General features: G+C 72.5%; 86 protein-coding genes, 3 pseudogenes and 1 riboswitch. Of the genes and pseudogenes, 44 read left to right on the top strand and 45 right to left on the bottom strand.

Features of this window, described 5'->3' with window-relative positions:
- From IG88_RS44320 to IG88_RS0119660, 6 genes and pseudogenes are all read right to left on the bottom strand, one after another.
- On the bottom strand, positions 1–455 hold a 455-nt coding region (locus tag IG88_RS44320), incomplete at its 3' end, for an AMP-binding protein (RefSeq protein ID WP_234332223.1).
- A 145-nt stretch (positions 456–600) separates the two neighbouring features.
- Positions 601–1,881: pseudogene (locus IG88_RS38790) on the bottom strand (condensation domain-containing protein); the annotation flags it as partial.
- Between the two features lie 8 nt (positions 1,882–1,889).
- Positions 1,890–10,556, bottom strand: coding sequence for a non-ribosomal peptide synthetase (locus IG88_RS0119675; RefSeq protein WP_031042662.1), 8,667 nt, complete (start codon positions 10,554–10,556; stop codon positions 1,890–1,892).
- Between the two features lie 42 nt (positions 10,557–10,598).
- Positions 10,599–11,786: an NAD(P)/FAD-dependent oxidoreductase gene (locus IG88_RS0119670; RefSeq protein ID WP_031042659.1), complete on the bottom strand. Its 1,188-nt coding sequence runs from the start codon at positions 11,784–11,786 to the stop codon at positions 10,599–10,601.
- 119 nt (positions 11,787–11,905) lie between these two features.
- Positions 11,906–12,574 carry an LmbU family transcriptional regulator gene (locus tag IG88_RS0119665; protein ID WP_031042656.1) on the bottom strand — a complete coding sequence of 223 codons (669 nt, stop codon included), beginning with the start codon at positions 12,572–12,574 and terminating at the stop codon, positions 11,906–11,908.
- Between the two features lie 114 nt (positions 12,575–12,688).
- Positions 12,689–12,907 (bottom strand): MbtH family protein, encoded by a 219-nt coding sequence (locus IG88_RS0119660; RefSeq protein WP_031042654.1) that lies wholly within the window; start codon positions 12,905–12,907, stop codon positions 12,689–12,691.
- A gap of 489 nt (positions 12,908–13,396) precedes the next feature.
- Between IG88_RS0119660 and ccrA the strand changes: the two genes are divergently transcribed.
- The 7 genes from ccrA to IG88_RS0119625 all read left to right on the top strand — a co-directional run bounded on the left by ccrA (position 13,397) and on the right by IG88_RS0119625 (position 22,372).
- A complete protein-coding gene (ccrA, locus tag IG88_RS0119655) occupies positions 13,397–14,779 on the top strand; it encodes a crotonyl-CoA carboxylase/reductase (RefSeq protein ID WP_051851967.1) in 1,383 nt (460 codons plus the stop codon).
- A gap of 131 nt (positions 14,780–14,910) precedes the next feature.
- Positions 14,911–15,732, top strand: a complete 822-nt coding sequence (locus IG88_RS0119650) for an ABC transporter ATP-binding protein (RefSeq protein ID WP_051851966.1) — start codon at positions 14,911–14,913, stop codon at positions 15,730–15,732.
- A complete protein-coding gene (locus IG88_RS0119645) occupies positions 15,729–16,490 on the top strand; it encodes an ABC transporter permease (RefSeq protein ID WP_031042645.1) in 762 nt (253 codons plus the stop codon). Before IG88_RS0119650 ends, IG88_RS0119645 begins: the two co-directional genes overlap by 4 nt.
- 79 nt (positions 16,491–16,569) lie before the next feature.
- Complete coding sequence (locus tag IG88_RS0119640; RefSeq protein ID WP_031042642.1) at positions 16,570–17,394, top strand: SDR family oxidoreductase; 825 nt, start codon at positions 16,570–16,572, stop codon at positions 17,392–17,394.
- Positions 17,391–20,090, top strand: coding sequence for a non-ribosomal peptide synthetase (locus tag IG88_RS0119635; protein ID WP_037836225.1), 2,700 nt, complete (start codon positions 17,391–17,393; stop codon positions 20,088–20,090). The genes IG88_RS0119640 and IG88_RS0119635 overlap by 4 nt, the downstream gene beginning before the upstream one ends.
- 409 nt (positions 20,091–20,499) lie before the next feature.
- Positions 20,500–21,075, top strand: a complete 576-nt coding sequence (locus tag IG88_RS0119630) for an LmbU family transcriptional regulator (RefSeq protein ID WP_051851965.1) — start codon at positions 20,500–20,502, stop codon at positions 21,073–21,075.
- A gap of 445 nt (positions 21,076–21,520) precedes the next feature.
- On the top strand, positions 21,521–22,372 hold the full coding sequence (locus tag IG88_RS0119625) for a DUF2637 domain-containing protein (RefSeq protein WP_031042633.1): 852 nt from the start codon (positions 21,521–21,523) through the stop codon (positions 22,370–22,372).
- 121 nt (positions 22,373–22,493) lie between these two features.
- On the opposite strand, the gene IG88_RS0119620 is transcribed toward IG88_RS0119625, so the two are convergent.
- From IG88_RS0119620 to IG88_RS0119610, 3 genes are all read right to left on the bottom strand, one after another.
- Positions 22,494–22,937: a DUF6299 family protein gene (locus IG88_RS0119620; protein ID WP_031042631.1), complete on the bottom strand. Its 444-nt coding sequence runs from the start codon at positions 22,935–22,937 to the stop codon at positions 22,494–22,496.
- Between the two features lie 94 nt (positions 22,938–23,031).
- Complete coding sequence (locus tag IG88_RS0119615; RefSeq protein WP_031042628.1) at positions 23,032–23,430, bottom strand: RidA family protein; 399 nt, start codon at positions 23,428–23,430, stop codon at positions 23,032–23,034.
- Positions 23,427–24,848 (bottom strand): acyl-CoA dehydrogenase family protein, encoded by a 1,422-nt coding sequence (locus IG88_RS0119610; protein WP_031042625.1) that lies wholly within the window; start codon positions 24,846–24,848, stop codon positions 23,427–23,429. The genes IG88_RS0119615 and IG88_RS0119610 overlap by 4 nt, the downstream gene beginning before the upstream one ends.
- Before the next feature lie 128 nt (positions 24,849–24,976).
- On the opposite strand from IG88_RS0119610, the gene IG88_RS0119605 reads away from it, so the two are divergent.
- The 3 genes from IG88_RS0119605 to IG88_RS0119595 all read left to right on the top strand — a co-directional run bounded on the left by IG88_RS0119605 (position 24,977) and on the right by IG88_RS0119595 (position 28,524).
- Entirely contained in the window at positions 24,977–26,647 is a 1,671-nt protein-coding gene (locus IG88_RS0119605; RefSeq protein WP_051851964.1) for an AMP-binding protein, read from the top strand.
- A 15-nt stretch (positions 26,648–26,662) separates the two neighbouring features.
- A complete protein-coding gene (locus IG88_RS0119600; protein ID WP_031042622.1) occupies positions 26,663–27,529 on the top strand; it encodes a PaaX family transcriptional regulator C-terminal domain-containing protein in 867 nt (288 codons plus the stop codon).
- 83 nt (positions 27,530–27,612) lie between these two features.
- Positions 27,613–28,524, top strand: coding sequence for a sulfotransferase family protein (locus tag IG88_RS0119595; protein ID WP_031042620.1), 912 nt, complete (start codon positions 27,613–27,615; stop codon positions 28,522–28,524).
- On the opposite strand, the gene IG88_RS0119590 is transcribed toward IG88_RS0119595, so the two are convergent.
- Together IG88_RS0119590 and IG88_RS0119585 are read right to left on the bottom strand one after the other, a co-directional pair.
- Positions 28,512–30,917, bottom strand: a complete 2,406-nt coding sequence (locus IG88_RS0119590; RefSeq protein ID WP_031042618.1) for a bifunctional salicylyl-CoA 5-hydroxylase/oxidoreductase — start codon at positions 30,915–30,917, stop codon at positions 28,512–28,514. The two genes, IG88_RS0119595 and IG88_RS0119590, sit on opposite strands and share 13 nt — an antisense overlap.
- 5 nt (positions 30,918–30,922) lie before the next feature.
- Positions 30,923–31,750 carry an enoyl-CoA hydratase family protein gene (locus IG88_RS0119585; protein WP_031042615.1) on the bottom strand — a complete coding sequence of 276 codons (828 nt, stop codon included), beginning with the start codon at positions 31,748–31,750 and terminating at the stop codon, positions 30,923–30,925.
- A 184-nt stretch (positions 31,751–31,934) separates the two neighbouring features.
- Here IG88_RS0119585 and IG88_RS0119580 point away from each other — a divergent pair, with 184 nt between their 5' ends.
- A complete protein-coding gene (locus tag IG88_RS0119580) occupies positions 31,935–32,375 on the top strand; it encodes an ATP-binding protein (protein WP_031042611.1) in 441 nt (146 codons plus the stop codon).
- Here IG88_RS0119580 and IG88_RS0119575 read toward each other — a convergent pair.
- The 3 genes from IG88_RS0119575 to IG88_RS0119565 all read right to left on the bottom strand — a co-directional run bounded on the left by IG88_RS0119575 (position 32,335) and on the right by IG88_RS0119565 (position 36,198).
- Positions 32,335–33,771: an amino acid permease gene (locus IG88_RS0119575; RefSeq protein ID WP_031042608.1), complete on the bottom strand. Its 1,437-nt coding sequence runs from the start codon at positions 33,769–33,771 to the stop codon at positions 32,335–32,337. The two genes, IG88_RS0119580 and IG88_RS0119575, sit on opposite strands and share 41 nt — an antisense overlap.
- Positions 33,772–33,901: 130 nt before the next feature.
- Positions 33,902–34,909 carry an ornithine carbamoyltransferase gene (argF, locus tag IG88_RS0119570; RefSeq protein WP_031042605.1) on the bottom strand — a complete coding sequence of 336 codons (1,008 nt, stop codon included), beginning with the start codon at positions 34,907–34,909 and terminating at the stop codon, positions 33,902–33,904.
- Between the two features lie 65 nt (positions 34,910–34,974).
- Positions 34,975–36,198, bottom strand: coding sequence for an arginine deiminase (locus tag IG88_RS0119565; protein WP_031042603.1), 1,224 nt, complete (start codon positions 36,196–36,198; stop codon positions 34,975–34,977).
- Between the two features lie 289 nt (positions 36,199–36,487).
- On the opposite strand from IG88_RS0119565, the gene IG88_RS44970 reads away from it, so the two are divergent.
- Entirely contained in the window at positions 36,488–36,898 is a 411-nt protein-coding gene (locus IG88_RS44970; RefSeq protein WP_267884661.1) for a cation:proton antiporter, read from the top strand.
- An 11-nt stretch (positions 36,899–36,909) separates the two neighbouring features.
- Positions 36,910–37,809, top strand: coding sequence for a cation:proton antiporter (locus IG88_RS38780; RefSeq protein ID WP_267884660.1), 900 nt, complete (start codon positions 36,910–36,912; stop codon positions 37,807–37,809).
- Between the two features lie 3 nt (positions 37,810–37,812).
- Here the strand turns inward: IG88_RS38780 and IG88_RS0119555 are convergent, their stop codons facing one another.
- From IG88_RS0119555 to IG88_RS0119525, 7 genes are all read right to left on the bottom strand, one after another.
- Positions 37,813–40,371 (bottom strand): polynucleotide kinase-phosphatase, encoded by a 2,559-nt coding sequence (locus IG88_RS0119555; protein WP_051851963.1) that lies wholly within the window; start codon positions 40,369–40,371, stop codon positions 37,813–37,815.
- The gene (locus IG88_RS0119550; protein ID WP_031042598.1) at positions 40,368–41,846 is read right to left on the bottom strand and encodes a 3' terminal RNA ribose 2'-O-methyltransferase Hen1; all 1,479 of its coding nucleotides are present in this window, start codon (positions 41,844–41,846) and stop codon (positions 40,368–40,370) included. The genes IG88_RS0119555 and IG88_RS0119550 overlap by 4 nt, the downstream gene beginning before the upstream one ends.
- 164 nt (positions 41,847–42,010) lie before the next feature.
- Positions 42,011–42,934: an LLM class F420-dependent oxidoreductase gene (locus IG88_RS0119545; RefSeq protein ID WP_031042594.1), complete on the bottom strand. Its 924-nt coding sequence runs from the start codon at positions 42,932–42,934 to the stop codon at positions 42,011–42,013.
- 83 nt (positions 42,935–43,017) lie between these two features.
- Positions 43,018–43,488 carry a DUF6099 family protein gene (locus IG88_RS0119540; protein WP_031042591.1) on the bottom strand — a complete coding sequence of 157 codons (471 nt, stop codon included), beginning with the start codon at positions 43,486–43,488 and terminating at the stop codon, positions 43,018–43,020.
- 182 nt (positions 43,489–43,670) lie between these two features.
- On the bottom strand, positions 43,671–44,033 hold the full coding sequence (locus tag IG88_RS0119535) for a nucleotide pyrophosphohydrolase (protein WP_031042589.1): 363 nt from the start codon (positions 44,031–44,033) through the stop codon (positions 43,671–43,673).
- Positions 44,014–45,279 (bottom strand): hypothetical protein, encoded by a 1,266-nt coding sequence (locus IG88_RS0119530; protein WP_031042586.1) that lies wholly within the window; start codon positions 45,277–45,279, stop codon positions 44,014–44,016. Before IG88_RS0119530 ends, IG88_RS0119535 begins: the two co-directional genes overlap by 20 nt.
- A gap of 95 nt (positions 45,280–45,374) precedes the next feature.
- Positions 45,375–45,767, bottom strand: coding sequence for a cell division protein SepF (locus tag IG88_RS0119525; RefSeq protein WP_031042584.1), 393 nt, complete (start codon positions 45,765–45,767; stop codon positions 45,375–45,377).
- Positions 45,768–45,976: 209 nt separating this feature from the next.
- Between IG88_RS0119525 and IG88_RS0119520 the strand changes: the two genes are divergently transcribed.
- Positions 45,977–49,108 carry an FAD-binding and (Fe-S)-binding domain-containing protein gene (locus tag IG88_RS0119520; RefSeq protein ID WP_031042581.1) on the top strand — a complete coding sequence of 1,044 codons (3,132 nt, stop codon included), beginning with the start codon at positions 45,977–45,979 and terminating at the stop codon, positions 49,106–49,108.
- A gap of 36 nt (positions 49,109–49,144) precedes the next feature.
- On the opposite strand, the gene IG88_RS0119515 is transcribed toward IG88_RS0119520, so the two are convergent.
- Positions 49,145–49,609: a DUF7144 family membrane protein gene (locus IG88_RS0119515; protein ID WP_031042578.1), complete on the bottom strand. Its 465-nt coding sequence runs from the start codon at positions 49,607–49,609 to the stop codon at positions 49,145–49,147.
- 319 nt (positions 49,610–49,928) lie between these two features.
- On the opposite strand from IG88_RS0119515, the gene IG88_RS0119510 reads away from it, so the two are divergent.
- The 6 genes from IG88_RS0119510 (at position 49,929) to IG88_RS0119485 (ending at position 54,934) form a co-directional block, all read left to right on the top strand.
- Positions 49,929–51,272, top strand: a complete 1,344-nt coding sequence (locus IG88_RS0119510) for a chloride channel protein (protein ID WP_031042575.1) — start codon at positions 49,929–49,931, stop codon at positions 51,270–51,272.
- Positions 51,269–51,883 (top strand): potassium channel family protein, encoded by a 615-nt coding sequence (locus IG88_RS0119505; RefSeq protein ID WP_107452225.1) that lies wholly within the window; start codon positions 51,269–51,271, stop codon positions 51,881–51,883. Before IG88_RS0119510 ends, IG88_RS0119505 begins: the two co-directional genes overlap by 4 nt.
- 72 nt (positions 51,884–51,955) lie before the next feature.
- Positions 51,956–52,141, top strand: a riboswitch (cobalamin riboswitch).
- Positions 52,142–52,170: 29 nt separating this feature from the next.
- On the top strand, positions 52,171–52,878 hold the full coding sequence (locus tag IG88_RS0119500) for an energy-coupling factor ABC transporter permease (RefSeq protein WP_031042569.1): 708 nt from the start codon (positions 52,171–52,173) through the stop codon (positions 52,876–52,878).
- On the top strand, positions 52,875–53,294 hold the full coding sequence (locus tag IG88_RS0119495; RefSeq protein ID WP_078861543.1) for an energy-coupling factor ABC transporter substrate-binding protein: 420 nt from the start codon (positions 52,875–52,877) through the stop codon (positions 53,292–53,294). The genes IG88_RS0119500 and IG88_RS0119495 overlap by 4 nt, the downstream gene beginning before the upstream one ends.
- Positions 53,295–54,044 carry a cobalt ECF transporter T component CbiQ gene (cbiQ, locus tag IG88_RS0119490; protein ID WP_031042563.1) on the top strand — a complete coding sequence of 250 codons (750 nt, stop codon included), beginning with the start codon at positions 53,295–53,297 and terminating at the stop codon, positions 54,042–54,044.
- Positions 54,041–54,934, top strand: a complete 894-nt coding sequence (locus IG88_RS0119485) for an ATP-binding cassette domain-containing protein (protein ID WP_031042562.1) — start codon at positions 54,041–54,043, stop codon at positions 54,932–54,934. Before cbiQ ends, IG88_RS0119485 begins: the two co-directional genes overlap by 4 nt.
- Here the strand turns inward: IG88_RS0119485 and IG88_RS0119480 are convergent.
- The 4 genes from IG88_RS0119480 to IG88_RS0119465 form a co-directional block, all read right to left on the bottom strand.
- Positions 54,915–56,549: an MFS transporter gene (locus IG88_RS0119480; RefSeq protein WP_031042561.1), complete on the bottom strand. Its 1,635-nt coding sequence runs from the start codon at positions 56,547–56,549 to the stop codon at positions 54,915–54,917. The genes IG88_RS0119485 and IG88_RS0119480 overlap by 20 nt on opposite strands.
- 199 nt (positions 56,550–56,748) lie before the next feature.
- Positions 56,749–57,396, bottom strand: coding sequence for a TetR/AcrR family transcriptional regulator (locus tag IG88_RS0119475; protein WP_031042560.1), 648 nt, complete (start codon positions 57,394–57,396; stop codon positions 56,749–56,751).
- 155 nt (positions 57,397–57,551) lie between these two features.
- Positions 57,552–59,852: a glycosyl hydrolase family 18 protein gene (locus IG88_RS0119470; protein ID WP_031042558.1), complete on the bottom strand. Its 2,301-nt coding sequence runs from the start codon at positions 59,850–59,852 to the stop codon at positions 57,552–57,554.
- Positions 59,853–59,950: 98 nt separating this feature from the next.
- Entirely contained in the window at positions 59,951–60,403 is a 453-nt protein-coding gene (locus IG88_RS0119465) for an ATP-binding protein (RefSeq protein ID WP_199807472.1), read from the bottom strand.
- Positions 60,404–60,547: 144 nt separating this feature from the next.
- Here IG88_RS0119465 and IG88_RS0119460 point away from each other — a divergent pair, with 144 nt between their 5' ends.
- Both IG88_RS0119460 and IG88_RS0119455 read left to right on the top strand, forming a co-directional pair.
- Complete coding sequence (locus IG88_RS0119460; RefSeq protein ID WP_037836219.1) at positions 60,548–61,366, top strand: helix-turn-helix domain-containing protein; 819 nt, start codon at positions 60,548–60,550, stop codon at positions 61,364–61,366.
- On the top strand, positions 61,363–61,611 hold the full coding sequence (locus tag IG88_RS0119455; protein ID WP_078861542.1) for a DUF397 domain-containing protein: 249 nt from the start codon (positions 61,363–61,365) through the stop codon (positions 61,609–61,611). Before IG88_RS0119460 ends, IG88_RS0119455 begins: the two co-directional genes overlap by 4 nt.
- On the opposite strand, the gene IG88_RS0119450 is transcribed toward IG88_RS0119455, so the two are convergent.
- From IG88_RS0119450 to IG88_RS0119425, 6 genes are all read right to left on the bottom strand, one after another.
- Complete coding sequence (locus tag IG88_RS0119450; RefSeq protein ID WP_037836217.1) at positions 61,598–62,740, bottom strand: FAD-dependent monooxygenase; 1,143 nt, start codon at positions 62,738–62,740, stop codon at positions 61,598–61,600. The two genes, IG88_RS0119455 and IG88_RS0119450, sit on opposite strands and share 14 nt — an antisense overlap.
- Positions 62,737–64,137, bottom strand: coding sequence for an MFS transporter (locus IG88_RS0119445; protein WP_031042545.1), 1,401 nt, complete (start codon positions 64,135–64,137; stop codon positions 62,737–62,739). The genes IG88_RS0119450 and IG88_RS0119445 overlap by 4 nt, the downstream gene beginning before the upstream one ends.
- 264 nt (positions 64,138–64,401) lie before the next feature.
- A complete protein-coding gene (locus IG88_RS0119440) occupies positions 64,402–65,037 on the bottom strand; it encodes a response regulator transcription factor (RefSeq protein WP_031042541.1) in 636 nt (211 codons plus the stop codon).
- Positions 65,037–66,236, bottom strand: a complete 1,200-nt coding sequence (locus IG88_RS0119435) for a sensor histidine kinase (RefSeq protein WP_078861541.1) — start codon at positions 66,234–66,236, stop codon at positions 65,037–65,039. The genes IG88_RS0119440 and IG88_RS0119435 overlap by 1 nt, the downstream gene beginning before the upstream one ends.
- Positions 66,237–66,325: 89 nt before the next feature.
- The gene (locus IG88_RS0119430; protein WP_031042537.1) at positions 66,326–66,988 is read right to left on the bottom strand and encodes a DedA family protein; all 663 of its coding nucleotides are present in this window, start codon (positions 66,986–66,988) and stop codon (positions 66,326–66,328) included.
- A gap of 272 nt (positions 66,989–67,260) precedes the next feature.
- A complete protein-coding gene (locus IG88_RS0119425; RefSeq protein ID WP_031042536.1) occupies positions 67,261–68,019 on the bottom strand; it encodes a DeoR/GlpR family DNA-binding transcription regulator in 759 nt (252 codons plus the stop codon).
- Positions 68,020–68,067: 48 nt separating this feature from the next.
- On the opposite strand from IG88_RS0119425, the gene IG88_RS0119420 reads away from it, so the two are divergent.
- Both IG88_RS0119420 and IG88_RS0119415 read left to right on the top strand, forming a co-directional pair.
- Positions 68,068–68,451 (top strand): hypothetical protein, encoded by a 384-nt coding sequence (locus IG88_RS0119420; protein ID WP_031042535.1) that lies wholly within the window; start codon positions 68,068–68,070, stop codon positions 68,449–68,451.
- A complete protein-coding gene (locus IG88_RS0119415) occupies positions 68,448–69,116 on the top strand; it encodes an NUDIX domain-containing protein (RefSeq protein ID WP_031042533.1) in 669 nt (222 codons plus the stop codon). The genes IG88_RS0119420 and IG88_RS0119415 overlap by 4 nt, the downstream gene beginning before the upstream one ends.
- Before the next feature lie 85 nt (positions 69,117–69,201).
- Here IG88_RS0119415 and IG88_RS0119410 read toward each other — a convergent pair whose 3' ends face one another.
- Positions 69,202–69,648, bottom strand: a complete 447-nt coding sequence (locus IG88_RS0119410; protein WP_031042531.1) for a DUF6892 domain-containing protein — start codon at positions 69,646–69,648, stop codon at positions 69,202–69,204.
- 129 nt (positions 69,649–69,777) lie between these two features.
- Between IG88_RS0119410 and IG88_RS0119405 the strand changes: the two genes are divergently transcribed.
- Complete coding sequence (locus tag IG88_RS0119405) at positions 69,778–70,173, top strand: TOBE domain-containing protein (protein ID WP_031042529.1); 396 nt, start codon at positions 69,778–69,780, stop codon at positions 70,171–70,173.
- Between the two features lie 85 nt (positions 70,174–70,258).
- On the opposite strand, the gene IG88_RS0119400 is transcribed toward IG88_RS0119405, so the two are convergent.
- Positions 70,259–70,741 carry a molybdopterin-dependent oxidoreductase gene (locus IG88_RS0119400; protein ID WP_031042527.1) on the bottom strand — a complete coding sequence of 161 codons (483 nt, stop codon included), beginning with the start codon at positions 70,739–70,741 and terminating at the stop codon, positions 70,259–70,261.
- 201 nt (positions 70,742–70,942) lie between these two features.
- Here IG88_RS0119400 and modA point away from each other — a divergent pair, with 201 nt between their 5' ends.
- The 4 genes from modA to IG88_RS0119380 all read left to right on the top strand — a co-directional run bounded on the left by modA (position 70,943) and on the right by IG88_RS0119380 (position 75,226).
- Positions 70,943–71,773 carry a molybdate ABC transporter substrate-binding protein gene (gene modA / locus IG88_RS0119395; protein WP_031042526.1) on the top strand — a complete coding sequence of 277 codons (831 nt, stop codon included), beginning with the start codon at positions 70,943–70,945 and terminating at the stop codon, positions 71,771–71,773.
- The gene (gene modB / locus IG88_RS0119390) at positions 71,770–72,621 is read left to right on the top strand and encodes a molybdate ABC transporter permease subunit (RefSeq protein WP_031042523.1); all 852 of its coding nucleotides are present in this window, start codon (positions 71,770–71,772) and stop codon (positions 72,619–72,621) included. The genes modA and modB overlap by 4 nt, the downstream gene beginning before the upstream one ends.
- A complete protein-coding gene (locus IG88_RS0119385; protein ID WP_234332220.1) occupies positions 72,618–73,865 on the top strand; it encodes an ABC transporter ATP-binding protein in 1,248 nt (415 codons plus the stop codon). The genes modB and IG88_RS0119385 overlap by 4 nt, the downstream gene beginning before the upstream one ends.
- A 176-nt stretch (positions 73,866–74,041) precedes the next feature.
- A complete protein-coding gene (locus IG88_RS0119380) occupies positions 74,042–75,226 on the top strand; it encodes a PP2C family protein-serine/threonine phosphatase (protein ID WP_031042520.1) in 1,185 nt (394 codons plus the stop codon).
- Positions 75,227–75,259: 33 nt separating this feature from the next.
- On the opposite strand, the gene IG88_RS0119375 is transcribed toward IG88_RS0119380, so the two are convergent.
- The gene (locus IG88_RS0119375) at positions 75,260–76,687 is read right to left on the bottom strand and encodes a non-reducing end alpha-L-arabinofuranosidase family hydrolase (RefSeq protein ID WP_031042517.1); all 1,428 of its coding nucleotides are present in this window, start codon (positions 76,685–76,687) and stop codon (positions 75,260–75,262) included.
- A 444-nt stretch (positions 76,688–77,131) separates the two neighbouring features.
- Between IG88_RS0119375 and IG88_RS0119370 the strand changes: the two genes are divergently transcribed.
- From IG88_RS0119370 to IG88_RS0119360, 3 genes are all read left to right on the top strand, one after another.
- Entirely contained in the window at positions 77,132–78,565 is a 1,434-nt protein-coding gene (locus IG88_RS0119370; protein ID WP_031042514.1) for an endo-1,4-beta-xylanase, read from the top strand.
- Positions 78,566–78,869: 304 nt separating this feature from the next.
- Positions 78,870–79,340 carry a MerR family transcriptional regulator gene (locus IG88_RS0119365; protein ID WP_051851962.1) on the top strand — a complete coding sequence of 157 codons (471 nt, stop codon included), beginning with the start codon at positions 78,870–78,872 and terminating at the stop codon, positions 79,338–79,340.
- Between the two features lie 651 nt (positions 79,341–79,991).
- A complete protein-coding gene (locus IG88_RS0119360; protein ID WP_051851961.1) occupies positions 79,992–80,843 on the top strand; it encodes an AfsR/SARP family transcriptional regulator in 852 nt (283 codons plus the stop codon).
- A 66-nt stretch (positions 80,844–80,909) separates the two neighbouring features.
- On the opposite strand, the gene IG88_RS0119355 is transcribed toward IG88_RS0119360, so the two are convergent.
- Positions 80,910–81,368, bottom strand: a complete 459-nt coding sequence (locus tag IG88_RS0119355; protein WP_031042505.1) for a nuclear transport factor 2 family protein — start codon at positions 81,366–81,368, stop codon at positions 80,910–80,912.
- Positions 81,369–81,684: 316 nt separating this feature from the next.
- Between IG88_RS0119355 and IG88_RS0119350 the strand changes: the two genes are divergently transcribed.
- Positions 81,685–83,187, top strand: coding sequence for a class I adenylate-forming enzyme family protein (locus IG88_RS0119350; protein ID WP_234332218.1), 1,503 nt, complete (start codon positions 81,685–81,687; stop codon positions 83,185–83,187).
- Positions 83,184–83,960: an enoyl-CoA hydratase/isomerase family protein gene (locus tag IG88_RS0119345; protein WP_031042500.1), complete on the top strand. Its 777-nt coding sequence runs from the start codon at positions 83,184–83,186 to the stop codon at positions 83,958–83,960. Before IG88_RS0119350 ends, IG88_RS0119345 begins: the two co-directional genes overlap by 4 nt.
- A 149-nt stretch (positions 83,961–84,109) precedes the next feature.
- Here IG88_RS0119345 and IG88_RS0119340 read toward each other — a convergent pair whose 3' ends face one another.
- Genes IG88_RS0119340 through IG88_RS0119330 form a run of 3 tightly spaced genes read right to left on the bottom strand, consistent with a single transcriptional unit; the run spans position 84,110 to position 86,879 of the window.
- A complete protein-coding gene (locus tag IG88_RS0119340) occupies positions 84,110–85,312 on the bottom strand; it encodes a thiolase family protein (protein WP_031042497.1) in 1,203 nt (400 codons plus the stop codon).
- A gap of 10 nt (positions 85,313–85,322) precedes the next feature.
- Positions 85,323–86,051, bottom strand: a complete 729-nt coding sequence (locus tag IG88_RS0119335; protein ID WP_051851959.1) for a class I SAM-dependent methyltransferase — start codon at positions 86,049–86,051, stop codon at positions 85,323–85,325.
- Positions 86,052–86,078: 27 nt separating this feature from the next.
- The gene (locus IG88_RS0119330) at positions 86,079–86,879 is read right to left on the bottom strand and encodes an SDR family NAD(P)-dependent oxidoreductase (RefSeq protein ID WP_031042490.1); all 801 of its coding nucleotides are present in this window, start codon (positions 86,877–86,879) and stop codon (positions 86,079–86,081) included.
- A 104-nt stretch (positions 86,880–86,983) separates the two neighbouring features.
- Here IG88_RS0119330 and IG88_RS0119325 point away from each other — a divergent pair, with 104 nt between their 5' ends.
- The 6 genes from IG88_RS0119325 (at position 86,984) to IG88_RS0119300 (ending at position 94,072) form a co-directional block, all read left to right on the top strand.
- Positions 86,984–88,339, top strand: coding sequence for a beta-ketoacyl-[acyl-carrier-protein] synthase family protein (locus IG88_RS0119325; protein WP_420712089.1), 1,356 nt, complete (start codon positions 86,984–86,986; stop codon positions 88,337–88,339).
- Positions 88,336–89,559, top strand: a complete 1,224-nt coding sequence (locus IG88_RS0119320) for a ketosynthase chain-length factor (RefSeq protein ID WP_031042484.1) — start codon at positions 88,336–88,338, stop codon at positions 89,557–89,559. The genes IG88_RS0119325 and IG88_RS0119320 overlap by 4 nt, the downstream gene beginning before the upstream one ends.
- Positions 89,560–89,607: 48 nt before the next feature.
- Entirely contained in the window at positions 89,608–89,856 is a 249-nt protein-coding gene (locus tag IG88_RS0119315; RefSeq protein ID WP_031042482.1) for an acyl carrier protein, read from the top strand.
- A 51-nt stretch (positions 89,857–89,907) separates the two neighbouring features.
- Positions 89,908–90,936 (top strand): acyltransferase domain-containing protein, encoded by a 1,029-nt coding sequence (locus IG88_RS0119310; RefSeq protein ID WP_078861539.1) that lies wholly within the window; start codon positions 89,908–89,910, stop codon positions 90,934–90,936.
- 55 nt (positions 90,937–90,991) lie between these two features.
- The gene (locus tag IG88_RS0119305) at positions 90,992–92,386 is read left to right on the top strand and encodes an FAD-binding oxidoreductase (protein WP_031042470.1); all 1,395 of its coding nucleotides are present in this window, start codon (positions 90,992–90,994) and stop codon (positions 92,384–92,386) included.
- 117 nt (positions 92,387–92,503) lie between these two features.
- Positions 92,504–94,072: a benzoate-CoA ligase family protein gene (locus IG88_RS0119300; protein WP_037836211.1), complete on the top strand. Its 1,569-nt coding sequence runs from the start codon at positions 92,504–92,506 to the stop codon at positions 94,070–94,072.
- 44 nt (positions 94,073–94,116) lie between these two features.
- Here IG88_RS0119300 and IG88_RS0119295 read toward each other — a convergent pair whose 3' ends face one another.
- From IG88_RS0119295 to IG88_RS0119275, 5 genes are all read right to left on the bottom strand, one after another.
- Positions 94,117–94,512 (bottom strand): nuclear transport factor 2 family protein, encoded by a 396-nt coding sequence (locus IG88_RS0119295; protein WP_031042464.1) that lies wholly within the window; start codon positions 94,510–94,512, stop codon positions 94,117–94,119.
- Between the two features lie 23 nt (positions 94,513–94,535).
- Positions 94,536–96,107, bottom strand: a complete 1,572-nt coding sequence (locus IG88_RS0119290; protein WP_031042461.1) for a phenylalanine aminomutase (D-beta-phenylalanine forming) — start codon at positions 96,105–96,107, stop codon at positions 94,536–94,538.
- 346 nt (positions 96,108–96,453) lie between these two features.
- Positions 96,454–96,711: a ferredoxin gene (locus IG88_RS45140; RefSeq protein WP_031042459.1), complete on the bottom strand. Its 258-nt coding sequence runs from the start codon at positions 96,709–96,711 to the stop codon at positions 96,454–96,456.
- Positions 96,705–97,910 (bottom strand): cytochrome P450, encoded by a 1,206-nt coding sequence (locus IG88_RS0119280; RefSeq protein ID WP_031042457.1) that lies wholly within the window; start codon positions 97,908–97,910, stop codon positions 96,705–96,707. Before IG88_RS0119280 ends, IG88_RS45140 begins: the two co-directional genes overlap by 7 nt.
- 89 nt (positions 97,911–97,999) lie before the next feature.
- A complete protein-coding gene (locus IG88_RS0119275) occupies positions 98,000–98,647 on the bottom strand; it encodes a TetR/AcrR family transcriptional regulator (protein WP_031042455.1) in 648 nt (215 codons plus the stop codon).
- Positions 98,648–98,728: 81 nt separating this feature from the next.
- On the opposite strand from IG88_RS0119275, the gene IG88_RS0119270 reads away from it, so the two are divergent.
- Together IG88_RS0119270 and IG88_RS44310 are read left to right on the top strand one after the other, a co-directional pair.
- Positions 98,729–100,174 (top strand): MFS transporter, encoded by a 1,446-nt coding sequence (locus IG88_RS0119270; protein WP_078861538.1) that lies wholly within the window; start codon positions 98,729–98,731, stop codon positions 100,172–100,174.
- Positions 100,175–100,245: 71 nt separating this feature from the next.
- Positions 100,246–100,351: pseudogene (locus IG88_RS44310) on the top strand (IS5/IS1182 family transposase); the annotation flags it as partial.
- A 134-nt stretch (positions 100,352–100,485) separates the two neighbouring features.
- Here IG88_RS44310 and IG88_RS0119265 read toward each other — a convergent pair.
- The gene (locus IG88_RS0119265; RefSeq protein WP_031042448.1) at positions 100,486–101,082 is read right to left on the bottom strand and encodes a hypothetical protein; all 597 of its coding nucleotides are present in this window, start codon (positions 101,080–101,082) and stop codon (positions 100,486–100,488) included.
- 227 nt (positions 101,083–101,309) lie between these two features.
- Here IG88_RS0119265 and IG88_RS0119260 point away from each other — a divergent pair, with 227 nt between their 5' ends.
- Positions 101,310–103,034, top strand: a complete 1,725-nt coding sequence (locus IG88_RS0119260; RefSeq protein ID WP_037836209.1) for a sensor histidine kinase — start codon at positions 101,310–101,312, stop codon at positions 103,032–103,034.
- A gap of 26 nt (positions 103,035–103,060) precedes the next feature.
- A pseudogene (locus IG88_RS0119255) lies at positions 103,061–103,315 on the top strand (response regulator); the annotation flags it as partial.

Below are 103,315 nucleotides of genomic sequence, written 5' to 3'. Positions count from 1 at the left end.
ACCGACACCCCATGACGCCGCATCAACCCCACAACAGCCCCCGGATCGACCACCACCTCCCGCCGCGCCACCACCACAGCCGCACCACACACCAACGGCCCGTACAGTTCGAGGGCGGCGATGTCGAACGACACCGTGGTGACCGCGAGCCACCGGTCCCGCGGGGACAGCGGAATCCGCCGGCCCGCCGCGGCCAGGAAGTTCGCCAGTGCGGCGTGGGAGACGGCGACCCCCTTGGGGGTGCCCGTCGAACCCGACGTGTAGATGACGTACGCGATGCTGTCCGGCGCGACACGGACGGCGGGCGCCGACTCCTCCTGCCCGGCGCCGGCCGCCTCGGCCAGCGTGCCGGCGTCCAGGACCAGGACGGGGCGGGCGTCCGAGAGGATGTGGTCGATCCGGTCCCGCGGGTGGTCCGGATCGACCGGGACGTACGCCGCCCCCGACTTCAGCACCGCCCACAGCGCCACCACGAGATCGCGCCACCGCCGCGACCAGCCCGCCCTCCAGCGTCGGCTCCGCGGTGTCGTTCACCTCCGCCAGCAGCCGCTCCCGCTCCCGCGGACCGAGCACGTCGAGGTCCGCCACGGAGACCTCCGGGTCCCGGGCGACCTGCTTCAGGATGCGCACGAACCGCTCGACGATCCCGACCGCCGTGGCGTGGTCGAACAGTTCCGTCGCGTACTCGAGCCGTCCGTGCGCGCGCCCGGACGCGTCCGGGATGATGTTGAAGTAGAGGTCGAGCTTCGCGGTGTCGGTGCCGACCGGGACGGGAGTCACCCGCAGCCCCGGCAGCTCGAACCGCGACCACACGAACTGCCAGGCCAGCATCACCTGGAACAGCGGCGGGTACGAGGTCGAGCGCTCCACCTCCAGCAGCTCCACGAGCCGTTCGAAGGGGATGTCCTGGTTGTCGTACGCGGCGAGGGACTTGTCGCGCACCTGGTCCAGCAGGCGGCCGAACGACGGGGTTCCCGACAGGTCCGCGCGCAGCACCCAGGTGTTGACGAAGAACCCGATCAGATCGGCGAGTGCCTCGTCGGTCCGCCCCTCGATCGGGCTGCCGATCGTCACGTCGTCGCCGCCGCCCAGCTTCTGCAACAGCACCGCCAGCGCGGCCTGGGCGATCATCGGTGCCGTGGCGCCCCGGTCGGCGGCCACCTTGCCCAGTCGGGCGAGCAGTTCCGGTGCCAGCTCGAAGGACACGTGGCCGCCGCGGTGGTCGGCGTGCGTCGGCCGGGGCCGGTCCAGCGGCAGGGCGATCGGCTGAGGCACCCCGGCCAGCTCCTGCCGCCAGTAGGCGAGCTGCGGTGCGGCGACGCTCTCCGGATCGTTTTCGTCGCCGAGCAGTTGCCGCTGCCACAGCGTGTAGTCCTTGTACTGCACGGGCAGCGGTTCCCACACCGGCGCGCCCCCCTCGCGGCGGGCCGCGTAGGCGGACGCCAGGTTGTCGAGGAACGGCGCTATGGACGATCCGTCGGCGGCGATGTGGTGGAACACGAACATCAGCACGTGCTCCTGCGGGGCGGTGCGGAAGACCGTCGTCCGCAGCGGAAGTTCCGCGCTCAGGTCGAATCCCTCGCACGCGGCCTCGTGCATCGCGGCGTCCACCGCGGACGCGGCGACGTCGACCACCCGGAAGGGGACGGTCGCCTCCTGCGGGCCGAGGACCCGCTGCGCGGGTGTGCCGCCCGAGTCCTCCACGATCAGGGTGCGCAGACTCTCGTGCCGGGTGACGACGTCGCTCACCGCCGCGTCGAGGGCCGCGGTGTCCAGGGGCCCCTCCAGCCGCAGCACGAACGGAACGTTGTAGGTCGCGGAAGAGCCCTCCAGGTGGTTGAGGAACCACAGCCGGCGCTGGGCGAAGGACAACGGGATCATCGACGCTCCTACGCGTTCGTCGGTCGTAGCTGAGGGCGCTTCGAGGTGGCCGACTCATCGATCAGGACCGCCAGCTCGGCCACGGTCGGGCAGCGGAACACCGTCGTGACCTTGAGGTCGACGTTGAACTCCCGGCGGATACGGCCGATCAGCCGGGTGGCCAGCAGTGAGTGCCCGCCGCATTCGAAGAAGTCGGCGTCGGTGCCGATCTCCTCGACTCCGAGCAGCTCGGCGAACAGCCCGCACAGGACTTCCTCGTTGTGGTTGCGCGGCCTCCGCCCGGTCGCCGCCCCGGCCTGGTCGGGCGCAGGCAGCGCCTTGCGGTCGGCCTTGCCGCTCGGGGTCAGCGGAAGCTCGTCGAGGATCACCAGGTGCCCGGGGACCATGTACTCGGGCAGCCGCTGTTCCAGGTCCGTGCGCAGGTCGCGGACGAGCTGGTCCGGGCTGTGCCACCGGGCGCCGGACCGGGACGGCGGCGCTCCGGCCGACCGCTCGGCGTCCTCCGGCCGGGTGGCGTACACCTGGCTCATCCCGGTGCCCTCGAGTCCCTCCGGGGTCTCCACGACGACCCTGAAGCCCCTGGACTCCAGCATCCGCCCGATGACCGCGACCCGGTCGTCGACGTCGTGCACCTCCGCCACGACCTGACGGATGATCGGCCAGTGCCCGGGCTCGATGCCCTGCAGGACCGCCAGTTCACTCTTCTCCGCGTCGACCTTCAGCAGGTCCACGCGGGTGAGGCCGTTGTCCCGGATCACCTGCGACACGGTGCGCAGCTCCACGTCGACCTGGGTGCTCGCCAGCCGGTCGGACAGCATGTCGGTGAGCTGGTCGTCCTCGACGACCGGTGTGGTGCCGTCGTTGGCGAGTACCCGGCGCAGCGTCTCCCGCTCCGCCGCCTCGTCCGCGTAGCGCCCGGACATCAGGGACATCTCCGGGTAGTACGTGAACCGGGCGCGGCCCGGGGCGTCCGAGATCCCGCACGTCGTCACGACGGCCGCGAGGCCGTGCAGGTCGGCGTTGAGGCGGTAGAAGTCGGCCGTCTCCGGGATCGGCTCGCACGCGTACAGCTTCACGTCACGCGCCACCGATCCGGCCCACAGACCGAACATCCCCACGTGCCCGCCGACGTCGACGATGCACGCGCCGTCGTCGACCCGCACGCCGCCGCGCGCGTACTCGCGGTGCTCGAAGATCTCGTCGTACAGGTAGGAGATGTTCGACTTGTTGCGGCCCCCCACCGTCATTCCGTTCGGCAGCTCGTGCAGTTCGACCCCGGCCAGCCGTCCGGTGGCGGCCAGCTCGCGCAGCCGCACCACCGCGGGCGCCGCCTCGGGGTCAACCACCACGTAGCCGACCAGCCGCTGGTCACCGGTGGTGTCCTGGCGGGCGGCCACCACGGCCTGGGAGACGGCGGGATGGCGGGACAGGGCGTTCTCGATCTCGCCCAGCTCGATGCGGAAGCCGCGGATCTTCACCTGGTGGTCGTTGCGGCCGAGGTATTCGAGCCCGCCGTCCCGGTTCCACCGCACGAGGTCACCCGTGCGATACATCCGTGCCCCCGGCGCACCGTGCGGACACGCCACGAACCGGCTCGCGGTCAGCGCGGTCCGGCTGGCGTAGTCCCGGGCGAGGCCGGTGCCCGCGAGGTACAGCTCGCCCGCGACGCCGGGCGGGACCAGGCGCAGGGCCGGGTCGAGCACGTACACCCGGGTGTTGTGGATCGGCTCCCCGATCGGCACCGGACCGGGGGCGTCCGGGACGCAGGCGTGGTGGGTGACGTCCACGGCCGCCTCCGTCGGCCCGTACAGGTTGTGCAGCTCGACGCCCGGCAGCGTGCGGGCGAAGGCGTTCGCGGTCTCCCGCGGCAGGGCCTCACCGCTGGCGAACACCCGGCGCAGCTCGCCGGCGCACCGTGCGGCCTCGGGCGCGGCCAGGAACGCCTGCAGCATCGACGGTACGAAGTGGCAGGTGGTGACGTGCTGTTCGCGGATGAGCCGGGCCAGGTAGGCCGGGTCCCTGTGTCCGTCGGGGGCGGCGACCACCAGCGCCGCTCCCTGCTGCAACGGCCAGAAGAACTCCCAGACCGACACGTCGAAGGACGCCGGTGTCTTCTGCAGCACCCGGTCGTCGCCGGTGAGTCCGTACTCGTCCTGCATCCAGCGCAACCGGTTCATGATCGACCGGTGTGACGTCCGCACGCCCTTGGGGCCGCCGGTCGATCCCGAGGTGTGGATCAGGTAGGCGGCGTTGTCCGGCGACAGCGCGCGCGGCGGCTCCGCCTCCGGGTAGCCGGACACGTCCGGGAGTGTCCGGTCGATCACCAGCAGGGGTGGCGCCGCTTCGTACATGTGCCGCACCCGGTCCTCGGGCAGGTCGGTGCCGACCGGCAGGTACGCCGCGCCCGCCTTGACCACCGCGTGAAGTGCCACCACGAGGTCGACGGAGCGGGGGACCCGGACCGCGACCACCGCCTCGGGCCCCGCGCCGTGTTCGATCAGCCAGTGCGCCAGGCGATTGGCCCGCCGGTCCAGCTCCCGGTAGGTCAGCGTCTCGGTCTCCCCGACCACCGCCGGGCGGTCGGGGGTCCGCCCGGCCTGGGCCGCGAACGCGTCGGGCAGGGTGGCCGGCGAGGTGTCGTCGGCGGCCGTCGTGACCCTGCCCTCGCCCTGCCGCGTCAGCCACGCGCGCTCGTGGTCGGCGAGGACGTCGATGGCGCCGACGGGCGTCGTCGGGTCGGCGAGCAACTGCTCGAGCACGCGGCTCAGCCGGGCGGCGACGGCCTCGGCCGCCTCCCGGTCGTAGAAGTTCTTCTGATGGTCGATGGACAGGCGCAGGTAGGGGTCGGCGGCGTTGAGGCTGAGGGGGTAGTGCGAGCCCGCGAAGGGCTGGATGCTGTCGATGGTGAAGCCCGCCGCGGAGTTGGCCTCCGTGATGCCCGCGTGGTCGATCGGGTAGTTCTCGAACGCGATGATCGTGTCGAACAGGGCGGGCATCTGGGTGTCGCGCTGGATGTCGGCCAGCCCGTAGTAGTGGTGGTCGAGCAGCGCGGTCTGCCGGGCCTGCAACTCGGTGATCATGTCGCCGACGCTCTGCTCCGGCCGGCAGGAGACCCTGATCGGCAGGCTGTTGATGAACAGGCCGATCATCTCGTCCGAGCCCGGCACGTCCGCGGGACGGCCGTTGACGGCCGCGCCGAACACCACGTCCTGCTGCCCGGTCAGCGTCGACAGGACCAGCGCCCACGCGCCCTGCAGCAGCGTGTTCAGGGTGACGCCCAGCTCCGCGGCGCGCGCGGCGAGCCCGCGTCCCTTGTCGATGGAGAGCGGTACCGGGACCCGGCCGAGGCCGGTCGGCGCGCCCTCGGCCGGTGTCGTCGGGGCGACCAGGGTCGGTTCGTCGAAGCCGGCCAGCTCCGCCGTCCACCGGGCGGCCGTCGCCTCCCGGTCCTGTGCGCGCAGCCAGCTCAGGTAGCCCGCGTAGCTGGGGACGGGGCGCAGACCGCTCGACCCGGTGTACAGCCGGCTCAGTTCCGCGATGACCAGCGGAGACGACCAGCCGTCGAACAGCGTGTGGTGCGCCGTGACGACGAGGGTGGAACGCTCCGGACCCTGGGTGATCAGTGCCAGGCGCATCAGCGGCGGCCGGGCGGGGTCGAACTGGTCGGTGCGGTCCTCGGCGAGCAGCCGCCGCAGCAGTTCCTCCCGTTCGGCCCCGCCGTGACCGGACGCGTCGATGTGCCGCCACGGCAGGTCGACGTGGTCGGCGACGACCTGGACGGGATCCCCGCTCGCGGCGGTGACGAACGCGGAGCGCAGGTTCGGGTACCGGTCGAGCAGTGCCTGCCCCGCCCTGCGCATCCGCGCCGGTTCCACTGGCCCGGACAGTTGCATGACGAACTGCATGTGGTAGACGTCGAAGCTGCCCTCGGCAACCGCCGCCTGGAACTGGATCCCGGCCTGTGCCGGGGTGACCGGCCAGATCTCGGTCAGCTTTCCGTACCGGGTTTCCCAGCTCTCGATCTCGTCCTGCCCCACCGTGACCAGCGGGGTGTCCGACGGGGTCAGCCCGCCGACGTCCGGGCGAGCGGCGTAGACCGCCATCCCGGACAGCGCCCGGACCCACAGCTCGGCCAGTTCCGCGGTCCGCTCGCGGGTCAGCACTCCGGTGGGGAAGGCGAGGACCGCCCGGAGCCGGGTGCCGTCGGGGCCGTCCGTGGCGACGGCGTTGACTTCGAGCGCGGACAGCGCGGGCAGGTCCGGGTCCGGTTGCGGAACCAGCGCCGCCGACCATGACGGCGAGGGGCCCCAGCCCGCGGCACGCAGGTGTTCCGGCACGTCGGTGTCCGAGATCCGGCCGAGGTAGTTGAAGCCGAGCTGTGGCGGCCGGTGCTCCGCGAGCGTGGCCGCCGTCTCGGGGTTCAGGTGACGCAGCAGCCCGAACCCCATGCCCTTGTCGGGGATCGCGCGCAGTTGCTCCTTGACGAGCTTGATCGCCTTGCCGGCCGAGGGGCCGCCGGCGAACGCGTCGGTCAGGTCCACCCCGCGCACGTCGACGCGGGCCGGGTACATGCTGGTGAACCACCCGACGGTCCGTGAGAGGTCCGCCCCGGGGACGACGTCCTCCTCACGTCCGTGGCCCTCCAGCCGGACCAGGGTCGGGCGGTCCCGGCCGTGCCAGCGTTCCAGGGCCACGGCGAGAGCCGCGAGCAGCACGTCGGTCGCGGTGCCGTGGAAGGCGGCGGGGAGTTTGGTCAGCACCGCTTCGGTGACCTCGGCGGGCAGTTCCACCGGGATGCCGTCGACCGTGGACATCAGGTCCACCTCCGGGTCGAACGCCCGGGCGCCCAGCGCGGGTTCCGGCTCGGCCAGCACGCCGTGCCAGTACGGCAGCTCCGCCGCCGCCTCGGGGGTGAGCGCTCTGCTGCGCAGCGCCGACGCCCATCGGCGGGCCGAGGTGCCCACGGCGGGCAGTTCCGGCGTCCGGCCGGAGGCGACCTGCTGCCATGCCTCGGCGAGGTCGGACATGAGGATGCGCCAGGAGACGCCGTCCACGACCAGGTGGTGCAGCACCACGAGCAGGCGTCCGGCACCCGCCTTCGGCGCGAACCAGACGAAGGCGGCCATGATCCCGGCTTCCGGGTCGAGCCGTCCGGTCGCCTCGTGGAGCGCCGCCCTCGCCGCGGCCAGGGTGGCCGGGTCCTCCCACCGCCCGTCGCAGGGCACCCGACGGATCAGTTCCCCGGCGCGGACGCTGCCCGGCGCGGGCACCACGAGGGACGGCTCGTCGCCGCCGGCCAGCCGCGCCCGCAGGAGGTCGTGCCGGTCGAGCACCGCGTCCAGGGTGGCGGCCAGTGTGCCGCCGTGGATGCCGGAGGGCAGCTCCAGCACCATCGACATGGCGTAGCGGCCGGTCACACCGCCGCGCTCGAACACCTGTCGTGCCACCGGCGGAAGCGGCATCGGGCCGAGGCCGCCGGCCTCGTCCTCCACGAGCGCGGGCCGCCCGTCACCGCGGGCCGCGGCCACTTCGGCCAGCCGGGCCGCCGTGCGGTGCTCGAATATCTCCCGTGTGGTGACGGCCAGACCACGGGCCCGCGCCCGGGCCACCACCTGAATCGACCGGAGGCTGTCCCCGCCCACCGCGAAGAAGTCGTCGTCGACGCCGACCCGTTCCACCCCCAGGACGTCGGCGTAGGCCGTCGCGATGATCGTCTCGTTCTCCGTGCGCGGCGCCCGGTAGGCCTCGCCCGCGAACTCCGGCTCCGGCAGCGCGGAGCGGTCCACCTTGCCGGTCGGTCCCAGCGGCAGCCGGCCGAGCACGACGAACGCGGACGGCACCATGTAGTCGGGCAGTCGCGCCGCGACGAACGTACGCAGCTCGGCGGCCGACACACCGAACTGCAGGTCCACGGCGCCGATGCCGCCGGCGCCGTCGTCGCCGACGGCCCCCTCGCCGATCTGCACCACGTACGCGACGAGCCGCCGCACTCCGTTCGGCTCCTGCCGGGCGACCACCACGGCCTGGGTGATCCCGGGATGCAGCTCGCACACCGCCTCGACCTCGGCCGGTTCGATGCGGAACCCGCGGATCTTGGTCTGCGCGTCGGCCCGGCCGACGCACTCCAGCCGGCCCTGCTTGTTCCACCGGGCCAGGTCGCCGGTGCGGTACATCCGCTCGCCGGGCGGACCGAACGGGCTCGCGACGTACCGCTGGGCGGTCAGGGCCGCCCGGTCGTGGTATCCCCGGCCCAGGCAGGTGCCCACCACGTACAGCTCGCCCACCACGCCCTGCGGCACCGGGGCCAGCTCGGGGCCCAGCACGTAGGCGCGCATGTTCCCCAGGGGGGTGCCGATCGGCGCGACGTCGCCCTCGGCCCACCCCTCGGCCGTCGGCAGGGAGAACATGGTGGCGTAGAAGCTCTCGCTCTGTCCGTAGGAGTTGACGATCCGCGCCGCGGGCAGGGCCTGCCGCATCTGCCGCACCTGCCCGGCCGACAGCACGTCACCGGCGAAGACCACCGTGTGCACATGGGGCGACGTGCCCAGGTGGTCGACGAGTTCGCCGAGCACCGACGGGACGCCGCTGATCACGTGGCCGTCCCAGGCGCCGCGCTCGGCGAGCGCCAGCGCGTTGGGCACCAGGTCGACGGTGCCGCCGGTGAACAGGGTGGACAGCAGCTCGAAGACCGAGACGTCGAAGTTGACCGAGGTGCCGGCCAGCATCTTCCAGCCGGGCGGAGCGCCGATGCCGCGCACCAGTTCGAGCACCCCGTCGACGACGTTGCGGTGGGTGATCGCCGCGCCCTTGGGCGCGCCGGTGGAACCGGAGGTGTACATCACGTACGCCAGGTTGTCCGGGGCCGGCCGGGGGACCGGGTCCGTGGCGTCCGGAGCCCCGCCGGGCGGGTCCCAGCCGGCTCGGTCGTCGAGGTCGACGACCGCGATCCCGTCGCGCCCCGCCAGGACCTGCCGTGTCGCGCCGTCGGTGACCGCGAACCGCACGGTCGCCTGCGACAGCACCCGTTCCGCCCGGGCACCGAGGTACTTCGGGTCCAGCGGCAGATAGGCGGCGCCCGACTTCAGGATCCCGAGCAGTGCGGCGACCAGGTCCTCGGTGCGCGGCAGCGCCAGCGCCACCAGGTCCTCCGGTCCCGCGCCGCGCCGGACCAGTTCCCGGGCGATGCCGTCGGCCCGGGCGGCGAGTTCCCGGTAGGTCAGGGTCCGGTCCTCGCACACGACCGCCGGCGCGTCCGGGGTCCTGGCCGCCTGGTTCTCGAACATCTCCGGGACGGTCCGCTCGGACGCCGCTGTGGCGGTGAGGTCCAACGGGGCAAGCAGACGCGCCCGTTCGGCCGCGTCGAGGACGTCGACGCGGCCGATGCGGCGGCCCGGGCCGGACACGAGCTGGGCCAGCACCCGGACGAACCGGCTCGCGATGCCCTCGACCGTCTCCCGGTCGAACAGGTCGGTGCTGTACTCCACCCGGCAGCCCGCACCGCCGGTCCCGTCCGGGACCATGTTGAAGAACAGGTCGAACTTGGCCGTCCCGGTCTCCAGCGTCAGGTACTCGACGTCGACCCCGGCGAAGTCCAGCCGGCCCGGGGCCTCCTGCCAGGCGAACATGACCTGGAAGAACGGGTGGTAGGCGGTGGACCGGTCCGGGTTGAGCAGTTCGACCAGCCGCTCGAAGGGGATGTCCTGGTTGTCGTACGCGCCCAGGGCCCGTTCCCGTACCCGCCGGAGCAGCTCGGCGTAGGTGGGGTTGCCGGACAGGTCGACGCGCAGCACCCAGGTGTTGACGAAGAAGCCGACGAGGTCGCGCAGTCCCTCGTCGGTGCGGCCCGCGATGGGTGCGCCGATCGGCACGTCGTCGCCGCACCCGAGGTGGTGCAGGAGCACCGCCAGCGCCGCGTGCATCGCCATCGACACCGTGGTGTCGTGCTCCGCGGCCAGCTTCTCCACGGCGGCGAGCAGGTCGCGGCCGACGGAGAACTCGACCAGTCCGCCGCGTGGGCTCATCGCCCTCGGCCGCGGGCGGTCCGTCGGCAGGGCCAGCGGCTGCACCGTGTCCGCCAGCGCCTCGCGCCAGTACGCGAGCTGCCTGGCCGCCAGGCTGTCCGGGTCGGAGTCGTCGCCGAGGACGTCCCGCTGCCAGAGGGTGTAGTCCGCGTACTGCACCGGCAGCGGCTCCCACTGCGGTGCCCTGCCCTCCCGGCGCGCCGCGTAGGCCGTGGTGAGGTCGCGCAGGAGCGGCCCGAAGGACTCGCCGTCCAGGGCGATGTGGTGCACGACCAGCACCAGGGTGTGCTCGCCGGGCCCGGACCCGACCAGCGTCGCGCGGATCGGCGCGTCGGTGGCCAGGTCGAAGACCTCGGTGGCGGCCCTGTCGATCTCCGCCGCCCGCCGCTGCGGCGAGGTATGGACGACCGAGAGCCTGAACGGTTCGTCGGCGGACGACCGCACCTGCTGGTACGGGACGCCGTCGCCGTCCTCGATGATCACCGTGCGGAGGACCTCGTGCCGGTCGACGACGTCGCACAGCGCCGACTCCAGCGCGCTCACGCTCAGCTCACCGGTCAGCCGCAGACCGAGCGCGCCGTTGTAGGTCGGTGACGGGCCCTCGAACCGGTCCACGAACCAGAGCCGACGCTGCGCGAACGACAACGGGATCATGCTGTCTCCAAATCGGCAGAACCATCAGGAATGCGGCGGTACTCAGACCTGGTCGAGTACGGCCAGAAGGTCTTCGTTGTAGAAGTCGTCGAAGGAGCACGCACCGGACACCGTGGAGAAGTACCGGTCGATCAGGTCCTGGTGGCCGGCCAGGTGCCGCAGCATCTCCGTGCGCCCCTCGGGTTTCAGCTCGGCCATGTTGAGCACGCCCTTGTAGAGGTTGAGGAAATGGGCGTTCAGCCCGCTCTCGTAGCGCTTCAGCGCCACCCCGAGCGCGGCCTCGTCGTGCAGGCCGTCCCCGATGTGCTCGACGAGCGACTGCGCCTGCTCGAAGGCGTCGGTGATGCCGCGCGCCGTGATGGAGTCCTTGTGGTGCACCGCGTCACCGACCAGTACCCAGCCGGGCCCGTGGGCCTGGCGGAAGAAGTTCTCCTGGTGCCCCGTGCCGTACAGCTGCTCCTCGCGCGTGCCCGCCGACATGCGTTCGTACAGCTCGGGCGCCGTGGTGCGGACGGCCTCCAGGTACGCGGGTTCCACCGCGGTGCGGACGCCCGCGTACTCGCGCTGCGGGAAGTAGGTCATGATCAGCGTCAGGTCGTCGTTGGTGGGAACGGCGGCGACCCAGCGACCCGGGCGGTCGAACAGCTCGAAGTGCGCGGGGACCCCGGACCAGTAGCTGTAGTAGGTGCACGTCATCCGCGGGTCCTCGATGACGTTGCGCGCACCGGCCTCGCGGGCCACCAGGGAGCGCATGCCGTCCGCGCCGACGACCAGCCGCGCCCGGTCCGTCGTCTCGGCGCCGGCGGGCGTCCGGTACCGCACCCCGACGACCCGGTCGTTCTCGAAGACCAGGCCGGTGACGGTGCAGGACTCCCGGAACTCCACGCCGGCCGCCACGGCGGCGCGCGCGAGGATCGGGTCGAGCACGAACCGCCGCGGCGCATAGGTCGTCCGGTAGCCGTCGACCGCCAGGGAGAAGCCGTCCAGCCGGACGTCGGGGCCCCGGTAGCTCTCCCGGTTGATCCCGGGGCACCCCGCTTCGACGAGGTCGCCGAGGACTCCCCACCGGCCGAGCAGTGCCACACCCGGCTGGTGGATGTAGTGCGAGGAGAGCTTGTCCCGTGGGAATCGCGCCTTCTCCAGGAGCAGGACGCGATATCCCTGCCGGGCCAGCAACATGGCCGTCGGTGAACCCGCACAACGGGCACCGATGACAATCGCGTCGTACATGGCGTTCCTCCTGCGCGGTTACCTGCTGGCTCGGGCCCGGCCGAAGCCGGAGGGTCGTGGTGAGTGCGTGGATCGCGGCACCGTGCCGGCCGGTGGCGTGGGCGTGGGCGGCAGGAGCCTCAGGAAACGCGCCGGTCGGCCGAGTCGAGGATCTGGGTGACCCACTTCTCCAGCGGGAGGCCGTGCGCGGCGGCGACCTTCGAGTACTTGTCGAGCTGGCCGGTGGACAGCTCGATGGTGAGCGTGGCGACCTCTTCCCGACGTGCGTCGGCGCCCGCCTGCTCGGGCGTGTGGCCCGCCCGCCGCTCACCGGAACGGGCCGTCGCGGCGTCGGGCGTTTCGAGCTGTTCGGCCAGGCTCGCGCGGACCGCCCTGCGGAGTTCGTTGCGCGACCATTTGTGCTGCTGTGCCTTGCGCAGCCAGTAGTCCTGCTCCGGCGGCGACAGCCGGGCCACCTCGGCGTGGTGCGCGAAGCTGAGGTCGGCCCGGCGGCGGTGGTACTCGAAGCGCCGCGCCACCCACGCGTAGTTGCGCAGGGTCTGGTAGTCGAGCCCGGTCCGGTCGATCGCCTCCCGGTACCGCCGGCAGCTGTAGGCGGCCTCTCCGAAGATCAACCAGTCGGCGAGCCACCATGCCGACGAATTGGTCAGCTCGCGCAGACCACTGCCGATCCGCTCCCAGGCCTGCTCCGAGATGTCCCGGGAGAAGACCATCCCGGCCTTGCGCACCGTCGCTTGTCTGCCCAGAAAGGGCAGCACCGTGTTCTCCTGGGCAGGTCTGCTGCCCACGCCCACCGGCTCCATCTGGTATCGGCTCGCGGTTCTCAACGACGCCCTCCACAGCCTAATCTCCCGATCAAGGACCTTCCCCCGCGGTCCGCCCTCCCGGAACCGGCGGGATGCTCAGTCGGCCGCCGCCATGGCCCTCCGCAGGCTCGCCGGACGCATATCGGTCCAATTCTGCTCGACATACTCCAGGCATTCGGCTCTGCCCGCCTCGCCGAATACCACCCGCCAGCCTTCGGGAACGTCGGCGAATACCGGCCAGAGGGAATGCTGTTCCTCGTCGTTGACAACGACGTAGAAGCGGCCTTCCTCGTCATCGAATGGGTTCGTGCTCAACTGCCACCGTCCTTCACCGTAACGAAAAGCGGGATCGATGCTCCAGGGCCGGGCCTGCTCCGGAATCAATGCTCCTGGGCAGGTCGGAAAACGGCGCGGGCCCGGAGCAATGTCCGACCGGCGGTGTCCTGTCGACAGGACACCGGTGAGATCCACAGCGCCCCCTGGAGAGGCGAAGCAACCATAGAATTGGGCTCGTTGACACCGCAAGGGCAGCAGGATCAGCGGTCACTTCGCCAGCGGAGGACATTTCTTGCACTGGGGTCCTGTGTAATCATGGCCGCACTCTCGACCCGAGTCGGGTTCGACCGTATCCGGCCTGGGCCGGACTTCGAACATGGCGATCATGAAGCACGTCCGGCGGTCTGGGCGGATGACCCACCAGGGCCTGAACACTGGTTGTGGCGGCGTCGGACGATTCGCAATATCCGGAGACAGCCGTACAGCGGTGATAGCGCTTGCGGCGCGACGAGGGCAAAGGAATTCTTCATGGACGGACTGGCCGAAGCCGTGCTCGCGGGCGCCTCGCCCGAAAAACTGGCCCAGGAGGAGCTGCCGGGCGAATACCTGGCCTCGTACCTGCACCAAGAGGACGTGGGCATGTTCGCCGGCGTCGAGGACAAGGACGTGCGCCGCTCGCTGCGCGTCGGCCGGGTGCCGATGCCGGAACTGGCGCCGGACGAGGCCCTGGTGGCGGTCATGGCCAGCTCCATCAACTACAACACGGTCTGGTCGGCCATGTTCGAACCGCTGCCCACCTTCGGCTTCCTGCGCCGCTACGCCCGTCAGGGCGGCTTCGCCACCCGGCACGACCAGCCCTACCACGTGCTCGGCTCCGACGCCGCGGGCGTGGTGGTGCGCGTCGGCTCGGGCGTGCGGCACGTGTCGATCGGCGATCACGTGGTCGTCGGGACGGCGTACGCGGACGACCAGGACGCGGCGACGCACGCCGACTCGATGCTCAGCGGCGAGACCCGCGCCTGGGGTTACGAGACCAACTTCGGCGGCCTGGCCCACTACGCGGTGGTGCGCGTCAACCAGCTCATCCCCAAGCCCACACACCTGACGTGGGAGGAGGCCGCGTCCGTGCCGCTGTGCGGCGGCACCGCGTACCGGATGCTGGTCAGCGGCCGGGGCGCCCCCTTCAAGCAGGGCGACATCGTGCTGATCTGGGGCGCGAGCGGAGGTCTCGGCTCCTACGCGGTGCAACTGGTGAAGAACGGCGGCGGCGTGCCGGTCGGCGTGGTCGGCTCCGACGAGAAGGCGGCTCTGGTGCGCAAGCTGGGTTGCGACGTGGTCATCAACCGCACCGAGATCGGCCTGGACGTGCCTCCCCGGACTCCCGAGCAGACCGTCGAGATGGGCAAGCGGCTCGGCCGGCGGATCAGGGCCGAGGTGGGCGAGGACCCTCACGTGGCGTTCGACTACGTCGGCGCGGCCACCTTCGGGATCTCGGTGTTCGCGGTGCGCCGGGGCGGCTCCGTCGTCACCTGCGGTTCCAGCAGCGGGTACCAGCACTCCTACGACAACCGCTACCTGTGGATGAACCTCAAGCGGATCATCGGCAGCCACGGCGCCAGCCTCCAGGAGCAGACGGAGTGCAACCGACTGGTGCAGCTCGGCATGCTGATGCCGGCGCTGTCCACCGCGTATCCCCTTCAGGAGGTCGGCGAGGCCGTCCGGCTGGTGCAGCAGAACCAGCACACGGGCAAGGTCGGTGTCCTCTGCATGGCCCCGAAGAGCGGACTCGGCGTCACCGACTCCGCGTTGCGCGAGCGGATCGGCGCGGACCGGATCACCCCGCTCCTGGATTCCTCCGCGGCGGCACCGGCGTCGGACCGGCCCCTGGCCGCCGAGCGCCCGGTCGGCTGAGACGGGCGAGCACCGCTCGGCCCACCCGCTCCGCGCGGCGATCGGGTGGGCCCGGCGGCCCCGGTCGCCGCCCGGCGGTGGTGACAGAGGGGTGACAGCGACGTGACAGACCCGACGGCGACGGTGGGCCCATGAAGGAATCAGCAACAGCGGTGCCGGAATCCGCTGCTCGGCAGCCGGCGATTCGCGTGCACAACATAGAGAAGTCCTACAAGCAACTGCACGTCCTGCGCGGCGTCGACTTCGAGGTCCGTCCGGGCAGTGTGTTCGCCCTCCTCGGCTCGAACGGAGCGGGCAAGACCACCCTCATCAAGATCCTGTCCACCCTGCTGAAGGCCGACGCCGGCACGGCGGTCGTGAACGGGTTCGACGTGCGGACCGACCCCCTGCGGGTCCGGGAATCCATCAGCCTCACCGGGCAGTTCGCCGCGGTCGACGAGATCCTGTCCGGCCGGGAGAACCTGATCCTGGTCGCCGGCCTGCGGCACATCCGGCAGCCCGGCCAGGTGGCGGACGAACTCCTCGAACGCTTCAACCTGACCGACGCGGGATCGCGACGGGTGGCGACGTACTCGGGAGGCATGCGGCGCCGCCTGGACATCGCCATGAGCCTGATCGGGCAGCCGAAGGTGATCTTCCTCGACGAGCCGACCACCGGTCTCGACCCGAAGGCACGGCTGGACGTGTGGAAGGTCGTCTCGGAACTGACCGACGCCGGGACCACCGTGCTGCTCACCACGCAGTACCTCGAGGAGGCCGAGTACCTCGCCGACCGCATCGCCATTCTCCACCAGGGACGCATCATCGCGAACGGCACCCTCGCCGAGCTGAAGGAGCTGCTCCCGCCCGCGACCGTCGAGTACGTCAAGAAGCAGCCGAGCCTCGAAGAGATCTTCCTCGCGCTCGTGGGAGAAGACACCAGCGACGAGACGACGAGCGGAGCCCGACCGTGAGCACACGTTTCCTGGGAGACGCCCGCGTCCTGCTCGGCCGCTCCATGCGGCACATCGTCCGCAGCGCGGACACGATCGTGACGACCGCCATCACTCCGGTCGCCATCATGCTGCTCATGGTCTACGTGCTGGGCGGGGCCATCGAGACCGGCTCCGACAACTACGTCAACTACATGCTGCCCGGCGTGCTCCTCATCGCGATCGCGACCGGTGTCGCCTACACCGCCGCCCGGCTCTTCACGGACATGAAGAGCGGAATCTTCGAACGGTTCCACTCCATGCCCATCGCGCGTTCGGCCGTGCTGTGGGCCCATGTTCTGACCTCACTCGTCGCCAACGGGCTCTCGGTGCTGATCATCGTGCTGGTGGGCCTGCTGGTCGGGTTCCGTACCTCGGCGGGGGTGCCGGCCTGGCTCGCCGTCATCGGCATCCTCGGCCTGTTCACCCTGGCCCTGACCTGGCTCGCCGTCATCGCCGGTCTGACGGCGAAGTCGGTGGAGGGTTCCGCCGGCTTCTCCTTCCCCCTGATCTTCCTGCCGTTCATCAGCTCGGCCTTCGTGCCCACCAGCACCATGCCGAGCGGCGTGCGCGCCTTCGCCGAGCACCAGCCCGTCACCTCGATCGTCAACACGATCCAGGACCTCTTCGCCCAGCGGCCGGTGGACTCCGACATCTGGATCGCTCTCGCCTGGTGTGTGGGCATCCTCGTGCTCACCTACGTCCTGGCGATGGCCATCTACCGGCGCAAGATCAGCTGATGTGTACGACGGCCACGTCCGCTCGTACCGGTCGGACGTGGCCGAGTCCTTCCCACCCGAGCGATCACAGGAGTCGAACGTGCGGCTTAGCGGCAAAACCGCCATCATCACCGGTGCGGCCCGGGGCATAGGCCGGGCCTGCGCCGTCGCGTTCGCGCGGGAGGGTGCCGGCCTGGTGCTGGTCGATCTCGCCGCCGACCTGCCGGGGGTCCCCTACTCGCTCGGCTCGGCCAGCCAGCTCGCGTACACCGCCGACCTGTGCCACAAGGACGGCGCGATCGTGCTGACCGCCCACGCCGACATCCGCGAGCCCGCCGACGTGACCGCGGTGGCCGAACTGGCGATGGAGCGGTTCGGCGGGATCGACATCCTGGTGAACAACGCCGGCATAGCGGCACCGTCGGGAAAACCGGCCCACGAGATCACGGAGGACGAGTGGCAGTTGATGTTGGACATCGACCTCTCCGGTGCCTGGCGGATGACGAGGTCCGTCGCGACCGCGATGACCAGCAGGCGTTCGGGCAGCATCATCAACGTGTCGTCCACGGCCGGGCTCGTGGGGTACCGCCATTTCGCCGGGTACGTGGTGGCCAAGCACGGCCTGGTGGGCCTGACCAGAGCCACCGCGCTTGACTACGCCCCCATGCACGTCCGGGTCAACGCGGTGTGTCCGGGATCGGTGCGGGACACGGCTTGGGTGGAGGGGCGGATGCTCTCCGAGATCGCCAAGGCGCTCGACGTCCCGGTCGGCGAGCACGAGCCCACGTTCCTCGAGGCGCAGCCGATGAACGCGCTCATCGAACCGGAGGACGTCGCTGCCGCGGCGGTCTTCCTCGCCTCGGACGAGTCACGCCAGATCACTGGCTCCGTGATGTCCGTCGACGGCGGGTTCACGGCCCGATGAGCGCGGCCGACCCGGCGTGGAGCCACGCCGGCAGCTTCCCCCTCACCGGCACCGCCGCCCCTCAGGTGCTGGCCGAGAGGTACGCGGCGATCGTCCGGCGGCACGGCGGCCTCGACGCGCCGGAGACACTGTGGATCGATCGGGTGCCGGCCGGTGCGAGGCACCGCAGGCTGGCCGCCGAGCTCGCCCTGCCGGTGCCCCGGGGGCTGCGGGCGGCCCTCCTGGTCTCGGACGACCGGTGCGACCTCGTGCTCGCTGCGGACCGGGCGGTCGCCGGCCGGCGTGATCTCGACCTGCTCGCATCGGCCGTCGCCGAAGGCGCCGGGCCGGAACCGGACTTCGGCCGCCGCCCGGCCGTGCGCCCCACCACCACCGAGCCGGACTGGGGTCTGGGCGGGACGGCCGGGGGGACCGGTGAATTCGAACTCGGCCCGTGGGCCGCGGATGCCGAGCCGGCCACCTGGCTGACCGCACTCGCCCTCGTCCAGGCCCGCTACCGGGACGACAACGCCGTGGCCGCCGTGCTCGGCACCGGGGCCGTCCAGGTGGCGCGTCCGGTCGAGGGGCCCGTCACCGTCAAGGAGTTGGTGGACCGCTTCCGCTCGCCGACGGCCTCGGCGGACGCGCCGGTCTCGGTGGGACTCGTGATGGCCGCCGACCCGCCGGCGGCGGGCACCTACCGCCCCTGGCTCTCACCCCCCTTCCCGCTCACCGTCGGGGTCGGGCGGGCACGGCTGGTCTACGAGCACGGGGCGGGCGTCAGCGCGCGGATGGCGGCCCAGTTCGTGCGCCACCTCGCCCGGGCGCACCAGCAGGTCGTCGAGTCACCCCGGCTCCTGGCCAAGGACGTCGACCCGTTCGGCGAAGCCGGACGCGGCCATGCCCCCACCCCGCGCGACCTCGCCGTTCGGAGCGCCGTCGACAGCGCGGTGCGGATCGAGGACGCCTTCGCGGCACGGGCCGCCGAGCAGCCGGACGCGGTGGCGCTGTGCTACCAGCAGGAGCGGGTCACCTACCGGGAGCTGGACGCCGCCTCCACTTCTCTGGCCGACGGGCTGCGGCGGATCGGTGTGCGCGCGGGCGACCGGGTCGGGATCTGTCTCGAACGGTCGACGGCCCTGGTGACGACCATGCTCGGGATACTCAAAGCGGGCTGTGCCTTCGTCCCGATGGACCCGTCCTACCCGGCCGAGCGGCTCTCCTACGTCACCACGGACGCCGGACTGGACGTCGTCGTCACCACGCACGAGGAGTTCCCCGGGAAGGCGGGGCTCCGGCTCGTGCACCCGGACGACCTGGCCGGGCAGGGCTCCGACGCGGCGCACCACGCGCCGCCGGCCGCACCCGCCGGCCCGACCGATCCCGCCTACCTCATCTACACGTCCGGTTCCACCGGGCGCCCCAAGGGCGTCGTGGTCCCGCACACCAATGTGATCGCCCTGCTCACGGCCACCCGCGACGACCTGGGCCTCGATCGCGCCGACGTGTGGACCCTGTTCCACTCCAGTGCCTTCGACTTCTCGGTGTGGGAGATCTGGGGCTGCCTGCTCACCGGGGGGCGGCTCGTCGTGGTGCCCTTCTGGGCGTCGCGTTCACCGGCGGAGTTCCACGATCTCCTGGCCGACGAGAAGGTGACCGTACTCAACCAGACACCGTCGGCCTTCTCCCAACTGCTCGCGGTGGACCGGGCGCGGGAGCGGTCACTCGCCGTCCGGCTCGTGGTCTTCGGAGGGGAGCCGCTGGACTCCCGGATGCTGCTGCCGTGGTTCGACCGGTACCCGGAGACCCGGTGCCGTGTGGTCAACATGTTCGGGATCACCGAGACCACGGTGCATGTCACGGCCGAGACGGTCACGCGCGGCTCGGCGCTCGCCGGATCGCGCTCCGTGGGGCGGGCGCTGCCCGGCTGGCAGGTCTACGTCCTGGGCCCCGACGGGGCGCTGTTGCCGCCCGGGGTACGGGGCGAGATCCACGTCGGCGGTGTCGGGGTGGCGCTCGGCTACCTCAACCGGCCGGAGCTCCAGGCGGAGCGGTTCATCGACAACCCGTTCGGCAGCGGGCGGCTCTACCGCAGCGGGGACGAGGGCCGGCTCCGTCCGGACGGCCGGCTCGAACACCTCGGCCGGATCGACAGCCAGGTGAAGGTCCGGGGCTTCCGGATCGAGCTGGACGAGATCCGGACGGTGCTGCTGGAGGACCGTGCGGTGGTCGCGGCGGCCGTGGTGCTCCGCGGCGGCGACGCCGCCACCGTGGGCATCGACGCCTATGTCGTGCTCGACGGTTCGTCGGTGGCCGAGGTCCGCGGACGAGCCGCCCGGATCCTGCCCGACTACATGGTCCCGACCAGCGTGACCGCCGTTCCGGGCATTCCCCTGACCACGAACGGCAAGCTCGACGTGGCGCGGCTCCCGGCTCCGGCCGTGCCGCTCGCGGCACACGACGGCGGTGGTGCCGAGGACTCCGACGACGACCTCGTCCGGGAGTTGCAGGAGGTGTGGAGCACCGTCCTGGGCGTCCGGGTGGGCCCGGACGACGACTTCTTCGACCTGGGCGGAAACTCCCTGCTCGCGGTCCGCATCGCCGCGGGAACGAGCCGGCTCCCGCTGCCGAGGACGTCCATCCGGATGCTCTATCAGCACCGCACCATTCGCCGGCTGGCCTCGGCCGCCCGTGCGGCGGCGGCGTCGGAGGACTGAGCACGGGACCACGAGGTGAGCATGCGTCGCGACACCGGGCGATCACCTTGTGGTCCCGTACCTGTTCCATGACCGCCCGAATCCCTTTGGCGCGTGAACAACCGCCGTAACAAAGCGAGTTGGAACCACTCGACACTCTTGCAACTTCGATGGCCGCTGGGTTTGACTGTATCCGGCCAGTCGATCTCGGTCCGTCAACGGGTGGCGCGAGGATCGGCCGACAAGTCCTGGGCCGGTACAGCTCGCCACTTCTTCATTCTTCGGTTCCAGCTGAGGTGACATGGGGGAAAGCATGAGCGAGGCACCTTCGAGCCGATCGGTTCCACACACCCGGTCGACGGCTCCCACGCACAGGGAAAACAGGCGTCTGAGCCGCGAATCACCACGTGTAAGCGGTGAAGTACTCACCATGCGCGTCGGTTTACAGATTCCCCTGGGACTGAGTTTCGAGACCTGGGAGCGGGCCGGATCCCAATTGGCGGGAATTGTCGACTCGTCCGCCTGGTGGCTAGGGGATTGGCTGGTATACGGAAAGGACAACTACGCCGACCGGTACCAGTTGGGAATCCGCGCGGCCGGACTGAAATATCAGACCTTGCGCAACTACGCATGGGTGTCCCGGCGCTTCAAACTCGTCCGGCGGCGCCATCGGCTGACGTTTCAGCACCACGCCGAGGTCGCTTCACTGCCGCAGGAGGAGCAGGAGCACTGGCTGGACCGGGCCGAGAAGATGGGCTGGACCACGAAACAGTTACGCAACTCGATTCAGCAGACGCGGGACGGCGACTGCCGGCAGATGGGTGTCCGCTCCACGGCACGTCGCCTCGCGGTACCGGACAACCACTTCCAGTGGTGGCACAAGGCCGCGGAGCGGTCGGGAATCGACCTGGAGAAATGGGTGCTGATCACCCTGGACCAGGCGGCCGAGCAGATCCTGGCGGACGACCCCGGCCTGCGCGGCATGGGACGGGCCAAACTCTCCTGATCCGGCACCGCCCGGGCCGCGCGCCGCTGTCCGGGCCGCGCCGCCCCGCCCGCCGGTCGAGCAGGAGCGCGCGCACGGCGTCGACGACCGGACCGAGGCACGAACCACGGCGCGTCCCGCCCCCCCCCGGCCGAACCGGTGTGAATTCGGGATTGGGTAAGGATCGCAGAAATCGTTCACCCGACTGCCGCGCATCCGACGGACTAGGCAGACGTTACTTCGGATATGACCGAGGAAAACGGGGAACTGACGGCGCTTGGCCCGTACACCTGCAGGCCCGGCAGAGCTCACTGTCCGTCACCGGGCGGCGGAACGCCGGCCAGAGGCCGGCGCCCCGTCACTCTCCGTGCGACCACCCCGGTCCTGCGGCGCCTGCGCACCGGGGCGGAGTGACCGGCACCTCGTGTACGAAGAACACACTCACCCCTGGCACACCCCTCCCCGCATGCCGTACGGCGAAGGCTCGTTCCACGCCGCCGGTTCGGGCACGGGCCGGCACCGGGCGCCCGAGCAGGCCTCCCAGGAGACCCTGGTGCCGCCGGAGCCCGGCTGGGACCCGGCCGAGGAGCTGGCGTTCCTGCTCCAGGACGCGATGGCGCAGCAGAGCGGCGTTCCTTCCGCCCCCGACACTTCGGCGCTCGCACCCGCCCCGGGCACACCGCTGAGCAATCTCCAGGAGATCACGGCGGAGCTGCCCCCGTTGAGGGAGTCACCGACGAGTCACCGCAGGGTCCGCAGAGGGAGAAAGGTGAGCCGGCTGCGTGCGGCGAGCCTGTTCGTCGCCGCGCTCGCCGCGGTCATCGCCGCCTCCGTGAGCCTGTTCGGCGGCATGGTGGCCTACGAACCGCTGCGGCTGGCGGCCGTGACCCGGACCCGGGGCAGCATCGTGTCCTGGTGGCCGCTGCTGGTCTACGGGCCCTGGCTGGTGGCCTCGCTGGCGGTTCTGCGGGCGGCGTTGCACCAGCGCCGGGCGGTGCACTCCTGGGCCGTCGTCCTGCTGTTCTCCGCCATCGCGATGTTCCTGTGCGTCGTGGAGGCGCCGCGGACGGTCAGCGACGGTGCGGCGGCGGCCCTGCCCGGCCTGGCCTCGCTGGTCTGCTTCCAGCAGGTCGTCCGGCAGATCACGCTCACCCGTCCGCCCCGGCGGGCGGTGCCGCGGCACCGGCAGCGCGACGCGGTCGCTCCGGGTGACGATCCGTCGGGCAGGGCGGCCGCCGACGCGGTGTCCCTTCCGCAGCAGCGGCAGAACCATCCGCGCTCCGCACGGCCGGGCCCGCGCCCCGGGAAGAGCATCTGAACCGGAGCGCGTGGCAGCGGCCGGGCCGGCCTTCCGCTCGTTCCCGGAGCAGCACGGGAACGTAGTGCGGAAGTCGGTCCCGGCCGTGTTTCCCGGTGGGTCCGCGGGCCGCCGCGCGGGATCAGGACGCCGTCAGGGTCACGTCCTGAGTCTGCTGGGCGTGGAAGCTCGGGAGCGGCACGATGCCCATGGGGCGCAGCTCCATCAGGGTCGCCTCGACGTGGGCCGCGCCGGGCCGGAGGGCGGCCGAGTCGGGCGTGCCGGTGTTGGCCCAGCGGTGCTCCAGTCCGTCGCAGACCGCGCGGGTGCCGCCGACGCCGTACCGGACGGAGGCGTCGCTCTGGCTCAGGGTGGAGCTGACGAAGACCGGACCGGTGCCGCCGGTGCAGCGGTAGGTGCCGGTGAGGGTGACGCTGCCGTCGGCGGCGATGCGGCCGACGGGGTCGACGGTCACCGACTCGGCGTCGAGACGGGCGTCGTGGGGTGCGGCGGGCGCGGCGGGCGCGGTGAGCAGGAGGAGGGCGGCACCGGCGGCCGTGGCGAGGGCGGCGGATCTTGCGCGCATGGGGGTCTCCCGGTCGGTCGGAATGAGGGGATTCCACTGGTACCGGGCGAAGGGGCGGGCGGCAGTGACCGTCACCCCTTCGGTGGCGAGTCCGCTACGGCAGGACGGCGAACCCGTCGAGTTCCACCAGCGCCCGTTCGTCCCAGAGCCGTACGACCTCCACGACCGCCATCGCGGGGTAGTCGCGGCCGGCCAGCTCGCGCCAGGTGCGGCCCAGGCCGGCGGCGTGGGTGCGGTAGGCGGCGACGTCGGTGGCGTAGACGGTGACGCGGGCGAGGTCGGCGGGGGTGCCGCCCGCGGCGCGCAGGGCGGTGAGGAGGTTGGTGAGGGCCTGCTCGAACTGGGCGGGGAGGGTGTCGCCGGTGATCGTGCCGTCGCTGTCCAGGGCGGTCTGCCCGGCGAGGAAGACGACGCGGGTGCCGCTGGCGACGACGGCGTGGGAGAAGCCGGTGGGCCGGGACAGTTCGGGCGGGTTCACTCGCTGTGCGGTCATGCTCCGGTCTCCTCGGTCGTGGCGCGGGGGTGGGTGCGGTACAGCTCCTTGGCGACGATGCCGCGCTGCACCTCGCTCGCGCCCTCGTAGACGCGGGGGGCGCGCACTTCGCGGTAGAGGTGTTCGAGGAGGTGGCCGCGGCGCAGGGCACGGGCGCCGTGGAGCTGGACGGCGCGGTCGACGACGTACTGGGCGGTCTCGGTGGCCAGGAGCTTCGCCATCGCGGCCCGCTTCGGGACGTCCGGGGCGCCCGCGTCGTACGCCGTCGCCGCCGCGTACACCATCAGGCGGGCCGCCTCGGTGCGCAGGGCCATCTCGGCGACCTGGTGGGAGACGGCCTGGAGGTCGCACAGCTTGCCGCCGAAGGCGTCGCGGGCGGCGGTGTGCGCGAGGGTCGCGTCGAGGGCGGCCTGTGCCATGCCGACGGCGAAGGCGCCGACGCTGGGGCGGAACAGGTTGAGGGTGTCCATGGCCACCCGGAAGCCGCGGTCGGGTACGCCCAGCACGTCGTCGGTGGTGACCGGCACGGCGTCGAAAGCAAGGGCGCCGATCGGGTGCGGCGAGAGCATGTCGAGCGGGGTGCCGGTGAGGCCGGGGCGGTCGGCGGGCACGAGGAAGGCGGTGACGCCACGGGCGCCGGCGCCGGGGGTGGTGCGGGCGAACACGGTGTAGAAGTCGGCCTCGGGGGCGTTGGAGATCCAGCACTTCTCACCGGTGAGCCGCCAGGCGGCGGGGCCGTCGGGCTCGGCGGCGACGGGGGTGGCCGACGCCCCCGCCCCGGGCGGCCCGGGGCGGGTGCGCGCCACCGTCTCCGCCCCGTCACCGCGCCGGACGGCAAGCTCGCGCCCGTCGTCCGGACACGCGCCCTCACCGCCCCCGCGCCCCGCAGCGCCGGGCCGGGCACCGTCACCCCGACCCCCGCCACGCCACCGCCCACCACCGGCCTGCGCCCCGTCGGTCCCGGTCCACTCGCCACCGGGCCCGGGCCGGGCGGCAGCGTGTTTCGCGGCGTCCGGGTCTGCCCGCAGCGACAGCGCCGCGGCGTCCGAGCCCGCGTCGGGCTCGCTGAGGGCGAAGGCAGCGACCGCGGTTCCGTCGCTCACCCGGGGGAGCCAGCGGGCCCGCTGGGCCTCGGTGCCGTGGGCGTGCACGGGGTGGGCGCCGAGGCCCTGGAGGGCGAGGGCGGTCTCGGCCTCCGTGCAGGCGTGGGCGAGGGACTCGCGCATCAGGCACAGGTCGAGCGCGCCGGACGTGAACAGGCGGGACAGCAGGCCGAGGGCGCCCAGTTCGGCGACCAGGGCGCGGTTGACGCGGCCCGGCTCGCCCCTGTCGGCGAGCGGGCGCAGCCGTCGCGCGGCGAGGGCGCGCAGCTCTTCGCACCAGGTGACGTGTGCCGGTTCGAGCGAGAATGCGGTCATCGCCGGTCCCTTCCCCTGCCGTCCTGCCCACCGGGCCCACGGCCGAGGCTATCGCGCCCCGTTGACTGTCGTCACCGACACGATACGCTCGTTGCGCGAGCCCACCACGACAAAGGGGGCGAACCGCCATGGCCGACGCGCGCCGCGCGGACCCGCACCGCTCCGCCCATGTCGACACCTTCGCGCGCGACCACCTGCCCCCTCCCGAGCAGTGGCCGCAGCTCCTGTTCGAGCTGCCCGGACTGCGCTACCCGGCCCGGCTGAACTGCGCCGCCGAACTGCTCACCGGCCCGCCCGACGACCGCCCCGCCTTCCGCACCGCCTCCGGGGACACCTGGACCTACGGCGGGCTCCGCGAGCGCGTCGACCGGATCGCGCACGTGCTGACCGGCGACCTCGGTGTCGTCCCGGGCAACCGGGTGCTGCTGCGCGGCCCCACCACCCCGTGGCTGGCCGCGTGCTGGCTGGCGGTGCTGAAGGCGGGCGCGGTGGCGGTCACCGTGCTGGCCCAGCAGCGCCCGCACGAGCTGCGCTCGATCTGCGAGATCGCCCGGGTGCGGCACGCGCTGTGCGACGTCAGGTCCGTCGACGACCTCGCCGGCGCGGGGATCACGGGGCTCGCTATCACGACGTTCGGCGGGGACGCGCCGGACGACCTGCACCGCCGTACGGCGTCCGGCGCGGTGCCCGGCACGCCGTACCGGGCCGTCGACACGGCCGCCGACGACGTGGCGCTGATCGCGTTCACGTCCGGCACCACCGGGCGGCCCAAGGGCTGCATGCACTTCCACCGCGACGTGCTGGCGATCGCGGACACCTTCTCCGAGCACGTGCTGCGGCCGCGCTCCGACGATCTCTTCGCGGGCAGTCCGCCGCTCGGCTTCACCTTCGGGCTCGGCGGGCTCGTCGTCTTCCCCCTGCGGGCCGGGGCGAGCGCCCTGCTGCTCGAACAGGCGGGCCCCCGGCAGCTCCTGCCGGCCGTCGCCGAGCACCGGGTGTCGGTGCTGTTCACCGCGCCGACCGCGTACCGCGCGATGCTCGACGAGCTGGACGCGTACGACCTGGGCAGCCTCCGGCGCTGCGTCTCGGCGGGCGAGAACCTGCCCGCGGCCACCTGGCGCGCCTGGTACGAGCGCACCGGCCTGCGCGTGATCAACGGCATCGGCGCCACCGAGCTGCTGCACATCTTCGTCTCCGCGGCGGACGAGGCCATCAGGCCCGGCACGACGGGTGTTCCGGTGCCGGGGTGGCAGGCGCGCGTGCAGGACGAGCGGGGCAGACCGGTGCCCGACGGGGAGCCGGGGCTGCTGGCGGTGCGCGGGCCGGTCGGGTGCCGCTACCTCGCCGACCCGCGGCAGCGCGAGTACGTGCGGGGCGGCTGGAACGTCACCGGGGACACCTACGTCCGCGAGCCCGACGGGTACTTCCGGTACGTGGCCCGCGCCGACGACATGATCATCTCCGCCGGGTACAACATCGCCGGGCCGGAGGTGGAGGACGCGCTGCTGCGCCATCCCGACGTCGTGGAGGCGGCGGTGGTGGGCCGGCCCGACGGGCGCCGGGGGCAGGTGGTGGTGGCGCACGCGGTGCTGCGCGAGGGGGCCGACCCGGACGCCGACGCGCTGCGCGCGTTCCTGCGGTCGGAGCTGGCGCCGTACAAGTGCCCGCGGGAGATCGTCTTCCGGGACGCGCTGCCGCGCACGGCGACCGGCAAGCTGCAGCGCCACCGGCTCCTGGACGCGCCCGGCCCCGCCGCTCCTCCCGGGGTCCGGCCGGATCCCCTGGGCGGCCGGGCCTGACGCCGACGACATAAGATGATCAACGTGTCCGACCAGCTCCTACAGCACGTACAGCACACCCCGCGGTCCCTCATCGTCACGCTCTACGGCGCCTACGGCCGCTTCGCGCCGGGCCCGGTGCCCGTCGCCGAGCTGATCCGGCTGCTGGCGGCGGTGGGGGTGGACGCGCCCTCCGTGCGCTCGTCGGTGTCCCGGCTGAAGCGGCGCGGGCTGCTGCTGCCCGCCCGTACGGACGAGGGCGCGGCCGGTTACGGACTCTCCGACGAGGCCCGCCAGTTGCTGGAGGACGGTGACCGGCGCGTCTACGCCGCCGCGCCCCACGACGACGAGGGCTGGGTGCTCGCCGTGTTCTCCGTGCCCGAGTCGGAGCGGCAGAAGCGGCACGTGCTGCGCTCGCGCCTGGCCGGTCTCGGCTTCGGCACCGCGGCCCCCGGCGTGTGGATCGCCCCGGCCCGGCTGTACGAGGAGACCCGGCACGCGCTGGGCCGCCTGGGCCTGGACTCCTACGTCGACTTCTTCCGCGGGGAGCACCTGGGTTTCACGCCGACCGCCGAGGCGGTGGGCCGCTGGTGGGACCTGGCCGCGATCGCCAAGGAGCACGAGGCGTTCCTCGACCGGCACGCGCGCGTCCTGCACGCCTGGGAGCGGCGGACCGACACCCCGCCCGAGGATGCGTACCGCGACTACCTCCTCGCCCTGGACTCCTGGCGGCACCTGCCCTACACGGACCCCGGGCTGCCCGCCCGGCTGCTGCCCGGGGACTGGCCCGGCACGCGCTCGGCGGCGGTGTTCCGGGCACTGCACGAGCGGCTGCGCGACGCGGGGGCGCACTACGCGGGCCTGGGTCCCGTCCCCGGAGCGGCCGCACCGCCCGGCCAGTGAGTCGCGTCACATCCCCACGGGATCAGTGAACCCTCAGCCCGCTCAGATCCTCTTCTCAGGTTCGCCTCCTACCGTGCGGACGCATGAGTCTCGCGCGCAACCTGAACCGTGCCCTCACCGCCGCCACCGGCCTCCAGGTCCGCAGAGCGCCCCAGGCGGCCAAGGGGAAACCGAAGGGGAGGCCGACCCCGGAGTCCCCCGCCGCCGGGCCCGCGGCGCGGCCGGGGGCCGCCTACCGATGTCCGACGGCCGAGGAACAGCCGGCCGAACGGCTGCTGCGGCGGCCCGTCTTCATCATCTCCTCCATCCGTTCCGGCTCCACTCTGCTGCGGATGATGACGGGCGCCCACCCGCGGCTGCACGCGCCGCACGAACTGCACATCGGCAAGCTGGAGGTCGCCTGCTCCACCTGGCACTCCGAGCGGGCGATGGGCGAACTCGGCCTGCGCCGCGGCGACCTGGAGCACCTGCTGTGGGACCGCGTCCTGCACCGTGAACTCGTCCGGTCCGGCAAGGACTTCGTGGTCGAGAAGACACCGGCCAACGCCTACCTGTACCACCGCCTGAGGGACTGCTGGCCCGACGCCCGCTTCGTCTTCCTGCTGCGTCACCCCGCGTCGGTCGCGCGGTCCTGGCACGAGAGCGACCCCGTCAAGCGGCCGCACGAGAGGGCCGTGACGGACGTGCTGCGGTACATGACGGCCGTCGAGGAGGCCCGCGCGGCGGACGCCGACGGCTTCACCGTGCGCTACGAGGACATCACCGCCGATCCCGAGCGCGAGATGCGCCGCCTGTGCGCGTACCTCGGCGTCGACTACGCGCCGCAGATGCTGCACTACGGCAAGAAGGGCGACGCCGAGCTGGTCAGGGGTCTGGGCGACTGGCGCGAGAACATCCGCACCGGCACCGTGCAGCCGGGGCGGGCCCTGCCCCCGCGCGACGAGATCCCCGAGCGGCTGCGCCCGATGTGCGCGGCCTGGGGCTACCCGTCCTGACGCGGGCCGTGCAGGGTCAGCCTCGGTCTGGGGGCGTCGGTGCGTCCGGTGCGCGGCGGGCGGCTGCCCGCCCGGTACGGCGCGGGCCAGGGGGCGCCCGGTCCGTCGTAGCCCTGTTCGGCGGCGGCGTGCAGCGTCCAGTGCGGGTCGTAGAGGTGCGGGCGGCCCAGCGCGCACAGGTCGGCGCGTCCGGCCAGGATCAGCGAGTTGACGTCGTCCCAGGAGGAGATGGCGCCGACCGCGATCACCGGGACGCCTGCCTCGTGACGGATGCGGTCCGCGTACGGCGTCTGGTACGACCGGCCGAACTCCGGCCGCTCCTCGGCGACGACCTGCCCCGTGGACACGTCGATCGCGTCGGCACCGTGCGCGGCGAAGGCCCCGGCGATGCGCACCGCCTCCTCGCCGCTGGTGCCGCCCTCGGCCCAGTCGGTGGCGGAGACGCGTACGGTCATGGGCCGCTCGGCGGGCCACACCTCGCGTACGGCGTCGAAGACCTCCAGCGGGAAGCGCAGGCGCCGCTCCAGTGAGCCGCCGTAGGCGTCGGTGCGGTGGTTGGTGAGCGGGGAGAGGAAGCCGGAGAGCAGGTAGCCGTGGGCGCAGTGCAGTTCGAGCAGGTCGAATCCGGCGCGGGCGGCCCGCTCCGCCGCGGCCCGGAACTGCTGCCGTACGTCGGTCAGTTGGGCCCGGGTCAGCTCGCGCGGGGTCTGGCTGCCGGGCCGGTAGGGCAGCGGGGAGGGTGCCACCAGGGGCCAGTTGCCGTCGGGCAGCGGTTCGTCCATGCCCTCCCACATCAGCCGGGTCGAGCCCTTGCGGCCGCTGTGCCCGAGCTGCACGCCGATCGCGGTGCCGGGCGCGCTGTCGTGCACGAAGTCCGTGATCCGCCGCCATGCCCCGCCCTGGCGGCCGGTGTAGAGGCCCGTGCAGCCGGGGGTGATGCGGCCCTCGGCGCTGACGCACACCATCTCGGTCATGACCAGGGCGGCGCCGCCCAGGGCCCGGGCGCCCAGGTGGACCAGGTGGAAGTCGCCGGGGACCCCGTCGTCGGCCGAGTACATGTCCATCGCGGAGACGACGACACGGTTGCGCAGGGTCAGGCCGCGCAGCCGGAACGGTGTGAACATCGGGGGTGTGCCGGGCGGGCAGCCGAACTCGCGCTCGACGGAGTCGGTGAAGCCGGCGTCGCGCAGCCGCAGGTTGCCGTGGGTGACGCGGCGGCTGCGGGTGAGCAGGTTGAAGGCGAACCGGCGGGGCGGCTGGTCCAGGTACCGGTCCAGGTCCTCGAACCACTCCAGGCTGGCCCGGGCCGCCCGCTGCGTGGAGGCGACGACGGGGCGCCGTTCCTCCTCGTAGGCGCCGAGCGCCGCCCGGAGGGTGGGCTGCTCCTCCAGGCAGGCGGCGAGCGCGAGGGCGTCCTCCACGGCGAGTTTGGTGCCGGAGCCGATGGAGAAGTGGGCGGTGTGGGCGGCGTCGCCGAGCAGGACGACGTTGCCGTGCGACCAGCGTTCGTTGACGACCGTGCGGAAGGTGGTCCACGCCGAGTTGTTGGAGCGCAGCGGCCGTCCGCCGAGGGCGTCGGCGAAGACCTTGGCGCACCGGGCGGTGGACTCCGCTTCGTCCAGCGCGTCGAAACCGGCCGCCCGCCAGACCTCCTCGCGCATTTCGACGATGACGGTCGACGCGTCGGGGGCGTAGGGGTAGCCGTGCAGTTGCATCACGCCGTGCTCCGTCTCGGCGATCTCGAAGCGGAAGGCGTCGAAGGCGAAGTCGGCGGCGAGCCAGATGTAGCGGCAGCGGTGGGGGGTGACGTGCGGCCGGAAGACGTCGCGGTGGGCCTCGCGGACGGCGCTGTGCACGCCGTCGGCGGCCACGACCAGGTCGTGGGTGCGCGCGAGCCGCTCGGGGGGCGGGGCCTCGGCGCGGAAGCGGAGGTCCACGCCGAGGTCGCGGCAGCGGTCGTGCAGGATGCCGAGGAGGCGGCGGCGGCCGAGGGCGGCGAAGCGGTGCCCTCGGGAGGTGTGGCGGATGCCCCGGTGGACGATGTCGATGTCGTCCCAGCGGACGAAGTGCGCCTTGAGCGCCTCGTGGACGACGGGGTCGGCGTGCTCGATGCCGCCGAGGGTCTCGTCGGAGAGGACCACGCCGAAGCCGAAGGTGTCGTCGGGGGCGTTGCGTTCGTAGACGGTGACCTCGCGGCCGGGGGCGAGGCGTTTGAGGAGGGCGGCGGTGTAGAGGCCGCCGGGGCCGCCGCCGATGATCGCGGTGCGCAGGGCGCGGCTTGTCTTCGCGGGCGGGTGCGGGTTCGTGGGGGCCGGTCGCGCCCCGCGGCGGAGCCGCTGCTCGACGCGGTCCCGCGCTCCCGGGCCGGCCGCACTCCCCTGGGGCGAGGGCATCCCCCTTACCTCCCTGGCCACTTCGGGGGGCGCTTCTCCGTGAAGGCCGCGTGGAACTCCGCGTAGTCCTCGCCCGTCATCAGCAGGGCCTGTGTGGACGCGTCCAGTTCCACCGCCGCCGCCAGCGGCATGTCCAGTTCCGCCGTGAGCAGGGCCTTGGTCTGGGCGTGGGCCAGGGCCGGGCCGTCGGCCAGGCGGCGGGCGAGGGCCTGGGCGGCCTCGTCGGCCCGGCCCTCCTCCGTCAGTTCGCTGATCAGGCCGATCCGCTCGGCCTCCGGGGCGCGCACCGGTTCGCCGAGCATCAGCAGGCGGGTGGCGTGGCCGAGACCGACGACGCGGGGCAGCAGGTACGCGGCGCCCATGTCGCCGCCGGAGAGGCCGACGCGGGTGAAGAGGAAGGCGAAGCGGGCGGACGGGTCGGCGACGCGGAAGTCGGCGGCCAGGGCGAGGACGGCGCCCGCGCCGGCGGCGACGCCGTGCAGCGCGGCGATCACCGGGAACGGGCACTCGCGTACCGCCCGCACCACCTGGCCCGTCATCCGGTTGAAGTCGAGCAGCGCCGCGGTGTCCATGGAGAGGGTGGCGCCGATGATCTCGTCCACGTCGCCGCCGGAGCAGAAGCCGCGCCCTTCCCCGGCCAGCACCAGGGCCCGCACGGAACGCCGGCGGGACAGCTCGGCGAGCAGGTCGCGCAGGTCGGCGTAGGCCTCGAAGGTGAGGGCGTTGAGCCGGTCGGGGCGGGCGAGGGTGACGGTGGCGACGCCGTCGGTGGTCTCGACCCGCAGGTGCCGCCAGTCGGGGGTGGGAGCGGCGGAGCCGGTGAAGGGACTCATGACACTCGAAGCTATCACCCTTCTGTGACTGTCGTCACGAGTGCGCGACAGGGCGGAGCTAGGCGTCGGTGTCGAGGGCCGAAGGTCCCGGGGGTGCCCGTCGAACGGCTCTGCCGGGCGGCGCCGTACCATTCATAAGGTTGAAAGCAGGACAGGACGCCCTGCTCCCCGAAACGGACCCGCCGTGCACGATCACTCCCCCGCACCCGCCTCCTGGCGCATCGCGCTGCCGCACTCCGCCGCGGCGGTGCCGGTGGCGCGCGCCCTGGTGCGCAACGCCCTGGCCGAGCTGGAGCACACGGCCGACGGCGACACCGCGGAGCTGCTCACGGCGGAGCTGGTCGCCAACGCCGTGGAGCACACCGCCGCCGGCCGGACGCCGATCGAGCTGGTGGTGGAGCTGCGGCCGACCGGCTGCCAGGTCGAGGTGCACGACCCGGACCCGTCGCCGCCCGCCGACCTCACCCGGCCGGACGTCGAGCCGCCCGACCCGTGGTGCGAGGGCGGGCGCGGTCTGCTGCTGATCCGCGCCCTCAGCTCCTCGTGCGGCCACCGGCCCACCGGGGCGGGCAAGGCGGTCTGGTTCAGGCTCCCCGCGGTGCCCGCTCAGCGCCGGCCGCACTGAGGGCGGCGGCCAGGCGGGAGTGCCGGCGCCCGTAGGCCGTGTACACCAGCAGGCCCACCGCGAGGAACACCGCGAACTGCAGCCAGGTGGCGCCGCCCGTCTCGTACATCAGGTACAGGCAGAAGCCGATCCCGAGCAGGGGCGTCGCCGGGTACAGCGGGACGCGGAAGGGCCGGGCGAGGTCCGGTTCGCGGCGGCGCAGGGTGAGCACCGAGACGTTGACGGCGGCCATGGTGGCGAGGGTGCCGATGGTGCACAGGTTGACCACCGCGTCGAGCGGGGCGAAGGCGGCCGGGAGGGCGAAGACCACGCCGACGATCAGGGTGCCGGCGACGGGGGTGGCGGTGCGCGGGGAGACCTTCTCGAAGACCCGGGGGATCAGACCGTCCCGGGACATCGACATCAGGATGCGGGTCTGGCCGTACATCACGGCGAGCACCACCGAGGCGATGGCGACGACCGCGCCGAAGGCGACCACGCCGCCGCCGATCGCCGAGCCGGTGACCCGGTCGACGACGTAGGAGAGCGCGGCGGGCCGGTCGCCGACCTGGTCGCCGCCGACGGCGCCGATCGCGGCGACGGCGACCGCGCAGTACAGCAGGGTGACCACGCCGATGCAGACCAGGATGGCGACGGGGATGTCCCGGCGCGGGTTCTTGGCCTCCTCGCCGGCCGTGGTGATCGCGTCGAAGCCGATGTACGAGAAGAAGGCGGCCGTGGTCCCGGCGCCGATGCCGCCGAGGCCGGCCGGGGAGAACGGGGTCAGGTTGCCGTCCTGGAAGGCGTAGAAGCCGATGGCGCAGAAGGCGAGCAGGACGGCGAGCTTGAGGACGGCCATGGCGGCCGTGGCTCGGGCGCTCTCCCGCACGCCGCGCACCAGCAGCACGCAGGCCAGGGCGATGACGACGACCGCGGGGAGGTTGACGGCGCCGCCGTCGCCGGGGCCCGCGGAGAGGACGTGCGGGAGCCGGACGCCGAGGACGCTGTCGAGCAGTTCGTTGACGTACTGGCTCCAGCCCACGGCGACCGCCGAGACCGACACGCCGTACTCCAGGAGCAGGCACCAGCCGACGAGGAAGGCGGTGCGTTCGCCGAGTCCGGCGTAGGCGAAGGAGTACGAGGAGCCGGAGACCGGGATCGCGCCGCCCAGTTCGGCGAAGGAGAACGCGGTGAACACGCAGGTGATCGCGGCCAGGACGAAGGAGACGACGACGGCCGGCCCGGCCTCGGCGACGGAGTCGGACAGGCCGACGAAGATGCCGGTGCCGACGATCGCGCCGACGCCGAAGCAGACGAGCTGGAACAGGCCCATCGTGCGCTTCAGGCCGTGGCCTTCGCGGTCGGCGCCGGATTCGGCGACCAGCAGGTGGGGGGACTTGACGCGGGAGACGGGCATGGCGGGTGGTGCTCGTTTCTGGTGGTGCGTGGGGGGACGCGACGGTGGTCGCGGCCGGCGGCGCCGGAAGGGGTGGCTCCGGAACCGCCGGTCAGCATAGGGCCCGGTGGGGCAGGCCGCGTGACGGGAGTCAGGCGAGGGTGGCCACGAGGACGGCCTTGATGGTGTGCAGGCGGTTCTCCGCCTCGTCGAAGACGACCGAGTGCGCGGACTCGAAGACCTCGTCGGTGACCTCCAGGGAGTCGAGCCCGTAGGTCTCGAAGATCTCCTGGCCGACCTTGGTGCCCAGGTCGTGGAAGGCGGGCAGGCAGTGCAGGAACTTGACGTCCGGGTTGCCGGTGGCGCGCAGCACGTCCATCGTCACGGCGTAGGGCGCGAGGGCCTCGATCCGCTCCGCCCAGACCTCCTTGGGCTCCCCCATGGAGACCCAGACGTCGGTGACGACGAAGTCGGCGCCGCGCACTCCCTCGGCCACGGTCTCGGTGAGGGTGATGCGCGCCCCGCTGGCGCCGGCCAGCTCGTGCGCCCGGTCGACGACCTCCTGGGCGGGCCAGTAGGCCTTCGGGGCGACGATGCGCACGTCCATGCCGAGCAGGGCGCCGGTCACCAGGTAGGAGTTGCCCATGTTGAAGCGGGCGTCGCCGAGGTAGGCGAAGGTGATCTCCCGCAGGGGGCGGTCGCTGTGCTCGGTCATGGTGAGCACGTCGGCCAGCATCTGGGTGGGGTGCCAGTCGTCGGTCAGGCCGTTGTAGACGGGGACCCCGGCGCGGGCCGCCAGCTCCTCAACCTTGGCCTGGCTGTCGCCGCGGTACTCGATGGCGTCGAACATCCGCCCGAGGACGCGGGCGGTGTCCTCGACCGACTCCTTGTGGCCGATCTGCGAGCCCGCCGGGTCGAGGTAGGTGGTCGAGGCCCCCTGGTCGGCGGCGGCGACCTCGAAGGCGCAGCGGGTGCGGGTCGAGGTCTTCTCGAAGATCAGGGCGATGTTCTTGCCCGTGAGGTACCGGGTCTCGGTCCCGGCCCGCTTGGCGGCCTTCAGCTCGGCGGCCAGCTCGACCAGGCCGCGGAACTCCTCCTCGGTGAGATCGAGCTCCTTGAGGAGGTGGCGGCCGGCGAGGGCGGTCGGGATCGTCGCCATGAGGGCGCTCCAGAGGGACGGGACGGGTACGGGGACTATGGAACTATATACGAGATTCCGAATTTCTATACGGCGTCGCGTTCCACCGGGCAGCTCATGCAGCGCGGCCCGCCCCGGCCCCGGCCCAGTTCGCTGCCCGGGATCTCGATCACCTCGATGCCCTGTTTGCGCAGGTGGGTGTTGGTGGTGGCGTTGCGTTCGTAGGCGACGACGACGCCGGGCTCGACGGCCAGGACGTTGCACCCGTCGTCCCACTGCTCGCGCTCGGCGGCGTGGACGTCCTGGGTCGCGGTGAGGACCCGGATCTCGCCGAGCCCCAGGGCCGCGGCCATCGCGCGGTGCATGTGCTCCGGCGGGTGGTCGGTGACCTTCAGGTCCTTCTCCCCCGCGCCCGGTTCGATGGTGTAGGAGCGCAGCATGCCGAGCCCGGCGTACTGGGTGAAGGTGTCGCCGTCGACCATCGTCATCACCGTGTCCAGGTGCATGAAGGCGCGCCGCTTGGGCATGTCGAGGGCCACGATCGTCCGGGCGGAACCGGCGGCGAACAGCTTGTGGGCGAGCATCTCCACGGCCTGGGGCGTGGTGCGCTCGCTCATGCCGATGAGCACGGCGCCGTTGCCGATGACCAGGACGTCGCCGCCCTCGATGGTGGAGGGGTAGTCGGCCTGCCCCTCGGACCAGAGGTGGAAGGTCTCGTCGCGGAAGAGCGGGTGGTGCCGGTAGATCGCCTCGAAGTGGACCGTCTCGCGCTGCCGGGCGGGCAGCCGCATGGCGTTGATGGAGACGCCGTCGTAGATCCAGGCCGAGGTGTCCCGGGTGAAGAGGTGGTTGGGCAGGGGCCCGAGCAGGAAGTCGTCCAGTTCCATGGCGTGGAAGCGCACGGAGGTCGGTTCCTGGTGCGCGTCCAGGAACTCCCGCTTGGTCATGCCGCCGACCAGCCACTCGGCCAGCTCGGGGGCGGGCAGGTTCTCGAAGGCGGCCCGGAGGTGGTCCGTGGCCAGCACCCCGTACTCCTTCTCGTCGAAGACCCGGTCCAGGACCAGCCGCCGGGCGGCCGGGACGTCCAGGGTCTCGGTGAGCAGGTCGCCGAAGAGGTGCACCGCCACCCCGCGGTCGCGGAGCACGTCGGCGAACCCGTCGTGCTCGGCGCGCGCCCGGCGCACCCACAGCACGTCGTCGAAGAGAAGGGCGTCCTTGTTGCTGGGGGTGAGCCTTTTGAGCTCGAGATCCGGCCGGTGCAGGATGACGCGGGTGAGCCGCCCGGCTTCGGAGTCGACGTGGAATCCCATGTCCTCATCCTGACCACTCCGGCGCCCGTTCACCCCCGCTTTCGCGCACCCCGGGCGCTCCGGCGCCCACGCCCCGGGCGCAAGGCGCCCTTCGGTCGCAACGAGGCCCGCGGTGCGCGTGCCGGGGCACGGGGCGGGGGCGACCGCCTCGCGTGCTTCCCGTGCCCCGGTCCGGGTCCGGTGTACGACCTGCGATGCGACGCGGGGCCGCGCCCATCCTGTGGAGGTTGGCAGTGCCGGCCGGCTCACGCCGGGGACGGCACCGGACCCCGGAGCGTGCGGAGACACCTTGAGTCCTGACGCGTTGATCGCCCACCTCGTGGGCGCATCGGCTCTGATCCTGGTCGCCGCGCACGCGGGCGGCGGGCTGGCCCGGCGGCTCGGGCAGCCCTACATCGTGGGCCAGTTGGCGGCGGGCATCGCCCTCGGCCCCTCCCTCCTCGGCGCCCTCGCCCCCCGGGCCTACGACGACCTCTTCCCGGCGGCCATCGGCCCGGCGCTGACCGGGTTCTCCCAGTTCTCCCTGGTGGTGTTCCTGTTCGCGGTGGGGTACGAGCTGGATCTGAAGATCCTCGGTGACCGGGCGCGCGTCTCGGTGACCGTGGCGCTGGCCTCGTTCGTGGTGCCGATGGCGGTGGGGTGCGGCGCCGCCCTGCTCTTCCGTGACACGTTGCGCGATCTGGGGGCGGGCGGGAACTGACGCCCGCCGCGGTGGTGTTCGCGGGCATCGCCCTGTCGATAACGGCGGTGCCGGTGCTGACCGCGATCGTGCGGGAGAACGGTCTCACCCGCACCGTGCCCGGGGTGGTGGCGGTCTCGGCGGCCGGGATCCTCGACGCCGTGTGCTGGACGGTGCTGGCGGGCACGATGCTCAACAGCGGCGCGGGCGAGGCGGCGTTGGCCTGGCCCTGGCGCGCGGCACTCGCCGTCGGCTTCGTCACCGTCATGGCGCTCGCCGCCCGGCCGGTGCTGCGCCGGCTGCTGTGGCGCACGCGACTGGAGCCCTCGCTGCGGCTGGCGCTGCTCATCGGCTTCGCCCTCGGGTCGGCCTGGGTGACGCACTGGCTCGGACTGCACGTGATCTTCGGGGCGCTGCTCGCGGGGCTGGTGACGCCCCGGGAGGAGGGCGGCACCCTGGACCCGGACCTGCTGCGCCCGCTGCACGAGGTCAGCTCTCTGCTGCTGCCGTTCTTCTTCGTCCTCTCGGGGCAGTCCGTGGCCCTGAACAGCATGTCCGGCACCGGGTGGGCGGTGCTGCTGGCGGTGACGGTGCTGGCGGTCACCACGAAGGTCGGCAGCGGGCTGGTGTCGGCCCGGCTCGGCGGCCTGGACCGGCACGACGCCCGTACCGTCGGGGTGCTGCTCAGCGCCCGGGGCCTGACCGAGCTGATCGCCCTCAACGCCGGGCTGGAGGCGGGGCTGGTCAGCGCACCGCTCTACACAGTCCTGGTGTTCATGGCGCTCGCCACCACCCTGCTGACCCAGCCGCTCCTCGTGCTGACCCGCCGCCTCGCGGCCCGCGACCGCCCCGCGGTGCCGGTCCCCGCCACCGCCCCGCAGCCGTACGCGGCGGCCGAGGGCGGTGTCGAGGGGCCGGGGCGGGGCGAGTGACGGTCACAGCCGGGGGTCCACCGGCTCCGACTCCAGGGCCAGCACCCCGAACACCGCCTCGTGCACCCGCCACAGCGGCTCGCCGTCCGCGAGGCGGTCCAGGGCCTCCAGGCCGAGGGCGTACTCGCGGATCGCCAGGGACCGCTTGTGGTTCAGGAACCGGTGCCGCAGGCGGGCGAGGTTGTCGGGGCGGGTGTACTCGGGGCCGTAGACGATCCGCAGGTACTCCCGGCCCCGGCACTTGATGCCGGGCTGCACGAGACGGCCCTTCCCGTCGCGCACCAGCGCGCCGAGAGGCTTGACGACCATGCCCTCGCCGCCGCGGCCGGTCATCTCCAGCCACCAGTCGGTCCCGGCCGCCACCGACTCGGGGTCGCCGGTGTCGACGTACAGCCGGCGGGTGGTCCGCAGCAGGCCGCTGCCGTCGTGCTCGACGAGCCGGTCGACGAGCCCGAGCTGCTCGTCGTGCGGCAGCGCGGCGAGGCTTCGGCCCTGGACGGCGAGGATCTGGAACGGGGCCAGACGGACGCCGTCCAGGCCGTCGGTGGGCCAGCAGTAGCGGCGGTAGGCGTCGGTGAAGGCGGCCGCGTCGGCGGCCCTGGCGCGCTGGCGGCCGAGGAGGTCCTGCACCTCGACGCCGCGCGCCGCGGCGCCCTCCAGCGCGCTCAGCACGCCGGGGAACACGGCCGCGGAGGCGGCGCCCACGGCGGCGTACTGGGAGCGCAGCAGCCCGGCCGCCTTGAGCGACCACGGCATCAGCTCGGTGTCCAGCAGCAGCCAGTCCGTGGCCAGTTCGTCCCACAGGCCGGCCTCTCCGACGGCGGTGCGCAGCCGGTCGAGGATCTCCTCGGTGACCGACGCGTCGTCCAGGAAGGGACGGCCGGTACGGGTGTAGAGGGAGCCCGTGACGCCCTCGACGCCGAAGCGGGCGCGGGCCGCCTCCGCGTCGCGGCAGACCAGGACGACCGCCCGCGACCCCATGTGCTTCTCCTCGCACACGACCCGCGCGACGCCGTCCGCCGCGTACTGCGCGAAGGCCTCCTTCGGGTGCTCCAGGTAGCCGTCCACGCCGGAGGTGGCGGTCGGTGCCATGGTCGGCGGGAGGTACGGCAGCAGGCGCGGGTCGGTGGCGAAGCGGCTCATGACCTCCAGGGCCGCCGCCCCGTTCTCCTCGCGTACGGTGATCCGCCCGGCGTGCCGGGTCTCCACCACCCGGCGCCCCCGGACGTCGGCCAGGTCCAGCGGGCGGCCGTCGTGGCCGCCGGGCGCCTCGGTGCGCAGCGGCTTGACCGGCTCGTACCAGACCCGCTCGGCCGGTACGTCGACGATCTCCCGCTCGGGCCAGCGCAGCGCGGTGAGCCTGCCGCCGAAGACGGCGCCGGTGTCCAGGCAGATGGTGTTGTTCAGCCAGGTGGCCTCCGGCACCGGGGTGTGTCCGTAGACGACCGCCGCGCGGCCCCGGTAGTCCTCGGCCCACGGGTGGCGCACGGGCAGCCCGAACTCGTCGGTCTCGCCGGTGGTCTCGCCGTACAGGGCGTGGCTGCGGACCCGCCCGGAGGTGCGGCCGTGGTACTTCTCGGGCAGACCGGCGTGGCAGACCACCAGCCGGCCGCCGTCGAGGACGTAGTGGCTGACCAGGCCGTCGACGAACTCCCGCACCTCGGCGCGGAACTCCTCGCTCTCCCGCTCCATCTGCGCGACGGTCTCGGCGAGTCCGTGGGTGAGCTGGACCTTGCGGCCCTTCAGGTGGCGGCCGTACTTGTTCTCGTGGTTGCCCGGTACGCACAGGGCGTTGCCCGACTTGACCATGGACATCACGCGGCGGAGCACGCCGGGGCTGTCCGGGCCGCGGTCGACGAGGTCGCCGACGAAGACGGCGGTGCGGCCCCCGGGGTGGACGCCGTCGGTGTAGCCGAGCTTGGTGAGCAGCGTCTCCAGCTCGGCGGCGCAGCCGTGGACGTCGCCGACGATGTCGAAGGGGCCGGTGAGGTGGGTGAGGTCGTTGAACCGCTTCTCGGTGACGACGGTGGCGTGCTCGACCTCCGCGACGCCGCGCAGCACGTGCACCTTGCGGAAGCCCTCGCGCTCCAGGTGGCGCAGGGAGCGGCGGAGTTCACGGGTGTGGCGCTGGACGACGCGGCGGGGCATGTCGGCGCGGTCGGCGCGCCCGGCGTTGCGCTCGGCGCAGACCTGCTCGGGCACGTCCAGGACGATGGCGACGGGCAGCACGTCGTGTTCGCGGGCCAGGTCGATCAGTTGACGCCGGGCGTCCTGCTGCACGTTGGTCGCGTCGACGACGGTGCGGCGGCCGGCGGCGAGCCGCTTGCCGGCGATGTAGTGCAGGACGTCGAAGGCGTCGCGGCTGGCGCTCTGGTCGTTCTCGTCGTCGGCGACCAGGCCCCGGCAGAAGTCGGAGGAGATGACCTCGGTCGGCACGAAGTGGCGCGCAGCGAAGGTGGACTTGCCGGAGCCGGAGGCGCCGATCAGCACGACGAGGGAGAGGTCGGTGACGGGCAGGGCGCGGGCCCGCACGGGGGTGTGGCTGCTGCCGGTGGTGCTCATGCGGCCTTCGCCTCCTTCTCGGTCGCGGTCGCGGGGGTGGTCAGGGTGAACAGGGCGAGCTGGGTGGGCGGGCCCACCTCGGGGTCGTCGTCGCCGACGGGGCGGAACTCCACGGCGTAGCCGTGCCGTTCGGCGACCCGGCCGGCCCAGGCGCGGAACTCCTGGCGGGTCCACTCGAAGCGGTGGTCGCGGTGGCGGACGTGACCGGCCGGGAGGGTCTCCCAGCGCACGTTGTACTCGGCGTTGGGCGTGGTCACGACGACGGTGCGGGGGCGGGCCGAGCCGAAGACGGCGTACTCCAGGGCGGGCAGCCTCGGCAGGTCGACGTGCTCGATCACCTCGCTCAGCACGGCGGCGTCGTAGCCCTTGAGGCGCTTGTCGGTGTAGGCGAGGGAGCCCTGGAGGAGCTGGACGCGGGCGGCCTGCCGCTCGCCCATGCGGTCCAGCTTGAGCCGCCGGGAGGCGATGGTGAGGGCGCGCACCGACACGTCCACGCCGACGATCTCGGTGCAGCGCGGCTCCTTGAGCAGCTCGCGCACCAGGTGCCCCTCGCCGCAGCCGAGGTCGAGGACGCGGGCGGCGGCGTGCTCGCGCAGCGCCGTGAGGATCGCCTCGCGGCGCCGCACGGCGAGCGGGGTGGGCCTCGCCTCCTGCTCGGCCTCCGCCTCGACGGCGTTGTCGATCTCCTCGACCTCGCTGTCGTCGCTCTCGGCCAGCCGGATCAGCTCCAGCCGGTCCATCGCCTCGCGGGTCAGGGACCAGCGGCGGGAGAGGTAGCGGCTGGTGATCAGCTTCTGCTCGGGGTGGCCCGGCAGCCAGCCCTCACCGGCCCGCATCAGCTTGTCGACCTCGTCCGGCGAGACCCAGTAGTGCTTGGCGTCGTCGAGCACCGGGAGGAGGACGTACAGGTGGCGCAGGGCGCCGGAGAGGGTGAGCGTCCCGGACTCCAGCACGAGCCGGACGTAGCGGGAGTCGCCCCACTCGGGGAACTCGGTGTCCAGCGGCACCGCCTCGGCAGCGACCGTCCAGCCGAGCGGCTCGAAGAGGCGGCGCACGAGGTCCGGGCCGCCTCTGGCGGGCAGCGCCGGGATCTCGACGCGCAGCGGGAGCGGCCGGGCGGCGCGCTCGGGGCGGGCCTTGCACACGCCGCGCATCGCGCTGGAGAACACGTTGCTCAGCGCCACGGCCAGCAGGGACGAGGCCGCGTACGGGCGGTCGTTGACGTACTGCGCGAGGGCGGCGTCGGGGGCGCCGCCGCGGCCCTTGCCCTTGCCCCGCCTGACCAGCGCCACCGGGTCGACCTCCAGCAGCAGGGCCGCCGTGCAGCGCTGCTCCTCCGCCTCGGGGTAGAGCACGTGGGCCGTGCCGAAGGAGGTGGAGAACGCCTGCGCCCTGCCGGGATGCTTGTGCAGCAGGAAACCGAGATCGGTCGCGGGGTGCTCGGGGGTACCGGTGGTGGTGACGGTCAGGAACATGGGCCTCTCCGGCCGGGTCGGCGGTGCGACGGACACATGCGGGCGCCGTGCGCGCGAGAGCCCCCGGGGCGGTACCCCGGGGGCTCCGGCGGAACGACGGTCACACGATCGCACAGGGCGGGTGACCGGCGCCTTCGGTTATTCGCCGCCGCGCTGCCGGCGCGTCAGGAAAGCTGCGACTGGACCTGGGACGCGATCAGCTCCAGGTGGTCCAGGTCGTGGAGGTCGAGGATCTGGAAGTAGATCCGCTGGGCGCCGGCCTCGGCGTAGCGGCCGATCTTGTCGACGACCTCGGCGGGGGAGCCGGCGAGGCCGTTGGCCTTCAGCTCCTCGACCTCGCGGCCGATCACGGCGGCGCGGCGGGCGACCTCGGCGTCGTCCTTGCCGACGCAGGCGACCAGCGCGTTGGAGTAGGTGAGGGCGTCGGCCGCGCGGCCGGCCGCCTCGGCGGCGGCCCGTACCCGGCCGAACTGGCGCTCGGTGTCCTCGATGGAGGCGAACGGCATGTTGAACTCGTCGGCGTACTGGCCGGCCAGCCGCGGGGTGCGGGTGGCGCCGTGACCGCCGATGAGCACCGGCACCTTGGCCTGCGCGGGCTTGGGCAGCGCGGGCGAGTCGGTCAGGTCGTAGAAGGTGCCGTGGAAGTCGAAGGTCTTGCCGGTCTCGGTGGCCCACAGGCCGGTGACGATCGCCAGTTGCTCCTCCAGGCGGCCCATCTTCTCCTTGGGGAAGGGGATGCCGTACGCCTTGTGCTCCTCCTCGAACCAGCCGGAGCCCAGGCCCAGCTCGATGCGGCCGCCCGACATCTGGTCGACCTGGGCGACCTGGATGGCGAGGACGCCGGGCAGCCGGAAGGTGCCGGCGGTCATGAGGGTGCCCAGGCGGATGCGCTTGGTCTCGCGGGCGAGACCGGCCAGGGTGATCCAGGCGTCGGTGGGGCCGGGGAGGCCGTCCACGGCGCCCATGCGGAGGTAGTGGTCGCTGCGGAAGAAGGCGTCGAAGCCCAGGTCCTCGGTGGCCTTGGCCACCGTGAGCAAGGTGTCGTAGGTCGCCCCCTGCTGGGGCTCGGTGAAGATACGGAGATCCATGCCCTCCATCCTGCCTGCTCGGCGCGGGTGTCCGGCACAGGCTCCAACACGCGGCGCGCGGGACGCGGGGCCCGGGGGGTGCCCTAACCCGCCTCCCGCTCCGGTAAGTGCGCCTCGCGGTCCGCCAGTTTGCGCAGCATCTCCAGGACCCGGTCGCGGGACTCGTCGGCCGCGTCGATGGCCTCCATGCACTGCCAGTACGTCGCCTCGTCGGCGGCGGCGCAGGCGACGCCCACCAGCGCGATGCCGGTCTCGCCGAGCAGGGTGCCCAGGCGCATCAGGGCCTGCCGGGCGTCGCCCAGTTCGGTGAGCTGGGCGGCGCGCAGCTCACCCGGGGCCAGCGCCGGGGTGTGCAGCACCCCGCAGCCGCGGCCCGCCAGCTCGGTCAACCCGATGGCCTCGCCCCGCAGTTCGGGCGGTCCGTGGACCGCCAGCCGACTGCCGATCGCCTGGGCCAGGGCCTGCACCTGCCACACCTCCGTGAGGACCTCCGGCACCTCGCCGCCGGCGGCCAGGGCACGCCCACTCGTCACGATGAGCCGAACAGCGTCCATGCGCTGCCCCCGTCTGTCCGACGCGCCCGTGGCGCGTCCGCCCGAACTCCGTTGTCCACTACCCAGAGTGAAGGTGTGTGGGACGAAAAGCCAGAGGAAGGCGGAAATCTTCGGACACCGCGGTGAATTCTGGCCGGATAACGACTGCGGAGAGTAATAACGGAGTGGTTGACTCCTCCGGCTCAGCCTTCCGGTCCGCCCTCCGCCGGGGACCCGCCCGGCACGGGGAACCGGGACTCGTTCCGCTCGATCTTCGCCGCGAGCGCGGCCAGCGGGTCGACGCCGAGCACCTCGCAGAACTGGAGCAGGTACGCCAGAACGTCGGCGACCTCGTCCCGCACCCGGTGGGCGGTGTCCGGGTCGGTCATCACGCGGGCCGACTGCTCCGGGGTCAGCCACTGGAAGATCTCCAGGAGTTCGGCGGCCTCCACGCTGAGGGCCGCGGCCAGGTTCTTGGGGGTGTGGTACGGCTGCCAGTCGCGGGCGGCGGCGAACTCGGCCAGTCTGCTCCGCAGGGCCGCGAGGTCACGGGGTTGATCGGTCACGGTCCAGGTGTACCACCGTCACGCGGCCCGTCCCGTCCCCGTCCGTCCCGTCCCCGCCCGACGTCCCCGCCTCCTCGACCGCGCCCGCCGCCCACGACGCGTCGGCGACCGCCCCGACGAAGCCGATGTGCCCCCGGTCGCACATCCGCGCCGCGAGACGGAGCAGTTCGGCGCGCTGGTGCGGGTCCAGCCCGCGGTCGAAGCCGTCGGCGAGGACGGTGAGCGTCCGCAGCGCGGCGGGCACCTCCCCGGCCGGGTCGGCCTCCAGCACGCCGGGGCCGGTGAACAGCACCAGCGTGAGGGCGAGGTAGCGCAGTTCGCCGTAGCCGAGGCGGGCGAGGCCGGTGCGGGTGCCGTCGCCCCGGTCGATCAGCGCCCGGACCACGCCGCCGAGGTCCGGTTCGGCCAGGACGTCCTCGACGGCGCCCGCGCATCCGGTGCGCACCGCCGCGACGAACTGGGCGTGCCGCCGGCCGCACTCGGCGCGGGTGCGCCACAGCACGTCGGCGAGGTTGTCGCAGCCGCCGAGCAGCCGCCCGGAGCCGCTGGGCACGGGCTCGCGCATCCGGCCGGGCCGCGGGTCGCAGGCGAAGACGGAGCGCAGGGCCACCACCATCTGCTCGGCCGCCGCCAGCACCCTGCGCTGCCCGTCCGTCTTGCCGGCCACCCGCAGGGGCAGCAGCGGTGTGCCGAGGCGGTCGTCGGGCAGGGGGGCGCGGGTGACGGGCGCCGACCCGGCGGTGTGCCAGGCCGCCTGCACGGTGCGGCGGCCCGGGTCGCGCAGGGCCGTCTCCAGGAGCACGACACCGTCGGCCGACAACCGCTCCCCCACGATGCGCAGTTCGGGCTCGGCCTGCACGGCGACGTCCAGGTGCACCGGCCCCTCGGCCCCGTCGGCCGTGCAGCCGATGCGGAAGCCCCGGCGGCGCTGCGCGTCGGGCCGGGACCGCTCGGGCACGCACGCTCCCGGGTCCGGGAACACCGCGGCGAGTTCCGCGCCGCCGCCGAGCCGGGCCAGGGCGTCGTAGGCCCTGAGCGCGCTGGTCTTGCCGCTGCCGCTGGGCCCGGCGAGCAGGGTGAGCGGGCCGAGCCGCAGCACCGCGCGCCGGTGCCCGGCGTAGGCGGCCAGCCTCAACTGGGTGACGCGGGGACGGCCGGCGAGCGCCACGGCGGACGCCTCCGGCGCGGAGGGCCCGGGTAAGCCGGAGGAGGGCGGTGACGGGGAGGACGCAGGTGACGCTGCCATATGCGGACCGTAGGACTCCGTCGGGCGGCGAACCGTTTTGCCGGGACGGCTTTCCTACGATCGGGGGACCTGGACGCCCGGGCCGGGGCGGGCCGTCACATTCCGGGAACCCCCACCGCGCCCTCCATCAGGCCGTTCACCTCGGTCCCCGCCGGCGTCAGCAGGAAGACGTTGCGGTCGACCCGGTGCATCCCGCTGGCCAGGCCGAAGACGACGCCGGTGCTGAAGTCCAGGACCCGCTTGGCGACCTCGCCCTCGGCACTGGTCAGGTCCAGGAGGACCGGGATGCCCGACATCAGGGTCTCGGCGACCTCCCGGGCGTCCGCGAACACGTTGACCCGCAGCACGACGAACCGGCGGCGCCGCTCCGTCTCCGCCTCGGGCATCGCCCGGTGGCCGACGGACGAGGGCCAGGCATCGCGTCCGCGCAAGGGAACGACCTGGGCGAGCCCTTCCCACTGTTCATCGGTGACGTCGTGGCTGTTCACCGGCTCCCCCCGATTCCACTCGCCTTCATTGCGTGCACCAGCCAATTCTTACGCCAAGTCACCCGTTCGGCCCAACAGCGACACGGTTGGCGACGCTCCGTGTCCGGTGGTTGCGGGGCGCCGGGCGGGGTACTCAGCGACGGCCGCCGCGCCCTGGCGGGTGCCACTGGTGCACCGGCGGACGTACACCGTCACACGGAGGAGTGCCCATGGGTGCGCTGGATCTGCCCGAGCCCGTCACGCGCGAGGGGGCACCTGCGCCCGTCGACACCGCCGCACTGCGGGCGGCCCTGCTCGGCCGGGTGGACGGGGAGGTCCGCTTCGACGCCGGGAGCCGGGCCGCCTACTCCACGGACGCCTCGAACTTCCGGCAGACGCCCCTCGGCGTCGTCGTGCCGCGCACCCCGGAGGCGGGTGCCGAGGCGGTGGCCGTGGCGCGGGAGTTCGGGGCGCCCGTGCTCTCGCGCGGCGGCGGGACGAGCCTGGCCGGGCAGTGCACCAACGCGGGTGTGGTCCTCGACTGGTCGAAGTACTGCACGCGGGTGGAGTCGGTGGACGCCGACGCCCGCACCTGCGTCGTCCAGCCCGGGATCGTGCTGGACGACCTGAACCGGCAGCTCGCGCCGTACGGCCTGCGCTACGGTCCCGAGCCCGCCACGCACGCCAACTGCACCCTCGGCGGCATGATCGGCAACAACTCCTGCGGCGCCACCGCCCAGGCGCACGGCAAGGTCGTGGACAACATCGCCCGCCTGGAGGTGCTGCTGTACGACGGCACCCGCTTCTGGTGCGGGGAGACCGGCGACGAGGAGTACGCCGAGATCGAGCGGCAGGGCGATCTGCGGGCGACCGTCTACCGGCGGCTGCGCGCGCTGCGGGACGCCTACGGGGACGAGATCCGCCGCCGGTTCCCCGACGTTCCGCGCCGGGTCTCGGGCTACAACCTGGACTCGCTGCTGCCGGAGTACGGCTTCGACGTGGCCGGGCTGCTGGTGGGCAGCGAGTCGACGCTGGTCACCGTCCTGCGGGCGGAGCTGGAACTGGTGCCGGTGGTGAAGGAGCGCTCCCTGCTGGTGCTGGGCTTCGACAGCATCGACAAGGCCGCCGACGCGGTGCCCGACATCCTGCCGCACGAGCCGATCGCGCTGGAGGGCGTCGACGCCCGGCTGGTCCGCGACGAACGCATCAAGCACCTCAACCCGAAGGCGCTGGCCCAGATGCCGGAGGGCAACGCCTACCTGATGGTGCAGTTCGGAGGGGACACCGTCGAGGAGGCCGACGCCCGGGCGCACCGGCTGCTGGAGGCCGTGCACCGCTCCGAGCACGAGGCCGACTGCGCGTTCCTGGACGACCCGTCGCACGAACAGGACCTGTGGCAGGTCCGGGAGGCCGGGCTCGGCGCCACCGCGCACATCCCCGGCAGGCCCGACACCTTCGAGGGCTGGGAGGACTCGGCGGTCTCCCCCGGCCGGCTGGGCGACTACCTGCGCCGGCTGCGCGCCCTGTTCGAGGAGTTCGGGTACCTGAGCGACACCGGTCCGAGCCTGTACGGCCACTTCGGGCAGGGCTGCGTGCACACCCGGATCCCGTTCGACCTGTACACCGCCGACGGGGTGGCGGCGTACCGGAGGTTCATGGAGCGGGCGGCCGACCTCGTGGTCGAGTTCGGCGGCTCGCTCTCCGGCGAGCACGGGGACGGGCAGAGCCGGGGCGAGCTGCTCTCCCGGATGTTCGGGAACCGGCTGGTGGAGGCGTTCGGGCGGCTCAAGGCCGTCTTCGACCCGGAGAACCGGATGAATCCGGGGAAGGTCGTCGCGCCGTACGGGCTGGACGAGAATCTGCGCCTCGGCGGTGACTGGGCCCCGTTCGAACCGCGGGACCTGCACTTCCGGTTCCCGCACGACGGGGGTTCGTTCGCGCAGGCGGCCAACCGCTGCGTGGGCGTCGGCAAGTGCCGCCAGCACACCAGCGACGGCACGGTGATGTGCCCGTCGTACCAGGTGACCCGGGAGGAGGAGCACTCGACCCGGGGGCGGGCCCGGCTGCTGTTCGAGATGCTCGACGGGCACGGGGACGGCGCGATCCGGGACGGCTGGCGCTCGGAGGCGGTCAAGGACGCCCTCGATCTGTGCCTGGCCTGCAAGGGCTGCAAGAAGGACTGCCCGGCGGACGTGGACATGGCCACCTACAAGGCGGAGTTCCTCTCCCACCACTACGCGGGCCGGCCGTGGCGCAGGCCGCGTTCGGACTGGTCGATGGGCTGGCTGCCGGCCCTTGCCCGGGTGGTGGGCCGCACCCGGCTGGGGCCGGTCGTCAACGCGCTCACCCACGCCCCGCTGCTGTCGCGGGCGGCGGTGTGGGCGGCGGGGGTGGCGGACCGGGAGGTGCCGCTGTTCGCGGAGCGGACGTTCGAGCAGTGGTTCGCGGACCACGAGCCGGAGGGCGACGGGCACCGCGGGACCGTGCTGCTGTGGCCGGACACCTTCACCAACCACTTCCACCCGCACATCGGGCGGGCGGCCGTACGGGTCCTCGAACACGCGGGCTGGCGGGTGCGGTTGCCCGAGGAGCCGGTGTGCTGCGGACTGACCTGGATCTCCACGGGGCAGCTCGGCACGGCGGAGAAGGTCCTCACCCGGACCGTGCGCGCCCTGGCCGGGCACGTCCGCGCCGGCGGGCTGGTCGTGGCGCTGGAGCCGAGCTGCACGGCCGTGTTCCGGGCGGACGCGGCGGAACTCTTCCCCGGCGACCAGGACGTGCTGCGGCTGGCCGGGCAGACGGTGACCCTCGCGGAACTGCTCACCGAGCACTCCCCCGGCTACGAGCCGCCGAAGGTGCCCGAGCGGTCCGCGCGTGCGCTGGCCCAGGTGCACTGCCACCAGCACGCGGTACTGGGCTGGGAGGCGGACCGGGAGCTGCTGCGCCGGGCCGGTGTGGACGCGCGGCGGCTGGACTCCGGCTGCTGCGGGCTGGCCGGCAACTTCGGCTTCGAGCGCGGTCACCTGGACGTCAGCGAGGCGTGCGCGGAGCGGGTGCTGCTGCCCCGGCTGCGGGCGGCGGACGAGTCGACCGTCGTCCTCGCGGACGGGTTCAGTTGCCGCACCCAGATCCACGAGTTCGACAGCGGCGGCCACGAGGGCGTGCACCTCGCGGAGCTGCTGGCCTCGGCCCTGCCGGGCGGCCCCGGGGCCGCGGGCAGCGCGTACGGCACCGCGCCGGGCGCCCGTCCGGCGGTCCCGGGCCGCCGGGCCCGGGTCCTGGCCCTCGCGGGCACGGCGGCCGCCGCACTGGGTACGGCGGGCGCGGCGACGGTCCTGGCCCGGAGCCTGCGCCGCCGCTGAGCCCCACCCCCGGCCGCCGGGCCGGGGGACGGGGCGTCAGACGCGGGACGCGTGCTCCTGCCGGCTGGCCAGGGCCCAGATGACGAACACGTCGATCGCCATCATGACCACGGACCAGACGGGCGAGTACGGCAGGAACAGGAACTGGGCGACCAGGCTCAGCGAGGCGAGGACGATGCCCGTGATGCGCGCCCAGGTCATGTCCTTGAGCAGGCCGTACCCGGTGACGAGCACGAGGGCGCCGAGGACGACGTGGACGATCCCCCAGCCGGTGAGGTTCATCTTGTAGACGTAGGCGCCGATGTGGGCGTACACGTCGTTCTCGGCGATGGCCGCGATGCCCTGCAGGATGGTGAGGGCGCCGCTCAGCAGGAGCAGGACGCCCGCGAAGACGACACCGCCGGTCACCCAGCCGCTGGTGCGGTCGTCCGGACGCCGGGCCCAGGAGGGGTCGCCGCCGTGCGACGGCCGGCCGGAAGGGGATTCGGCGTGCTGGCTCATGAGCGGAGTCCTTTCTGTGTCCCCCGTGCGGGGCAACTCCCCACCGGCGCGAAGGGCGCCGACAGGTCTGTTCGAGCCTGCGGGCGTCGGGGCGCCCCGGCCACGCGGGCCCGCCGAACGGGTGAACCACGCACCGGCCGTGCGCGTGCGGGTGCCCGCGGACTCACGTTGACTGGGGCCACCGGCGACCACGGGTGACCGACGGGGCGTGGGCGCAGGCGCAGGCGGGAGCCGGTGCGGAAGAAGGAGGGCGCGTGACGAGTCGGCCACTGTCCCGGCGGGGACCGCTGTCCCGGCGCGGGCCGCACGCGCGGGTTCCGTGACCGCGCCCGCCGACGCCGAGCCGCAGCGGGCCGAGCAGTCGCTGCGGCAGACGCTGCTCAGCCCCGGATACCGGCGGCTGTTGCTGCTCTGCGTGCTGCTGGGTGTTCCCGTCTCACTGGCCTGCTTCTTCTTCGTCGGGCTCCAGCACGAGTTGCAGCACTGGGTGTGGACCTCGCTGCCCGAGGCGGTCGGTTACCGCACCCCGCCGTGGTGGTGGCCGCTGCCCGCACTGCTGCTCGCCGGGCTGCTCCTGGCGCCGATCGTGACCCGGATGCCGGGCGGCGGCGGCCACCTCCCGGTGAACGGCCTGGGCGGCGCGCCCGTCGGCCCCCGTGCCCTGCCCGGCGCGGTGCTCGCCGCGCTGGCGACACTGCCGCTCGGCGTGGTGCTGGGCCCCGAGGCCCCCCTCATGGCCGTCGGCAGCGGACTCGCCCTGCTGGCGGTGCGGCGGCGGACGGGCGTGGACCAGCGGGCGAGCGCGATCCTCGCCACGGCCGGTTCGACCGCCGCGATCTCCACCATCCTCGGCGGCCCGATCGCGGCGGCGGTCCTGCTCATCGAGGGGGCGGGGCTGGCCGGGACCCAACTGGTCGCCCTGCTGCTGCCCTGTCTGCTGGCCAGCGCGACGGGCGCGCTGGTCTTCACCGGCTTCGGGCAGTGGACGGGGCTGAAGATCGGCGCGCTGTCCCTGCCCGACCTGCCGCCGCAGGCCGGGCCCGACGCGGGCGACTTCCTGTGGGGGCTGCCCACGGCCGCCCTCGTCGCCGTCCTGGTCACGCTGGCCCGCGCGCTGGGCCGCCGCACCGTCACCTGGACGCGGCAGCGCACCGCCGCCCGCACCGTCGCCTGCGCCGCCGCGGTCGGCGTCTGCGTCTCCGCGTACGCGCTGATCACGGGCCGCGACCCGGCCGAGGCCGCGCTGTCCGGCCAGGCCGCCCTCGCCCAGCTCGCCGCGCACCCGCACGCCTGGTCCGTGGGGGCGCTCGTCGCGCTGGTCGCGTGCAAGGGGCTGGCCTGGGGCATCGCGCTGGGGTCCCTGCGCGGCGGCCCGATCTTCCCGTCCGTGCTGCTGGGCGCGGCGACCGCCCTGGCCTGCTCCGGGCTGCCCGGGTTCGGCGTGACCCCGGCCCTCGCCCTCGGCATCTCGGCCGCGGCGGCGGCGGTGACCGGGCTGCCGCTGGCCAGCGCGGTCCTGGCGGTGCTGCTGATGGGCCGGGACTCCCACGACCAGATGCCGCTGATCGTCATGGCGTCGGTCGTCTCCTTCGTCGTGGCCCAACTGGTGCGCCGGGACGGGACGGACCCGGAGAAGGCACCGGCGACGGGGGCGCAGCGATGACCGGCCGGACGGACGCCACGCCCCCGGACCCCACGCCCCCGGAGCCGGCCGGCCCGGCCCACGACGGCGGCGTACCCCGCCGCACCGGGTGGGCCGCCGGGTGGGCCGCCGTCCGGCCCTGGCTCGTCCGGACCGGGATCGCGGCCGCCGTGGTCGTGGCCTACTTCCTGCTTCCCCTGGACCAACTGGGCCCGCAGCGGCCCGTACTGAGCTGGGCGCTGTTCGCCGTGCTGCTCACCGCGGTGGCCGTGGCGCTGCTCCGGCAGATCCGGCACGTCCTCCTCAACCGTCCCGACACCCGGCCCGGGGTGGTCATCTCCCTGCTGATCGTCCTGTCCGTGCACGTCTTCTCGGCCGGGTACTACGCCCTCGCGAAGCAGCCCGGCGAGTTCAGCGGGCTGCACACCAAGATCGACGCGCTCTACTTCACGGTGGTGACACTCGCCACCGTCGGGTACGGCGACATCACCCCGCAGGGCCAGGCCGCGCGCGTCGTGGCCGTCCTCCAGATCACGTACAGCTTCGTCTTCCTGACCGCCGCCGCGACCGCGCTGACCACCCGGATGCGGGACATGGTGGTCCGGCGCCCCGAGCGGAACCGGTCACGTTGACATGCCCCGAGGCGCCGGGCGGGGGCGCCTGCGGGGGCCGGAGGCCCGCTTGTGCGCACCCCCGGGTGCGCACTACTGTCGCCACGCCTTGGTGAACGGGAAACCGGTGTGATGCCGGTGCGGCCCTCGCCACTGTGAATCGGGAAGTCCGGCTCCGGCCCTCACGGGCAGCCACTGGATCGCTTGCGGTCCGGGAAGGCGGAGCACGGGCGGTGGTACCCGTAAGCCAGGAGACCGGCCAAGGCGCGTCGTCCATCCACGAGGTGCTGGAGAGGGTCTGCTGAGCCATGCACATAGCCGAGGGCTTTCTGCCACCGGCGCACGCGATCGCCTGGGGTGTCGCGTCCGCGCCGTTCGTCGTCCACGGAGTCCGGTCACTCACCCGTGAGGTCAGGGAGCATCCGGAGAGCACGCTGCTCCTCGGCGCCTCCGGGGCCTTCACCTTCGTCCTGTCGGCCCTGAAACTGCCGTCCGTCACCGGGAGTTGCTCCCACCCCACCGGTACCGGCCTGGGCGCCATCCTGTTCCGGCCGCCCGTCATGGCGGTGCTGGGCACCATCACCCTGCTCTTCCAGGCCCTGCTGCTCGCCCACGGCGGGCTGACCACGCTCGGCGCCAACGTCTTCTCGATGGCGGTCGTCGGCCCCTGGGCCGGGTACGGCGTCTACCGGCTGCTGCGCCGCTGGGACGTGCCGCTGATGGTGACCGTGTTCTCGGGCGCGTTCGTCGCCGACCTGTCCACGTACTGCGTGACCAGCGTCCAGCTCGCGCTGGCCTTCCCCGACCCGGGCAGCGGATTCCTGGGCGCGCTCGGCAAGTTCGGCTCGATCTTCGCGGTCACGCAGCTCCCGCTGGCGGTGAGCGAGGGCCTGCTCACGGTGATCGTGATGCGGCTGCTGGTGCAGTCCAGCAGGGGCGAACTGACCCGGCTGGGCGTGCTGCTGACGAAGACGGCGGCGGGCACGGGGAACAAGGAACGGGCGGTGGCCCGATGAGCCGGAACGCGAAGATCAACGCCCTGCTGCTGCTCGCCGTGGCCGCGCTGGCCGTCCTGCCCCTGGTGCTGGGACTGGGCGACCACAAGGAGGAGCCGTTCGCCGGGGCCGACGCCGAGGCGGAGACCGCGATCACCGAGATCGAGCCGGACTACGAGCCCTGGTTCTCCCCGCTGTACGAACCGCCGTCCGGGGAGGTCGAGTCGGCGCTGTTCGCGTTGCAGGCCGCGCTCGGCGCGGGCGTGCTGGCGTACTACTTCGGGCTGCGCCGGGGCCGTCGCCAGGGCGAGCGGCGGGCGGTGGCGGCCTCCGGGACCACGGCGCCCACGACGGTCTCCGGGACCACGGCGCCCATGACGGCCCCCGCGGCCACGACGGCCACGGCCGCCACGCGGGACGCCCCCGAAGGGGACTGAGTGCTGCCGATCGACGCGGCGGCGCACGGCAGTCGCTGGCGCCGCCGCCATCCCGTGGACAAGGTCGTACTCGGTCTCGGCCTGACCGTGCTCGCGATCTCGCTGCCGCCCTGGCCGGGCGCGGCGCTGGTGCTGGTGACGGCGCTGACGGTGCTGCTCGGCCCGGCGGGCGTGCCCGGACGCCGGCTGTGGCGGGCCTACCGGGTGCCGCTGGGGTTCTGCGTGACGGGTGCGCTGCCGTTGCTCGTGCAGGTCGGCGGCCCGGACGGGTTCCTGACGGCGGCCGACGGCGGCGCGGCGCGCGCGGGCGGGCTGCTGCTGCGCACCTCGGCGGCTTCGCTGGGGGTGCTGCTGTTCGCGTTCACCACGCCGGTGTCCGACCTGCTGCCGAGGCTGGTGCGGGCCGGGGTTCCCGCGCCGGTCGTGGACGTGGCGCTGGTGACGTACCGGATGAGTTTCCTGCTGCTGGACTCCGTGCACCGGATCCGCCAGGCGCAGGCGGCCCGGCTGGGGCACACCACGCGGGCGGCGGCCTGGCGTTCGCTCGGCGGGCTCGGCGCCACCGCGTTCGTGCGGGCCTTCGACCGGGCGGCGCGGCTCCAGTCGGGGCTCGCCGGGCGCGGTTACGACGGCACCCTGCGCGTGCTGGTGCCCGAGGCCCGGGTCTCGGTGCCGTTCACGGCGGCGAGCGTGGCGCTCCTCGCGGCGCTGGCCGGCCTCGCCCTCCTCCTGGAAGGACCCCTGACGTGAGCGGACCGGCGCGGTCACCGGAAGCGGCCCTGGTCGCCCTGCGGGGCGCGTCGTTCGGGTACGAGGAGGGCCCGGACGTGCTGACGGGCCTGGACTTCGCGGTGCGCGAGGGGCGGGCGCTGGCGCTGCTGGGCCGCAACGGCAGCGGCAAGACGACGCTGATGAGGCTGCTCAGCGGTGGACTCAGGCCGCGTACGGGGACGTTGACGCTCGGCGGCGAGCCGGTGAGGTACGACCGCAAGGGGCTGACCCGGCTGCGGACGACGGTGCAGTTGGTGGTCCAGGACCCGGACGACCAGCTCTTCGCGGCCTCGGTCGGCCAGGACGTGTCCTTCGGGCCGCTGAACCTCGGTCTGCCCGGCGCGGAGGTCCGCTCCCGGGTGGCCCGGGCGCTCGCCGCGCTGGACATCTCGGCGCTGGCCGACCGGCCCACGCACCTGCTGTCGTACGGGCAGCGCAAGCGGGCGGCGATCGCGGGGGCCGTCGCGATGCGGCCCCGGGTGCTCGTCCTCGACGAGCCGACCGCGGGGCTCGACCCGGACGGGCAGGAGCGGCTGCTCGCCGCCCTGGACGGGCTGCGCGCGGGCGGCACCACCGTGGTGATGGCCACCCACGACGTCGACCTGGCCCTGCGCTGGTCGGACGACGCCGCCCTGCTCACCCCGGACGGCGTCCGCACCGGCCCGGCCGCCGAGACGCTGGCCCGCACCGACCTGCTGCGGCAGGCCGGGCTGCGGTTGCCGTGGGGCGTCGCGGCGGCGGGGCTGCTGCGGGCGCGGGGGCTGCTGCCCGGCTCGGCGCCGGGCCCGCGTACGGCGGAGGAGCTGGCGGCGCTGGCCGAGGGGCGCGAGCCCGCGGAGCCGGGGCGGTTCAGCCCCGGGGACGGCTGAGTTCGGCGTCCCGCTCCTGCGCCGCGCCCTGCGTCGCGCCCTGCTCGGAGCCTGCCTCGGCGGCCCGGCGGGCCCGGCGGCCGGGCAGGACGGCGAGGACGACGGCCGTACCGGCGGCCATGATGATGCCGCCGACGAGGCTGGTCGTCGACACGCCGTGGGCGAATGCCTTGTTCACCGCGTCGGCGAGGGCCTGCGCCTGCTCCGGTCCGGCCGCCGGGTTGGTGGCGAGCCGCTCGGCGACGGCGAGTCCGCCGCCCACGGAGTCCTGGGCGGTGTCGAGGGCCGCGGCCGGGAGCCGGTCGCCGACGAGGCCGGAGAGTTCGTCCCGGTAGGAGGTGCCGAGCAGGGAGCCCAGGACGGCGATGCCCAGCGAGCCGCCGAGTTCCAGGGCGGTGTCGTTGGCGCCGCCGCCGACGCCGAGTTCGCTCTCCGGGAAGGAGCCCATGATGGTGTCGGTGGCCGGGGAGACGCTGAGGCCGATGGCGAGGCCGAGCAGCAGCATCGGGGCGAGGAAGTCGGCGTAGGTGGAGCCCTGGTCGATCAGGACCAGCAGGAAGACACCGACGGTGCCGATCGCCATGCCGGAGCCGACCATCGCCTTCACGCCGAGCCTCGGGGTCAGCTTCCCGGTCACCGCGGCGCCCACGAACACGGCACCGGCCAGCGGCAGCAGCCGTACGCCGGTCTCCAGGGCGCCGTAGCCGAGCACGAACTGGAGGAACTGCGTGGCGTAGTAGATGGCGCCGTAGGTGCCGAAGAAGAAGAACAGCACCGCCAGCATGGAGCCGCTGAAGGGCCGCAGCAGGAAGCGCCGCACGTCGAGCATGGGGTGCGGGTGGCGCAGCTCCCAGGCGACGAAGGCGGCCAGTCCGACCCCCGCGACCACGGCGGCGACGACGGGACCGGTGCCCCAGCCGAAGTGCGGGCCCTCGATGGTCGCGTACACGAGGCTGCCGACGGAGACGATGGAGAGCAAGCCCCCGACGTAGTCGATGCGGCCCATGCCGACCGCCCTGGACGGGGGTACGAGGACCAGCGCGCCGACGACGGCGAGGACCGCGACGGGAACGTTGACCAGGAAGGTCGAGCCCCAGGCGTGGTCTTCGAGCAGCCAGCCGGCGACCAGCGGGCCGACGGCGATGGCGAGTCCCGAGGTGGCGGTCCAGGCCGTGATGGCGCGGGCCCGCTCCTGCCTCGGGAAGACCGCCACGAGCAGTGACAGCGTGGCCGGCATGACGACGGCGGCGCCGACGCCCATGACCGCGCGGGCCGCGACGACCAGCCCCGTCTCGTGGACGAGGCTGCCCATCACCGAACCGCCCGCGAAGATCACCAGACCGGTGACCAGGGCGCCGCGGCGGCTGTACTTGTCGCCGATCGCGCCGAGCACCAGCATCAGCGCGGCGTACGGGACGGTGTAGCCGTCGATGACCCACTGGAGGTCGCTGCTGCTCAGCCCCAGGTCGGCCGTCATGTCCGGGGCGGCCACGATCAGGGAGGTGTTGGCCATGACGACGATCAGCAGGCTCAGGCAGAGCACGAGGAGAGCCCACCAGCGCCGGGCGTAGGGCCCGGACATCTTCTCGACGGGTGTGGTGGCCAGTAGGGGCATGGGAGAGCTCCCGGGAAGCGAGCGAGGGCGATGCTTAATTGCCCATGGATGTGCAGACAAGAGCAGAATAGTTTGTTGCCCATGGACGTGCAAATACGGCGGACGGCCACGCCTCGGACGCGGCCGACCGCCTGGTGAGGTGATCGCTTGTTGAGGCGACCGCCTGTCGAGGCGACCGCCTGTCGGAGTGGGGGCGGCCCTACTCGGCCGTGACGGAGTGCGCGAGCGCCGCCGGGGCGACGGCCTCGACTACGGCCCCGGCCCGGCGCTCCGGCACTCCGGCCGCGATGAGCGTGGCGACGGCGGCCCGGGTGCCGTCGTCCTCCAGGGCGCCGGTGTTGACCTGCTCCAGCAGGGCGACGATCATCGCCTCCAGCCCGGCGCTCAGCGCGACGGGCGGCAGGTGGGGCGGGAAGACCCCGTCCCGCTGGCCGCGCTCCAGGATGGCGGTGACCTCCGCGCGGGCCGGGGCCAGGATCTCGGACACCCGCTCCGCGCCCAGGTCGTGCCGGGCCAGGGCCAGCAGCATGCGGTAGCGGTCGCCCACGGGCCACATCAGCAGCGTGAAGTGCGCGAGCGCGCGGTCGGCCGGTTCGGACGCCTCCGGCGCGTGGGCCATCGCCTCCCGCAGCGTCTCGGACGCCTCCTCCGCGAGGGCTTCGAGCAGGGCCGAGCGCCCCGGGAAGTGGCCGAAGAGGGTACGCCGTACGACCCCGGCCGCCCGGGCCAGCTCCTCCAGCGTGGTGTCGGGGTTGCGTCCCAGTTCCCGGCGGGCGGTGGCCAGGATGCGCGCCCGGTTGGACCGCGCGTTGCGTCGCTGCGGCTCACGGGCGACGGACTTGCTCACGGGAACCTCGGTGCGGGACGGTGCCGGGCTGGGCTGGGCAGGGCAGGGCAGGGGGAACGGAAGGTCCATTCTGGCACGGGGGCGGAAGGGGCGGCCGGCCGTGGCCGCCTCGCGCAGCCCGCACGCGAGGCGGCCGCGGCCGGTGGCGCCCTGCCTCACTTCAGTCCGGTGTCCAGCGCGGTCATCAGCCGGCCGTCCGGGGTGTCTCCGGACATCTCCCAGACGAATCCGCCGAGCAGGCCCTTGGACCTGACCCAGTCGGTCTTCTTCCCGATCGACCAGGTGTCGTCGAAGGACCACCACTGGCCGCCGGGGCCGGTGTAGCCGAACGTCGACACGGACGCCTCGTCGTGGTGGACGGTCATGGCCGGGAAGCTCGCGATCAGGTTGTTGTAGCCGCGGACCCCCGCCTCCGTGTCGAACTGACCGGGCGCCGCGCCGTTCGCGTCCTGCCACTCACCGGCCGCACCGCCCTCCGCGACGCCCTGCCAGCCGCGCCCGTAGAACGGGAAGCCGACGGTCAGCTTGCGCGGGTTGACTCCCGCGTCGAGGTACGTCTGGATGGCGTTCTCGATGCTGAAGTGGAAGGGGTAGGGGTCCTCCGCGTCCGCGTACAGGTTGGACGCGTGCCCGGTCCGTTTGGGCTCCCAGGAGTTGTCGCTGCCCGCGCCGTGGAAGTCGTACCCCTGCACGTTGGCGTAGTCGAGGGACTGGAAGATCCTGCCGAGGTCCCAGCCCGCCTCGATCTTCGCCGGGTCGGCCGGGGTGAACGCGGTGAGCAGCCTGTGTTCGCCGCCGAGCGCGTCGAGCTGCTTGCGGAACTCGGCGAGCAGGGCGGTCAGGTTGCCCTTGTCCTGGGCGCCGTAGTGGTTGCCCGGGTGGCCCTCGGCGCCCGGCCACTCCCAGTCGATGTCGATGCCGTCGAAGATGCCCGCGGCCGTGCCCGGACCCCCCGCGCCGTTGTAGACGGGCAGGTTGCCCTTGATCCACACGTCGATGCAGGACTCGACGAACTTCTTCCGGGACTCGGGCGTGGCGGCGGCGTCCGAGAAGAACTTCGAGTACGTCCAGCCGCCGAGCGACACGACGACCTTCAGGTGCGGGTATTTGGCCTTGAGCTTCTTGAGCTGGTTGAGGTTGCCGCGCAGTTTGCCCCAGCCGTCGTCGGCGACACCGTCGACCGACTGGGCGGCGGACATGGGCCGCGCGTAGTCGGCGTCCGCGTCCCCGGCGCCGGTGCCCTCGTCGGGGTCCTGCGGATTGCCGGAGGTGCCCTTGGTGACACCCGCCTGGCAGGTGAGGCCCGTCGGGTCGAGGTTCTCGAACGCGTAGTTGACGACGTCCAGTTGCTTCGCGGCGCCGGACGTGTCGAGGTTCTTCACGAAGTACTGGCGTCCGTAGATGCCCCACTGCACGAAGTACCCGACCTTGAGCTGCTTGCCCGGTCCGGCCACGTCGTCGGTGGTCACCTTCACGGCCGCGGAGGCCGCGGAGGAGTTGTCGGCGGTGTCCCGGGCCTTGACGGTGAAGGTGTAGGCGGTGGCCGGGGAGAGCCCGTCCACCGTGGCCGTGGTGGTGTCCGCGCCGACGGTCTTGGCCAGGGTGTCGCCGCGGTAGACGTCGTACGCGGCCACGGCCACGTTGTCGGTGGACCTGTCCCAGGCGAGGCCGACGGTGGTGGCCGTCTTGCCGGTACTGCGCGGGTTGCCCGGCGCGGTCGGCGGTGTCGGGTCGGTGGACGGGTCGACGGTCTCGACGGTGAGCGGCCGGCTCGCCGGTCCGACGTTGCCGCGCCGGTCGGTGGCCCGGACGGTGAAGGTGTGGCGCGTCGCCGGGGTCAGGCCGGTGACGGTCGCGGAGGTGCCGCCGGTGGTGGTGGCGACGGTGTCCGTGCCCTCCAGCACCTCGTAGGAGGTGACGGGGTGGTCGCCGGGCGCGGCCGCCGCCCACTTCAGCGCGACCGTGTGCGCGGTGACCGCGGTCGCCTCCGGCGCGCCGGGGGCGGCCGGCGGCACGTCGGGGGTGCCGTCGCACTTGTCGCCGTTGACGGTGCAGCCGGTGGGGGTGCCCACGGGGCCGGTCGCCGAGAACTGGTAGCTGTAGGGCTCGGTGGTGCCGCCCGCCGGGACCCGTCCGTTGTAGTAGGCGTTCTTGACGGTCACGTGGCGTCCGGAGACCGTGGCCTCGCCGTAGAGGTGCCCGCTCACGGACACGCCGGACGGCAGGTCGAACTCCAGGGTCCAGCCGTCGGAGGCGGCCGTGCCGTTGTTGTGGACGACGTACTTGCCCGTCCAGCCCGACCCGTTGGTCTGGCTGGTGAAGGTCGCCGTGAGCGTCCCGGCCGCCTGGGCGGGCGTCGCCAGCGCGGTGAGCGCCGCCAGTGGCAGCAGCAGTGCGGTCAGCAGGGCGGCGATCCGCGCCCCGAGCCCGGTGGGTGGTCTGCGCCTGGGGTACATGGCTCTCCCTGTGGTGGTGGGGTGGTACAGGGGTGAGGTGAACCGTGCGCGCGTGAGGGAGTGGAGCGCCCACAACGTAGAAGGTCTGGACCAATGCGTCAACCGGGCGCACACTCCGCCCACACCGTCTTGCCCGGCCCGCCGGACCGCGGGTGCCGCCCCCAGCGCTCGGCGAGCGCGGCGACCAGGAGCAGCCCCCGGCCGCCGGTGCCCCCGTCGCCGGGCGCGCGCAGTTCCTCCGGCTCGGGCGGCAGGCGTTCGCCACGGCTGTCGGTGACCTCGATCCGCACCCGGCCGGAGGGCACGAGTACACGCAGGAGCAGGTGGAAGTCCCGGCCGGGGACATGGCCGTGGCGCACGGCGTTGGCGGTCAGCTCGCCCAGGACGAGCACGATCTCCTCGTGCGGGCGGGTGCCGTAGGGGATGCCCCAGGCGTCCAGTCGGTGCGCACCCAGCCGGCGGGCCAGACGGGCGCCGCGCGGGGTCGAGGTGAAGCGCATCTCGAAGGTGCGCGTCAAGTTGCCGTCGGTGACGACGGGTTGGCTGGTCATGCCGACAACGGTGCCGTCGGTCGCGTAGCGTGACCAGTGGTGACGCACCGACGCGGCCGGGTGTACGCGCGGCGGCACCACGGGTACGCGCCGCGCGGCGTAACGGGTGCGCGGGGACGGCGTTGGGGCAGGGAGGCGGTGCCGATGAGTGAGGGTGCGGACACGTCCGGGCAGACGGTGGTCGTCGCGTTCGGCCAGACGATGAAGACGCTGCGGGTCCGGGCGGGCCTGGAACGCGAGGAGTTCGGCCGCCGGATCGGCTACTCGGCGGCCACGGTCGCGTCGTACGAGCAGGGGCGGCGCATCCCGTCGCCCAGGACCATCGAGCGGGCGGACGAGGTCCTGGACGCGGGCGGGTTGCTGACGGTGTGGAAGGAGCAGGTGGAGCGGGCGCAGTATCCGGTGTTCTTCCAGGGGATGGCGTCGCTGGAGAAGGAGGCCGTAGAGCTGCTTGCGTACGACACCCATGTGCTCAACGGACTGCTTCAGACAGAGGAGTACACCAGGGCTGTGCTCGACATGCGTCGCCCGGTGCTGGACCGGGAGACCGTCGAGCAGCGCGTGGTGGCCCGCTTGGCCCGCCAGGACATCTTTGAACGCTGGCCCGCACCACTGCTCAGCTTCGTGCTTGAAGAGGCGGCACTGCGGCACCCTTGGGGAGGCAAAGCAGTACACCGCGGCCAGTTGGAGCACTTGCTCCTGATCGGTGAGAAGCAGCATGTGGAGCTGCAAGTCATGCCAACAGACCGCGAGCACAACGCCGGGGTGGACGGCGCCTTCACCGTCATCACCCGCAAGGACGGGATGCGGTTCGTCTACACCGAAGCCCAGGGCACCAGTGCCCTCCAGACAGAACCGGAGCAGACGACGCTCGCCGCCGCACGCTATGGGATCATCCGATCGCAGGCTCTCCCATCCCGAGAGTCATTCGACTTCGTGGAAAGGTTGCTGAGATCGCTATGAACCACTCTGATTCCTCAGCCATCGCGTCGAGTCTCACTTGGATCAGGAGCAGCTACAGCGGAGCCGAAGGCGGCCAATGCGTCGAGGTCGCCTGGGTCAGGAGCAGCTACAGCGGAACCGAGGGCGGCCAGTGCGTCGAAATAGCCGCAGGCACGCACGCCGTGCTCGTCCGGGACTCCAAGGCCGTCCCCGGTCCCGTCATCCGCGTGTCGCGCGACGCGTGGGCGGGGTTCATCGGCCGCTGAGGCTCCGCAGCCGTTCGTTGCGCCGCTCCAGGGCCGCCGCCGTGGTCGGGAAGAGGGTGCCGCCCTCCCCGACCCGGTCCTGCGTTCGCGTCACGAGGTCACGCGTACCGCGCTCGTAGGCGGCGAAGCCCTCCGCGTGGCCCCCGGCGGCCAACGCACCGGCGAGGCGGTACGCGCCGACGAGGGCGAGGCTGGTGCCCTGGCCGGTCAGGAACGAGGGTGCGTACGCGGCGTCGCCCAGCAGCGCGACCCTGCCGCTGGACCAGCGGGGCATGCGGATCTGGCCGACCGCGTCGAAGAACACGTCGTCCGCGTCGCGGAGGGCGGCCAGGATGCCGGGGACCTCCCATCCGGCGTCGGCGAAGACGTCCGCGATCAGGTCGCGTTGGGCCTGCTTGTCCCCGAACAACTCGCGCGGCGGGGTGGGCTGGGCGAAGTTGAGGAAGGCGTGCACCTCGTCGTCGTCCTCCACGGCGTAGAGGGCGGCGGTCCTGCCCGGGGTGTTCCAGACGACCGTCTCGTGGGAGAGGCCGAGGGTGTTGCGCATGGGGAACACCGCGAAGCAGTGGCCGAGGTAGCGGTGGAAGCGCTCCTCGGGGCCGAACACCGTCGTCCGGGTGCGCGAGTGCATGCCGTCCGCGCCGAAGACCAGGTCGAACGTACGGCTTCGGCCGCTCCGGAAGACGACGTCGACCCCGTGCCCGGACTGGTCGAGGGTGTCGACCGAGTCGTCGAACAGGAACTCCACGTCGTCCCGGACCGCCGCGTACAGGGCGTCCGTGAGGTCCCCGCGCCGTATCTCCAGGTCGCGGCCCGTGGCCCCGCCGGTGACGGTGTGCGGGTGGAGCGAGGCGACCTCGCCGCCGTCCGCGTCGCGGAAGGTGAGCCGGCGCAGGTCGATGTGCGCGTCCCGAAGTCGGGGCAGGAGGCCCATCTTCTCCACGACGTCCAGTGCGGTGCCGCGGACGTCCACGGGGTAGCCGCCGCTGCGGATCGTGCGGGCCTTCTCCACCACGGTGACCGCGTATCCGTGCCGGTTGAGCCAGTGGGCGAGGGCGGGTCCGGCGATGCTCGCCCCGGAGACGAGGACCGTGGGACGGGGTGTGGTGCGGGGTGTGGTGCGGGTCATGCCGTGGCTCCTTTGCGCAGGGTGCGGGTGACGAACAGGGCCGTCGAGACGACGGCTCCGGCGATGACGAATCCGGTGACGTAGGCCGACTCGGCGGCGGCCTGCGACCCGGCGGGGGTTCCGGCGGTGAGGAGTGCGCCGCCGAGCTGGCCGCCGACGGCGTAGCCGAGGACGCGGCTGACCAGGATCAGGCTGGTGGCGATGCCGGTGTCGTTCCGGTCGACGGCGGTGGCGGTGCTGGTCATCAGCGCCGTGACGCACAGACCGTTGGCCAGCGCGATCAGCGCCTTGCCGACGACGAGGTGCCAGACCTCGGTGTGCACGGCGGCCAGGGCGGCCAGGGAGAGCGCCATCATGACGACGCCGGTGGTGACCACGGCTCGCGAGCCGAAGCGCCGGTCGCCGATTCCGCCGAGCGGTCCGGCCAGCGTCGCGGCGATCGCGCCGGGCAGCAGGAAGAAGCCGATCTCGGTGGCGCTCGCCCCGAACCCGTAGCCGTCGCCGCGTTCGTCGAGCAACTGCGGGACGAGGTAGACCGCCATGGCGGTGCCGAGGCAGATCACGAACGTCAGCACGCACGCCTTCCACATCGCGGGCCGGGCGAGCATGCGCAGGTCGACCATGGGAGCGGCGGCGCGCCGTTCGACCCTGACCCATCCGGCGACGAGGGCGGCCAGCAACGCGACGAGGCAGGCGAGGACGAGCGGCTGGGCACCCGCCTCGGGCGCCAGCGCGAGGACGAGCATGAGCGTGACCAGCATGCCGCTCAGGAGCAGCAGGCCGGGCCAGTCGGTCCCGGCGCCGTCCGCCGGACCGGGCGGGTCGGCCGGCATGATCCGGTGCACGAGCAGGGTGGCCCCGGCGACCGCGAGGGTGGGCAGGGCGAACATCCAGTGGCGGGAGAGCTGTTCGGCCACCGGCCCGGCGGAGAGCATGCCGACCATGCCGCCCCCGACGAAGAGCCCGCTGACCACGCCGATGGCGACCTTGGAGTCGCTCGCGGGCAGGTGCCGGCGCACGACGACGAACGACAGGGGCAGCGCGCCCACCATCGCGCCCTGGAGTACCTGGCCGAGCAGCAGCACGGGCAGGTTCGGGGCCAGCGCGGACACCATGCCGCCGGCCGAGACCAGCGCCATCAGCAGGACCAGGACCCGCTTGCCGCCGTAGCGGTCGCCGAACTTGCCCGCCAGCGGGGTGACGAGCGCGCCGGTGATGAGCAGGACGATGCTGAGCAGCGCCCCCTCGGACTGGCTCATGTCCAGTTCGCGCTCCAGCAGCGGGATCGTCGGCGACACCACCGACTCCAGGGCGCCGGTGGACAGCGCCAGCAGTCCGAGGGCCCCGACCGCGGCCTTCCCCATGCGGGCCGGGGGCGCCGGGAGGGTCGTCGTCACGAGCGCACCGCCGCGCTCGGCGCACCGGCCGGTTCACCGGTGCCGCGTTCTTTCCGTCGTCGTTCCGTCATCTCCGCCTCCTTGTCCGTGCGGGCGCCGTCCGTGAGCGGTACGGCCGTCCCTGGGCAACGGGAGGCAGAGTGCGGCGACGCCCGTGCGCCGGGCGTCGTACCGGGGAGCCAATGCGGGGGTGCTACCGGGGTAGGGGGTCGGTCAGAGGCGGGTGCCGGACCTCACGAGGCGTCGACGGCTTCCGTCCGTACGTCAGGACTCCAGGTAGCGGAGCACGGCCAGGATCCGGCGGTTGTAGCCGGTGGTGCGCGTGAGGTCGAGCTTGTCGAAGACCGTGTTGAGGTTCTTCTCCACCGCGCTCAGGGAGATGTGCAGCTTCTCCGCGATGGCCGCGTTGGTGTACCCCTGCGCCAGGGTCTCCAGGACACTGCGCTCGCGAGGGGTCAGCCTGGCCAGCGGATCACTGTGCGTCGTGCGGACCACCAACTGCCGCACGACCTCCGGGTCGAGCACCGCACCGCCCGCGCGGACCCGCTCCAGCGCGTCGAGGAACTCCTCCACCTGGGCGACCCGGTCCTTCAGCAGGTACCCGACGCGCTCCGCGTTCGACGTCAGCAACTGGGCGGCGTAGTTGCGCTCCATGTGCTGGGACAGGACCAGCACCCCGACGCCGGGCCACCGCTCGCGGATCTCCAGCGCCGCGCGCAGCCCCTCGTCGGTGTGGGTGGGGGGCATCCGGATGTCCACGACCACCAGGTCCGGCGGCCGGGCCGCGACCTCCCGCACCAGGGCGGCGGCATCGCCCACGGCGGCGGGGACCTCGTGGCCCTCCTCGGTGAGCAGCCGGACCAGCCCCTCCCGCAGCAGGGTCGAGTCCTCGGCCAGCATTACGCGCACGGCAGCTCCGCGGTGATCGTGGTGGGTCCCCCGGAGGGGCTGTGTACGTGCAGTCGGCCGTCCAGGGCCCCGACCCGGCCGTGCAGCCCGGTCAGCCCGCCGCCCTCCGGCTTCGCGCCGCCGACGCCGTCGTCCTCGACCCGGACCACCAGGACCGGCCCGTACCGGCGGACGCTCACCTCGATCTCCGTGGCGGCCGAGTGCTTGGCGGCGTTGGTCACCGCCTCCGACACCACGAAGTACGCGGCGGTCTCCACGGCCGCGGGCAGGGGCCCGGTGAGCGCGAAGTCGGTCCGGACCGGAATGCCGCACCGCTCCGACACCCCGGCCAGCGCCTCCTGGAGCCCCACGTTGTCCAAGGCGGCCGGATACACCCGCCAGGCCACTTCGCGCAGTTCCGTCAGGACGTCCCGCGCCTCCTCGTGGGCCTGCTCCACCAGGCCGCGCACCTGCTCCGGCGTGCGTCCGCCGCGCCGGGCCCGCCCCAAGAGCATGGCCAGCGCCACCAGACGTTGCTGCACCCCGTCGTGCAGGTCCCGCTCGATGCGCCGGCGCTCGGCGTCGACCGCCTGGAGCACGGCCGCCCGGCTGGTGGCCAGTTCGTCGATGCGCCGCCGCATCAGCTCGCTCTCCGAGGGGCCGAAGCACTCCCGGGCCAGCTTCGCGTCGAGGGCCGTCAGCGAGACGAGGCCCTGCACGTCCAGGAAGAGCAGCACCCCGCCTAGCAGGACCTGGGTGGCCAGGTCCCCCAGGTCCGGGGCGCGCCGGACGAGGGACGCGACGAGCAGACCCGCGAGGACGGCGCCGAAGCCGAGCAGGGCGACCACGACTCCGGTGACGAGACCGGTGTACGTGCGGGCGGCCACGTAGCGCAGGACGCGCTGGTCGGGCACGGGCCGGGCGGGGAAGCGGTCCCCGAAGAAGACCGAACGGCGTCGGCGTTCGAGAGCCGTCAGCCGTCGGGCCCCGGCGGTGAGGAGGGCCGACGCCCGCCGCCGGGTGTACGGCCACAGCAGGACCGGGCCGAGCAGGGTGCCGGCGACGAGGAAGTACAGCAGTCCCAGCAGCGCGGTGAGGCACCCGAGCAGGACTCCCGCTGCCCGCAGCGGGAGCGCCGGGGGCGACGTCGCCTCGCTCTCACCGCCCGGCAGCGCGGTCCCGGGCGCCGTCGGGAGATGCCGGGTGGTCATGTCCACCGATTCCCCCTGCACGGTCGCCGAGCGTAGTCGCGCCGCGCAGCCCGGACAAGATCGCCCGGCCCGTGCGGGAACGGGACCGGTCACGGCGTACGGCGGTGCCGTGCCGGGCCGCGCGAGCGCAGGCGGGCCACCACGTAGCAGACGAGGGCCGCGGCCACCAGGACCAGCACGCCCTTGCTGATCACACCGACGTAGTCACCGACGGTTTCCCACTGGTCGCCGAGCCAGTAACCGGCCATGACCAGCACGGTGTTCCACATCAGGCTGCCGAGGGCGGTGAGCGCCGCGAAGACCGGCAGCGGCATGCGGGCGAGCCCGGCCGGCAGGGAGATCAGACTGCGGAAGATCGGCACCATGCGGCCCAGGAGGACGGCCTTGGTGCCGTGCTTGGCGAACCACGCCTCCGTCCGCTCCAGGTCGGAGACCTTGACCAGGGGCAGCCTGGCCCAGATCGCGTAGACCCGCTCGCGGCCGAACAGCGCGCCGGTCCCGTACAGGACGACGGCGCCCGCCACGGAGCCGAGTGTGGTCCAGAACAGGGCCGCGAAGAGACTGAGGACACCCTGCCCGGCGGCGAAACCGGTCAACGGCAGGATGATCTCGCTCGGCAGCGGCGGGAAGAGGTTCTCCAGGGCGATGGCCAGGCCCGCGCCGGGGCCGCCCAGGGAGTCCACCAGGTCGGCCGCCCATCCGGCGACGCCGTCCGCGGGCTCCTGTGGCAACGCCAGGGTGATGTGGTCCATGTAGGGATCTCCGGGTACGAGACGCACGCCGCGGGCCGGGTGCCGCGGTCCGTCGACCACGCTAGGAACGCCCGCCCGGGGCCGGTATGCGGACAGCCCTCACGTCCGTACGGCTTTCCCTCACCCCGGACCTGCGGTTTTCCACAGGGCCTGGGTGACAAAGCCCGCCCCCGGCCCCGTGGCCCACGGCCACGGCCACGGCCACGGCACGGCGGAGCCCGGTGGCCCGCGGTCCGTCCGCACCCGGGTCCTCACCCTGGTCCTCGCCGCCGTCAGCCGGCCGGCAGTACCTCGACCCCGGCTGCCGTGAGCTGCTCGATCACCGGGTGGTGTGCCCGCTCGTCCGTGACGAGTCCGCTGATCTCCCCCCAGGGCAGGACGCGGTACCGGGAGGCGGTGCCGATCTTCTCGGAGGAGGCGAGGACGTAGGTGTCCGCGGCCCGGGCGGCGAGGGCTCGTTTCATCGCGGCGTCCTCGGCGTCGCCGGTGGTGAGGCCCGCCTCGGGGTGCACACCGGTGACGCCGAGGAGGAAGAGGTCGGCGGAGACGTTCTGCGCGGCCTCGGCCGCGGCCGCGCCGGAGGTGACCGCCGAGTGCTTGAAGAGGCGGCCGCCCAGCACGAAGACCTCGGCCTGCGGGTGGTCGAGCAGGGCGACGGCGACCGGCGGGCTGTGGGTGATGACGGTGCAGGCCAGGTCCCGCGGGAGGGCGTGGGCCACGGCCAGGGCGGTGGTACCGCCGTCGAGGATCACCACGCCGCCGGGCCGCACGAGTCCGGCGGCCACCGAGGCGACCTTCCGCTTGCCGTCCGGGGCCACGGTCTGCCGGGCTCCGTAGTCCACCACGGCCGGTGAGACGGGGAGCGCCCCGCCGTAGACCCGCTGGCACAGTCCCTCGTTCGCGAGGTCGCGCAGGTCGCGCCGCACGGTGTCCTCCGAGATCCGCAGCCCAGCGGCCACGTCCTTGGCGACGATCTTGCCCTCCCGGGCGAGCAGTTCGAGCAGGTGGTCGCGTCGTTCAGCAGCCAGCATCCGCGTTCTCTCCTGTTGTTGCACGTTTCTGCATGTATCGTAGCGCCCATGACCGACAAACCCATGCTGATCCTCATCGCCGGCCCCTACCGCTCCGGCACCGACGGCGACCCGCAGGCCATGGCCGCCAATCTCGCGCGCCTGGAGGAGGCGGCGTGGCCCGTGTTCGCGGCCGGGCACCTCCCCGTCATCGGGGAGTGGATCGCCCTGCCCGTCCTTCGCTCGGCGGGCGCGGGCCCGACCGATCCCCTCGCCGACCAGGTGCTGTACCCGACCGCCGAACGCCTCCTGACCCGCTGCGACGCCGTGCTGCGGCTGCCCGGCGATTCCACGGGCGCCGACCAGGACGTCGCCCTCGCCCGCCGCCGCGGCCTGCCCGTCTTCCACGACGTCGCGGAGATCCCGGCCCTCGACCGGCAGGGCGCCGCGTGAGTCCCCGGCCCGGCGTGGACACCCCGGACCACCGCGGCCGGACCGGACTCGACCGGGCGGGGCGCGGTCTCGACCGCAACCCCGCCGTCCGGGTCCGCGACGTCGAGCTGACCTCCCGGGGCTGGCACGTCCTGCGCCGCACCACCTTCGACTACCGCCGCCGCGACGGACGCTGGGAGACACAGGTCCGCGAGACCTACGACCGCGGCAACGGCGCCGTCGTCCTCCCCTACGACACCGCACGCGGCCGCGTCCTGCTCACCCGGCAGTTCCGCTACCCGGCCTACGTCAACGACCACCCCGACGGCATGCTGGTCGAAGCGGCCGCCGGACTGCTCGACGCGGACGACCCGGTGGCCGCCGTCCGCCGCGAGGCGGCCGAGGAACTCGGCGTCACCCTCGGCCCGCTCACCCACGTCCTCGACGCCTACATGAGCCCCGGCTCCGTCACCGAACGCCTCCACTTCTTCGCCGCCCCCTACACCCCCGCCGACCGCACCGGGGACGGCGGAGGGGTGGAAGCGGAGGGCGAGGACATCGAAGTCCTCGAACTGCCCTTCACCGAAGCCCTCGCCATGACCCGCGACGGCCGCATCGCCGACGGAAAGACCGTCCTGCTCCTGCAATGGGCGGCCCTGGACGGCCCCTTCTCGGCCTCCGGGTGACTCCACGACGACGGCGACCGCCCGGGGAGCCGCCGCACACGACCGTGCCAGTCCCCCGACCCCGGCACGATCCGAACGGCACCCCCTAACCGTCCGCCGCCACGCCCCGCTCCGCCAGGACCTCCAGGAACTCCGGGGACCAGAAGTCGTCGGCGCCCCTGATCCGCTTGAGGTTGGGCAGGAGCGGCAGGTCGTCCAGGGAGCGGACGTCGTAGAGGTCGTCCTCGCCGTCCCAGACCGGGGAGCAGTGGAAGTAGACCCGAAGTCCGCCGTCGAGCACCAACTCCTCCACGGAAGCTAGGAGTTCCGGAGATATCTCCAGGGCCTCGAAGTAGTCCCGGGCGACGGGCACCACCTGGTGGCTCAGGCCGTTCCGCACGGTGTACGTGTACGCGGGGTCGCCGTCGTCCTCGATCAGGCCCTGGTCCACGAGGTGGGAGCCCAGGTCGAACCTGGGGGTGAGAGTGCCGTCGGCGTACATGAGCCGCTCGACGACGAGGAGCTTGAAGTTGAAATCGGTGAACTGCGTCATGGGTGCACCCTACGGACGGGGTCCGACAACTCGACGGGGCCGACCACTCGACGGGGTCCGACCACTCGACGGCGACCGGAAGGCGTCGCCGACGCACGTGTCCCCGCCCGCGGATCTATCTTGGCGCTCATGCAGTCATACACGATCGGCCAGGCAGCACGGCTCCTCGGCGTGAGTCCGGACACGGCACGCCGGTGGGCGGACGCGGGACGGGTGGCCACCCACCGGGACGAGACGGGGAAGCGGCTCATCCGCGGGAAGGACCTGGCCGCCTTCTCGGCGGAACTCGCCAAGGGCGGGAGCGGTGACGAGGACACCTCCCACACCTCCGTCCGCAACGCCTTCCCCGGCATCGTCACCGCCGTCAAGCTCGGTGACGTCGCGGCCCAGGTGGAGATCCAGGCCGGACCCCACCGGCTGGTCTCCCTGCTCACCCGGGAGGCGGTGGAGGAACTGGGGCTGGAGGTCGGGATGGAGGCCACCGCCCGGGTGAAGTCGACGAACGTGCACATCGACCGGGTCTGAACGTGCGTCCCGACCGAGTTTGAACGTGCATACCGACCGAGTTTGAACGTGCATGCCGACCGGGCACACCGGGCTCGGGTCGCCGTCAGCTCCACGCGGTGTAGCCGCCGTCCACGCGGATCGCGTCGATGCCGCTGACGTGCCGTCCTCCGCAGCGGTCCTGGGGCAGCACGAGCTGGGCGCCGGACCGGTCGAGGGCGGTGCCGTCGAGGGTGACGGCCAGCAGGACGGGCGCGCGGCCGAAGTCCGGGTCGATCTCCGCCCAGGAGAGCAGGACGTGGTGCCCGTCGGCGCCGTGGACGGCGATCAGGAACCGCAGCCGGTCCTTGCGGCGGGCGGGGTCGAAGGCCGGGGCGGTGTCGGCGAGGACGTCGTGCAGCAGCGGTCCGGTGAAGTGGTGGTGCCGGCTACCGCTGGTGGCGCACTCGAAGGCGACCCGCACGGCGTGCTGGGGCCAGGCGAGCAGGTCGGCCACCGTCAGCCGGGCCGGCCGGCCCAGGTCACCGGTGACGACGATCCGGGCCGGCGGGACGACTGCGGCGCCGGGGACCGCGAGGGACTGGCTCACGGGCTACCACCTCCCGCATGACCGTACCCGTCCGGCCGGACCGTACAAACGCACATGCCATGCAAAAGAAACCTTGATCCAGCTCATGCGAAGCAACAGGGGACTTTCCCCTCGCACCTGCGGCAGTATGCTCGGCGTAAGCACAGCTACCGGACGGGGGCCGTAGACGTGTCGTTCAGGACCTTGAGGAGTGGACCCGTGATGACCTGTTGCGCACGCCGGACCCGCCGGATGCTCCGGACGGCCGGCGTCGGCGCCGCCGCGCTGCTGGCCCTGAGCGCCTGTTCCTCCTCCGGTGAGGACTCCGGCGGCAGGGCCGCCGGTGCCTCCTCGTCGGCCGGTGGTCCGGACAAGCTGTCGGGGACGGTGAACGTCTTCGCCGCGGCCTCGCTGACCGAGAGCTTCACCAAGCTGGGCAAGGACTTCGAGAAGCAGCACCCCGGCACCAAGGTCGTCTTCAACTTCGGCGGCAGCGACTCGCTCGCCGCGGGCATCACCAGCGGCGCCCCGGCCGACGTGTTCGCCTCCGCCAGCCCCAAGACGATGAAGGTCGTCACCGACGCCGGGGACGCCGCGGGCACGCCGGCCACCTTCGTCCGCAACCGGCTGGAGATCGCGACCCTGCCCGGCAACCCGGACAAGGTCGCCTCCCTCAAGGACCTCACCGGACCGGACCTGAAGGTCGTGCTGTGCGACAAGACCGTGCCCTGCGGTGCGGCGGCCCAGAAGGCACTGACCGCCGCCGGCCTCGAACTCACCCCGGTCTCCTACGAGGAGGACGTGAAGTCGGCCCTCAACAAGGTGGTCCTCAAGGAGGCCGACGCCGCGGTCGTATACCGGACGGACGTGGAGGCGGCCGGTGACAAGGTGGAGGGCGTGGAGTTCCCCGAAGCGGCCGAAGCCGTCAACGACTACCCGATCACCGTGCTCAAGGACGCCCCCAACGCCGCGGCCGGCAGGGCGTTCGTCGAGCTGGTGCGGTCCGCCGAGGGCCGGCAGGTCCTGACCGAGGCCGGGTTCACCGCGCCGTGACCGCCTCGCCCGAGACCGGTGCCGCGGCCCGCCCCCGCACGGGCCGGCCGCGGCGCCCAGGCCCGCTCCGGGGCGGCGCTCCCCTGCCGCTGCTGGTGCCCGCGCTGATCGGCCTGGCGTTCCTGGTGCTCCCCCTCGTCGCCCTGCTGATCCGGGCCCCGTGGACGAGCATGCCCGAGCTGCTGACCAGCGCGGAGGTGTGGCAGGCGCTCCGGCTGTCGCTGATCTGCGCCACGGCGGCGACCGCGGTGAGCATGGTGATCGGCGTGCCGCTGGCCTGGCTGCTGGCCCGGGTGGAGTTCCCGGGACGCGGTCTCGTCCGGGCCCTGGTGACGCTGCCGCTGGTCCTGCCGCCGGTGGTGGGCGGCGTCGCCCTGCTCATGGCACTGGGCCGCAACGGCGTCGTCGGGCAGTGGCTGGACTCCTGGTTCGGCGTCACCCTGCCGTTCACCACCACCGGTGTGATCCTCGCCGAGGCGTTCGTGGCGATGCCGTTCCTCGTCATCAGTGTCGAGGGCACCCTGCGTGCCGCCGACCCCCGCTACGAGGAGGCGGCCACCACCCTCGGCGCCTCCCGCTTCACCGCCTTCCGCCGGGTCACCCTGCCGCTGATCGCACCGGGCATCGCCGCCGGCGCCGTGCTGGCCTGGGCGCGGGCGCTCGGCGAGTTCGGGGCGACGATCACCTTCGCCGGGAACTTCCCCGGCCGCACCCAGACCATGCCGCTGGCCGTCTACCTCGCCCTGCAGAGCGACCCGGAAGCGGCCATCGCCCTCAGCCTGGTACTGCTGGCCGTGTCCATCGCCGTCCTCGCCGGGCTGCGCGACCGTTGGATGACCGCCTCATGACCGACACCGGGAAGCACGAACGGGCCCGAGCCGAGAACACCGAGCGTGCCCGAACCCAGAACGCCCGGCAGACCCGGACCGAGGATGCCGGGCAGACCCCAACCGAGAACACCGAGCAGACCCAAGCCGAGAACGCCCGGCAGGACCGGGTGGAGCGGACCCCCGGGCCCGAGACCGGAGACCCGGCCGCCGGAGGCACTGCCGCCGGAGGACTCGACGCGCGGCTCGTCGTCGAACGCGGCACCTTCCGCCTCGACGTGGCCCTGAGCGCGGCACCCGGCGACGTCGTCGCGCTGCTCGGACCCAACGGCGCCGGCAAGACCACCGCTCTGCGTGCCCTCGCCGGTCTCGTCCCGCTCTCGGGCGGTCACCTGCGCCTGGACGGCGTGGAGTTGGACCGCACGCCGCCCGAGTCCCGACCGGTCGGCGTCGTCTTCCAGGACTACCTGCTCTTCCCCCACCTGACCGCGCTGGACAACGTCGCCTTCGGGCCGCGGTGCCGGGGCGCGAGCAAGGCCCGGTCACGAGCGCAGGCCGCCGCCTGGCTGGAGCGCCTGGGCCTGGCCGCGCACGCCACCGCCAAACCGCGCCGGCTCTCCGGCGGCCAGGCCCAGCGCGTCGCCCTCGCCCGCGCCCTCGCCACCCACCCCCGTCTGCTGCTCCTGGACGAGCCGCTCGCCGCCCTCGACGCCCGCACCCGCCTCGACGTACGCGCCCAACTCCGGCGCCACCTGGCCGACTTCGAAGCCGTCGCCGTACTCGTCACGCACGACCCGCTGGACGCCATGGTCCTCGCCGACCACCTCGTCGTCGTCGAGGACGGTCACGTCGTCCAGGAGGGCGCCCCCTCGTACATCGCCCGCCACCCGCGCACCGACTACATCGCCCACCTGGTCGGCCTCAACCTCTACCGGGGGCAGGCCGCGGGCCACACCGTACGGCTCGACGACGGCGCCACGATCACGACCGCCGAGGACCTGACCGGTCCGGCCTTCGTCGCCTTCCCGCCCGGCGCGGTGACCCTGCACCGGGAGCGTCCCACCGGCACCAGCGCCCGCAACCTCTGGCGCTGCGAGGTCGCCGGGCTGGAGACCCACGGCGACCGGATCCGCGCGGACCTCACCGGCGAACTCCCCCTCGCCGCCGATCTCACCACCGTCGCCGCCGCCGAACTCGACCTGCACCCCGGGGCCGCCGTCTGGGCCAGCGTGAAGGCCACCCAGACGCACGCCTACCACGGCTGACCCGCACATCCGGCGGTCACCCGGGCGGAGGCACTCCGGCGGGGGCGGCGGCCAGCCTCCCTCCGTTCGGTATGCCAAGCGGATTGGATGACCGAGGCCGCCCGCCGGTCGCGGCACGGGCATGCGGCATGCGGCATGCGCACCGTCCGATCACCCCGCCGCTGGAGGATGCTCGCATGTTCGGTTCGTCGCGTGCGGATCCGGTCCCCGCGCAGGACCGTGCGGACCGGGACGACACCCCCGCGGTCCGCACACCCCCGACGCGTGCCGTGGTGCTGGTGACGGTCGCGGCGACGGTGCTCACGCTCACGCTGGGGACTCTGACCGGCACCGCCGTGCTCCTGCTGGGGCTGCTGGTGTTCCTCCCCGCGTTCGCCGCCGCGCTGTGCACCCCGAACCAGACGGCGCTGGTCTCCGCCTGGGTGAGCGTCCTCGTCATCGTGCCGGTGGCCCTGTCCGCGGAACGGCTCGCCGACCGAGTGGTCCTCGGCCTGTTCGCCGTCGGCTTCGGCGCGCTGGCCGTCTACGGCTCCTGGGTGCGCATCACGCGCGAGGGGGCGCTGGTACGTCTGCGGTCGACCGCCGCCGCGATGCAACGGCAGATCCTGCGTCCGCTGCCGCTGCTCACCGACGACGTGCTCGTGGACGGCGTGTACGAGCCGGTGCAGCAGGACAAACTCGTCGGCGGCGACATCTACGACGTGGCGGCCACGCCCTGGGGCACCCGGGTGCTGATCGGCGACGTCCAGGGGAAGGGGCTCGCCGCCATCGGCATGGCGATCGACGTGGTCGGCGCCTTCCGCGAGGCCGCCCACCGCGAACCGACGGTGACCGCGCTCGTGGACTCGCTGGAGGCCGCGGTGGTCCGCCACAACGCGTACGCCGAACAGCGCGGGGAGCCCGAACGGTTCGTCACCGCCGTCGTCCTGGGCGTGGACGCCGGTGCCGAGGCCCAGTTCGTCACGTGCGGCCACATCCCGCCCTACCTGCTGCACGAGGGGACGGTCACCGCCGTGGGCCGGGGGACGGAGCACGCGCCGCTCGGCCTGGCCGACCTCGTCGACGAACCCCGCGGGGTGTCCTGGTTCCCCTTCCCCGCCGGGGCGACGCTGCTGCTGTGCACGGACGGCCTCACCGAGGCCCGCTCCCCCGCGGGCACCTTCTACCCGCTCGAAGCACACCTCGCCGGCCGCGTCGACACCACCGCGGACCGGCTCACCCGTGCGCTCGTCGAGGACGTCCACACCTTCACCGGGGGAACACAGCAGGACGACCTGGCGGTACTGGCCGTGCGCCGCTCGCCCCGGCGGGCCGGCGGCACACCGGCGTCCGCGCCGCGCGGACCGGCCCCGGCGGCGTGAGCCCGCCCCGGGACCGGTCCCTGCTCGGCGGGGTCAGCGCTGCAGGGTGAGCAGACCCGGCCGCCAGGGCAGTGCGTTGTAGTCCCCACCCGCGTTCGGGGACTTGCCCTGGTAGAGGAAGCGCAGGTTGCAGGGGTCGACGGTCATGGTCTGGTCGGGGTTGTCGCGGACGAGGTCGCCGTGACTGATGTCGTTGGTCCAGGTGGCTCCGCTGTTGGCCTTGCCCGCGAAGGGGTTGCTCTCACTGGCGGCCTGCGGGGTCCACGCGCCGCTCAGGCTGGAGGCCGTGAAGGAGCGGAAGTAGCGTCCGTTCGCCCCCATCGCCTCGACGATCATCAGGTACTGGTTCTGGCCCTGGAGCTTGTAGACCTGTACGCCCTCGAACAGGTTGGCCTTCGTGTCGCTCATGACCGTCGTGTACGAGGAACCGAAGTTGCCCGGGAAGTTGCCGATCGGCATGCTCGACCGGTAGATCTTGCCGTTGTCACCGGCGAAGAACAGGTACATGTTCTGGCCGTCGGCGATCAGCGTCTGGTCGATCGGCCCGGTGTCGGAGCCGGAGATGCTCCCGGTGAACAGCGGCTGCGGAGCGGACCAGCCGTTGGGGTTGGTGGGGTCGCTCGACGTGCGGTAGACGAAGGGCGAGGAACCCCACTGGTACGCCAGCACCCAGATGTTCTTGGGGGCGAAGTAGAACAGGGTGGGAGCCACGGCGGCCTGGCTCATCGCGTTCTGTCCGGCCGACGCCATGTCAGGCCAGTCGCTGAAGGGGCTGAACGCCATCGACCCGTACGACGACCCCGACGAGGTCGACCCGTAGACCAGGTGCTTGCCGTTGTACGTCACCGTGGTGAAGTCCTTCAGCGCGACCCATCCGCTCCTCGGCTGCGCCAGGACCCCCGTCGAGGACCACCGGTACGTCGACGGGAGGGAGCACGTGCCGTCCGTCGGCGGCGTCCCGGTCAGCCCGGTCCACTTCTGGTTGCTGCCGCCGTTGCACGTCCACAGCTGTACCGCGGTGCCGTTGGCCGTGCCGGCGCCGGCCGCCTCCAGGCACAGCCCGGACTCCACACCGACGACCGTGCCGTCGGAGTTCACCTTCCACTGCTGGTTCGCACCGCCGGAACAGCCCCAGATCTGCACCCGGGTACCGGCCGTGGTGGCGTGACCCGGCACGTCCAGGCACTTGGTGCCGTACACCGTCAGCTCGTTGCCGTCGGTCAGCGTCCACTGCTGATTGGTCCCGCCCCAGCAGTCGTGGAGCTGCAGGTACGTGCCGTCGGTCTGGCCGGCACCCAGCACGTCCAGGCACCGGCCCGAACCGGCACCCCGCAGGGCACCGCTGGAGGCCGCCTGGGCCGAGGGGGTGGCGACGAGCAGCGCCGCCATCGCGGCCAGGGCCGCGACCAATGCGGCGAGCACCGCGGACGGGTGCCCGCGGCTCACATTTCCTCTGTGCATGGGGATTTCCTCCATGGCTGTGACGGGGGGTGGGGGGATCGCTGTGCTGTGCGAGGGAACGGTCAGCCGCGTTCGGAATTTCGAACGAATGTCGAAGTATCGAGCATCCCGAATGATAAGGAGCCGACGGACCACGTCAACACCTTGCGCACACACCACCGTTGCCCCGGCACCCCGACTCGCGAGGACACTCCCTCTCCGAAAGTTTCGCTCGAAACACTGAAACTTTTCTCGGCACGGGCATTGACGATGCACCGTCAACGCCTCAATCATCCTGCCTGAGGACCCGGTCACCGCCCGATATCCCGAACAGAACGTCCTTGGCGATCCGCAGCCGCACGACAGGTTCGCCCACCGGAGAAACCGCGACCGAAGGGGAGCGGAGGACGCCGTCTCCCCCGCACGCATCGGTCCTTCCGCGACGTCTACCTTGGAGGCACAGCCATGGGCTCGTACGCCCTTCCCAGACCCCCTGTCCGCAAGAGGTTCCGCGGCCTGCTGCCGACGCTGGCCGTCGGCGTCCTCGGTGTGGTCGCCACACTGGTGGCACCGCCGAACGCACAAGCCGCCGAGAGCACCCTCGGCGCCGCGGCGGCACAGCACGACCGCTACTTCGGCACCGCCATCGCCTCGGGCAGGCTGAGCGACTCGACGTACACCTCGATCGCGGGCCGCGAGTTCAACATGGTGACCGCCGAGAACGAGATGAAGATCGACGCCACCGAGCCGCAGCGTGGCCAGTTCAACTTCAGCGCCGCCGACCGCGTCTACAACTGGGCGGTGCAGAACGGCAAGCAGGTGCGCGGCCACACCCTGGCCTGGCACTCCCAGCAGCCCGGGTGGATGCAGAGCCTCAGCGGCAGCGCGCTGCGCCAGGCGATGATCGACCACATCAACGGTGTGATGTCCCACTACAAGGGCAAGATCGCCCAGTGGGACGTCGTGAACGAGGCGTTCGCCGACGGGAGTTCGGGAGCGCGGCGCGACTCCAACCTGCAGCGCACCGGCAACGACTGGATCGAGGTCGCCTTCCGCACCGCACGCGCCGCCGACCCGTCGGCCAAGCTCTGCTACAACGACTACAACGTGGAGAACTGGACCTGGGCCAAGACCCAGGCCATGTACTCGATGGTCCGGGACTTCAAGCAGCGCGGCGTGCCGATCGACTGCGTCGGCTTCCAGTCCCACTTCAACAGCGGCAGCCCCTACGACGCCAACTTCCGCACCACCCTGCAGAACTTCGCCGCTCTCGGCGTCGACGTGGCCATCACCGAACTCGACATCCAGGGTGCCCCGGCCTCGACCTACGCCAACGTGACCAAGGACTGCCTGGCCGTCGAGCGCTGCCTCGGCATCACCGTCTGGGGTGTGCGCGACAGCGACTCGTGGCGGTCGGAGCAGACACCGTTGCTGTTCAACAACGACGGCAGCAAGAAGCCCGCCTACACCGCCGTCCTCGACGCGCTCAACGGCGGCGGCACCACCAATCCCCCCGCGGACGGCGGACAGATCAAGGGCGTCGGTTCGGGCCGCTGCCTGGACGTCCCCGACAGCGGCACCGCCGACGGCACCCAGGTCCAGTTGTGGGACTGCCACAGCGGCACCAACCAGCAGTGGACGTACACCGACGCCGGAGAACTCAGGGTCTACGGCAACAAGTGCCTGGACGCCGCCGGCACCGGCAACGGCGCCAAGGTCCAGATCTACGCCTGCTGGGGCGGCGACAACCAGAAGTGGCGCCTCAACTCCGACGGATCCGTCGTCGGCGTCCAGTCCGGCCTCTGCCTCGACGCCGTCGGGGGCAGCACCGCCAACGGGACCCGGATCCAGCTCTACTCCTGCTCGAACGGCACCAACCAGCACTGGACCCGCACCTGAGGGGACCCGTCACTGACCAGCGTGCCGGACGGCCATCCGCGACGCAGGGCGATCACACCGCGCCCCTCGCGTCGCGGATGGCCTCGCCCTGTGACGGTCCGCTGGACGCCCGGACACCGAGGAGATCCCGTCCCCCGGCGCATCGAAGCGCGCTTCGTGTGGAAGGCGGTACCCGGCGTCGAGCCCGGCCGGTGGGACGGCCGGCCGTCTCACCGGCCGGGCCAGCGGTGGCTCTGAAGATCCTGACGCGTACCCTGTTCGCGCGTGCGGAGGACAGCGGGCGACAGAGAGGATCCGGGGCGGCATGGCGCAAGAGCGGCACATGCAGATCGGCGAGGTCGCCGAGCGGACGGGACTGTCGTTGCGCACGATCCGCCACTACGAAGAGGTCGGCCTCATCGTCCCATCCGCCCGCAGCAAGGGCGGTTTCCGTCTCTACACGGAGGCCGACGTCAGCCGGCTCATGGTGATCCGGCGCATGAAGCCGCTGGATTTCTCCCTCGAGGAGATGCGGGACCTGCTGGAGATCACCGACCGGCTCGGGGCCCGGGACGATCCGCCCGGCCCCGTGGAGCACGAACGACTCCGTGAACGGCTCGGCGCGTACCGCAAGGTGGCCGACGCGCGGTGCGAGACACTGCGCGCGCGGCTGGCGATGGCCGAGGACTTCGCCGCCACGCTGCGCGACCGGATGGACGCTCACGCCCGAGCCGATGCCGCAAGCGAGCAGACCGCTCCCGGAGGACCCTTCGAGGGGGCTCCGGCTCAGGATTGACGCGCCCGGTCGTCCGGCGTCGTCACTAATCGGACAAGCTGCGCCACGTCCCTGGCCCGACCCCCTCCCGCGGCTCCGCTCGCCGGCACGTGCCGGGGCGCCGCACGCACGGCAAGGCGATGACCTGCCCCGACGCCCCCTCGTCTGGAGCGGCGGCAGAAGGGGGCCCCTCCCCGACCGCGGACGGCCGGAGAGCCCGCGCGTGACTCGGGGACGTGCTCCGTCAGTGCGCGGCGCACGTCCGCGAGGGCATGCCGGCGCGCGCCCGGCGCGGGACGGGGGCTCACGACGATGCTGGACTCTACCCTTACGAGAGAGGAGGGACGGGGAAACGGTGCACTGCCGCACTCTCGCACGCAGGCGCGGAGCGCCTCACGGACGGGGCACCCGGAGGGAAGCGAAATGAGGAGTCGCAGCGTGGCCGGTTTCGCTTCCCGAGCCCTTGACCGTGAAATTACCGCGCGGATACGTTCAGTCACATGCAGAGGTCATGCTTTTGTGTCGTGCTGCGGCAATGACGCCCCGGCGGTCAGCAATGCGAGCGTGTTTCCATGCGCCGCACGCAGCCGCACTGACTGAGGGAATTGCATGCGAAGTCGCCTCGCTGCCCACTGTTCGGTAAATTCAAACAGCCAACGGGGTGGAAGAACTGTGGACGTCGAAGTTCTCGGGCATGTGACGCTGAAGGTCGGCGATGAGCGCAGCACACCCAGCGCCCCCAAGGCCAGGCAGGTCCTTGCCCTCCTGCTGATCAACGCGAACAGAATGGTCAGCACCGATGTGCTGATCGAAGAGCTGTGGGCCGAGCAGCCACCTCGGAGTGCCCTCAGCGCGTTGCAGACGTACGTTTTCCAGTTGCGGCAACTGTTGAGGAAGATTTGTCCAGGTGAATCGCCGAAGCAACTCCTGGTCACCACACCGAACGGCTATGAATTCCGCGTGCCGCCGGAGAACGTGGACCTGCAACGCTACGAACAGCACCGCCTGGCCGGCCAGCAATCCTTTCAAGCGGGCGACAACATGGCCGCTGTCGAACAGTTCCGAGCCGCTCTGCATATCTTTGCGGCGCCGCCTCTGGCGAATGTCCGGCGCGGGATGCATCTGGAGGCCGAGATCGTCAGGCTGGAAGAGAGCCGTATCGGTGTCCAGGAAACCAGAATCGAAGCCGAACTCGAACTGGGGCGCCACCACGAGGTGCTGAGCGAGCTGAGCGGGCTGGCCTCGCAGTGTCCGCAGCACGAAGGGTTCCACCGCCAGCTTATGCTCGCACTCTACCGTTGCGGCAGACGTCCGCAGGCACTGAAGCTGTTCAACCAGTTGCGACAGTCCCTGGTGACCGAACTGGGGCTGGAGCCCTCACGGGAGCTGCAGATGCTGCAGCAGGCCATCCTGTCCGCGGACCCCCGGCTGGACACCGCTGAGCGGGCCCCGTTCCTGCGGGCGCCCGCCGACCCGGCTCCTCTGCAGGTCCCGTGGCCGACGGCAAGCCCCTGGAAGGCGTGAGGCGCGGCGGCGGCCGAGTACCGGCCGCCGCGTCGTACCCGCCGGGGGGGACGGGACGTCGTCGTCTCAGCTCTCGGGGAGATCGTCCCGGAAGACCTGGCGGTGGCGGATGAACCACCGGCCACCGTGCCGGACGAGGACGTCCTCGCAAGTGCACACGAACTCCAGCTCCGACCGCTCCCCCACCACCGTCCTGGTGATCAGGGCGTAGGTCTTGGCCAGGAGCGTCGGCCCCGGGCCGCCCTGCCGGAGTTCCAGCGTGGTGACGCAGTGGCGGCGCAGGACGCCCTTCTCCCGCAACTGCCGCGCCGCGGTCTCCGCGTTCCGGGCGATCTCGGCCCGCCCGCGTTGCGGCTCGGGGCGGGCGTTGGTGGCGAACACCGCGTCGGGCACGAAGTCGCCGGTCCAGTCCTCCACCCGGCCTTCGTCCATGGCCCTCATGTGGCGGCCGTAGAACTGCTGGATCTCCGCGTACGACGCCGCGGTCACCGCGGGCTCCTCCGGTTCGTGCGGGACCTGTGCCAAGGCGCTCTCCTCCGCTCGGGTCGGATCGACTCCTGCCGTAGACACGGTGAGGGCTGCTTCTCCATGCCCGGTACAGAGACAAGCTCGGCCGGGGCAAGGCGCGAGAGCAGCCCGTGACGCCGTCTTGCTCGCCCCTCCAGGCGCCGGTGGTGCCCTGTCCGGTGGAGACCGGTGGCAACGGCCACCGCCTGATGCGACGGAGGCCAGCAGTATGGAACCGGCCCCTCAGGCCGCAACACGATCAGCGCCCGACGCTCGGCGCCCCGCAGCGGGACCGCGTTGGCAGACCATCGGCGAACTCGTCAAGGATGCGGCATTGCTCCACGGCGACAAGGAGTTCCTCCGCTGCGGCGACAAGACGCTCGGCTTCTCCGAGACCGACGCCCGCACCGACCGGTTGGCGCGGGCTCTGACCGCCCGAGGTGTCGAACCGGGCGACCGTGTCGCGATCATGATGGACAACGGGACGGACTGGCCGTTGAGCTGGTTCGCGACCATCAAGGCCGGTGCCGTCGCGGTGCCGGTCAACACCCGTTTCGGCGCCACGGACCTCGCGCACGTCCTGGAGGACTCCCAGGCCGTGCTGGTCCTGGCCTCCTCGGACTGCGCGCGTCTGGCCCGGGACGTGAGCGGCGGTCTCGGACGCCCCTGTGCGGTCCTGACGCCGCGCGAGCTCGAGGCCGGCTTCGGCGACCGGCCGGTTGACGGTCCCGGCCTGCCGGCCCACCCGGACGACACCGTCAACTTCCAGTACACCTCCGGCACCACCGGCTTCCCGAAGGCCTGCATGCTCAGCCACGACTACTGGCTGCGCACGGCATGGATGATCGCTGCCCACTCCGGCCTCCGTCCCGACGACGTCGTACTGACGGCCCAGGCGTTCTCCTACGTGGATCCCCAGTGGAAGGCCGTGATGTGCCTGATGGGCGGCGTACCGCTGGTGGTGCTGCCGCGGTTCTCCGCCTCCGGCTTCTGGCACTCCGTGCGCCGGCACGGGGCCACGCTGACCTACGTGCTGGGCAGCATGCCCATGCTGCTGTACAAGCAGCCGCCGCACTCGGGCGACCGCGACCACGCGATGCGGCTGGTTCTGTGCTCGGGCATCCCCCGCGACCTGCACCGAGCGTTCGAGGACCGTTGGGGAGCGGCCTGGCGGGAGGTGTACGGCTCCACCGAGAGCGGACTGGACCTGATCATGCCGCCCGGCGGAGAGGCCCCCGTGGGCAGCGGCGCGATGGGACGTCCGCCGGCCGGCAAGGAGGTCATCGTCGCCGACGAGCGGCAACGCCCTGTCCCACCCGGGCAGACCGGCGAGATCCTGGTGCGGGGAAGGCCCATGATGAAGGGCTACTGGAACAACCCGGACAGTACCGAGCGGGCGTTCCGCGGCGGCTGGTACCACACCGGCGATCTCGGGCGTGCCGACGCGGCCGGGGGCGTGGTGCACGCCGGGCGGCTGAAGGACATGATCCGGCGCGGCGGCGAGAACATCGCACCGGCCGAAGTCGAGAGCGTCCTCGAAGCCCACCCGGCGGTCCTGGCGGCTGCCGTCCTGGGCATTCCCGACGAGATCTTCGGCGAACTGCCCAAGGCCTTCCTGCAGTTGCGCACTGGCTACCGCCCCACCACGGCGACGGTCCGGAGCATCCTCGCGCACACCCGCCGCCAGCTCGCCAAGTTCAAGATCCCCGCCTACGTCGAATTCGTCGACTCCTTCCCCATGACCCCCTCCGCCCGCGTCCAGAAGCGCCGGCTGCTCCGCCCCGGGGACGACCAGCGCACCGGCTCGTTCGACACGGCGGCGGACGCGTGGGCATGAGCGCCGTGCCGCACCTGCTGAGCCCTGCCGACCTGATCGTCACGGTCGACGACGGCGTCGCCGTGATCGCTCTGAGCCGCCCGGCGAGACTCAACGCCCTGACCCGCGGCATGCGCCGGGACCTGGCCGCGCTGCTGCGCCACTACGGCGAGGGCGGCCGGGCTCGCGGAGTGGTCGTCACCGGCCGGGAGAGAGCCTTCTCCGCCGGAATGGACCTGCGCGAAGCCGCCGGCCCCGAACTGGACCTCCTGGCGGAGATGGAACTGTTCAACGACATCACTCGTGCCGCGCTCACCACGGACGTTCCGGTCGTGGCGGCCCTCAACGGCCTCGCCGTCGGCGGCGCCGGCGAGATGGCCCTGAGCTTCGACGCCCGGATCGCCACCGCCCGGGCCTCGATCTCCTGGCCCGAGACCGGTGCCGGGCTCACCGTGTCCAATGCCGCGAGTCTGTTCCTGCCCCGCCTGGCCGGTGCGTCCAGAGCCCTGCACCTGATCATGAACAGTGCTCGGCTCAGCGCCTCCGAGGCACGGGACCTCGGGCTCGTCGACGACATCGTCGAGCCGGAGGACCTCGTCCCCGCCGCCGTCCGGCTGATCCACCGGTGGACGCGGCCGGGTTCGTCCACGGCGGCGCATCTGCGACTGATGCGACCCTCACCGCGTGCGGTCGAAGCGGCCATGGCGCGCGAGGCCGCGGCCGTACGGCAGGTCCAGGAAAGCGGCATCGCCCGGGCCGGCATCGCGGCCGTGCTGGCCGGGCGCGGGAGGTGACCTCTGCTGCCGAGGCCGGGCGCGGTACCCCGAAGGGAGCGCCGAGGCACACACCGAACGGGCCGTGGTGAGGGCCGGGATGCCTTCACCACGGCCCGCGGGGCGCGTGCCTTCGCCTGCCCGGTACCGGGGCCCGGGAGTCCGGGATGTCAGTCGGTCACTTCGATGATCAGAGCGGCCGCGGTGTCGCCCGCGGCGCACCCGGTGAACAGTCCCAGGCCGCCGCCTCGTGCCTTCAGCACGTGTGCGAGTTCCGCGACCGTCCGCAGACCGGTCGGGCCCTGGGGGTGCCCGAAGAGAAGGCTGCAGCCGGACGTGTTCATGTCCTCCGGCGCCACCCCGGTCTCCCGGGCGAAGTACAGGTCGTTCACCGCGAAGGGGTTGTGGGTGCTGATGGCGTCCATCGTGTCGGTCTTCAGCCCGGCGGCGTGCAGGGCCGCTTGCGCGGCCGGAACGAGTGCCTTGGGCATGCGGGCCGGTGCCACACGGGCGAAGCCGGATGCGACCAGGCGCACGATCGGGCCGCCGCCGGCGAGTTCACGGGCGCGCGGTGCCGTGGTCACCAGGGCTCCCGCCGTGCCGTCCGCGGGATGTGTCTGTGTGGCAGCGGTGTGCAGACCGCCGGGTCGGACACTGGGGAGTCGACCGGCGCTGTCGGCCGTGACCGGCCGCACGCCTTCGTCGGCCAGGAGCCGTACGCTGCCGAGTTCGGTCTGTTCGATCTCGATGCCGACCATGAAGTCGCGCCGGTGGATGCGGTCGTCGCTGAGGGCGGCGGTGTACTGCTCGGAGCGCAGGACGGCGAGGCTGTCCAGGTCGTCGCGGGTGAAGCCGCACTCGGCCGCGACGGCTTCGGCCGTGGCGAGCATGCTCTGCCCGGTGACGGGGTCCCGGGAGAAGCTGTCGCGCACCCAGTTCTCGCGTACGGGCCCCCGTTCGGAACCGCGGGGTGCGGGCCAGGTCAGGTCCGGTCCGTTGCTGGTGCGGTCGGTGGTGACGACCAGTTGGGGGCCGGCTCCCGTGCCCACCGAGGCGGCGGCCTGGTGCAGGGCCGCGACGGAGGTGGCACAGGCCTGGCTGAGCATCGGTCCGCAGACCTGCGGCATGCCGAGTCGGGCCGCCAGCGTGGTGGCTCCGTAGAAGATCGCGGGCTGCGGCACGGTCCACCCCAGTACCAGACCCTCGACGACGTCGCGGTCGATGCCGCGGTCCGACAGGGCCCGGCTGGTGCCGGCCACGGCCAGATCGAGGCTGGAGACGTGGGACAGGCTGCCTCCCCACCGCGCGAAGGCCGAGGTCCACAGGGCTGTGAGCGGGACGGCCACATCACCGTAAGTGGCCCCGGACGTCATGCGCTTCTCCTCACTCATCGGGATCCGGGGACGCTGCGGGGCGGCGGGGCACGGCCGTTTCCGGTGCGCGGGCAGCGAACAGGGCGACGCTGCCGCGTACCTCGATCCAGTGGCTGGGGAAGTGTTCCTCCAGAGCCTCGTGCAGTGCGTGCACGCTGTCGTTCTGATTGTGGAAGGAGCCCTGCCGCTGGTAGAGGATGTTGAAGCGGCGGGAGAGGGCGGTGTGCTTCACGCCCTGGGACAGGACGGTGCTGCCGAAGAGGACGCCGCCGGGTGCCAGTGCCTCGCGCAGGTGCTTGAAGACGATCCCCTTGCCTCCCGGTGGCTCCGGCAGGCAGTGCATCACGTAGTTGTAGGCGATGGAGGCGAAGCCGCTGCCGACGAGGTCGGGCAGGGGCTCCAGGATGTCCGCCTGTACGCAGCGCGGGCTGTGGCGGCGCAGGCGGTGCGCGGCGAACTTGAGCGGATCGGGGTTGAGGTCGAGCAGGGTCAGCTCGGGCTTGTCCGCGGTGAAGCGGCAGTGGTCCAGGTAGTAGCCCGAGCCGGGCCCGACCTCCAGGTGGCGGGAGGTGATCCAGTCGTTGTAGTGGTCGAGCAGCCGTTCTTTCGGGCAGCGCCACAGCAGCCGGTTCGACGCATGGACGACCACGGCGTCGTACAGGCGCAGCCGCCGGTGTTCGTAGTAGGACTGGCCCTCGAATCCGAAGGCGGAGGACCCGGGGGATGCATCGATGGTCATGCGGGTGTCCCTCTTCCGTTCGAAGCGTCAGTAACTGCCCAGCCCGCCACAGACGTTGAGTGCCTGGGCGGTCACCGACGCGGCCGCCGGGCCGACCAGGTAGCGCACCATGCCGGCCACCTCTTCGGGGGTGCAGTAGCGGCCGAGGGGGATCTTCGCCTCGAAGTCGGCGAGGACTTGCTCCTCGGTGACGTTGTTGAGCCTGGCGTAGCCGGCGCGGATGTCCTGGGCCATGGGCGTCTCCACGTAGCCGGGGCACACCGCGTTCACGGTGGGGCCGCCGTGGGCGGCGAACTCCTTCGCGAGGGCCTTGGTGAAGCCGATGACACCGGCCTTGGCCGCCGAGTACGGGGCCCCGTACGGGACGCCCTGCTTGCCGCCGGTGGACGCGATGTTGATGATCCGCCCGGAGGGCTGCTTGATCGCCTCGCTGATCCGGACGACTTCGCGGGTCACCCAGAAGACGCTGTTGAGGTTGGTGTCGATGACGTCCAGCCACAACTCGTCGGGGATCGCCGCGGTCACGCCGCCACCACTGCGGCCGGCGTTGTTGACCAGGATCTTCGGCTCGCCGTGCTCCTTGGCGCACCGTTGCACCATGTCGTGGACCGCGTCGCGGTCCCGTACGTCGCAGGTGTAGCCGGCCACGTCGAACTGGTCGTCCTCCATCTTCAGCGACCTGACGGCGGTGTCCAGCTTCCCGGGGTCGCGACCGGCGACGACGACCTTCAGCCCGTCCTGCAACAGGGCATGGGCGACCGACAGCCCAATGCCACTCGTGCCGCCCGTGACCAGGGCGACGCTCGGGGACTCGGTGTGTGCGGGCATGGCGAGACCTTCTCCCTTCGTCGGGGCGGCCGGAACGGGCCGGCCCGACGACGAGGCTCCCCGCTCGCGGTGCAGATCCGGTCCAGGCCCGGGCAAGGCGCTCTGTGCCGCCCGAGCAAGGCGCTCTGGAGCAGGCGACGAGCGACGGTGGACCGCCGCTGGAGCAGCACCCCGCAAGGTCTCGAGGTGTGAGCCGACACGTAGTCATAACTGGCCTGAGCGTCCTCGCACCCGGTTCGACGGATACCGAGGGCTTCTGGAAGATGATCACCGCGGGGCGCAGCGCGATCCGCCGGATCACGGCGTTCGACCCCACGCCGTTCCGTTCCCAGGTGGCCGGAGAGATCGATCTCGATCCGCCGGCCTGTGGCTTCAGCCTCCGCGAGGTCCGGCGTCTGGACCGGGCCGGCCTGCTGGCCGTGGCCTGCGCCAGACGGGCGGTGGCGGAAGCCGGGATCGCCTCCGGCACGGGTGTCGACCCGGGCCGCATCGGGGTGAGCGTGGGCAACGCGGTGGGATCCGCCACGAGCATCGAGAACGAGTACGTCGTGCTGTCCGACGAGGGACGCCAGTGGCTGGTCGACCAGAAGTACCAGTCCCCCCACCTCTTCGACTACTTCGTACCGGGATCCCTCGCCCGCGAGACAGCCTGGGCGGCCGGCGCCGAAGGACCGGTGTCGGTCGTCTCGGCGGGCTGCACCTCCGGCATCGACGCCCTCGGCCATGCGTGCCGGCTCATCCAGGAGGGCAGCGCCGACGTGATGGTCGCCGGCGCCACCGATGCTCCCGTCACCCCGATCGCGGTGGCCTGCTTCGACGCGATCAAGGCCACCACCCGCCGCAACGACGATCCCGAGCACGCTCCGCGTCCCTTCGCCCGCGGCCGGGACGGATTCGCCATCGCCGAGGGCGCGGCCATGCTGGTCCTGGAGGACAGCGAACACGCCCGGCGGCGCGGAGCCGACGTCTACGGCACCATCACGGGATACGCCGCCCACTCGAACGCCTACCACATGACCGGCCTGTCCCGGGACGGCAACGAGATGGCCCGCGCCATCACGACCGCCCTGGACGAGGCCCGCATCGACCCCACCGCCGTCGGGTACGTCAACGCCCACGGCTCGGGCACCAGGCAGAACGACGTGCACGAGACCGAGGCGTTCAAGAAGGCCCTGGGCGAGCACGCCTACAACGTCCCGGTCAGCTCCATCAAGTCGATGATCGGGCACTCCCTGGGCGCCATCGGTGCGATCGAGGTCGCCGCCTGCGCGCTGGCCGTCCGCAACGGCGTGGTGCCCCCCACCGCCAACCTTCACGAGCCCGACCCGGACTGCGACCTGGACTACGTGCCCCTGGAGGCACGTGAGGCGGACCTGGACGTCGTCCTCACCGTGGGCAGCGGGTTCGGCGGATTCCAGAGCGCCATGGTCGTGGAGAAGTGGCGAGGAGGCCGCGCATGAACGCCGACGTCGTGATCACCGGGATGGGCGTGACGGCACCCACCGGCCTGACCGTCGAGGAGTACTGGAACGCCACCCTGGCCGGCACCCGGGCCATCGCCCCGCTGCGGGAGTTCGACCCCACGCCGTACACGGCGTGTCTGGCCGGACAGATCACCGGCTTCGAGGCCGGGGAGCACCTCCCCGGGCGGCTGCTGCCGCAGACCGACCGCGTCACCCGGCTCGCCCTCGTCGCCGCCGACCGCGCGCTGGAGGACGCCCGGGTCGATGTCGCCGAACTCGGAACGTACGAGTGCGGCGTCGTCACCTCGAACGCGACCGGGGGCTTCGAGTTCTCCCACCGCGAGATGCAGCGGCTGTGGCGGCAGGGTCCCGATCACGTCAGCGTCTACCAGTGCTTCGCCTGGTTCTACGCCGTCAACACGGGCCAGATCTCCATCCGGCACAAGATGCGCGGCCCGGGCGGCGTGGTCGTCGCCGAACAGGCGGGCGGCCTGGACGCCATCGGGCAGGCCCGCCGCACGATCGCCCTCGGCCGCAGCCGCCTGATGGTCACCGGCGGCGTCGAGTCCTCCTTCGACCCCTGGGGCTGGGTGTCGCACCTGGCCTCCGGCACCGTCAGCACGGCCGCCGACCCCGCCACCGCCTACCTGCCGTTCGATCGGCGGGCCTGCGGTTACGTGCCGGGAGAAGGCGGGGCCCTCCTGGTCATGGAGGACCCCGAGTCGGCGCGAGGGCGCACCGACCGACGTCCCTACGGAAGCATCACCGGCTACGCGGCGACCTTCGACCCCGCTCCCGGCGCGGGGCGGCCCCCCGGGCTGCGGCGCGCCATCGACCTCGCCCTGGCGGACGCGGGGATCGGGCCCGACGCCATCGACCTCGTCGTTGCCGACGCGGCAGGCGTCACAGAGCTCGACGCCCGGGAAGCCGATGCCCTGCGGTCCGTCTTCGGCCCGTACGGCGTTCCCGTCTGCGCGCCCAAGACCATGGTCGGCCGCCTGATGGCCGGCGGGGGGCCGCTCGATGTGGTGTGCGCTCTCCTCGCACTGCGCGACAACGTGATCCCGCCGGCCGTCAACGTCACCGACGTCGTGGACGACTACCGGATCGACCTCGTCCGCGACGAGCCCCGTAGCTGCCCCCTGTCGAGGGCCCTCGTCCTCGCGCGGGGCGCCGGCGGCTTCAACTCGGCCGTCGTCGTCGAGCACATCCCCTGACGCCACGGCTCCCCGTGTTCCCACCCGATCGAGAAGGGATCGTTCCGCATGCTCAGCATCGACCAGCTCCTGCAGGTCCTCAGCGAGTGCTCCGGCGACGAGCAGGCCCTCGCCCAGGGCGACGACATCCTCGACCGCGAGTTCGAGGTCCTCGGCTTCGACTCCCTGGTCCTGCTGGAGACCTCCGCCCAGCTCAAGCACCGCTACGACATCGACATCCCGGAAGACGCCATCCGGGACCTGAAGACACCGCGCGCCGTCCTGGAGTACGTCAACGTCCCCGCCGGCGGGAAGTGAGGCGTCCCTCCGCCCCCTTCCCGCCCCTTCGGCACCGCAGGAGCCGGCTTGATGGATGCCCCCAACCCCAACCCCCGCCCCCGTCCGCCCCGTCCGAGGATCGCCTTCACCTTTCCCGGCCAGGGTGCACAGCACGCCCGCATGGCCGCCGGCCTCTACGGCGTCTCGGAGTCCTTCACCTCCACGATGGACCACGCCTTCGACGCCTTCGGCCCGGCGGGGCGCACCCTGCGGGAAGGGTGGCTCGCGACCGTGCCGCCCGCGGACTTCGACGACATCTCCTACGCCCAGCCCCTGCTGTACGCGGTCAACTGCGCCTTGGGCACCATGCTCACCGAGTGCGGGCTGCGCCCCGACGTCCTGCTGGGGCACAGCGTGGGGGAACTGGCCGCCGCGACCCTGGCCGGCGTGTTCTCCTTCGACTGCGGGCTGCGCTACCTGTCCGAATACGTCGGTGTCTACCGGCACGCCCCGCGCGGCGGCATGCTGGCCGTGGCCGCCGGCCCCGAGCGGGTCGAACCCCATCTGGTGCCCGGTGTGGTCGTCGGCGCCGTCAACGGACCGCGCCAGCTACTGCTGTCCGCCACGGAAGAGGCCCTGGCCGACGTGGAAGCCGCCCTGCGCGGTGCCGGTGTCACCTGTTCCCTCGCCCGCGCCCGGCAGCCCTTCCACCACCCGGTGATGCGGGACGTCGCCGCGGCCCACGCGGGCTCCCTCACCCGTCCGCCCCTCCATCCGCCGCACACCACCCTCTACTCCGCCTGCACCGGGCAGGAGGTCACCGACGAGCTTGCCACCGACTGGCAGTTCTGGACCGGGCAGCCCGCCGAACCGGTCCTGTTCGGCCCCGCCCTGGAGCATCTGCTCAGCGACGGCCCGTACCTCCTGGTCGAGGCCGGCCCGGGACAGAGCCTGACCGCTCTGGCACGGCGCACTCCTGCGGTCTCCCGCGGCGAGGCGACGGCCCTCGCCCTGCTGCCGGCCCGCGCGGGCGGGCCCGACGCCGATGTCGAGGCCGTACGGACCGCCATGAAGCAGATCGCGGGCCATGGATGCGACGCACTGTCGCCGGACTTCTGAACGCGCCAGCAGTCACCGTCAAGCGCCCGCCATGGCGCCGCAGAAAGGGACAAGGATGCAGTTCCCACAGCTCGACCCCGCCACCCTGGCAGCGTTCCGCGGGGCGTTCAGAGGAGAGTTGATCTGGTCGAGCGACGCCGACTACGACGAGGCGCGCCGTGTCTGGAACGGCACGATCGACCGGCACCCCGCACTGATCGCCCGCTGCACCAGCACCACGGACGTGGTCGCTGCCGTCGGCTTCGCCCGCAGGAGCGGCCTGCTGGTCGCGGTCCGCGGCGGAGGTCACAGCATGGCCGGGCACTCGGTGTGCGACGGCGGGATCGTCATCGATCTCTCCTTGATGAACAGCGTCAAGGTCAGCCGCCGCCTGCGGCGCGCGCGGGCCCAGGGCGGCTGTCTGCTGGGGGCGTTCGACACCGCTACCCAGGCCCACATGCTCGCCACCCCGGCCGGCGTGGTCTCCCACACCGGCCTGGGGGGACTCGTCCTCGGCGGCGGGTTCGGCTGGCTGAGCCGCAAGTACGGCCTGTCCATCGACAATCTCGTCTCCGTGCAGATCGTCACGGCGGAGGGCGGTGTCCTCACCGCGAGCGACACCGAGAATCCCGACCTGTTCTGGGCCGTCCGGGGAGGCGGGGGCAACTTTGGTGTGGCTACCGAGTTCGAGTTCGGCCTCCATCGTGTCGGGCCCATCCGGTTCGCCAGCACCTACTACTCGCTGGACGAAGGGCCCCAGGTCGTCCGGGCCTGGCGCGACCACATGGCCACCGCCCCCGACGAACTGACCTGGGCGCTGTATCTGCGTCTGGCACCGCCGCTGCCCGAACTGCCCGCCGACCTGCACGGCAAGCCGGTCATCTGCGCCATGAGCTGCTGGATCGGAGATCCGCACGAAGGGGAGCGACAGCTCGAGTCCATCCTCCACGTCGGCAAACCCCACGGCCTGACCAAGGCGACCCTGCCCTACCGGGCCCTTCAGGCGTACTCCTTCCCCGGCGCCGTCGTCCCCGACCGGATCTACACCAAGAGCGGCTATCTGAACGAGCTGAGCGACTCCGCCGTCGACACGGTCCTGGAGCACGCCGCCGGCATCGCTTCCCCGTTCACCCAGCTCGAACTGCTCTACCTGGGCGGGGCCGTGGCGCGGACACCCGACGACGCCACCGCCTACCCCAACCGCCAGTCGCCGTTCGTGACCAACCTGGCCGCCGCCTGGACGGACCCCACCGAGGACGCCCGCCACACCGCATGGGCCCGCGAGGGCTACCGGGCCCTGGCCGGCCACCTGACGGGCGGCTACGTCAACTTCATGAACCCGGGCGAGGCCAACCGCACGCGGGAGGCGTACGGCGCCGCCAAGTTCGCGCGGTTGCAGGCCGTCAAGGCCAAGTACGACCCGGCCAACCTGTTCCGCCTCAACCAGAACATCCCTCCGAGCAGTACCTGACCCCCTCCCCCGCGCACCCCGACCTCAGCCCTGCCCCGGCTCCCGGCCAACGCCGCGACCGGGGCAGGGCCGCACCCGGGGGCCGATCAGCTCCCTGCCCTTCCCACAGGAGCGGACATGACCACCGACCGATTCAGCCTCTTCACCGTCATCGATCACCACCTCGGCACCGGCCTGGGCGACAAGGCCGCCCTCCGTGGCCCGCACGGCCCCGTCACCTACGGCGAGCTCTACCGGAACATGTGCGCGGCGGGCCGGGCCCTCCGCGCACTCGGCGTCCAGCGCGAGCAGCGGGTCCTGCTCGTTCTGGACGACACCCCGGCCTTCTTCACCGCCTTCCTCGGCGCAGGCCGCATCGGCGCAGTCCCGGTCCCGGTCGACTACCGGACCAACCCGGAGCAGGTCCGTTTCTACGCACAGGACAGCTACGCCCGGGCAGCCGTCGTCGAGGCGGACCGGTACGAGGTGCTCGCCCCCGTACTGCGGGAGGCCGGCGTGACGGTGATCAGCACGGAGCCCGCCGGGCCGGGCGACGGCATCCTCCACCTGCCCGGCCTGCTCCGTGCCCACGAGGGTGAACTGGGCGCCGCGCCCACACACCCCGAGGATCCCGCGCTGTGGCTGTACAGCTCCGGGTCCACCGGCCGGCCCAAGGGCGTGGTCCACCTGCAGCGGGACATCGCACCCGTCTGCCGTCACTATGCGGGCGACGTCCTGGGTGTCACCGGGGACGACGTGCACCTGTCCACCACCAAACTCTTCCACGCCTACGGCCTGGGCAACAGCCTGCTGTTCCCTCTGTGGTTCGGCGGGAGCTCCGTCCTGCTGCCCGGCTTTCCGGCACCGCACCTCGTGCTGGAGACCGTCGAACGGGCCCGTCCCACGCTGCTGTTCTCCGTTCCGGCCCTGTACAACGCCTTGCCGCGCTCACCCGGCGCCGCCTCTCGGGACGTGTCGTCGCTCCGGCTGTGCGTCTCGGCCGCCGAGACCCTGCCCGCGCACGTCTGGGAACGATGGCACGACCTCTACGGGCTGACGATCCTGGACGGCGTGGGCTCCACCGAAATGCTGCACATCTACTGCAGCAACACCGAGCGGGCCCTGCGCCCAGGCTCCTCGGGGAGGGCGGTGCCCGGCTACCGGATCAAGCTCGTCGACCCCGACGGTGCGGAGGTGGAGGGCGCCGGCAGCGGAGAGATGTTCGTGCGGGGCGGCAGCATGCTGGCCCAGTACTGGCATCGCGCCGACCAGACCCGGTCGGCGCTGCACGGGGGCTGGTACCGCACCGGTGACCGCTACCACCGCGACGGGGACGGCTTCTACTGGTACGAGGGACGGGCCGACGACATGATGAAGGTCTCCGGGCTGTGGGTCGCTCCCGCCGCGATCGAGACCGCCCTTCGGCAGCACCCGGATGTGGCCGAAGCGGCGGTCGTCGGCGTGGACACCGACCGCCTCACCCGGATCAAGGCGTTCGTCGTGCTGCGCGACGGCTGCCGGGGCGGCGACGCACTGGCCCGGCAGCTACGGCAGTGGTGCAAGGACCGCCTGGCCGCCCATCAGTTCCCGCACCTGGTCGAGTTCACCGCGGACCTGCCCAAGACGCCCACGGGCAAGATCCAGCGGTTCGCCCTGCGCGCCCAGGAGACGGCGAAGGCCGACGTTCCGCCCGCCCGTGCCGTGTGACCGGCGCGGGCGGGCCGCGGAGCCGACGCCGTCCCGGCAGGCGGTCAGCCGCCGCCTGCCGGGGCGGCGTTCGGGCTCAGGTGCAGACCGGCGAGCCGCAGCCGCCCGTCCCGCCGGACGACGACGAGGGTGAAGCGGAACGCACCGCTGGCATCGGCATCACCGTTCACGCTCTGCTGGGTCTGGGCCGCCACAACGATCGCGGTCTCCCCGTAGCAGCGGATGTGCAGGTCGCTCACCTCGAACGACGTGTTGCGCACCGTGCCCGTGCTGTAGCGGGCCAGCCACTCCTCGCGGCTGCGCAGGAAGCCCCGGGGGCCCACCCCGACGAAGTCCTCCCCGAGCAGCTCCCCCAGTGCCCTGTGGTCCCCCCGCTCCTCGGCCGTGCTCCATTCCCGGACGAAGTCCGTGACCGCCTGCTCGGCCGGTGTGGTCGTCATGGGTGTCTCCTTTCCGGGCGGCTTCAGTGCGCCGCCACGGCGGCGTCGACGGACTCGCCCGCGATCAGGTCCGCGGCCAGCTTCTCGACGTAGTCGGTGACGGTCTCGTCCCGGTCGAGGAAGGGCACGATCGCGCGGGTGCGCTCGTACAGCGGGCGGGTGTAGGAGGACAGTTTCTCCGCGCCGCGGATGTCGACGGCCTGGCACGCGCACAGCAGCTCGAAGGCCACCACGTAGGCGGCGTTGGTGAGCACCTCCCGCGCGCGGCGGGCGGCGACGAAGCCGAAGGACACGATGTCCTGGAAGTCCGCCGTGCTGGTGAGGGACTGCACCGACATCGGAACGGTCAGGGTTCGGGTCTCGGCGGTGATCGACGCGGTCATGAACTGGCCGCCCATCAGGCCCAGGCGCAGCCCCGGGTCCTCCCGGCACAGGAAGGCGGGCAGCCCGTTGCTGTTGCTCTTGTCCAGGAAGCGGTCCACGCGCCGGTTGGCGAGATTGGTCACGGTGGCCAGGGCCATGTTCAGGTGGTCCATGGCCATGGCCACGTACTGGCCGTGGAAGTGCCCGTTGTGGAACACCTCCGCCTCTTCGGGCAGGACGATCGGGTTGTCGTTGGAGGAGTTCAGCTCGTCCTGCAGGGTCGCCCTGATCCGGTCCAGCACGTCGAGCACCGGACCGAGGATCTGCGGCGTGCACCTGATGGAGTAGGCGTCCTCGATCGCCAGCGACCCGGCCTTGGCGACCGTACCCATCTCTCCGGCCAGGGTCTGCTCCGTGTCGAGTTCGTTGACCGCCAGGTGCGAGTCGGCCAGCCCCTGCCACAGCCGCGAGGCCACCTCGCGCTGCCCGCGGTGCGGTTTGACGCCGTGCACGCGGGGGTCGAAAGGCTTCGTCATGCCTGCCAGGCCCTCGACCGACAGGGCGGAGACCTGCAGGTAGCGGTCCACGAGCCGGCGGGCGCCCTGGAGGACCAGGGTGCCCAGGCCGACCATGCCCGACGTGCCGTTGATCAGGGCCAGGCCGTCCTTGTAACCCAGCTCCATCGGCTCGACGCCGGCCTCGGACAGGGCCTGCTTCCCGGACACGACCCGTCCGTCGCGGCGGGCCTTCCACTGCCCCGCGCACACCAGGGCGATCGCGGCCAGCGGGCCGAGGTCACCGCTGGTGCCGAGGGAGCCCTTCTCCGGGATGCACGGCACGATTCCGGCGTTGAGCACGGCCACCAGCTTGTCGAGATTCGCCGGGGTGATCGCGGAGTTGCCGCGCGACAGCGACACGATGCGGGACAGCATGATGGTCCGGGCGGTCGTGTCGTCCAGATACGCCCCCACGTTGGTGGCGACTGCGTTGATCAGGTTCTCCTGGAGCCGACGGGCCTGGGACACCGGTACCAGGTGGTCGACGAAGCCTCCCATGCTGGTGTTGACCCCGTAGATGACACGTTCGTCCTGCACGAACTTCTCCAGCACGTCGCGCGAGGCGCGGACGCGGGAGCGGACGGGTGCGGACAACTCCACGGGCGTGCGCCGTCGCGCCGCGTCCTCGAGCTGGTCGAGCGTGACGTTCATGTCGAGCTCTATGACGAAGGTCATGAAGTTCCCTTTGCGGCTGGAGAATCGGTTGACTCGACGGGCTGTCCAGACCGCCGCCCATGCCGGCGGACAGGCGCGGCACGCAGGCGGCTGTCCGGAGCGCCGTCCGGACGGGCCGGCCGAGTGCCGCACCGGATTCACTGAAGCGCCCGTCACTCCACGCCCGAGCAAGGCGGCCTCATGGCCCGCCCAAGGTCGCCGCCGCCGGCCCTCGGGCGCCGCCCCCGAGCCCCCAGGTCGCCGCCCCCGAGCGCCTCGGTGCTCCGCGGAGGGGGACGCAGCCGGCAGGGGCTCCTCGGTGGCCGCGGGCAGGGTGATGCCGCGGTGGCGACCGAAGCCCCGCGGCTCACGCGGGCGCTGGTGCGGGCGCGATCAACTCACCGGTACTGGCGCAGGTGATCGTGATGGCCTCCGCCGGGCAGCACTCCGCGGCGTCCCGAGCCGTGTCGTCCGCGGCTATGACGTCCTCGCGCGGCTCGGCGTGGCCGTCCCGCGTCATGCGGAAGTGGGCGGACGACCCGGCGCACGCGCCCGATCCGATGCACGACCTCACGTCCACCGCCAGCCGCCAACGGCCGGCGGCCGCGGACTCCCCGCTCACCATGTGACCGGCAGGGCCTTCGGCCCGCGGATCTGCATGCCCGTCTTCCACGCGATCTCCTTTTCGTCGACGGCCGGTCGGAGGCGCGGCAGACGGCGCAGCAGGACGCCCAGCGCCACCTGGAGCTCCAGCCTGGCCAACTGCGCACCCAAGCAGTGGTGCACACCGTGCCCGAAGGCGAGGTGCGGGTTGGGGGACCTGTCGACATCGAGGCGCCCGGGATCGGCGAAGACGTCCGGGTCCCGGTTGGCCGCCACGGTGGGAGCGAACACCGTCTCGCCCGCCCGGATGCGCACCCCGCACAGTTCCACCGGCTCGGTGGCCACCCTGGCCCGGAAACCGCCCGAGCCCAGCGGGACGAACCGCAGTAGTTCCTCCACCGCCGGCGCCGTCACCGACGGGTCCGTACGCAAGCGGTGCATGAGGCGCGGGTGTCTGAGCAGCAGCCAGGTGCAGTTGGCGATCTGGCTCGCCGTGGTCTCGTGGCCGGCGATGAGCAGATCACGGGTGAGCAGGACCAGCTCCTCGTCGCGCAGCCGCCCCTGCGCACGGTCCCACGTCCGCACCAGGGCCCCGAGCAGGTCGTCCGTCGGCCGGCGGCGCCGCCGGCTCACCAGGGCCGCGAAGTAGTCGGCCATGTCCTGCGCGGCCGCCGCCGATTCGGCGGGCGCGCAGGCCGTGGTGGACAGCAGCGCGTCGGACCAGCTCCGTAGCCGATCACGATCGTCCCCGGGTACGCCCAGCAGGTCGCAGATCACCGTGACGGGCAGCGGCAGCGCGTACGACGCGACCAGGTCGGCCGGTGCGCCCGAGGCTTGCATCGCCTCCAGCAACTCCTCGGCGGTCCTCTGCACGGCGGGCCGCAGTTCTTCCACCCGGCGCTTGGTGAAGACACCCGCGACCGTCTTACGCAGGCGCGTGTGGTCCGGGGGATCCAGGGACATCAGCACCCCTTCGCCCGCCGGATCGGGCTGGATCCGCGGCGCCCCGGCGTGCTGCGTGGCCGCCCGACTGAACCGGGGGTCGCCCAGCACGGTCTTGACGTCCTGGTAACGCGTGACCAGCCACGCCTCACCCCCGTACGGGAGGCGGACGCGGCTGATGGGCTCCTCCTGCCGCAATCGCGCGAAGTCCGGTTCCATGTCCAGCTCGCCGGGGGGTGCGAAGGGAAAGTCCCGCGACTGCCGGCCTGGGGTGGTCACTGAGCTTCTCCTGTCCGTCGAGCCGGGCCCACCGGCGAACCGTGCCCCACATCGCGCCTCCGGGCGTCCCGTTCCCGGACCGGTACGGGTCAGGTGACCACCGTCGGGTGCGGGCCGGGGGCCCGGGGCGGAGTGGGGTCGTTGAACAAGCGGGAGAGGTGGTAGCGCATCACGTACCGGGCTTGGGCCGCCGACCGCTGCCCGACCAGCACGCTGGTCCCGACACCGTGACTGAGGCTGAGCAGACGCGCGGCCTCGGCGGAGACATCCAGGTATGCCGCGATCTCCCCGGCCGCCTGCGCCGCGGCCAGGACGCCGGTGAGCTGCCGCTCAAGCCGGTTCGGCCCCTCGACGAAGGGCTGCTCCGCCAGTTCGGGGTCGGTCATGGCAAGGACCGCGTAGGACGTCCACACGAGCCGGAAGGTGCGGCTGTCCGCGTCGGCCGGCAGGGCCTCGTCGACGAACGCTTCGAGACAGGCCCGCACGGAACCCGGATCGTCCAGGCCCTCCAGCCGCGCCGACCACCGCGCGTGGCTCTGCCGCTCGAGGTGCTGGAGCGCGGCGTGCATCAACTGGGCCTTGGTGTCGAAGTAGTACTGCACCAGGTTCAAGGACATGCCCGCCTCGGCCGCGACCGCCCGCATGGTCACCGCGTGCAGCCCGTCCCGCGCGGCCACCCGGACCAGGGCATCCGCGATGTGCGCCCGGCGCTGGTCGTGGTCAACACGTTTCGGCACCGCGTCCCCTTCCCGTCCGGCCCATTTTCATAGTACCGCTGTACTATAAAACCTGCCCGCGACGATGGGGAAGAGACAGACATGGGACAAGGCGAAGCCCGTGCCGCCGACGGATCAGCCGACACGGAAGCAACCGGCGCACTGGCGCCCCGTCAGGCGGCGTTGCTGTGGCTGGCCTGCGCGGCACAGTTCATGGTGGTGCTCGACGTGTCGGTGGTGAACGTGGCGCTGCCGTCGATCCAGACCGCGCTCGGCTTCGACACGGCGGGACTGCAGTGGGTCGTGGGCAGCTACGCGCTGGTCTTCGCGGGCTTCCTGCTCCTCGGCGGCCGGCTCGCGGACCTGTACGGCCGCCGGCGGGCGTTCGTGTGGGGGCTGGCGCTGTTCTCCCTCTCCAGCCTGGTGGGCGGACTCGCCACCGGCCCCGGTTTGCTGATCGCCATGAGAGCGGCCCAGGGCCTGGGTGCCGCGGTGCTGGCCCCGGCCACGCTCACCATCCTGACCACCACCTTCCCCGAAGGGCCGGGCCGCACCAAGGCGTTGGCGATCTGGACGGCGGTCAGCTCTGCCGGAGGCGCGGCGGGCAACCTGATCGGCGGCGTCCTGACCGACGCGCTGTCCTGGCGGTGGATCCTGCTGATCAACGTGCCGGTCGGCGCCGTGGCCGTCCTGGCGGCCCTGCGCCTGCTGCCGGACACTCACTCCCGCGCGGCCTCCGGCAGGCTCGACGTCCCCGGGGCGGTGCTGGCCACCCTGGGCGTCACGGCCCTCGTCTACGGCGTCAACCAGGCCGGAACACAGGGCTGGACGGGCCCGACCACCCTGACGGGCCTGGTCGTCGGCGCCGTGGCACTGACCGCGTTCGCGGTGACGGAGTCCCGGTTCGCGGCAGCCCCCTTGATGCCGCCCCGCCTGGTGCGGCTGCGCCCCGTCTGGGCGGGCAACGTCACCATGCTGCTGGCCGGCGTCTGCTTCATCCCCATGTGGTACTTCCTGTCGCTGTACATGCAGGACGTCCTCGGCTACGGAGCCCTGGCCACCGGTGTCGGCTTCCTGCCCCACACACTCGTCGGCATCGCGGCAGCCCGCCTCGCCCCCGCCGTCATGGAGCGCACCGGCGCCCGCGGCCTCATCGTCCTCAGCGCCGTCCTCAGCGCCGCAGGCTTCCTGTGGCAGAGCGGCATCAGCACGGACAGCGGTTACCTGGACGGACTGCTCGGTCCCGCGATCGTCATGTCCGCCGGCATGGGCCTGCTCATCACCCCGATCACCACCACCGTCACCTCCGGCATCCGCGAGCAGGACGCCGGAGCGGCCTCCGGCCTGATGAACACCACCCGCCAACTCGGCGGTGTCGTCGGGCTCGCCGCCCTCGTCACCCTCGCCACCGCCGACGGCGGCCCGGACCTGTCGTACCGGGCGGTCTTCGTGGCGACGGCGGCTGTGTGCGCGAGCGTCGCGGTGACGGCCATGCTGCTCCCTGCGGCACGGTGGCGGGAGCCGGTTCGGGAGTCGCCTCCGCGGTGAACAGCCGCCGCGGAGGCGGAAGATTGCGTTGCCCGAGGACACTCGAAGCGCGTCTGCCCTTCCGGCAGAAGAAGCACCACGGGATGAACGTGCAGCTCCTCACCGACCCCGCCAGGACGTCTGATCCGGGCCTCGGACGCACTGCCGGGAGCCACCCACGACCTGACCGCGGCGCGGGCCCGGTGATCCGTGTTCCGATCCGTGGCAAGAACCTGCGTGGTTGGCGCCGACGTCACAACCGGGACCACGCGAAGATCCGCAGCCTCGGTGAACGCGCCATGGCGGTCCTCAAAGGGCTCAGTCTCTTCGGGTCAACGGTCCTGGAACGTGTCCAGGGCCACGGCCTGGGCGACGGCCAGGCGGGGGTCCGGCCCGGGGATGAGGATGTCGACCACGTAGCGGTCCCGCAGACCCCACTTCCTGTCCACCTTCAGCACCTGCTTGCCCCCCGTCTCGAAGTCGAAGTGGTACGGCCACAGGAACGGCACCAGGTCCAGCGGCAGGAAGTCCCAGACGCGGCGGAGCACAGCCACGAACCGGTTACGCTCCCGGCCGACGGCGGACGGGAATCCGGGCTGGTCCAGCACCCAGGTCGAACGCACCAGGGAGGCGACGTCCTTCTCCTCGAAACCGCCGACAAGATCGCCCTCCGCGTCCCACACGTCGTAGCCATCACCGGCGCCGCGCAGGCCGCGCTCCTCGATGGTGAACAGCACGCGGGTCCCGGACAGGCCGGCGTGGAAAGTGATCTTCTCCTTGAGCGAGAATCGCTTCACCTCGGCGCAGGCCAGGACCTCGCCCTCCGAACCGTCCGGCATCAGCTCGCTCACGGTGTAACGGCCGGCCTTGAGACGGTTCTCCTGCCGGACGGTGAAACGTCTGCCGGTCCACTGTCCCGCACTGTCCACTGTTCCGCTCCCGAAGCCGTCGTTCCCTGTACCGCCGCTGAGTGCGTCCGGCGGAGCCATCGTCACCAGACCGCCCGCCCTGCGGCAGTCTCCATAAGTCGTCACCCGTAACGACCAAAGAGGGCACGAATCCCAGGAACCGAGGCCCCCCGCCCCCCCCTTCGTCGCGCGCGACCGCACCGAAGGAAGGCTGCGGGCGTCAGAGGGCAGCCGCCTATCGTCTGCACGTGGATGCTGCAGAAACTCCCCGTACCGGACCTTCGTTCCGCCTCCGTCTCGCCGCCGCCTCCCCCTGGCCCCGGCGGCGGATCGTCGGCGAGGCCGTGCTCACGCCAGTGCTCTCCGGGATCGCAGGCATCCTCCGCACGGCGGAGACCGGCTCCCTGGTACAGGGCGGGGCACTGGCCCTGGCCGTCGCCGTACTGTCCCTGGCGCGTCGTGCCCTGCCCGCGTCGGTACTGCTGGCCGCGTCAGCCCTGGCCGGCACCTTTCCCGGTACGTTCGCCCTGCTGGTCTGCGCCGGCTGGTCCGCCGGCAGCCGCATCGAGCGCCCGGCGCGGGCACTGGCCGCGTTCACGGCCGGTTTCGTGCTCCACCTTGTCGCCGGCGTGGCCACCGCACCGGATGAAGACCTCGGACTGTCGGTGCTGGTGACCGTCGCGCTTACCGGGGGTCCGTTCCTGGTGCTGGCGGTGGTTCCCGGTTTCGCCGCCCGGTACCGTGCCCAGCGGCACGCCCTGCTGGACGCCCTGCGGCGGCACAACGCCCAACTGGTGCGCGAACGGGCGATGGTGGCGCGCCAGGCCCGGCTGCTGGAGCGGCAGCGCATCGCCCAGGACATGCACGACAGCCTTGGCCATCAACTTGCCCTGATCGCCGTGCACACCGGGGCACTGGAGGTGGACCCGGAGCTCAACGGCCGCCAGCGGGAAGGTGTGGGCGTCCTCCGGCAGGCATCCAGATCGGCGATGCGGGAGCTGCGCGAAGCCGTGGGCATCCTGCGCAACGACGCGGAGATGTCCGGGCCCGGGCCCGGTCCGCAGGGAGCCGGGCCCTCCTCGGACCGTGCCGCGGTTTCCGTCGACGAGTTGGTCGCGTCGTCGCGGGCGGCGGGCGCGACAGTGGAACTGCACCGCTCCGGCGTCGAGCAACCCCTCACTCCCGCTGTCGACCGGGCGGCGTACCGCATCGCTCAGGAGGGGCTGACCAATGCACACAAGCACGCGCCTGGCGCCCCGATCACGGTCGCGCTGCGTTACGAACCGGACAGCCTCGTAGTCGAGGTGGCGAACGGCCCAGTACCGGCCGGGGTTCCGGCTGCATTCCCCGCGATCAGCGGTCAACAGGGGCTGACGGGCCTGCGGGAGCGGGCCCGTCTGGTCGGCGGCATGGTGCACGCCGGCCTCACCCCCGGCGGGGGCTTCCGCCTCGCCGGTGTGCTGCCGTACGCCGGTGGCGAGCGGCAGTCCCCTCCGGGCGGCGCGACTTCGGTGGCCGCGGACGACGACTTCCTAGGGCAGATCGGCGGGGCCTCGGCGGGACATGGTGGCGGCGTCCTCGAACGCTCCGTACCGCACAAGGAGTTCACCGCCATCATGAGCAGCAAGAAGAACGCCGCCCTGGGATGCGCTGCCACCGCCGTGGTCCTCGTCGTGGGCGTCGGCGCCCTTCTGGTGTGGGGGGTGTCGAAAGGGATCGACGAGTTGGAGAAGGGGGCCATACCGGCGAGCGTGTACGAGTCGGCTCGAGTCGGCGAGGCCGAGGCGGACCTGCGCGGGAAGTTGCCGGAAGGCGGCTCGTGGCTCACCGACGGCGTGGAGAAACAGGGGCCTGCGCTGCCCGATGACGCGACCTGCGAGCACTTCGTGGACGACGAGAAGGACATCGTCTACCGGTTCTGCTTCCGCGACGGGAAGCTCGCCTCCAAAGTGTCCTGCCCGTGGAGCCCCTGACCCGAGGTCTGTGACCGCGCTCCCGGGACATCGAGGTGGTCGCCGAGGCCCGGGACGGCCGGGAGGCGGTGGAGACCGCCCGGAGCACCGCGGTCGACGTGGCCCTGCTGGACATCCAGATGCCCGTGATGGACGGGCTGACCGCGCTGGCCGAGCTGGGCCGCGCCGCGCCGGGGGTACGGGTGCTGGTCCTGACGACGTTCGGGGAACGCGACAACGTCCTGCGGGCGCTCGGCCACGGCAGTGCGGGCTTCCTGCTGAAGGACACCGCCCCGCAGGAG

The sequence above is a fragment of the Streptomyces sp. NRRL F-5650 genome, assembly GCF_000721365.1.
Lineage (GTDB): Bacteria > Actinomycetota > Actinomycetes > Streptomycetales > Streptomycetaceae > Streptomyces > Streptomyces ardesiacus.
Note: the sequence above shows the minus strand (reverse complement) of the source record. Positions and strands in the feature narration are given on the sequence as shown.

What these genes read in the sequence shown, in the direction of transcription:
- IG88_RS0119480 (WP_031042561.1), bottom strand. Translation starts at nt 56,549, where the DNA reads ATGCCCCTACTGGCCACCACACCCGTCGAGAAGATGTCCGGGCCCTAC.
- IG88_RS0119405 (WP_031042529.1), top strand. Translation starts at nt 69,778, where the DNA reads ATGCAGTCATACACGATCGGCCAGGCAGCACGGCTCCTCGGCGTGAGT.
- IG88_RS0119585 (WP_031042615.1), bottom strand. Translation starts at nt 31,750, where the DNA reads ATGAGTCCCTTCACCGGCTCCGCCGCTCCCACCCCCGACTGGCGGCAC.
- IG88_RS0119495 (WP_078861543.1), top strand. Translation starts at nt 52,875, where the DNA reads ATGAGCCGGAACGCGAAGATCAACGCCCTGCTGCTGCTCGCCGTGGCC.
- IG88_RS0119315 (WP_031042482.1), top strand. Translation starts at nt 89,608, where the DNA reads ATGCTCAGCATCGACCAGCTCCTGCAGGTCCTCAGCGAGTGCTCCGGC.
- IG88_RS0119550 (WP_031042598.1), bottom strand. Translation starts at nt 41,846, where the DNA reads ATGTTCCTGACCGTCACCACCACCGGTACCCCCGAGCACCCCGCGACC.
- IG88_RS0119410 (WP_031042531.1), bottom strand. Translation starts at nt 69,648, where the DNA reads ATGACGCAGTTCACCGATTTCAACTTCAAGCTCCTCGTCGTCGAGCGG.
- IG88_RS0119440 (WP_031042541.1), bottom strand. Translation starts at nt 65,037, where the DNA reads ATGCTGGCCGAGGACTCGACCCTGCTGCGGGAGGGGCTGGTCCGGCTG.
- IG88_RS0119340 (WP_031042497.1), bottom strand. Translation starts at nt 85,312, where the DNA reads ATGACGTCCGGGGCCACTTACGGTGATGTGGCCGTCCCGCTCACAGCC.
- IG88_RS0119605 (WP_051851964.1), top strand. Translation starts at nt 24,977, where the DNA reads ATGGCCGACGCGCGCCGCGCGGACCCGCACCGCTCCGCCCATGTCGAC.
- IG88_RS0119385 (WP_234332220.1), top strand. Translation starts at nt 72,618, where the DNA reads ATGACCGACACCGGGAAGCACGAACGGGCCCGAGCCGAGAACACCGAG.
- IG88_RS0119345 (WP_031042500.1), top strand. Translation starts at nt 83,184, where the DNA reads ATGAGCGCCGTGCCGCACCTGCTGAGCCCTGCCGACCTGATCGTCACG.
- IG88_RS0119430 (WP_031042537.1), bottom strand. Translation starts at nt 66,988, where the DNA reads ATGGACCACATCACCCTGGCGTTGCCACAGGAGCCCGCGGACGGCGTC.
- IG88_RS0119615 (WP_031042628.1), bottom strand. Translation starts at nt 23,430, where the DNA reads ATGACCGCACAGCGAGTGAACCCGCCCGAACTGTCCCGGCCCACCGGC.
- IG88_RS0119590 (WP_031042618.1), bottom strand. Translation starts at nt 30,917, where the DNA reads ATGCCCTCGCCCCAGGGGAGTGCGGCCGGCCCGGGAGCGCGGGACCGC.
- IG88_RS45140 (WP_031042459.1), bottom strand. Translation starts at nt 96,711, where the DNA reads ATGGTGAGCGGGGAGTCCGCGGCCGCCGGCCGTTGGCGGCTGGCGGTG.
- IG88_RS0119610 (WP_031042625.1), bottom strand. Translation starts at nt 24,848, where the DNA reads ATGACCGCATTCTCGCTCGAACCGGCACACGTCACCTGGTGCGAAGAG.
- IG88_RS0119555 (WP_051851963.1), bottom strand. Translation starts at nt 40,371, where the DNA reads ATGAGCACCACCGGCAGCAGCCACACCCCCGTGCGGGCCCGCGCCCTG.
- IG88_RS0119620 (WP_031042631.1), bottom strand. Translation starts at nt 22,937, where the DNA reads ATGCGCGCAAGATCCGCCGCCCTCGCCACGGCCGCCGGTGCCGCCCTC.
- IG88_RS0119270 (WP_078861538.1), top strand. Translation starts at nt 98,729, where the DNA reads ATGGGACAAGGCGAAGCCCGTGCCGCCGACGGATCAGCCGACACGGAA.
- IG88_RS0119575 (WP_031042608.1), bottom strand. Translation starts at nt 33,771, where the DNA reads ATGCCCGTCTCCCGCGTCAAGTCCCCCCACCTGCTGGTCGCCGAATCC.
- IG88_RS0119450 (WP_037836217.1), bottom strand. Translation starts at nt 62,740, where the DNA reads ATGACCCGCACCACACCCCGCACCACACCCCGTCCCACGGTCCTCGTC.
- IG88_RS0119370 (WP_031042514.1), top strand. Translation starts at nt 77,132, where the DNA reads ATGGGCTCGTACGCCCTTCCCAGACCCCCTGTCCGCAAGAGGTTCCGC.
- IG88_RS0119670 (WP_031042659.1), bottom strand. Translation starts at nt 11,786, where the DNA reads ATGTACGACGCGATTGTCATCGGTGCCCGTTGTGCGGGTTCACCGACG.
- IG88_RS0119545 (WP_031042594.1), bottom strand. Translation starts at nt 42,934, where the DNA reads ATGGATCTCCGTATCTTCACCGAGCCCCAGCAGGGGGCGACCTACGAC.
- IG88_RS0119425 (WP_031042536.1), bottom strand. Translation starts at nt 68,019, where the DNA reads ATGCTGGCTGCTGAACGACGCGACCACCTGCTCGAACTGCTCGCCCGG.
- IG88_RS0119600 (WP_031042622.1), top strand. Translation starts at nt 26,663, where the DNA reads ATGATCAACGTGTCCGACCAGCTCCTACAGCACGTACAGCACACCCCG.
- IG88_RS0119435 (WP_078861541.1), bottom strand. Translation starts at nt 66,236, where the DNA reads ATGACCACCCGGCATCTCCCGACGGCGCCCGGGACCGCGCTGCCGGGC.
- IG88_RS0119375 (WP_031042517.1), bottom strand. Translation starts at nt 76,687, where the DNA reads ATGCACAGAGGAAATGTGAGCCGCGGGCACCCGTCCGCGGTGCTCGCC.
- IG88_RS0119305 (WP_031042470.1), top strand. Translation starts at nt 90,992, where the DNA reads ATGCAGTTCCCACAGCTCGACCCCGCCACCCTGGCAGCGTTCCGCGGG.
- IG88_RS0119300 (WP_037836211.1), top strand. Translation starts at nt 92,504, where the DNA reads ATGACCACCGACCGATTCAGCCTCTTCACCGTCATCGATCACCACCTC.
- IG88_RS0119320 (WP_031042484.1), top strand. Translation starts at nt 88,336, where the DNA reads ATGAACGCCGACGTCGTGATCACCGGGATGGGCGTGACGGCACCCACC.
- IG88_RS0119420 (WP_031042535.1), top strand. Translation starts at nt 68,068, where the DNA reads ATGACCGACAAACCCATGCTGATCCTCATCGCCGGCCCCTACCGCTCC.
- IG88_RS0119380 (WP_031042520.1), top strand. Translation starts at nt 74,042, where the DNA reads ATGTTCGGTTCGTCGCGTGCGGATCCGGTCCCCGCGCAGGACCGTGCG.
- IG88_RS0119295 (WP_031042464.1), bottom strand. Translation starts at nt 94,512, where the DNA reads ATGACGACCACACCGGCCGAGCAGGCGGTCACGGACTTCGTCCGGGAA.
- IG88_RS0119365 (WP_051851962.1), top strand. Translation starts at nt 78,870, where the DNA reads ATGGCGCAAGAGCGGCACATGCAGATCGGCGAGGTCGCCGAGCGGACG.
- IG88_RS0119515 (WP_031042578.1), bottom strand. Translation starts at nt 49,609, where the DNA reads ATGAGCCAGCACGCCGAATCCCCTTCCGGCCGGCCGTCGCACGGCGGC.
- IG88_RS0119675 (WP_031042662.1), bottom strand. Translation starts at nt 10,556, where the DNA reads ATGATCCCGTTGTCGTTCGCGCAGCGTCGGCTCTGGTTCGTGGACCGG.
- IG88_RS0119470 (WP_031042558.1), bottom strand. Translation starts at nt 59,852, where the DNA reads ATGTACCCCAGGCGCAGACCACCCACCGGGCTCGGGGCGCGGATCGCC.
- IG88_RS0119635 (WP_037836225.1), top strand. Translation starts at nt 17,391, where the DNA reads ATGAGCGCGGCCGACCCGGCGTGGAGCCACGCCGGCAGCTTCCCCCTC.
- ccrA (WP_051851967.1), top strand. Translation starts at nt 13,397, where the DNA reads ATGGACGGACTGGCCGAAGCCGTGCTCGCGGGCGCCTCGCCCGAAAAA.
- IG88_RS0119310 (WP_078861539.1), top strand. Translation starts at nt 89,908, where the DNA reads ATGGATGCCCCCAACCCCAACCCCCGCCCCCGTCCGCCCCGTCCGAGG.
- IG88_RS0119625 (WP_031042633.1), top strand. Translation starts at nt 21,521, where the DNA reads ATGCCGTACGGCGAAGGCTCGTTCCACGCCGCCGGTTCGGGCACGGGC.
- IG88_RS0119455 (WP_078861542.1), top strand. Translation starts at nt 61,363, where the DNA reads ATGAACCACTCTGATTCCTCAGCCATCGCGTCGAGTCTCACTTGGATC.
- IG88_RS0119565 (WP_031042603.1), bottom strand. Translation starts at nt 36,198, where the DNA reads ATGGGATTCCACGTCGACTCCGAAGCCGGGCGGCTCACCCGCGTCATC.
- IG88_RS0119330 (WP_031042490.1), bottom strand. Translation starts at nt 86,879, where the DNA reads ATGCCCGCACACACCGAGTCCCCGAGCGTCGCCCTGGTCACGGGCGGC.
- IG88_RS0119595 (WP_031042620.1), top strand. Translation starts at nt 27,613, where the DNA reads ATGAGTCTCGCGCGCAACCTGAACCGTGCCCTCACCGCCGCCACCGGC.
- IG88_RS0119460 (WP_037836219.1), top strand. Translation starts at nt 60,548, where the DNA reads ATGAGTGAGGGTGCGGACACGTCCGGGCAGACGGTGGTCGTCGCGTTC.
- argF (WP_031042605.1), bottom strand. Translation starts at nt 34,909, where the DNA reads ATGGCGACGATCCCGACCGCCCTCGCCGGCCGCCACCTCCTCAAGGAG.
- modA (WP_031042526.1), top strand. Translation starts at nt 70,943, where the DNA reads ATGACCTGTTGCGCACGCCGGACCCGCCGGATGCTCCGGACGGCCGGC.
- IG88_RS0119465 (WP_199807472.1), bottom strand. Translation starts at nt 60,403, where the DNA reads ATGACCAGCCAACCCGTCGTCACCGACGGCAACTTGACGCGCACCTTC.
- IG88_RS0119290 (WP_031042461.1), bottom strand. Translation starts at nt 96,107, where the DNA reads ATGACCTTCGTCATAGAGCTCGACATGAACGTCACGCTCGACCAGCTC.
- IG88_RS0119335 (WP_051851959.1), bottom strand. Translation starts at nt 86,051, where the DNA reads ATGACCATCGATGCATCCCCCGGGTCCTCCGCCTTCGGATTCGAGGGC.
- IG88_RS0119540 (WP_031042591.1), bottom strand. Translation starts at nt 43,488, where the DNA reads ATGGACGCTGTTCGGCTCATCGTGACGAGTGGGCGTGCCCTGGCCGCC.
- IG88_RS0119650 (WP_051851966.1), top strand. Translation starts at nt 14,911, where the DNA reads ATGAAGGAATCAGCAACAGCGGTGCCGGAATCCGCTGCTCGGCAGCCG.
- IG88_RS0119630 (WP_051851965.1), top strand. Translation starts at nt 20,500, where the DNA reads ATGCGCGTCGGTTTACAGATTCCCCTGGGACTGAGTTTCGAGACCTGG.
- IG88_RS0119530 (WP_031042586.1), bottom strand. Translation starts at nt 45,279, where the DNA reads ATGGCAGCGTCACCTGCGTCCTCCCCGTCACCGCCCTCCTCCGGCTTA.
- IG88_RS0119500 (WP_031042569.1), top strand. Translation starts at nt 52,171, where the DNA reads ATGCACATAGCCGAGGGCTTTCTGCCACCGGCGCACGCGATCGCCTGG.
- IG88_RS0119505 (WP_107452225.1), top strand. Translation starts at nt 51,269, where the DNA reads ATGACCGGCCGGACGGACGCCACGCCCCCGGACCCCACGCCCCCGGAG.
- IG88_RS0119520 (WP_031042581.1), top strand. Translation starts at nt 45,977, where the DNA reads ATGGGTGCGCTGGATCTGCCCGAGCCCGTCACGCGCGAGGGGGCACCT.